The organism is Kitasatospora aureofaciens, from assembly GCF_001188955.3.
Taxonomy (GTDB): Bacteria; Actinomycetota; Actinomycetes; order Streptomycetales; family Streptomycetaceae; genus Kitasatospora; species Kitasatospora aureofaciens.
Map to the genome: position 1 here is coordinate 1 of NZ_JPRF03000027.1, position 110,210 is coordinate 110,210.

General features: G+C 73.9%; 102 protein-coding genes and 2 pseudogenes. 46 read left to right on the plus strand and 58 right to left on the minus strand.

Features of this window, described 5'->3' with window-relative positions:
• The first annotated feature begins 194 nt into the window (after positions 1-194).
• The 3 genes from HS99_RS44120 to HS99_RS18365 are packed head-to-tail and all read left to right on the plus strand — an operon-like array spanning position 195 to position 1,897.
• Entirely contained in the window at positions 195-497 is a 303-nt protein-coding gene (locus HS99_RS44120) for a hypothetical protein (protein WP_141763752.1), read from the plus strand.
• Positions 494-1,507, plus strand: coding sequence for a serine/threonine-protein kinase (locus tag HS99_RS18360; RefSeq protein WP_037829691.1), 1,014 nt, complete (start codon positions 494-496; stop codon positions 1,505-1,507). The genes HS99_RS44120 and HS99_RS18360 overlap by 4 nt, the downstream gene beginning before the upstream one ends.
• Positions 1,508-1,522: 15 nt before the next feature.
• The gene (locus tag HS99_RS18365; RefSeq protein WP_030284513.1) at positions 1,523-1,897 is read left to right on the plus strand and encodes a DUF1304 domain-containing protein; all 375 of its coding nucleotides are present in this window, start codon (positions 1,523-1,525) and stop codon (positions 1,895-1,897) included.
• A gap of 66 nt (positions 1,898-1,963) precedes the next feature.
• On the opposite strand, the gene HS99_RS18370 is transcribed toward HS99_RS18365, so the two are convergent.
• Positions 1,964-3,304 carry a streptophobe family protein gene (locus HS99_RS18370; protein ID WP_043388248.1) on the minus strand — a complete coding sequence of 447 codons (1,341 nt, stop codon included), beginning with the start codon at positions 3,302-3,304 and terminating at the stop codon, positions 1,964-1,966.
• A gap of 384 nt (positions 3,305-3,688) precedes the next feature.
• On the opposite strand from HS99_RS18370, the gene HS99_RS44125 reads away from it, so the two are divergent.
• The 3 genes from HS99_RS44125 to HS99_RS18390 all read left to right on the plus strand — a co-directional run bounded on the left by HS99_RS44125 (position 3,689) and on the right by HS99_RS18390 (position 6,363).
• Complete coding sequence (locus tag HS99_RS44125; RefSeq protein ID WP_141763753.1) at positions 3,689-4,930, plus strand: DUF6777 domain-containing protein; 1,242 nt, start codon at positions 3,689-3,691, stop codon at positions 4,928-4,930.
• A 258-nt stretch (positions 4,931-5,188) separates the two neighbouring features.
• Entirely contained in the window at positions 5,189-5,995 is an 807-nt protein-coding gene (locus tag HS99_RS18385; protein WP_030553070.1) for a nucleotidyltransferase domain-containing protein, read from the plus strand.
• Positions 5,992-6,363, plus strand: coding sequence for a hypothetical protein (locus HS99_RS18390; RefSeq protein WP_043388250.1), 372 nt, complete (start codon positions 5,992-5,994; stop codon positions 6,361-6,363). Before HS99_RS18385 ends, HS99_RS18390 begins: the two co-directional genes overlap by 4 nt.
• Positions 6,364-6,379: 16 nt before the next feature.
• On the opposite strand, the gene HS99_RS18395 is transcribed toward HS99_RS18390, so the two are convergent.
• Positions 6,380-7,993: an LCP family protein gene (locus tag HS99_RS18395; RefSeq protein WP_094742931.1), complete on the minus strand. Its 1,614-nt coding sequence runs from the start codon at positions 7,991-7,993 to the stop codon at positions 6,380-6,382.
• Positions 7,986-8,558 (minus strand): DUF6542 domain-containing protein, encoded by a 573-nt coding sequence (locus HS99_RS18400; protein WP_050366345.1) that lies wholly within the window; start codon positions 8,556-8,558, stop codon positions 7,986-7,988. The genes HS99_RS18395 and HS99_RS18400 overlap by 8 nt, the downstream gene beginning before the upstream one ends.
• A 258-nt stretch (positions 8,559-8,816) precedes the next feature.
• Here HS99_RS18400 and HS99_RS18405 point away from each other — a divergent pair, with 258 nt between their 5' ends.
• Positions 8,817-9,023, plus strand: coding sequence for an antitoxin (locus HS99_RS18405; protein ID WP_030553075.1), 207 nt, complete (start codon positions 8,817-8,819; stop codon positions 9,021-9,023).
• An 83-nt stretch (positions 9,024-9,106) separates the two neighbouring features.
• Positions 9,107-9,796 (plus strand): hypothetical protein, encoded by a 690-nt coding sequence (locus HS99_RS18410; RefSeq protein ID WP_030553077.1) that lies wholly within the window; start codon positions 9,107-9,109, stop codon positions 9,794-9,796.
• 13 nt (positions 9,797-9,809) lie between these two features.
• Here the strand turns inward: HS99_RS18410 and galE are convergent, their stop codons facing one another.
• From galE to HS99_RS18430, 4 genes are all read right to left on the minus strand, one after another.
• Positions 9,810-10,826, minus strand: a complete 1,017-nt coding sequence (gene galE / locus HS99_RS18415; RefSeq protein ID WP_046386987.1) for a UDP-glucose 4-epimerase GalE — start codon at positions 10,824-10,826, stop codon at positions 9,810-9,812.
• A gap of 180 nt (positions 10,827-11,006) precedes the next feature.
• On the minus strand, positions 11,007-11,636 hold the full coding sequence (locus tag HS99_RS18420; protein ID WP_050366346.1) for a hypothetical protein: 630 nt from the start codon (positions 11,634-11,636) through the stop codon (positions 11,007-11,009).
• Between the two features lie 122 nt (positions 11,637-11,758).
• Entirely contained in the window at positions 11,759-13,951 is a 2,193-nt protein-coding gene (locus HS99_RS18425; RefSeq protein ID WP_223885873.1) for an RICIN domain-containing protein, read from the minus strand.
• A 457-nt stretch (positions 13,952-14,408) separates the two neighbouring features.
• Positions 14,409-14,858 carry a hypothetical protein gene (locus HS99_RS18430; RefSeq protein WP_141763754.1) on the minus strand — a complete coding sequence of 150 codons (450 nt, stop codon included), beginning with the start codon at positions 14,856-14,858 and terminating at the stop codon, positions 14,409-14,411.
• A gap of 372 nt (positions 14,859-15,230) precedes the next feature.
• On the opposite strand from HS99_RS18430, the gene HS99_RS18435 reads away from it, so the two are divergent.
• A complete protein-coding gene (locus HS99_RS18435; RefSeq protein ID WP_051835526.1) occupies positions 15,231-17,684 on the plus strand; it encodes a cytochrome P450 in 2,454 nt (817 codons plus the stop codon).
• A gap of 27 nt (positions 17,685-17,711) precedes the next feature.
• Here the strand turns inward: HS99_RS18435 and HS99_RS45030 are convergent, their stop codons facing one another.
• A complete protein-coding gene (locus HS99_RS45030) occupies positions 17,712-17,870 on the minus strand; it encodes a DUF6126 family protein (RefSeq protein WP_167344927.1) in 159 nt (52 codons plus the stop codon).
• A 45-nt stretch (positions 17,871-17,915) separates the two neighbouring features.
• Positions 17,916-18,260 carry an ArsR/SmtB family transcription factor gene (locus HS99_RS18440; protein ID WP_030284482.1) on the minus strand — a complete coding sequence of 115 codons (345 nt, stop codon included), beginning with the start codon at positions 18,258-18,260 and terminating at the stop codon, positions 17,916-17,918.
• A 349-nt stretch (positions 18,261-18,609) separates the two neighbouring features.
• Between HS99_RS18440 and HS99_RS18445 the strand changes: the two genes are divergently transcribed.
• Complete coding sequence (locus tag HS99_RS18445) at positions 18,610-19,359, plus strand: polysaccharide deacetylase family protein (protein WP_030553084.1); 750 nt, start codon at positions 18,610-18,612, stop codon at positions 19,357-19,359.
• Between the two features lie 87 nt (positions 19,360-19,446).
• Here the strand turns inward: HS99_RS18445 and HS99_RS18450 are convergent, their stop codons facing one another.
• Together HS99_RS18450 and pdxR (HS99_RS18455) are read right to left on the minus strand one after the other, a co-directional pair.
• Positions 19,447-20,592: a glycoside hydrolase family 3 N-terminal domain-containing protein gene (locus HS99_RS18450; protein WP_030553086.1), complete on the minus strand. Its 1,146-nt coding sequence runs from the start codon at positions 20,590-20,592 to the stop codon at positions 19,447-19,449.
• A 366-nt stretch (positions 20,593-20,958) separates the two neighbouring features.
• Positions 20,959-22,509, minus strand: coding sequence for a MocR-like pyridoxine biosynthesis transcription factor PdxR (pdxR, locus tag HS99_RS18455; protein WP_030553088.1), 1,551 nt, complete (start codon positions 22,507-22,509; stop codon positions 20,959-20,961).
• A gap of 28 nt (positions 22,510-22,537) precedes the next feature.
• Here pdxR (HS99_RS18455) and HS99_RS18460 point away from each other — a divergent pair, with 28 nt between their 5' ends.
• Positions 22,538-23,413: a methyltransferase domain-containing protein gene (locus HS99_RS18460; protein WP_046387254.1), complete on the plus strand. Its 876-nt coding sequence runs from the start codon at positions 22,538-22,540 to the stop codon at positions 23,411-23,413.
• Positions 23,414-23,807: 394 nt separating this feature from the next.
• On the opposite strand, the gene HS99_RS18465 is transcribed toward HS99_RS18460, so the two are convergent.
• Positions 23,808-24,305 (minus strand): MarR family winged helix-turn-helix transcriptional regulator, encoded by a 498-nt coding sequence (locus HS99_RS18465; RefSeq protein WP_030284472.1) that lies wholly within the window; start codon positions 24,303-24,305, stop codon positions 23,808-23,810.
• 111 nt (positions 24,306-24,416) lie between these two features.
• Here HS99_RS18465 and HS99_RS18470 point away from each other — a divergent pair, with 111 nt between their 5' ends.
• The 3 genes from HS99_RS18470 (at position 24,417) to HS99_RS18480 (ending at position 27,834) form a co-directional block, all read left to right on the plus strand.
• On the plus strand, positions 24,417-25,364 hold the full coding sequence (locus HS99_RS18470) for an EamA family transporter (protein WP_046387255.1): 948 nt from the start codon (positions 24,417-24,419) through the stop codon (positions 25,362-25,364).
• 102 nt (positions 25,365-25,466) lie between these two features.
• Complete coding sequence (locus tag HS99_RS18475) at positions 25,467-26,105, plus strand: NAD(P)-dependent oxidoreductase (RefSeq protein WP_030284468.1); 639 nt, start codon at positions 25,467-25,469, stop codon at positions 26,103-26,105.
• A 190-nt stretch (positions 26,106-26,295) separates the two neighbouring features.
• A complete protein-coding gene (locus HS99_RS18480; RefSeq protein ID WP_223885874.1) occupies positions 26,296-27,834 on the plus strand; it encodes an alpha/beta hydrolase in 1,539 nt (512 codons plus the stop codon).
• A gap of 12 nt (positions 27,835-27,846) precedes the next feature.
• Here HS99_RS18480 and HS99_RS18485 read toward each other — a convergent pair whose 3' ends face one another.
• Together HS99_RS18485 and HS99_RS18490 are read right to left on the minus strand one after the other, a co-directional pair.
• The gene (locus tag HS99_RS18485; RefSeq protein ID WP_030284465.1) at positions 27,847-28,182 is read right to left on the minus strand and encodes a hypothetical protein; all 336 of its coding nucleotides are present in this window, start codon (positions 28,180-28,182) and stop codon (positions 27,847-27,849) included.
• An 18-nt stretch (positions 28,183-28,200) separates the two neighbouring features.
• On the minus strand, positions 28,201-28,614 hold the full coding sequence (locus HS99_RS18490) for a hypothetical protein (protein WP_141763755.1): 414 nt from the start codon (positions 28,612-28,614) through the stop codon (positions 28,201-28,203).
• 523 nt (positions 28,615-29,137) lie between these two features.
• Here HS99_RS18490 and HS99_RS18495 point away from each other — a divergent pair.
• A complete protein-coding gene (locus tag HS99_RS18495) occupies positions 29,138-30,613 on the plus strand; it encodes a lytic transglycosylase domain-containing protein (protein WP_063737886.1) in 1,476 nt (491 codons plus the stop codon).
• Between the two features lie 84 nt (positions 30,614-30,697).
• Here HS99_RS18495 and HS99_RS18500 read toward each other — a convergent pair whose 3' ends face one another.
• On the minus strand, positions 30,698-31,210 hold the full coding sequence (locus tag HS99_RS18500) for a GbsR/MarR family transcriptional regulator (RefSeq protein WP_359794070.1): 513 nt from the start codon (positions 31,208-31,210) through the stop codon (positions 30,698-30,700).
• A gap of 134 nt (positions 31,211-31,344) precedes the next feature.
• On the opposite strand from HS99_RS18500, the gene HS99_RS18505 reads away from it, so the two are divergent.
• Positions 31,345-32,271 carry an ABC transporter ATP-binding protein gene (locus HS99_RS18505; RefSeq protein WP_030553099.1) on the plus strand — a complete coding sequence of 309 codons (927 nt, stop codon included), beginning with the start codon at positions 31,345-31,347 and terminating at the stop codon, positions 32,269-32,271.
• The gene (locus tag HS99_RS18510; protein ID WP_030553101.1) at positions 32,268-33,923 is read left to right on the plus strand and encodes an ABC transporter permease; all 1,656 of its coding nucleotides are present in this window, start codon (positions 32,268-32,270) and stop codon (positions 33,921-33,923) included. Before HS99_RS18505 ends, HS99_RS18510 begins: the two co-directional genes overlap by 4 nt.
• Before the next feature lie 53 nt (positions 33,924-33,976).
• Here HS99_RS18510 and HS99_RS18515 read toward each other — a convergent pair whose 3' ends face one another.
• The 6 genes from HS99_RS18515 to HS99_RS18540 all read right to left on the minus strand — a co-directional run bounded on the left by HS99_RS18515 (position 33,977) and on the right by HS99_RS18540 (position 40,075).
• Positions 33,977-34,564 (minus strand): TerD family protein, encoded by a 588-nt coding sequence (locus HS99_RS18515; RefSeq protein ID WP_030284454.1) that lies wholly within the window; start codon positions 34,562-34,564, stop codon positions 33,977-33,979.
• Between the two features lie 423 nt (positions 34,565-34,987).
• Positions 34,988-35,647 (minus strand): hypothetical protein, encoded by a 660-nt coding sequence (locus tag HS99_RS18520; RefSeq protein ID WP_050366349.1) that lies wholly within the window; start codon positions 35,645-35,647, stop codon positions 34,988-34,990.
• Positions 35,644-36,276 carry a class I SAM-dependent methyltransferase gene (locus tag HS99_RS18525; protein WP_030553103.1) on the minus strand — a complete coding sequence of 211 codons (633 nt, stop codon included), beginning with the start codon at positions 36,274-36,276 and terminating at the stop codon, positions 35,644-35,646. Before HS99_RS18525 ends, HS99_RS18520 begins: the two co-directional genes overlap by 4 nt.
• A 409-nt stretch (positions 36,277-36,685) precedes the next feature.
• Entirely contained in the window at positions 36,686-37,456 is a 771-nt protein-coding gene (locus HS99_RS18530) for a bestrophin-like domain (RefSeq protein ID WP_030284449.1), read from the minus strand.
• 122 nt (positions 37,457-37,578) lie between these two features.
• Positions 37,579-38,364, minus strand: a complete 786-nt coding sequence (locus HS99_RS45900; protein WP_050366350.1) for a hypothetical protein — start codon at positions 38,362-38,364, stop codon at positions 37,579-37,581.
• A 304-nt stretch (positions 38,365-38,668) separates the two neighbouring features.
• Positions 38,669-40,075 (minus strand): family 2B encapsulin nanocompartment shell protein, encoded by a 1,407-nt coding sequence (locus HS99_RS18540; protein ID WP_030280453.1) that lies wholly within the window; start codon positions 40,073-40,075, stop codon positions 38,669-38,671.
• 724 nt (positions 40,076-40,799) lie between these two features.
• Between HS99_RS18540 and HS99_RS18545 the strand changes: the two genes are divergently transcribed.
• The gene (locus HS99_RS18545; protein WP_232543085.1) at positions 40,800-42,011 is read left to right on the plus strand and encodes a PP2C family protein-serine/threonine phosphatase; all 1,212 of its coding nucleotides are present in this window, start codon (positions 40,800-40,802) and stop codon (positions 42,009-42,011) included.
• Between the two features lie 39 nt (positions 42,012-42,050).
• Here the strand turns inward: HS99_RS18545 and HS99_RS18550 are convergent, their stop codons facing one another.
• The 4 genes from HS99_RS18550 to HS99_RS18565 all read right to left on the minus strand — a co-directional run bounded on the left by HS99_RS18550 (position 42,051) and on the right by HS99_RS18565 (position 48,758).
• Positions 42,051-43,202 (minus strand): substrate-binding domain-containing protein, encoded by a 1,152-nt coding sequence (locus HS99_RS18550; protein WP_030280458.1) that lies wholly within the window; start codon positions 43,200-43,202, stop codon positions 42,051-42,053.
• Positions 43,199-44,263: an ABC transporter permease gene (locus HS99_RS18555; RefSeq protein WP_046385692.1), complete on the minus strand. Its 1,065-nt coding sequence runs from the start codon at positions 44,261-44,263 to the stop codon at positions 43,199-43,201. Before HS99_RS18555 ends, HS99_RS18550 begins: the two co-directional genes overlap by 4 nt.
• Positions 44,260-45,822 carry a sugar ABC transporter ATP-binding protein gene (locus tag HS99_RS18560; RefSeq protein WP_030557556.1) on the minus strand — a complete coding sequence of 521 codons (1,563 nt, stop codon included), beginning with the start codon at positions 45,820-45,822 and terminating at the stop codon, positions 44,260-44,262. Before HS99_RS18560 ends, HS99_RS18555 begins: the two co-directional genes overlap by 4 nt.
• Positions 45,823-45,902: 80 nt before the next feature.
• Positions 45,903-48,758, minus strand: coding sequence for a SpoIIE family protein phosphatase (locus HS99_RS18565; protein WP_046385695.1), 2,856 nt, complete (start codon positions 48,756-48,758; stop codon positions 45,903-45,905).
• A 170-nt stretch (positions 48,759-48,928) separates the two neighbouring features.
• Between HS99_RS18565 and HS99_RS18570 the strand changes: the two genes are divergently transcribed.
• Complete coding sequence (locus HS99_RS18570; RefSeq protein WP_030557559.1) at positions 48,929-49,837, plus strand: cyclase family protein; 909 nt, start codon at positions 48,929-48,931, stop codon at positions 49,835-49,837.
• Positions 49,838-49,891: 54 nt separating this feature from the next.
• Here the strand turns inward: HS99_RS18570 and HS99_RS18575 are convergent, their stop codons facing one another.
• Positions 49,892-50,545, minus strand: coding sequence for a hypothetical protein (locus HS99_RS18575; RefSeq protein ID WP_141763757.1), 654 nt, complete (start codon positions 50,543-50,545; stop codon positions 49,892-49,894).
• Between the two features lie 298 nt (positions 50,546-50,843).
• On the opposite strand from HS99_RS18575, the gene HS99_RS18580 reads away from it, so the two are divergent.
• On the plus strand, positions 50,844-52,007 hold the full coding sequence (locus tag HS99_RS18580) for a PP2C family protein-serine/threonine phosphatase (RefSeq protein ID WP_046385691.1): 1,164 nt from the start codon (positions 50,844-50,846) through the stop codon (positions 52,005-52,007).
• A 341-nt stretch (positions 52,008-52,348) separates the two neighbouring features.
• Here HS99_RS18580 and pdxR (HS99_RS18585) read toward each other — a convergent pair whose 3' ends face one another.
• The 3 genes from pdxR (HS99_RS18585) to HS99_RS18595 form a co-directional block, all read right to left on the minus strand.
• The gene (gene pdxR, locus HS99_RS18585) at positions 52,349-53,803 is read right to left on the minus strand and encodes a MocR-like pyridoxine biosynthesis transcription factor PdxR (RefSeq protein WP_030557562.1); all 1,455 of its coding nucleotides are present in this window, start codon (positions 53,801-53,803) and stop codon (positions 52,349-52,351) included.
• 144 nt (positions 53,804-53,947) lie between these two features.
• On the minus strand, positions 53,948-54,511 hold the full coding sequence (locus HS99_RS18590; RefSeq protein ID WP_078867137.1) for a universal stress protein: 564 nt from the start codon (positions 54,509-54,511) through the stop codon (positions 53,948-53,950).
• 223 nt (positions 54,512-54,734) lie between these two features.
• The gene (locus HS99_RS18595; RefSeq protein ID WP_030280479.1) at positions 54,735-55,319 is read right to left on the minus strand and encodes a pyridoxamine 5'-phosphate oxidase family protein; all 585 of its coding nucleotides are present in this window, start codon (positions 55,317-55,319) and stop codon (positions 54,735-54,737) included.
• A 132-nt stretch (positions 55,320-55,451) separates the two neighbouring features.
• Between HS99_RS18595 and HS99_RS18600 the strand changes: the two genes are divergently transcribed.
• The 3 genes from HS99_RS18600 to HS99_RS18610 all read left to right on the plus strand — a co-directional run bounded on the left by HS99_RS18600 (position 55,452) and on the right by HS99_RS18610 (position 60,038).
• A complete protein-coding gene (locus HS99_RS18600) occupies positions 55,452-56,372 on the plus strand; it encodes an AraC family transcriptional regulator (protein WP_030557564.1) in 921 nt (306 codons plus the stop codon).
• A gap of 196 nt (positions 56,373-56,568) precedes the next feature.
• Positions 56,569-58,515, plus strand: coding sequence for a PLL family lectin (locus HS99_RS18605; protein WP_030557566.1), 1,947 nt, complete (start codon positions 56,569-56,571; stop codon positions 58,513-58,515).
• A 356-nt stretch (positions 58,516-58,871) separates the two neighbouring features.
• Positions 58,872-60,038, plus strand: a complete 1,167-nt coding sequence (locus HS99_RS18610) for an alanine--tRNA ligase-related protein (RefSeq protein ID WP_030557568.1) — start codon at positions 58,872-58,874, stop codon at positions 60,036-60,038.
• Positions 60,039-60,220: 182 nt separating this feature from the next.
• Here HS99_RS18610 and HS99_RS18615 read toward each other — a convergent pair whose 3' ends face one another.
• Entirely contained in the window at positions 60,221-60,655 is a 435-nt protein-coding gene (locus HS99_RS18615) for a CBS domain-containing protein (RefSeq protein WP_030280487.1), read from the minus strand.
• 137 nt (positions 60,656-60,792) lie between these two features.
• Here HS99_RS18615 and HS99_RS46795 point away from each other — a divergent pair, with 137 nt between their 5' ends.
• The 3 genes and pseudogenes from HS99_RS46795 to HS99_RS46805 all read left to right on the plus strand — a co-directional run bounded on the left by HS99_RS46795 (position 60,793) and on the right by HS99_RS46805 (position 63,201).
• Entirely contained in the window at positions 60,793-61,287 is a 495-nt protein-coding gene (locus tag HS99_RS46795) for a helix-turn-helix domain-containing protein (RefSeq protein ID WP_232543086.1), read from the plus strand.
• 87 nt (positions 61,288-61,374) lie between these two features.
• A pseudogene (gene ligD, locus HS99_RS46800) lies at positions 61,375-62,253 on the plus strand (non-homologous end-joining DNA ligase); the annotation flags it as partial.
• Positions 62,254-62,346: 93 nt separating this feature from the next.
• Positions 62,347-63,201: an ATP-dependent DNA ligase gene (locus HS99_RS46805; protein WP_167344902.1), complete on the plus strand. Its 855-nt coding sequence runs from the start codon at positions 62,347-62,349 to the stop codon at positions 63,199-63,201.
• A gap of 71 nt (positions 63,202-63,272) precedes the next feature.
• On the opposite strand, the gene HS99_RS18630 is transcribed toward HS99_RS46805, so the two are convergent.
• From HS99_RS18630 to HS99_RS42635, 4 genes are all read right to left on the minus strand, one after another.
• A complete protein-coding gene (locus HS99_RS18630) occupies positions 63,273-63,857 on the minus strand; it encodes a type 1 glutamine amidotransferase domain-containing protein (protein ID WP_030597067.1) in 585 nt (194 codons plus the stop codon).
• A 3-nt stretch (positions 63,858-63,860) separates the two neighbouring features.
• Positions 63,861-64,157 carry a hypothetical protein gene (locus HS99_RS18635; RefSeq protein ID WP_046385690.1) on the minus strand — a complete coding sequence of 99 codons (297 nt, stop codon included), beginning with the start codon at positions 64,155-64,157 and terminating at the stop codon, positions 63,861-63,863.
• 51 nt (positions 64,158-64,208) lie between these two features.
• Positions 64,209-64,631, minus strand: a complete 423-nt coding sequence (locus HS99_RS42630) for a DUF3040 domain-containing protein (protein WP_157846529.1) — start codon at positions 64,629-64,631, stop codon at positions 64,209-64,211.
• Between the two features lie 65 nt (positions 64,632-64,696).
• Positions 64,697-65,140, minus strand: a complete 444-nt coding sequence (locus HS99_RS42635; protein WP_050366354.1) for an HAD family hydrolase — start codon at positions 65,138-65,140, stop codon at positions 64,697-64,699.
• 195 nt (positions 65,141-65,335) lie between these two features.
• On the opposite strand from HS99_RS42635, the gene HS99_RS18650 reads away from it, so the two are divergent.
• Positions 65,336-66,379, plus strand: coding sequence for a hypothetical protein (locus HS99_RS18650; RefSeq protein WP_030557574.1), 1,044 nt, complete (start codon positions 65,336-65,338; stop codon positions 66,377-66,379).
• Complete coding sequence (locus HS99_RS18655; RefSeq protein ID WP_030280505.1) at positions 66,376-66,765, plus strand: VOC family protein; 390 nt, start codon at positions 66,376-66,378, stop codon at positions 66,763-66,765. Before HS99_RS18650 ends, HS99_RS18655 begins: the two co-directional genes overlap by 4 nt.
• A 156-nt stretch (positions 66,766-66,921) precedes the next feature.
• Here HS99_RS18655 and HS99_RS18660 read toward each other — a convergent pair whose 3' ends face one another.
• From HS99_RS18660 to HS99_RS18680, 5 genes are all read right to left on the minus strand, one after another.
• Positions 66,922-68,370: an MFS transporter gene (locus tag HS99_RS18660; protein ID WP_046386854.1), complete on the minus strand. Its 1,449-nt coding sequence runs from the start codon at positions 68,368-68,370 to the stop codon at positions 66,922-66,924.
• A complete protein-coding gene (locus HS99_RS18665; RefSeq protein WP_030280510.1) occupies positions 68,367-69,002 on the minus strand; it encodes a TetR/AcrR family transcriptional regulator in 636 nt (211 codons plus the stop codon). The genes HS99_RS18660 and HS99_RS18665 overlap by 4 nt, the downstream gene beginning before the upstream one ends.
• Positions 69,003-69,096: 94 nt before the next feature.
• A complete protein-coding gene (locus HS99_RS18670; protein ID WP_046386855.1) occupies positions 69,097-69,693 on the minus strand; it encodes a GNAT family N-acetyltransferase in 597 nt (198 codons plus the stop codon).
• 64 nt (positions 69,694-69,757) lie between these two features.
• Positions 69,758-71,146, minus strand: a complete 1,389-nt coding sequence (locus HS99_RS18675; RefSeq protein WP_030557577.1) for a sialidase family protein — start codon at positions 71,144-71,146, stop codon at positions 69,758-69,760.
• Between the two features lie 285 nt (positions 71,147-71,431).
• The gene (locus HS99_RS18680; RefSeq protein ID WP_046386856.1) at positions 71,432-72,745 is read right to left on the minus strand and encodes a geranylgeranyl reductase family protein; all 1,314 of its coding nucleotides are present in this window, start codon (positions 72,743-72,745) and stop codon (positions 71,432-71,434) included.
• Positions 72,746-73,104: 359 nt separating this feature from the next.
• Here HS99_RS18680 and HS99_RS46810 point away from each other — a divergent pair, with 359 nt between their 5' ends.
• Both HS99_RS46810 and HS99_RS48440 read left to right on the plus strand, forming a co-directional pair.
• Positions 73,105-74,082 (plus strand): hypothetical protein, encoded by a 978-nt coding sequence (locus HS99_RS46810; protein WP_244915992.1) that lies wholly within the window; start codon positions 73,105-73,107, stop codon positions 74,080-74,082.
• The gene (locus HS99_RS48440; RefSeq protein ID WP_370863275.1) at positions 74,052-74,135 is read left to right on the plus strand and encodes an LPXTG cell wall anchor domain-containing protein; all 84 of its coding nucleotides are present in this window, start codon (positions 74,052-74,054) and stop codon (positions 74,133-74,135) included. Before HS99_RS46810 ends, HS99_RS48440 begins: the two co-directional genes overlap by 31 nt.
• A gap of 338 nt (positions 74,136-74,473) precedes the next feature.
• Here HS99_RS48440 and HS99_RS18700 read toward each other — a convergent pair.
• The 3 genes and pseudogenes from HS99_RS18700 to HS99_RS18710 form a co-directional block, all read right to left on the minus strand.
• Positions 74,474-75,578 (minus strand): annotated as a pseudogene (locus HS99_RS18700) (calcium:cation antiporter).
• A gap of 122 nt (positions 75,579-75,700) precedes the next feature.
• Positions 75,701-77,230, minus strand: a complete 1,530-nt coding sequence (locus tag HS99_RS18705; RefSeq protein WP_078867138.1) for a serine/threonine-protein kinase — start codon at positions 77,228-77,230, stop codon at positions 75,701-75,703.
• Complete coding sequence (locus HS99_RS18710) at positions 77,227-77,988, minus strand: hypothetical protein (protein WP_030554774.1); 762 nt, start codon at positions 77,986-77,988, stop codon at positions 77,227-77,229. Before HS99_RS18710 ends, HS99_RS18705 begins: the two co-directional genes overlap by 4 nt.
• Before the next feature lie 341 nt (positions 77,989-78,329).
• On the opposite strand from HS99_RS18710, the gene HS99_RS45050 reads away from it, so the two are divergent.
• The 3 genes from HS99_RS45050 to nagB all read left to right on the plus strand — a co-directional run bounded on the left by HS99_RS45050 (position 78,330) and on the right by nagB (position 80,138).
• Positions 78,330-78,476: a hypothetical protein gene (locus HS99_RS45050; protein ID WP_157846597.1), complete on the plus strand. Its 147-nt coding sequence runs from the start codon at positions 78,330-78,332 to the stop codon at positions 78,474-78,476.
• Positions 78,477-78,647: 171 nt separating this feature from the next.
• Complete coding sequence (locus tag HS99_RS18715; protein WP_141763758.1) at positions 78,648-79,055, plus strand: hypothetical protein; 408 nt, start codon at positions 78,648-78,650, stop codon at positions 79,053-79,055.
• A gap of 300 nt (positions 79,056-79,355) precedes the next feature.
• Entirely contained in the window at positions 79,356-80,138 is a 783-nt protein-coding gene (gene nagB / locus HS99_RS18720) for a glucosamine-6-phosphate deaminase (protein WP_030280526.1), read from the plus strand.
• A gap of 75 nt (positions 80,139-80,213) precedes the next feature.
• On the opposite strand, the gene HS99_RS18725 is transcribed toward nagB, so the two are convergent.
• The 3 genes from HS99_RS18725 to HS99_RS18735 form a co-directional block, all read right to left on the minus strand.
• Positions 80,214-81,344, minus strand: coding sequence for an aminotransferase class I/II-fold pyridoxal phosphate-dependent enzyme (locus HS99_RS18725; protein WP_030554776.1), 1,131 nt, complete (start codon positions 81,342-81,344; stop codon positions 80,214-80,216).
• A 7-nt stretch (positions 81,345-81,351) separates the two neighbouring features.
• Positions 81,352-81,996 carry a helix-turn-helix transcriptional regulator gene (locus tag HS99_RS18730; RefSeq protein ID WP_030280530.1) on the minus strand — a complete coding sequence of 215 codons (645 nt, stop codon included), beginning with the start codon at positions 81,994-81,996 and terminating at the stop codon, positions 81,352-81,354.
• Between the two features lie 124 nt (positions 81,997-82,120).
• The gene (locus tag HS99_RS18735; protein WP_078939112.1) at positions 82,121-83,770 is read right to left on the minus strand and encodes a YVTN family beta-propeller repeat protein; all 1,650 of its coding nucleotides are present in this window, start codon (positions 83,768-83,770) and stop codon (positions 82,121-82,123) included.
• A 307-nt stretch (positions 83,771-84,077) separates the two neighbouring features.
• Here HS99_RS18735 and HS99_RS18740 point away from each other — a divergent pair, with 307 nt between their 5' ends.
• The 5 genes from HS99_RS18740 (at position 84,078) to HS99_RS18760 (ending at position 88,865) form a co-directional block, all read left to right on the plus strand.
• Positions 84,078-84,521, plus strand: a complete 444-nt coding sequence (locus HS99_RS18740) for an RrF2 family transcriptional regulator (protein ID WP_030280534.1) — start codon at positions 84,078-84,080, stop codon at positions 84,519-84,521.
• 86 nt (positions 84,522-84,607) lie between these two features.
• The gene (locus HS99_RS18745; RefSeq protein WP_030554780.1) at positions 84,608-85,789 is read left to right on the plus strand and encodes a globin domain-containing protein; all 1,182 of its coding nucleotides are present in this window, start codon (positions 84,608-84,610) and stop codon (positions 85,787-85,789) included.
• Between the two features lie 161 nt (positions 85,790-85,950).
• Positions 85,951-86,712 (plus strand): (Fe-S)-binding protein, encoded by a 762-nt coding sequence (locus HS99_RS18750; RefSeq protein WP_030280536.1) that lies wholly within the window; start codon positions 85,951-85,953, stop codon positions 86,710-86,712.
• Positions 86,713-86,811: 99 nt separating this feature from the next.
• On the plus strand, positions 86,812-88,227 hold the full coding sequence (locus HS99_RS18755; protein WP_030554782.1) for a lactate utilization protein B: 1,416 nt from the start codon (positions 86,812-86,814) through the stop codon (positions 88,225-88,227).
• Positions 88,224-88,865 (plus strand): LutC/YkgG family protein, encoded by a 642-nt coding sequence (locus HS99_RS18760; RefSeq protein WP_030554784.1) that lies wholly within the window; start codon positions 88,224-88,226, stop codon positions 88,863-88,865. Before HS99_RS18755 ends, HS99_RS18760 begins: the two co-directional genes overlap by 4 nt.
• Before the next feature lie 8 nt (positions 88,866-88,873).
• Here the strand turns inward: HS99_RS18760 and ddaH are convergent, their stop codons facing one another.
• Entirely contained in the window at positions 88,874-89,698 is an 825-nt protein-coding gene (gene ddaH / locus HS99_RS18765) for a dimethylargininase (protein WP_030280540.1), read from the minus strand.
• 156 nt (positions 89,699-89,854) lie between these two features.
• Complete coding sequence (locus HS99_RS18770; RefSeq protein ID WP_030554787.1) at positions 89,855-90,736, minus strand: 4Fe-4S domain-containing protein; 882 nt, start codon at positions 90,734-90,736, stop codon at positions 89,855-89,857.
• Positions 90,737-90,970: 234 nt separating this feature from the next.
• Here HS99_RS18770 and HS99_RS18775 point away from each other — a divergent pair, with 234 nt between their 5' ends.
• A complete protein-coding gene (locus tag HS99_RS18775) occupies positions 90,971-91,753 on the plus strand; it encodes an SGNH/GDSL hydrolase family protein (protein WP_030280544.1) in 783 nt (260 codons plus the stop codon).
• Positions 91,754-91,760: 7 nt separating this feature from the next.
• Here HS99_RS18775 and HS99_RS18780 read toward each other — a convergent pair whose 3' ends face one another.
• The gene (locus HS99_RS18780) at positions 91,761-92,174 is read right to left on the minus strand and encodes a ribosomal maturation YjgA family protein (RefSeq protein WP_030280546.1); all 414 of its coding nucleotides are present in this window, start codon (positions 92,172-92,174) and stop codon (positions 91,761-91,763) included.
• Between the two features lie 142 nt (positions 92,175-92,316).
• Here HS99_RS18780 and HS99_RS18785 point away from each other — a divergent pair, with 142 nt between their 5' ends.
• Entirely contained in the window at positions 92,317-93,729 is a 1,413-nt protein-coding gene (locus HS99_RS18785; RefSeq protein ID WP_030280548.1) for a DUF2252 domain-containing protein, read from the plus strand.
• A 5-nt stretch (positions 93,730-93,734) separates the two neighbouring features.
• A complete protein-coding gene (locus HS99_RS18790; protein ID WP_046385518.1) occupies positions 93,735-94,358 on the plus strand; it encodes a putative DNA-mimic protein in 624 nt (207 codons plus the stop codon).
• A gap of 50 nt (positions 94,359-94,408) precedes the next feature.
• Here the strand turns inward: HS99_RS18790 and HS99_RS18795 are convergent, their stop codons facing one another.
• Genes HS99_RS18795 through HS99_RS47845 form a run of 3 tightly spaced genes read right to left on the minus strand, consistent with a single transcriptional unit; the run spans position 94,409 to position 96,727 of the window.
• Positions 94,409-95,095, minus strand: a complete 687-nt coding sequence (locus tag HS99_RS18795) for an alpha/beta fold hydrolase (RefSeq protein ID WP_030554791.1) — start codon at positions 95,093-95,095, stop codon at positions 94,409-94,411.
• 28 nt (positions 95,096-95,123) lie between these two features.
• The gene (locus HS99_RS18800) at positions 95,124-96,608 is read right to left on the minus strand and encodes an MFS transporter (RefSeq protein ID WP_232543087.1); all 1,485 of its coding nucleotides are present in this window, start codon (positions 96,606-96,608) and stop codon (positions 95,124-95,126) included.
• Positions 96,605-96,727, minus strand: a complete 123-nt coding sequence (locus tag HS99_RS47845) for a cupin domain-containing protein (protein WP_267885563.1) — start codon at positions 96,725-96,727, stop codon at positions 96,605-96,607. The genes HS99_RS18800 and HS99_RS47845 overlap by 4 nt, the downstream gene beginning before the upstream one ends.
• Positions 96,728-96,956: 229 nt before the next feature.
• On the opposite strand from HS99_RS47845, the gene HS99_RS18805 reads away from it, so the two are divergent.
• Positions 96,957-98,237: a DUF5685 family protein gene (locus HS99_RS18805; RefSeq protein ID WP_030554795.1), complete on the plus strand. Its 1,281-nt coding sequence runs from the start codon at positions 96,957-96,959 to the stop codon at positions 98,235-98,237.
• A gap of 7 nt (positions 98,238-98,244) precedes the next feature.
• Here the strand turns inward: HS99_RS18805 and HS99_RS45055 are convergent, their stop codons facing one another.
• Together HS99_RS45055 and HS99_RS45060 are read right to left on the minus strand one after the other, a co-directional pair.
• Positions 98,245-98,472: a hypothetical protein gene (locus HS99_RS45055; RefSeq protein ID WP_030554797.1), complete on the minus strand. Its 228-nt coding sequence runs from the start codon at positions 98,470-98,472 to the stop codon at positions 98,245-98,247.
• On the minus strand, positions 98,462-98,605 hold the full coding sequence (locus HS99_RS45060) for a hypothetical protein (RefSeq protein WP_157846596.1): 144 nt from the start codon (positions 98,603-98,605) through the stop codon (positions 98,462-98,464). The genes HS99_RS45055 and HS99_RS45060 overlap by 11 nt, the downstream gene beginning before the upstream one ends.
• A gap of 1,061 nt (positions 98,606-99,666) precedes the next feature.
• Here HS99_RS45060 and HS99_RS18815 point away from each other — a divergent pair.
• Positions 99,667-100,248: a hypothetical protein gene (locus HS99_RS18815; protein ID WP_063737889.1), complete on the plus strand. Its 582-nt coding sequence runs from the start codon at positions 99,667-99,669 to the stop codon at positions 100,246-100,248.
• A gap of 493 nt (positions 100,249-100,741) precedes the next feature.
• On the plus strand, positions 100,742-101,806 hold the full coding sequence (locus HS99_RS18820) for a TolB family protein (protein WP_030554802.1): 1,065 nt from the start codon (positions 100,742-100,744) through the stop codon (positions 101,804-101,806).
• On the opposite strand, the gene HS99_RS18825 is transcribed toward HS99_RS18820, so the two are convergent.
• Both HS99_RS18825 and HS99_RS18830 read right to left on the minus strand, forming a co-directional pair.
• A complete protein-coding gene (locus tag HS99_RS18825; protein WP_223885879.1) occupies positions 101,794-102,396 on the minus strand; it encodes a hypothetical protein in 603 nt (200 codons plus the stop codon). The two genes, HS99_RS18820 and HS99_RS18825, sit on opposite strands and share 13 nt — an antisense overlap.
• A gap of 104 nt (positions 102,397-102,500) precedes the next feature.
• Entirely contained in the window at positions 102,501-103,028 is a 528-nt protein-coding gene (locus HS99_RS18830) for a MarR family winged helix-turn-helix transcriptional regulator (RefSeq protein ID WP_030598264.1), read from the minus strand.
• A gap of 140 nt (positions 103,029-103,168) precedes the next feature.
• On the opposite strand from HS99_RS18830, the gene HS99_RS18835 reads away from it, so the two are divergent.
• Positions 103,169-104,446, plus strand: a complete 1,278-nt coding sequence (locus tag HS99_RS18835) for an MFS transporter (RefSeq protein WP_046385519.1) — start codon at positions 103,169-103,171, stop codon at positions 104,444-104,446.
• Positions 104,447-104,456: 10 nt separating this feature from the next.
• On the opposite strand, the gene HS99_RS18840 is transcribed toward HS99_RS18835, so the two are convergent.
• Together HS99_RS18840 and HS99_RS18845 are read right to left on the minus strand one after the other, a co-directional pair.
• Complete coding sequence (locus HS99_RS18840) at positions 104,457-105,365, minus strand: alkaline phosphatase family protein (RefSeq protein WP_046385520.1); 909 nt, start codon at positions 105,363-105,365, stop codon at positions 104,457-104,459.
• A gap of 119 nt (positions 105,366-105,484) precedes the next feature.
• Positions 105,485-106,468, minus strand: a complete 984-nt coding sequence (locus HS99_RS18845) for a phospholipase D-like domain-containing protein (protein WP_046385521.1) — start codon at positions 106,466-106,468, stop codon at positions 105,485-105,487.
• Between the two features lie 297 nt (positions 106,469-106,765).
• Between HS99_RS18845 and HS99_RS18850 the strand changes: the two genes are divergently transcribed.
• The gene (locus HS99_RS18850) at positions 106,766-108,046 is read left to right on the plus strand and encodes a serine hydrolase domain-containing protein (protein ID WP_030598259.1); all 1,281 of its coding nucleotides are present in this window, start codon (positions 106,766-106,768) and stop codon (positions 108,044-108,046) included.
• 45 nt (positions 108,047-108,091) lie between these two features.
• Here HS99_RS18850 and HS99_RS18855 read toward each other — a convergent pair.
• Positions 108,092-110,210 (minus strand): tetratricopeptide repeat protein (locus HS99_RS18855; protein WP_063737890.1); only part of this gene is annotated, 2,119 nt, incomplete at its 5' end.

Sequence of the window (110,210 nt, forward strand, 5' to 3'; positions counted from 1 at the left end):
GGGAGGAGAAGTATCACTTAGGGTAATGGATGATATATGAGGTTATGACGGCGCTTTAAAAAAACGAGGCCGCGCTCGCCCGCCACCGCGCCCTGCTGGAGGACCTCGCGGCGGGCACGCTGGACCTGGAGACCTTCCGCGAGCGGACCCGGGGCCAGCGGATCGGCCTCGTCGCGGACGGCGAGACGCTCTGGGTGTTCGACCAGGTGCACGACCGCTGGTGCTACTGCGACGGGCTGCAGTTCCAGACCTACGCGGCCACCGATCGACCGACGCCCGCGCCGGTGTCCACGCCGGTCTCCCCGGTCTCCCCGGTCTCCCCGGTCTCCCCTGCCCCTACGGCGCCTCCGGGGGCCCCGGGGGCCGCGACGGCCGCCCCCACGACGCCCGCGCAGGCCCCGGCGGCGACCTCCCCGAACGCGGCTCCGGCGGATGCCCCCACGGCGGCGCCGCCCGTGCCCGGCCCGTACGCGCCCACCCGGACCGGCGAGCCGTGATCCCCGCGGAGCCGCCCTCGGCGCCGGGCCTGCCGGCCGGCCTGGTCGGGCGGCAGGTGGCCGGCTACCGCCTGGAGAGGGAGATCGGGCGCGGCGGGATGGCCGTGGTCTACCGGGCCAAGGACCTGCGGCTCGGCCGGACCGTCGCGATCAAGCTGCTGGCCCCCGAGCTGGCCCGCAACGAGGTGTTCCGGCAACGCTTCATGCACGAGTCCGAGGCCGCCGCGGGGATCGACCATCCACACATCGTCCCGGTGTTCGAGGCCGGGGAGCACGACGGCATCCTCTACCTGGCGATGCGCTTCGTCGACGGCGGCGACCTGCGGGCCCTGATCAACCGGGACGGCCCGCTGCCGATCGAGCGCGCCACCCGGCTGGCGCTGCAGATCGCCTCCGCCCTCGACGCCGCCCACGACCACCAGCTGGTGCACCGGGACGTCAAGCCGGGCAACGTCCTGGTCGCCGCCGGCACGGACAGCGAGCACCCCGAGCACCTGTACCTGGCGGACTTCGGGCTGACCAAGAAGTCCCTGTCGCTCAGCGGGCTGACCAGCGCCGGCCAGATCGTCGGGACGCTGGACTACGCCGCCCCCGAGCAGATCTCCGGCAGCCCGCTGGACGGGCGCTGCGACCAGTACAGCCTCGGCTGCGTGGTCTTCGAGCTGCTCGCGGGCGCCCCGCCGTTCCGCCGGGAGAGTGACCTCGCCCTGCTCTGGGCGCACCTCAACGACCCGCCGCCCGAACTGCGCGGTCCACGTCCCGACCTCCCGGAGGCGGTCGGAACGGTGGTCGCCCGTGCCCTCGCCAAGGCGCCCGGGGAGCGGTACCCGAGCTGTCTGCAGTTCGTCGCCGAGCTGCGGGCGGCCACCGGGCCCGCTCCGTGGAGCGGCGGCGGGCCGCCCACCCGGGCCGTCCCGGCCGTCGCCCGGGCCCCCGCCGGGCCGACCCGGCTGCCGGATCCGCCCATCTGGGCCGGCCCGGCCTTCCACCCGCCGTCCCTGGACCGTTAGGGAGAGCTGTCGACCATGAACGCCGTCAGTCAGGTCTTCGCCATGCTCGCCGCTGCGATCCACCTCGTGGTGTGGCCGCTGGAGAGCTACCTGTACGGGCACCCACGGGTGCGCTACATGCTCACCGGCAGCACGGCGGACGCCCCGGAGGTCCGACTGTGGCGCTTCAACGTCGGCTTCTACAACCTGTTCCTGGCCCTGGGCCTGGTCGCCGGGCTGGTCCTGCTGCACACCGGGCACGCCCGCTCGGGGCGGCCGGTGATCCTCTACGTCGCGGCCTTCATGGTGGCCGGCGGGATCACCCTGTTCGTCTCGGAGCCGAAGGTGTGGCGCGGCGCCCTGACCCAGGCCGTCCCGGCGGCGGTCATCCTGATCGCCGAGGCGGTCTAGGATCTTCGACTTCCGCCTGCGGGGCGGCGTCGGAGCACGCGCCGTGCGTGCCGGCCCGCCAGGCTCTCAGCCGCCCGCGTCCTCGGTGACCTCGCCGCGCCGCCGCACCCGTGACGCGAGCAGTGCGCCGATCAGCCCGGTCAGCAGCCCCCAGCCCGCCGCCAGCGGCACCGACGGCCACAGCGCCGGGCGCAGCGTCAGGCTGCCGCTGCCCAGCGACGCCAGCGGGTTGCTGCCGAGGACCGCGCCGAGCAGGTCCCCCAGTCCGCCCTGGCCGAGGCCCACGCCCAGCACGGACAGTCCGTAGTCGGCGTCCATCCGGGTCCACAGGCCGACCAGCAGCACGGTGACAGTGGTGGCCACGGCGAAGCGGACGGCGTGCTGCCGGAGGCGGACGGTACGCGGGGTGCGGCGGGCGGCGAGGAAGGCGGCGGCGAGCAGCAGCACGGCGGCCACCGGCAGCAGCCACCAGCTGCGGGCGTCGTGGTCGGCCAGGGTCCCGAGGTCGACGGTCGCCTCCTTCCCGCCGGGGGCGCGCAGCACCGCGCTGAGCGGCTCGGGCACGGGAAGGCCGAGCGCACCGACCAACCGCCCGTGCCACACGGCGCCGAGGCCGAGGCCGAAGGCCATCCAGACCAGGTCGGGCAGGGCGAGCAGCAGCACGGCCACGGTCTGCCGGGCGTTGCCGTGGGTGATCGCGGTGACGATCCCGGCGACCGCGCCGATGGCCACGTACGCCAGCAGCACCATCCACAGTGCGAACGCGGCCGGGCGGACGGCGAGTTGGTAGCGCAGCAGCCCGCGCGGCAGCGGTGCCCGCCGGGACACCGCGAAGGTGGCCGCGAGCACCAGCAGCAGCCAGGCCAGCCCGATGCCGATCGTGGTGACGCCCTCCGCATGGAAGCCGAGCTCGGGGGTGAGCCCGAGCGCGCCGCCGATGGTCTGCGCCAGGCTGCCGCCGAGCTGGATCACGAAGGTGTGCTTCGCGCTGACGGTGATCACCACCAGGGCGATCAGCCAGAGCACCACCGTCCGGATGATCCGGCCGAGCAGTTCACCGCCCCCGGCGACCGCGCGGAAGCGCAGTTGGCGCAGGAACACCTCGGCTATCACGACCGCGCCGACCAGCGAGACGGTCAGCGGCATCGCGTCGACCCCGGCGTCCACGGCGGCGAAGCTGCCGGCACCGCCGTCCAGCTGGACGGATCCGCCGACGGCCAGCGCCAGTGTCGCGGCGAGCACGGGCGGGAAGCCGCCCTCCGGGAGGTCGTCGGCGCCGGCCAGCCAGAGGCCGAGCGCGGCGACCGCCGCCATCGCGACGAGCCCGGCCAGCACGACCGCGAGCGCGTCCAGCCAGCCGCGGAGGGCTCCGGGCGGGCCGGCGGCCCCGGTGGTGGGCTGCTGCATGCCGCCTCCCTCTGTTCACTCGGGCCTTATCCGTTCCCAGGGTGACCGACCACGGCCGGGCACGCTCGGCGACGGCGACGGCACCTGCTGTTGCGGCGAACGGGGCACCGGGGGAGAAATGGAACCCAGTGGCAGGAGCTTCCCGTGCCGGCCGTTGGCGCCGACCGCCTGCGAAACGGAGCCTCGATGAGTTCCCAACTGCCCCCCACCGGCCCGCCCTACGGCCCGCCGTCCGGTCCCCCGTCCGGCCCACTGGCCGGTCCGCCGTCGGGTGGCGGCGCGGCCGGACCGCCACCGCCCTCGGGCCCTTCCGGGTCCTCCTCCGCCGGTGCGGGCGGTCGGGGCCCACGCCGGCCGTGGTGGCGCTCCGGAAAGGGCCTGTCGGTGGCCGCGGCGGTGGTGGCGGCGGCTGTGGTGGCCACCGTGCTGATCGTCAGCAACCAGGGCGGCAAGAACGAGGCCGTTCCGACCGCCAACGAGGTCGCCCTGCAGGCCCCGGCCGACCCGGGGCCTGCCCCGTTCACCCCGTCGGTGGAAACCCAGGGCATGAGTGCTCCGGCGCCCGCCCCCTCGACCAGCGCGCCGGCCCAGCCGGGCAGCCCGGCGAACGGCAGCCCCACGGCCGTCCTGCACAGCGTGCAGGGCAGCTCGGCGGGGCTGTACGGCGGGACGATGAGCAGGCCCAGCTGTGACACCGAGCGGCTGATCGGCATGGTGAGCAGCGGTGACACCGGTCGGGCCTGGGCCTCGGCAGCGGGGATCGAGCAGTCCGCCATCCCGTCCTACCTGCGCTCGCTGACCTCGGCGTACCTGCGGGTGGACACCCGGGTGACCAACCACAGCTACAAGAGCGGCGCCGTGGTGGAGTTCCAGTCGGTGCTGCAGGCGGGCACCGCCGTCCTGGTGGACGCCCGGGGCGTGCCCCGGGTGCGGTGCGCCTGCGGCAACCCGCTGAAGCCGCCGACGCTGGTGAGCAACGCCAAGTACACCGGGAAGGCCTGGACGGGTTTCGAACCGAGCACGCTGATCGTGGTGGTCCCGGCGCCGCAACCGGTGCCCGAGATCGTCCTGGTGAACGTGGAGACGGGGGGCTGGTTCGCCCGGCTGACCGGGCGGGCCGACGTGGTGGACAAGCGCGTCGACCAGCCGAGGGGCCCGCTGGTGCCGGGCATCCCGCCGCCCGCCCCGTGGAAGCCGACCGGCCCCGCGGCGACGGCTTCGGCCTCCGGCAGGACCTCCTCCCGGTCCGGATCGCCGACCACCTCGGGTACCACGTCCTCGGGTGCGACCTCCTCCAGGGCTACGTCTTCGGGTGCCGGCTCATCCGCCGCGACCTCCTCCGGTGCGACCTCGTCGGGCGCCACCTCCTCCGGCGCCACCTCCTCCCGGCCCCCCACCGGGACGGGCTCGGCCTCGGCCACCTCCTCGACCAGTACGAACAGGCCCTCCGAGAGCACCGCGACGACGAGCACCTCGTCCGGCTCGACGTCCACGTCCTCGTCCACGTCCACCACCGGCTCGACGCTCACCCAGCCGCCTTCCAGCAGGACCACGACGAGCACCGGCCCCACCAGCACGACGACGGCCGGCACCTCCGCCCCGACCACAACCGAGGGCACGCCCTGACCCGGGTCCCGCCGCCACCGTCCGCCCAGCGACCGGTGGTGACGGCGTGGCTCCGGGCAGCAGCACCTTCGCGTCCTCCGGTCCCAGCAGCCGCCCGTCCGCGGCGTGCATCTCCACCGGGGCGTCCGGCGCGCCGGACGCGCGGTCGAGGCGTTCGTGTGCGATGAATGCCGGCACGCACCACTGACGATTCGACCGGGCGGCGAATCCGCGCATTAATCGGTGGCTGACGACGCCGCGAACCGGCAGAGTGCCGCCATGATCGGCGAAGGACTGGACGAGGACGGGTACATCGCGCGGGAGGGCTCGCCGGAGCGCGTCGCGGCGGAGTTCGCCCCGGTGGTCGACGCCGCCCGGGAGCGGATCGCCGCTGCCTTCGGCCCCGCGCGGCTGCACAGCGCCTACCTGTACGGCAGCATCCCCCGGGGCACCGCGATCCCCGGCGTCTCCGACCTCGATCTGCTGCTCGCCCTGCGCCACGAGCCCACTCCGGCCGACCGCGCCGGGGCCGACGCCCTGGAGGCCGCCCTCGATTCGGCCTTCCCGCAGGTCAACGGCGTCGGCGTGCTGCTGTTCGGCACGGACACCCTGCTCAGTGAGCTGGAGCGGCACGACCTGGGCTGGTTCATCGCCTGCCTGTGCACCCCCCTGCTCGGCGAGGACCTCGCGGAGCAGCTCCCCCGCTACCGCCCCACCTCTCTGCTCGCCCGCGAGACCAACGGCGACCTCGCGCTCGCCCTCCCCCGCTGGCGCGAACGACTGGCGGCCACCGCCCCGGACGGCGGTCTCACGGCGCTCAGCCGTGCGGTCTCGCGCCGCCTCGTCCGCACCGGATTCACCCTGGTGATGCCCCGCTGGAACGGCTGGACCAGCGACCTCACCGCCTCCGCCGAGGCCTTCGCCGCCCACTACCCCGACCGCGCCGAGCAGATGCGCCTCGCCGCGGGCGTCGCCCGCACCCCCACCACGGACCGGGCCGTCCTGGCCGTCCTCATCGACGACCTGGCTCCCTGGCTGGCCGCCGAGTACACCGCCGTCCACGGCGAGAAGGCGCCGCGCCCGTGACCGGCGACCCCCTCGTCCGCGAGGTCTTCCCCGACCTCCTCCACGAGCTGACGGCGCTCCTGGAGGCGGAGGGCGAGGCAGAACTCGCCGCCGGCGCCCGGGATCTGCGCCTGGTCGCGGACTGCGGCTGCGGCGACGACTTCTGCCAGAGCTTCCGCACCGAGCCCCACCGGGGCGGTCAGCCGTACGGCCCGGGCCATCGCTGCGTGCCGCTGCTGCCCACGGAGGGCACTCTGATCCTGGACGTCGTCGACGGCCGGATCGTCTACGTCGAGGTTCTCGGCCGCGAACCCCTGCGGGATCTGCGCCGGCCCCCGGACCAGCCCGGTCACCAACCCGATCACCGGCCCAGCCGGCCGAGCCGGTGACCGTTCGTGATACGGCTCAGTCCACGCAGGGAATCCCGCCGGCCTTGACCGCCGGCCCCTGCATCGGCAGTCCGGCGGCCGGGTCGGCGGAGCCGTCGGCAGGTGCCGAGGCGCCCGCGGAGGGCGTGGCCGGGGTGGGGGTCGGGGTGTGGGTGGCGGCGAGGGTGACGCGGACGTGGCCCGCGGCGACCGCCGCGGAAGGAGCGGCGGTGACGCCGTAGTGCGCGGCGACCGCCTGGGCGTCGGCCTTGGCGCCGCTGCCGTACGTCACCGTGGTGGCGCGGGTCCGCGCGGGGGCGTCGCCGATCCTGCCCGCCTGGTAGCCGAGGGCGACCAGGGCCTTGGACTCGGTGGCCGCCGCGCCCGCGCCCGCCGCCGCGTTGACGTCGACCACGGACTTGGGCGCGCCGCTCGGCGAGGGCGTGGGCGAGGCCGTCTCGCTCGCGGCGGAGACGGGCGCCGTCTCCGGGGCGGTGAGTGCCGCGTCCCGGTTGAACAGCTGCCGGACGATCTTCTTGATGAGGTCCGGGTTGACGGTGTTGACCTCCTGCCCGCCGACGGTCTTGAACCCGGTGATCGGCAGGGTGTTGAACTCGACGTTGCCGCCGGTCAGGTTGGGCGCCTGCTGGGCAAAGTCGAGGATGTTCCACTCGTTGTCGATCACGACGTCCTTCTTCACCACCCCGAACAGCTTCTGCATCTGCCCGAAGTCGTTGAGGACGCCCTGCTCCTTGAGCCGGTACTCGACGGAGGAGATGAACGCCTGCTGCCGGTGGGTCCGGTCGAGGTCGCCGTTGGTGAGGTGGTGGCGCTGGCGGACGAAGGACAGCGCCTGGGCGGCGTCGAGCGAGCTGATCCCGGCGGGCAGCTTGAGGCCGGTGCCGCCGCCCTCGTGGGTGGCGGTCCGGGCGATGATCGGATCGTCGACCGGGTGGTTGAGGCAGACCTGGATCGGCTCGACCGCCTTGGCGATGTCGTAGAAGCCGATCAGGTTGACCTCGGCGAAGTGGTCGACGGGGACGTCCAGGAAGCTCTGCACGGTCTGGATGGTGGCCGAGCGGCCCGCCTCCCGGCTCTGCCGTTCCAGTTCGGCCTTGGAGAGTCCCTTGCCGGCGAGCTTCGCCTCGGCGGCCTCCTTGGCGATGCCGTAGGCCTCCTTGATCTTGTGCATCTTGCCGTCGGCGCCGACGGTCTGCACGTAGTCGTCGCGCGGGACGGACAGCGCGGTGACCTTGCCCCCGTTGGCCGGGATGTGCAGCACGATCAGGGCGTTGGTGTTGTAGCCGCCGATCTCGCTGGAGCCGGCGTGCAGTTCGTCCTCCACGAACTGCTTGGGCAGGTCGTTGCCGTCCATGTCCTTGCGGCTGTCCAGCCCGATCAGCAGCAGGTTGACGGACTTGTCGAGGTGCGGCGGGGCGTTCCGCTTGGCGTCGGCCAGCGCGGTGGACTTGATCATGCCGTCGTCCAGGCTGCGGTACTCGAACCAGGTGAAGCCACTGGCGCCGAGCACCACGACCGAGACGGTACAGGCCAGGGTGCGGCCGGCCACGGTCAGCGGGTCGGAGCCGCGGCGCGGGTCGGAGCCCCGGCCGGGCACCCGGCCGCGCGGGCGGTTGCTGCGCTCAGCCACGGCGCCCCCTTCCGCTCGGGGCAGTGGACCTGACGGGCCGGCGGCCTTCGAGCACCGTCCGGACCACGATCACCAGCAGTGCGACGGCCACCGCCTCGGCCATCACCGGGAACGCCTCGACCACCCAGCGCACCGCACCGGCGCCCAGGCCCTTGCCCTGGTACCGGACGGGATCGGACAGGTATTCGACGCCCGAGGCCGTGAGCAGCACCACCAGCGGGGCACCGGTCACCACCCACCAGCGGCCGCTCCGGCTGCACAGCAGGGCCGCGATGCCGGTGCCGAGCACCGCGCCGACCGCGAACAGGATGCCGACCCCGGGGCCGCCCAGCTCGTCCGCGGTCCCGCCGAGCAGCGGGAGCCCGACCGCCGCGAGCGCGGCGACCAGGCTTCCGCGTCGGCGGGCCTGCTGCCTGCGGCGCGAGGCCCCGCTCCGCTGGGCACGGCCCTGTCGCGACGGGTCGGTGGCGCCACCGGCGCCGCGGGAGCGCTGGGCGGGCACGGCGGGGTCCTCGGTGCGGGTTCCCGCGTCCTGGTACGACGTTCTCGCCCGCTGGCCGGCCATGCGCACTTCCCTCGATCGTTTCGGCTGCGGCGGCGCGACCACGCCACCGCTCGTGCCGGGACGCCACCGGTCCCGTGGCAGTTCCCACCGTCTTCAGGCCCGTAGAAGCTGGTGTGGAGCATACAAATCCATTTCAGCAGAGTCATCCACCGCCGTTCCGCGACGGCGGACCGCCTTTCCCGGCCCTCGTTAGGATGACCATGATCCCCGCCACGTCGGCACACCAACAGGAACGCGCCAGAGGAGCAGAGCGTCACCATGTTTGAGAGTCTGAAGAACCTCGCCGACAAGGCCACCGACCTCGCCCGCGAGCACGGCGACGTGCTCGGGCAGGGTCTGGAGAAGGTCGGCGACGTGATCGACGACCACACGGACGGCAAGTACAGCGGGCAGATCGACACCGGCGTGGAGAAGGCGAAGGACTTCCTGCGCAATCTCGACGGGGACCGGAAGCCGGCCGAATAGGGCCGGAAGGGCCTCCCGAGGGGCACGGTCGACCGTACGGCGATCGAACTGGATGACGAGTGAACGGGGAGGGACCGGCAGCGGTGGGTGAGGAGCAGAAGGGACCGCGCTGGGGGCGCTGGATCGTGATCGGCGTCCTGGCCGCGGCCGGGTGGGGCATCGTCCGCGGGGGCGGCCACGAGCCCGCCGCCTCCTCGGCGGTGCCCTCCTCGCCCCCGTCCGCCACCGCCTCGGCACCCTCCTCCGCCGCCCCGCACGCGTCCTCCACGGCGCCGTCGAAGGCATCCGGCGTCTACGAGCCGGCCGACTACGCGGCGCCCGTGCGCAAGTACGCCGCCGAGGCCGGGGTCAACCCCCAGCTGTTGATGGCGATCCTCTACAACGAGGCGTACAAGCCGCACGACCCGGACTTCGAACGGGCCTGGCAGCGCAACAAGCCGGACGCCGCCTTCGGCATCGCCAACATGCACCGGGCCGCCTTCGACGACACCAAGCCGGGCCGCCCGTTCGCCGACCGCCGCTGGGAGGAGCTACCGGACGACCGCGACCTGGCGATCGAGGCCGCCGCCTGGCACCTCCACGACCTGGCCGGCCGGCTGCCCGCCCGGGTGAGCGCCCCGCTGGACAAGGACGAGCTGCTCGCCCTCGGCTACAACGCCGGGGCGGGCAACATGCTCGCGTTCGCCCGGGGCGTCAAGATCGGCTCGCAGGCGCAGTCCTACCTGGACCGGCTGCACGACAACTGGGCGCGGTCCGGCGAGGCCGCGAAGTAGGCGCCGGAGGGGGTCAGCTGACGCCGAGCCGGGTGGCCCACCTGGCGCGCCAGGCCAGCGCGTCGGCGACGCCCTCGGCGAGGCTGTGCTTCGCCGTCCAGCCGAGCAGCTCGCGGGCGGCGTCCACGGAGGCGTAGCAGCCGATCACGTCGCCCGGGCGCGGCCCCGCCTCACGGACGTCCAGCTCGGTGCCGACGGCCCGTTCGAAGGCGGCGACCAGCTCCCGGACGGTGGTACCCTCGCCCGTCCCGACGTTGATCGCCCGGTAGCGGTCGGCCGCGCCGGGGGCGATCACCTCGTCGAACCGGAGCAGCGCGGCGACGTGGGCCTCCGCGAGGTCCTGCACGTGGACGTAGTCGCGGATGCCGGAGCCGTCCCGGGTCGGCCAGTCCACGCCGGTGACGGTGAACGGGGTGCCGTGGGTGTGCGCCTCGATCAGCTTGCCGAGGGCGTGGCTGGGGTTGAGGTTCTGCAGGCCGGTGCGCAGCCGGGGGTCGGCTCCGATCGGATTGAAGTACCGCAGGGCGATGACCCGTTGCTGCTCGGCCCCCTCGCCGCGGGTCCAGTCCTGGAGCACCTGCTCCATCATCAGCTTGGTGCGTGCGTACGGGCTGTTCGCCTCGACCGGGGAGTTCTCGTCGACCCGGCCGTCCGGGGTGGGCGCGTAGATCGAGGCGGAGCTGCTGAAGACCACCCGGGTGCAGCCGTGGCGCTGCAGGGCGTCGAGGAGTTCGACGGTCTTGGCGACGTTCTCCCGGTAGTAGAACAGCGGCTTGGCCACCGACTCCGGGACGACGATCCTGGCCGCGCAGTGCACGGTGGCATCGATGTCCGGGTGCTCGGTGAAGATCCGTTCCAGCAGGGCCGCGTCGGCGATGTCGCCGTCGTAGAAGACGCGGTCCTCCACGAACTCGGCGCGGCCCCGGGACAGGTCGTCCAGGACGACCGGGGTGATGCCCCGGTCGAGCAGGGCCGAGGCCACGGTGCTGCCGATGAAGCCGGCGCCGCCGGTGATCAGGACCTTCCTCATGCGCGGTTGCTCCCTTGCGATCGGCCGGGCGCCCGGTGACGCCCGGTGATCATTGGGACGTGATCGGTGCGCGCCCGGTTCCCGCCGGCGGTGCGTCGTCTACCGACGGGCGGCGGGCGGCGGGCAGCAGGCGGCGGCCCGGCAGGCTGCGAGCAGCAGGCGGCGCCGTCCTCCGGACCGTCAGCGACGCCGTGCGCGGGCGCGCAGCCGGAAGCCGGTGGCGACCAGGGCTACGGCCGCGGTGGCGGTGGCGATGGCGGCCCAGGTGGTGGCGTCGTCGGTGGTCTCGCGGACGGGCGCGTCGTGGGCGGGAGCGGCGGGAGCGGCGGGAGCGGCGGCTGCGGCCGTGGTGGTGCGGGCGGCGGAAGCCGCGCCGGGGGTGGCGGGTGGCGCGGAGGTGACCGTCGCCCCCATCGGAGCAGGGTCGCTGATCGCCACGGCCTCGACGTCGAGTTCGCGCTCACCGTGGCCCAGCGAGGGGAAGGCGCAGTCGACGGCGACCTTCCAGTGCCCGGCGGGCAGCAACTCACGGGTGGTGTACGTCCCCGGCTGCCCCGGCACCGGCACCAGCCGCCAGGGGCCGATGGTCCGGCCGTCGGCGGCGGTCGCGGAGAGCGTGCCGGCGAAGTCCTCGGTGACCGGGTCGTGGTCGTTCTCCCAGGTGGCGACGGCCCTGACCCGTCCGTTCTGCTGCCCGTCCACGTCCAGGTGGACGGTGTCCCCGTGGGCGGCGGCGGGTGCGGCGGCGGGCAGGACGGCCGCGGCGGCGAGGACGAGGGGGGCGAGCAGCGGGCGGGTGCGGATGCGCATGGCGGGCGGTCCTCGGGCGGTGGGCGTGCGGGGAGCGGGGAGCGGTGGCGCCGGGTGCGGCCGCCCTCGGATTGGGGGGCGGCCGCACCCGTGGTGCGCCGGGGTGGAGCGGGCTTCCGGGCCTACGAGGTCTTCAGCAGCGACCAGCTCTGGTAGGGCCGGCCGTTCGGCTGCTGAAGCTCCAGCAGCCAACCACCGTAGTACCAACGGTCGCTGAGCCCGAGCACCAGGGTGGAACCGTCCGCCGTGAGGGTGAACCCGCCGTCGCCGGGCGTGAGTTGCCACTTCTGCGCGGCGGCGTCGGCGCACGGCTGCTGCGCCACGTACTGCCCGGCGACGGGCGTGCCGCCGAGCTGCAGGCACTTCCCGGAGCGCGCCGACTTGATCCGCACGGCGCCGTTCCCCGCGTCCTCGAACAGCCACTTCTGGTTGGCGTAGCCGGTGCGCTGGTAGCCGATCGCCACGGTGCCGTCGTTCATCGAGCTGCCCCACAGGTCGGCGGCCTGGCCGGTGAGGCCGTTGACCATCGTGTAGTGGGTGCCGGGCTGCGGGCGGCCGCCGTCGGCGAGGGTGTGGAAGCCCGCCTGGCGGCCGGGCTTGCCGACCTTTCCGGCCGCGTCGCGGACGGCGACGGCCACGGTGTAGCCGGTTCCGGGGGCCAGTCGGACCACGCCGACCACGGTCGAGCGGACGGTGCCGATGGTCTGGCCGTTCAGCTGCACGTCGTAGCCCGCGGCGGCGGGGACGGCGGTCCAGCTCAGTACGACCGAGTTCTGGGTGATCTGACTGACCGTCACTTCGGGTCCGGTGCCGCCCGTGGTCGGGGTCGCGGTCGGGGACGGCGACCCGGTCGGTGTGGCGGTGGGGCTGCCGGTGGGCGTCGGGGACGGCGAGGGCGTGCGGGTGGGCGTGCCCGTAGCCGTCGGACTGCCGGTCGGAGTCGGGGTCGCGGTCGGGGTGGGCGTGGGGTTCGGGCCGGTGCCGTTGCCCGCGATGAGGAAGCGGTTGTTCGCCACGTTCCAGTGCGTGGCCAGGTAGCTTCCGGGCGCGGGGTTCGTGTTGTAGTAGTCGTCGTGGTTGCAGTCGAGCCGGTCGTCATGGGCGCGGTCCGGGCAGACGGTCCGCATCTGCGGATAGTAGGGGGCGTCCGAGTAGCACATGATGTCCCACTCGTCCGTGCAGTGGCCCGCCTTGCTGGAGTTCGGTGCACTGTTGCTCACCGCGCCCAGGTTGTGGCCGAGTTCATGGGCGGCGGTGGTGCCGCTCCAGCAGCCGGAGTCGGTCCGGCCGTACGAGGGGCCGAAGTTGCTCAGGTTGTCCTGGCCGGAGCGCTCGTCGCCGGCGAAGGTGCCGATCCCGCAGTACACCTTGGCGTCGGTGAACATCATGTACTTGCGGTCCTTGCGGTTGAACCCCTGCGCGGCCAGGGCGCGGTTGCTCGCGTTGAAGTCCTGGATCTCGGCGTCCGAGATCTGCACGTTCAACACCGAGGCGGTGCAGTCGGGTTCGGTGACGAAGCGGACGTGCCGCACACCGCCGGTCTCGGCGGCGCTGGCGTTGTAGATGACGTCGACGTCAGCGGCCCACTTCTTGAACGAGGGCAGGTACTGGGCGAACCGGTCGTTGCCCGGGGTGTGCACGTACACCACCTGGACGCGGTTGCCACTGCTGCCGTCGCCCTCGCAGACCAGGCCCGACCCAGCCGCCGGGGCCCCGGCCTCCTGGGGTGCGGCGGCGGTGCCGGAGTCACCGAGCAACGCCTTCTGGGTGGCGTCGAGGACGGGCGCGCCGCCCTTCAGCAGGTCGGCGGCCGCGGGCGGTTGGGCGCCCGCCGCCGGGGTGAGCGCGGGCGCCTGGGCGGCCGGGGTCGCGACCGGCGGGGCGTCCTTGTGGATGTCCACGTCCTTGGGCGGGGCGTCCGGGCCGTGGCTGCACTGGGTGCTGCCGGTGACCTCCAGCATGTTGCCGCAGCGGTCGCTGGTCGGCAGGCTCAGCCCGGCATAGACCAGGCCGCGGTCGGGCTGGTCCTTGGGTATCGCCTTGGGCGGGGCGGCCTTCTCGTCCCGCTTCGGGGCGGGCGCCCTGGTGGCGCCCTCGGCGGTGCCGGTCTCCCCCGACCCGCCGTCGTCCGCGACCGCGTCGACCGGCGCGTCCGCCACCGCGACGGCGTTGTGCACCGCTCCCGGCTCCAGAGCCGTGTTCAGGCCCAGGGCGCCCGCGACCAGTCCGGCCGCCACCGCCACGGCGACCAGTGCACTCCTGCGGGTGAGCCTGCGGCGCCTGCGCCGACGGAGCTCACTGCTCCGGTGTCCCATCGCGTTCCTTTCCTCGTGCGACGGTCCGCGCCCGGTGGTGCGGGGCTCGGACCTTCCGACACAAGGGAGAGCGAGGGGGACGGCCGGGGATAACAGAAACCTCTTGCGAAATTCCTGGACGCGTTCGAGTCAGCAGGCAGGGCGCGCCGCCCGCGGGTGGCGAAACGAGGACGCGGTCGGGGGCGGAGGCAGGGCAGCGGAGGCAAGGGCGGCCGCGGTCTGCGCGAGGGGCGGGCACGTAGGTGCCGGGGGGCGCACTGGGGGTGCGCGCTCCCCGGCAGGGGGTGGTGGCGGCCACCCGGCCGGAGCCCAGGGGCCTGCGGCTCCGTCGGCCGCGAGGAACGCCAGACCTCTCGACCGGTCGCGACCAGCACCCTGACCAGGGAGGCTTCCGCCCCGGTCATGCCATCGCCGACCGGTACATGGCGGCCCGCCACCCACAGCGAGGGCCGGGGACTCAAGCCGCGACCGGCATCCGGGCCACCCGGCAGCCGCCGTGCAGCCGGGCCAGCCCGGCGGCGAGCACCGCGCGGTCGCCGGCGAGCCACAGCCGCAGCGCGGCGGAGAGCGCGGCGCTGGCCGGACCGAGCGCCGACCCGCCGGTGTGCACCAGCCGCTCGCCCAGCAGCGGCAGCAGGTCCGCGACCTCGGAGGGCAGCCAGAGGGTCACCGCGCAGGGCGCGGGCCGGGCGAGGACCCGCAGCAGCGGCAGCACCGAACCATCGTCGTGCAGCGCCGGGATGACCTCCAGGAGCCCGTCGACCGCGACCCCGGAGACGTCGCCGCCCTGGCCGCGTGCGAGGTCCCGCAGCAGCGCCCGTTCGGCGGCGGCGATCCGGACGGTCAGCATGACCTCGTCGTCGCAGTCCATGGTCCCGGTGTGGCCGTAGTGGCACATACGGGTCATCAGGCCCCTCCTTCTCCACCGACCATGCTGGCGCTCGCACGGCCGTACGGGCGAGGGCCGAAAGACCCTGCCGCCCGGACCGTGCACGAACCACCGCGATGGACGCATCCCCACAGGTCGGGCCGATACGACGGGACGTACCGTCGGACGGGACGATGATCCGCGCGGACCGGACCCGGACGGATCGGCCGTTTGAGTGATCCACACGCGTTCGGCGCAACGCTCACCGGACCGGCGCGTTTCCCATGACGTGCGCCCTCCGCCCCCTGGCGCACGCGGGGCCCACGCTCGCCGGTCCCCGCCTCCCGGCCGGCCGGCCGGTGCCCTCCCCAGGTACCGCCCGCACCGGTCCTCCCACTGAGAGGAAGTGTCATGGTCCTGCCGACCACCGCCCTGCTGGCAGAGACACGGAAACGGATCGTCCCGCCGAGAAGCACGCCGCCCCCCGTCCCCACCGTCCACGCGGCCGTCCCGCCGCTCGCCCCCGGCGCACTGCCGGGCCTCGGCCACGCCGCCGCGCTGTTGCGCGACCCGCTCGGCTTCCTCGGCTCGCTGGCGCGCCTCGGCGGCGTGGTCCGCATCCGGCTCGGCCCGCGCACCGTCTGCGTGGTGACCGACGCGCGGCTCGTCCACACCCTGCTCGTCGCGCTCGCCCACGACTGTCCGCGCGGCGCCGTCCAGGACACCCTGAAGACGGCCTTCGGCGACGGCCTGCTGATGTCCGAGGGCCAGGCGCACCGCGACCGCCGCCGGATCATCCAACCCGCCTTCGGCCCGGACCGGATGGCCGGGTACCTGGCCGTGATGCACCAGGTCACCGAGGAGCGGGCCGGACGCTGGCAGCCCGGCCAAGTCCTCGACGTGGCCAAGGAGATGAACCACCTGGCGCTGGAGATCGTCACCCGCTCGCTGTTCGGCGCCCGGCTAAGCGAGGATGCCACCCTGGCCTTCCACCGCGCCCTGCCCGACCTGGTGAAGGGCCAGATCGTCCAGTCCCTCTACCCCCACCCGGCGTTCGCCCGGCTGCCGCTGCCCGTCAACCGGCGCTTCGACGCCGCCGTACGGGTGCTCAACCGGGTGGTCGACCAGGCCGTCAACGGCCGCGCCGCGAAGGCCCGTCCGGAGTGTCACGGAGGCACCCTGCCGGCCCTGCTGCGGGCCGCCCGCGACCAGGGCACCGGCCGTCCGCTCACCGAGGCCGACGTCCGCTCCGAGGCGATCACCATGTTCGGCGCCGGCACCGAGACCGTCTCCACCACCCTCACCTGGCTGCTGGACGAACTCCTGCGCCACCCCGAGGTGGAGGCCCGCCTCCTCGCCGAGCTGGACGAACACCTGCCCGCCGGCACCACCCCCACCCCGGAGGCGCTCAGCCGGCTCACCTACACCCGCAGCGTCACCCAGGAGGTGGTGCGGCTGCACGCGCCCAACGCCTTCCTGATGCGCACCGCCCAGGTGCCGGTGGACCTCGGCCCGTACCGGATCCCGGCCGGCACCGAGCTCCTGTACAGCCTCACCGCGCTGCACCGCGATCCGGTGCGCTACGACGAACCGCTGAGTTTCCGGCCCGAGCGCTGGCAGGACGGCGGCGGCCTCGGCCGACCCTCCTTCCTGCCGTTCGGGGCGGGCAAGCACAAGTGCATCGGGGAGGCCTTCGCCTGGGCCGAGCTGACCGTCGCGGCGGCCGCGATCCTGCGCCGCTGGCGGCCGGTGGCGGTGCCGGGGGCGCGGGCCCGGGAAGTGGTGTGGACGACCGTCCAGGCCCAGGGGCTGCGGGTCCGGCTGGCGCCCCGCACGGAGGCAGCGGGCGCGACGACCGCCGTCCCCACCGGGGAGGGGCCGGTGGACCGGCCCCTCCCCGCGGGCTGCCCGTTCACGGGCAGCGCGGCCACCACCGCCGCGCCGACCCCGCGGCCGCCCGCCGAACTGCGCGCCGCCGCCGACCGGCACGCCGACTGGACGGTCCACCACGGCCTGCTCGCCCCGGCCGAACTGCCCGGCTACCGGGCCTACGCGCTGCACGAGCTGATCGGCCACGCCTTCCCGCGCGCCCGGGGCACCGAACTGGACCTGCTGGTCGACATGCTCGGCTGGTTCACCGTCCTGGACGACCGCTTCGACGGCCCGCCCGGACGCCGCCCCAGCGAGGCCCACGCGCTGGTCGACCCGCTGATCTCCGCCCTCGACGGCGACACCCGCCAGTCCACCCCGGACGATCGGCTGCTCACCGCCTGGCGGGAACTCTGGCACCGCCAGAGCGAGTCGGCCTCCCCCGCCTGGCGCGCCAGGGCGGCCCGCGAATGGCGCGCCTGTCTGGCCACCTTCCCCGCCGAGGCCGAACACCGCGCCCGCGGCACCGTCCCCGCCCTCGGCCTCGGCCTGGCGGACACCATGCGGCTACGCCGCCACGGCAGCTGCCTCTACCCGTTCATGAACATACTGGAACGGGTCCACGGCGCCGACGCCCCCGCCGCCCTGCACGCGGAGCCCGCACTGCACCGCCTGCGCGCCAACACCGCCGACGCCGCGACGCTGATCAACGACCTCTACTCGCTGGAGCGGGAGGAACGGCAGAGCGCGGCCGCCTTCAACACCGTCCTCACCCTCCAACGGATCCGCGGCTGCACCCGCAGCCGGGCCGTCCGCGCGGTCCGCGCCCGGGTCACCCGGCTGCGCCAGGAGAGCGAGGAACTGCGACGCGACCTCGGCCGCCGGCACCCGACGGGGCGCTGGTACCTGGACGGCACCCGCGAACTGGTCGCCGGCGTCCAGGCCTGGACCAGCACCAGCGACCGCTACCTGGTGCCGAGCGACCGGGGGCACTGAGGCCCCGCCCCGGTACCCGCGGTCGTGTTACTTGCGGCCGCCGAGCGCGAAGAGCAGCAGGACGAAGCCCGCGAACAGGTGCGTCGCGAAGACGTAGATCCCCGCGCGGAGCAGCATCGCCTTGCGGCGGCGCCCCTCCTCGCTCGTACCGTCACCCTTCGCCGGGCTGTCGGCGCCGTCGCTCATGGTGCGGCTCTCCTCTGGGTCGGGTGCGGGCTTCGGGCCGCGAGCTCAGCGGTGTGATCGGCCGCCGGAAGCGCGCAGTTCGGTGAGCAGCGCGCCCTGGTCGGTGATCAACTCGGTCAGGATCCGGCGCGCAGCGCGCAGCAGCTCGGCGACGTCCGGAGTGCTGAGCGCGTACACCACCGTGTTGCCCTCGCGGGTGGCCGTGACCAGCTGGGTGCGGCGCAGCACCGCGAGCTGCTGGGAGAGGTTGGACGGCTCGACCTCGATCTCCGCCAGCAGCTCGCGCACCGGCCGGGGACCGTCCTGGAGCAGCTCCAGGACGCGGATCCGGACCGGGTGGCCGAGGGTGCGGAAGAACTCCGCCTTGGCCTGGTACAGCGGGACCGGCACAGTCCGTTCCCTCCCTCGAATCCGGCTCGGTGGTCGTCCGGCCGGGCGGGGTCCGTGCCGCGGCCGACAGGCATCATCGCCACGGATGAAGATTTCTTCAAGTCGTCACAGCGGAAGGTGACCACCCCCACACCACCCACCACACCGCCCACCACACCGCCGGCCACTCCGGGACGACGCGGGGTCCGGGCCCGGGACGCTGCCGACTCCCGGGATCGACAGTTCGAGTGACGAGTAGTCAGCCAGGCACCGGCGGTTCCGCCGAGGCCGGGGCCGGACCGGGCAAGCTTTTCCCTGCCCGTTCCGGCCGTGCGGCTCCCCGCCGCCCTCCCAGCAAGGCGTTCCACCCATGCCGTTCCGTTCCGCCCCCGAAGGAGGGCGCCTACGCGCCACCGCCGCGGCGCTGCTCGCCCTCCTCGCCCTCACCGCCCTCGTGGGCGTCGCGCCGGCGCCCGAACCCCTGCTCGGCTCCGAGATCCGCCGGATCCCGACCGAGGAACACGTCCTCGCCCTCACCTTCAACGCCGCCTGGAACGAGACCGGACTCGACACCGTCCTCGGCGTCCTGCGCGACCGCGCCGCACCGGCCGTCTTCTTCCCCACCGGCGACTTCGCCGACCACCACCCCCGCGCCCTGCGGGCCATCGCCGCAGCGGGCCACGGCCTCGGCAACCACTCGTACAGCCACCCCGACTTCACCGCCCTCTCCCCCGACCGGGCCCGGAGCGAGGTGCGCCGCGCCGACACCGCGATCCGCGCCGCCTCCGACGCCGAACCGCTGCCGTTCTTCCGCTTCCCCTACAGCGCGACCAGCCCGCAGGCCGTCGCCACCGTCAACGGCCTCGGCTACGCCGACCTCGAGTACACCGCCGACACCAAGGGCTACCTCGGCCCCGTCCACGGCATGACCGCCGACCGCGCCGTCGAACGGGCCCTCGCCGCCCTCACCCCGGGCGCCGTCCTCCAGCTCCACGTCGGCGCCAGCGAGGAGAGCGGCCCCGACACCTGCCTCGACGCCGAGGCACTCCCGCGCATCATCGACGGCGCCCGCGCCCGCGGCTACCGGATCATCGACCTGCGCACCCTGCTGAACCGCTGACCGGATCGCGGTCGAGCGTGACAGCCGGGGCAGCGGGCGACACCCGAAAAACCGCACCCGCGATGGGCCGCCCGGACCCGGTCCCGCTCAGCCCAGACCGGCCCGCAGGGCGTCCACCCGGGCCACGGCCTGGGTGAAGGCCTCGCGGTCGAGGGCGCCGGAGTCGAGGGCGGCGGCCAGGGCGGTCGCGGCGTCCTCGCCCTGCTGGGGGTCGCGGGCGGAGCAGAGGATGAGGTCCATGCCGGCCGCCGCGGCGGCGACGGCGCGGGGGCCGGTGGGGCCGTACGGGGTGAGGGCGTCGGCTTCCAGGGCGTCGGTGATGGTGACGCCCCGGAAGCCGAGGCGGTCGCGGAGTTCGCCCTGGATCACGGTGGGCGAGAACCCGGCCGGGCGGTCGGGGTCCAGCGCCGGGTAGACGGCCCAGGAGGCCATCACCAGGCGCACGCCGGCGGCGATGGCGGCCCGGTACGGGGCTTCGCCGCGGGTGCGCAGCTGGTCGAGCGGGACGGGGAGGGTGACGGGACGGGCGTCGGTGTTCTCGTCGCGGGCGGCGGCGCCGAGGCCGGGGAAGTGCTTGGCGGTGGCCGCCACGCCCTGGCTCTGCTGGGCGGCGAGGAAGGCGCTGCCCAGTTCACCCACCCGGGTGGGGTCCTGGCCGTAGGAGCGCTCGAAGTGGTCGATGAAGTTGTCCGGGGTGTCGTAGACGTCGAGCACCGGGGCGAGGTTGACGTTCAGCCCCGCACCGGCGAGGGTCCCGGCGGCGCCGGTGCCGGACTGCACGGCGGCGGTGACCGGGTCCGGGGCCGCGCCGGTGCGGCGGGCGGAGAGTTCGGGCGCGCCGGGCAGTCGGCGGACCTTGCCGCCCTCCTGGTCGGTCATCAGCAGCAGCGGTCGCGGGTGCGGGGCCTCGGCGGCCGCCCGCTTCAACCGGGATATCGCCTCGGCGAGTTGCTCCGGACTGGTGACGTTCTCGCCGAACAGGATCACCCCGGCGGCCCGGCCCTCCCGGATCGCGTCCAGCGTCGCGGGCGGCGGGGTCGGGCCCGGGTAGGAGAGCACGATCCGACGCCCCGCGAGCTCGCGGGAGTCCTGGGGCCGGGCGGTCATCGGTGCGGTCCTCTCGGCGTCGGCGCCGCTGCCGCGGGTCGCCGACCCGGCCGGGACCGGCCCCAGCGCGGCCCCCACCACCAGCAGCACCGAGGCCAGCTGGGCAACATGCCGGAACGGGGCCATCACGCCTCCAGGATCAGCAACGGCATACGGTCGGTCAGCGTACCCAGGAACCGACCGTCCGGCAGCCCGGCGGAAAGCCGTGGGGTTTCTCCGGCCTGCGGCGCCAGGGTGGCCGGGCGGGGTGAACCTGGGCGAGCCCGGGTGCACCGGCGGCTGCTGCGGCTACCTGTCCGCCGTCGTGCAGCGGATCGAGGACACCGTCCCCCGGTCGGACCGGCAGCTGCCCGTCGACGCCGCCCGACCGCCGGAGTACACCTTGGAGGCCGACCGGTTACGACGCCGAACTGGCCCGGATGGAGGCCGACCCGTGGTGGCGACCGGAGGCCCGAGCGCCGAACCCCTCACCGCCGCGCAGGCGGCCCGCACTTACCGCGCGGCCGGACGACGCCCCGCGCGCCGCACCAACTCCCCCAGGACGGCGGCCCCTTCGGCGATCTCGCCCGGCGAGCGGGCCGCGTAGCCGAGCACCAGACCGGGCGGGTAGGGGAGGCGGGCGTGCCAGGAGAGTGGCTGGGTCTTGACCCCGCGGGCGAGCGCGGCAGTGGCCAACTCGGTGTCGCTACAGCCGAGTTCCTCGGGGAGGGTGAGCATCAGGTGCAGTCCGGCGGCCGCGCCGTGCACCGTGGCGGTGGGCAGGTGGGTGCGGACGGCGGCGATCACGGCGTCCCGGCGGCGGCGGTGGCGGCGGCGCAACAGCCTCAGGTGGCGCTCCAGTTCACCGGATTCCATCAGCCGGGCCAGCACCAGTTGGGGCAGTACCGGGTTGCCGAGGTCGGCGAAGCGCTTGGCGTCCAGCACGGCGTCGTGCAGTCGCGGGGGCACCAGCAGCCATCCGGTGCGCAGGGCGGGGGCCAGCAGCTTGGAAATGCTGCCCGCGTAACAGACCCGGTCGGGCAGTTCGGCCCGCAGGGCGGGCAGGGGCGGGCGGTCGTAGCGGTGTTCGGCGTCGTAGTCGTCCTCGATGACCAGCCCTCCTTCGGCCGCCCAGCCCAGCAGTTCGCGCCGCCGTTCACCGCTGAGGACGACGCCGGTCGGGTACTGGTGGGCGGGGGTGAGCAGGACTGCGGGGGCGCCGGTGGCACGCAGGGCGTCGACCCGGATGCCCTCGGCGTCGACCGGGACGGGCGGGGTGGCGGCGAGCCAGTGGGCGAGGTGCTGGCGGGCGCCGAGCGATCCCGGGTCCTCGACGGCGACCTCGGTGATGCCCGCCCGTTCCAGGGCGCGGCCGAGCAGCGCGAGTGCCTGGGCCGTTCCGGCGACGACGAGCACCTCGTCGGGGTCGGCGCGGACGCCCCGGTTGCGAGCGAGCCAGTGGGCGACGGCCTGCCGCAGGGCGGGGGCGCCGCGGACGTCCCCGTAGCCGAGGTCGTGGGCGGCGAGGCCGTCGAGGACGGCTCGTTCGGCGCGCAGCCAGGCGGCGCGGGGGAAGGCGGCGAGGTCGGGCAGGCCGGGGGTGAGGTCGATCCGGGCGGGTGTGCCGCGCAGGTGGTCGAACACTTCGGGGCCCGGGTCGGCACGGAACAGGACGGGCGCCGGACGGGGCGACGGGACGTCCTGCGGGGCGGCGAGCGGGCCGTCCTGCGGCGCGGCAGGCGGCTGGGCGGGTGTCAGGGCGACGACGGTGCCACCCCTGCCCCGCCCGGCGAGCTGGCCCGACTCGGCGAGGCGCCGGTAGGCGTCGGTCACCACGCCTCGGGAGACGCCGAGTTCGGCCGCCAGCACCCGACTGGCGGGCAGCCGGCTGCCCGCCGGGAGGCGCCCGTCGGCGACGGCCTCGCGCAACCGGCGGGCCAGCCAGTCGGTGAGGCCGCCGGGCGGGGCGTCGGCGGCATCGAGCTGGAGGAAGTCGGCGCCGGTCTCCCCGGACCCGCCGACGTGTTTGGACCTGTCGACACCACTCTCTTTGGACCTGTTCACCGGTCCATAGTGGCGCGAGGGTTGAGCCATGACCACCGAAACCCTGACCACCGGAACCGTTGCTGCCGAAGCCACCGCTGCCGAAGCCGACTCCCACCCCGCCCCCTACGTCCACGGCTACTCGGACAGCGAGGCGCAGCGTCTCGGCGACCAGGCCGACACCCTCGCCGAACTGCTGCACGCGGGCACGGTCTACCCGGCGGGCAGCCGGGTGCTGGAGGCGGGCTGCGGGGTGGGCGCTCAGACCGCGCACCTCCTGGCCGCCAGCCCCGGCGTGCTGCTGACGGCCGCGGACGTCTCGGCGGAGTCGCTGGCCCAGGCGCGGGCCAGGATCGCCGGTGTCGCGCCGAGCGCCCGGGTCGTCTGGCACCACGGAGACCTGCACCGACTGCCCTTCCCGGACGGCACGTTCGACCACGTCTTCCTGTGCTTCGTGCTGGAGCACCTGCCCGACCCGGCGGCCGGGCTGGCCGCGCTGCGGCGGGTGCTGCGGCCGGGCGGGACGATCACCGTGATCGAGGGCGACCACGGCTCGGCCTTCTTCCACCCGGAGACTCCGGCGGCCCGCCGCACCATCGACCACCTGGTACGGCTCCAGGCCGGGGCGGGCGGCGACGCCCTGCTGGGCCGTCGGCTGTACCCGCTGCTAACGGCGGCCGGCTTCGCGGACGTGACGGTCCGCCCCCGTACGGTCTACGCGGACGGCGGCTGCCCGGCCCTGGTGGACGGCTTCACCCTGCGCACGTTCGTCGCGATGGTCGAGGCCGTCCGGGCGGAAGCCCTGGCCGCCGGCCTCACCACCCCTGAGGCCTTCGATCGCGGCATCGCCGAACTGCGCGGGGCGGCCGGGCCGGGCGGGACGTTCCACTACACCTTCTTCAAGGCGGTGGCGGTCAACCCGTAGGGCGTCCGAGGCTTCCCGCTACCACCAGCCGCCGCAGCCGCTGGAGTCGCAGGCCCGCAGGTGGACGTCGTGGGCACCGTTTGTGGTGGTACAGCTTCCCGAACGTCATGTTCTTCTGCTCCAGGCCTCCGGACTCCCGGGTGATCCGCATCTGCACCCGGACGCCGTCGACCTTCTTCCCCTCGCATGGACGTGGCGCCCCGCGGCGAGGTTCTCGTCCACCGTACGGCGGGCCCGGGCGGGGAGTGCGTACCAGATCGGGTCGTCCACGGCCGCCATCCAAGGGGACGGCGGCCGGCCCGGCAAACGGTTGACCGGCCGGCCCGAGGGGTGGCTGACCAGGCGGCCCGGCGTGTGGTTGACCAGGCCGAGCCGGCGAGTGGTTGACCAGGCGTCAGCCGGAGCCCTCGCCGAGGTCCTCGAGCAGGGCGCGCATCGCCTCGATGAGCGCGGCCTTCTGCGCCTCGTCGAGGCCGGCCAGCAGGCGGTGCTCGTTGGCGACGTGGGCCGGCAGGGCGCGGTCGATCAGGGCGTGGCCCTCGGGGGTGAGTTCGACGTCGCGGCTGCGGCGGTCCTGGTCGCTGCGGGTGCGGGTGACCAGGCCGCGGGCCTCCAGGCGGTCCAGGCGCTGGGTGATCGCGCCTGAGGTGACCATCGCGGACTCCATCAGGCCGGTGGGGGTGAGGCGGTACGGCGGCCCGCTGCGCTTGAGCGTGGCCAGGACGTCGAAGGAGGGGGCGTCCAGGCCGTGCTCGGCGAAGGTGCGGTTGAGCTCGGCGTCCACCAGGCGGAAGAGGCGCTTGAGCCGACCGAACACCTCCATCGGGGAGACGTCCAGGTCGGGGCGCTCGGCGCCCCATTGCGCGACGACGCGGTCGAGATGATCTGCCACGGGTTCAGGGTAGGCGATGACGGCGAGTTTCCTTAGCGATGAGGTAACTGTGAGCCACGTCACCGACGAAATCCCCTCGAGGATGCCTTAGCGCTGAGATACATTGGCTTAGTGCTAAGTAATCGCCTCGCCGTCGTGCTGGTGACGGCCCTCGCCCCCGCCGTCTGGGGGACGACCTACCTCGTCACCACCGAGATGCTCCCGCCCGACCGTCCGCTCCTCGCCGCCGTCATCCGCTGCCTGCCCGCCGGGCTGCTGCTGATCGCCCTCACCCGCACCCTGCCCAGGGGCGGCTGGTGGTGGCGAGCGCCCGTCCTCGGCGCGCTCAACATCGGTGGCTTCCAGGCCCTGCTGTTCATCGCCGCCTACCGCCTGCCCGGCGGGATCGCGGCCACCGTCGGTGCCGTCCAGCCGCTGGTCACCGCCGGCCTCTCCGCCGCCCTGCTCGGCGACCGGCTCACCCTGCGCACCGTGCTGTCCGGCATCGCGGGCGTGGCGGGCGTCAGCCTGCTGGTGCTGCGCGCCAACGCCCAGCTGGACGCGATCGGGGTGGTCGCCGCGCTCGGCGGCGCCGTGGTGATGGCCTTCGGCGTGGTGCTCTCCAAGCGCTGGGTCTCCCCCGCGCCGCTGCTCGCCACCACCGGGTGGCAGCTCACCGCCGGCGGCCTGCTACTGGTGCCGGTCACCCTGCTGAGCGAGGGCGCCCCGCCCACCCACTACACCGTCGACAACGTGCTCGGCTACGCCTACCTCTGCCTGATCGGCGCGGCGCTCACCTACGCGATCTGGTTCCGTGGCCTGCGCGCCCTGCCGCCGACCTCGCTGTCCTTCCTCTCCCTGCTCAGCCCGGTGGTCGCCACCCTGGTCGGCTGGCTGGCGCTCGGACAGGACCTCAGCCCGCTGCAGGCGCTCGGCGCGGCGGTCGTGCTCGCTTCGCTCGTCGTCGCCCAGACCCAGCGGCCCCGGCCCCGCACCACCGACACCGGCGCCGCCCCCTCAGCGGACCGGACGGCGCCGGTACCGGGCGTCGGGCCGAGCCCGCTGCGCGAGAACGCCTGACACCGCGCCACCGGCCGCACCCAACCGCTCTCACCGCTCCACCGCGCCGGTGCTCCACCGCGCCACCGCAGGTCCGTTCGAAAGATCCAAGGAGAAACCTTCATGCGTATCACCGTGTTCGGCGCCACCGGCAACGTCGGCCGTCGGGTCGTGACCGAGGCGCTCGCCCGTGGCCACCAGGTCACCGCCGTCGTCCGCAACCCGGCCAAGCCGCACGGCCTGCCGTCCACCGTCACCGTCGAGATCGGCGACGCGAGCAACCCCGAGGACGTCGCGCGGATCTCCGCCGGGCAGGACCTGGTGATCACCGCCACCCGACCGGCGCCCGGCCGCGAGCACGAACTGGCCGCCGCCACCCGGGGCCTGCTGGCCGGACTGGCCGGCACCGGCGTGCGCCTGCTCGCCGTCGGCGGCGCGGGCAGCCTCGTCGTCCCGGGCACCGACGGGACGATCCTGGTGGACTCGCCCGGCTTCCCCGACGAGATCCGGCCGATCGCCCTGGCCTGCGGCGAGCAGCTGGACCTCTACCGGGCGGACGAGAAGGTCGACTGGACGTACCTGAGCCCGGCCGCGATGCTCGAACCCGGCGAGCGCACCGGCCGCTTCCGGATCGGCCGGGACGAGCTGCTGGTCGACGCCGAGGGCAACTCGGCGATCTCGATGGAGGACCTCGCCGTCGTGCTGCTCGACGAGGCCGAGCAGCCCGCCCACCGGCGCGCCCGCTTCACCGCCGGCTACTGACCGGCCGCTGACCGCCATCGCGGCCGGCAGCGGCGCACTGACGGCTTCGGACGGCCCCTGAGTAGCTCCTGAACAGCTCCTGACGGCCGTGGTGCTGGATACCCCCGCCCTGGGGTGTATCCAGCACCACCTCGAATACGGTGTCCTGCCTCATCGTGCGTCAGGTCCGCCGTCGGCAAGGATCGTTCCCGTGAAGACCACCGCATCCCGCACCCGTCGCGCGGCCGCCGTCATCGCCACCGCGGTCCTCGCCGGCCTCGCCCTGCCCGCCACGGCGAACGCCGACCCCGGCCGCGACCCCGGCGACACCGACCGCGTGCCCGCCCGTTACGCCGGCCAGCAGTTCCACTGGCAGCCCTGTGACGGGCAGCCGGAACTCGACTGCGCCACCATGGCCGTCCCGCGCGACTGGCACCACCCCGACGCCGGGCCGGACCTCTCCATCGCCGTCTCCCGGCACCGCACCACCGACCGGGCGCACCGGACGGGGACACTGATGGAGGCCGCGGGCGGCCCGGGCGGTCAGGGCCTGCTGCGCCCGATGGACCTCGCCCAGGGCGCCCCCACGGTGGCCGCCGCGTACGACATCGTCAGCTTCGACCAGCGCGGCGTCGGCCGCAGCACCCACGCCCAGTGCCAGACCCCGGAGCAGTTCCAGCAGTTCCTGGCCGGGGACTGGCGCGACCGGTCCCCGGAGGCGATCGACCGGGTCGTCGCCAACTCCCGAGCACTGGTGGCCGGTTGCGTGGAGCACAGCGGCGATCTGCTGCCCTACCTGACCACCGAGCAGACCGTCCATGACATGGACCTCTTCCGCTCCCTGCTCGGCGAGAAGAAGATCAGCTACTACGGCGCCTCCTACGCCACCATGATCGGCGCCTACTACGGCACGCTCTTCCCGCACCGGGTCGAGCGGATGGTGCTGGACAGCAACATCGGCTTCGAGGGCACCTGGGAGCAGTACGAGCTGGGCCAGCCGATGAGCTTCCAGCGCCGCTTCGAGCAGGACTTCCTGCCCTGGATGGCCGCCCGGGACGCCACCTACCACTGGGGCACGACGCCGGAGGAGGTCGAGGCGCACTGGGAGCAGCGGCGCGCTGCCCTGCACGACCGGCCCATCACCGAGGGCTCGTTGACCCTCGGTCCGAACCAGCTGGACAACGGCACCATCAGCGCGATCTACAGCGACAAGGCCTTCCCCCTCCTCGCCCGGGCGCTGACCGCCCTGGACGACTGGCAGGGCGCCGACCCGGCGGCCAAGCAGACCGCCCGCCAGCTGTTCGGCCAGTACCTCAGCCCGGGCTTCCTCGCCGAGTACTTCTCGGTGACGTGCGGGGACACCAAGTGGACCAAGGACATGGACACCTGGATCGAGCGCGGCGCGAAGAACACCGCCCGCTACCCGCTGGTCGGCGCCCGCACTCTCGCCTTCAGCTCGGTCTGCGCGCTCTGGCCGACGGACCCGGCACCCAAGGTCAAGGTCACCGGCGCCCACCTGCCGCCGGTGCTGATGCTCAACTCGCTGCACGACCCGGCGACGTACTACGAGGCGGCGCTCGGCGCGCACCGCGCGCTGCGGGGTTCGAAGCTGGTCACCGTCACCAGCAACGGCAACCACGGGCAGTACCCAGGCTCCGACCCGTGCGTCACCGGCACCGTCGAGCGCTACCTGCTGGATGGCCGGATACCCGAGCACGACCTGACCTGCCCGGCCCCGTCGGCCGGTTGAGCCGCACCACCGTCAACCACGCCGCTGCGCCCCGAACTTGGCGCGCAGCCAGGCGGCGGCAACGGCCAGCCCGGCGAAGCCGCCCACTGCCAGCTTGACACCGGCCTTGGCGACGATCCAGCCGACTCCGGGAACGGCCCAGCCCAGCCAGTGGAGCATGGCCAGCAGCACCGCGCAGCCGCAGAGGACGGACAGCACGGTGGCGCCTACGGCCGCGGCGCGGGACAGCTCGCGCGGTCCGCCGCCGTCACCGACACCGTCGGCTACCGAAGTGGTCTCCCCCGTCTGCTCGTTGGGCGCCCCGTCCGTCGCTCCGCCGGCCGTCTCGTTCGTACCCCGATCACCCATGGGGCGATGATACGGCTTTCAGTGGCAGGAGTGGTGGGTGTCTCCGAGGTGCTCGCCGGTCTCGTCGTCGGGGAAGCTGACGGCCATGGTGACGCGGTACTCGAAGACGTCGTGGCGGTGCCCGGGCACCCGCGCCCAGGCGAGCGAGTGCACCTCGGCCTCGGGGGCCTGCCGGCACCAGGCGGCCGCCTCCTCCAGCGCGCGGGCGGCCGAACGCCCGGTGCACACCACGGCGGTGTACGCGGCGACCGCGACGTCGCCGCCGGTGGTGCGGCCGCCGCGCGACACCGCCCGGACGGCGGCGGCGGCCTGGGTCAGGTCACGGGCCAGGTCGCCCACCATCCGAGGGGGCGCCGGCAGGACCACCGCCCCCTCGGCGACGGTCTCCGGCAGGTTCGCGCTCACGGCTTCGGCCTCCATCCACATGGTCACGCGGCACAGCATGCCGGACCGGATTTCCTGGCATGCCCACTTTCACCTGAACGTCATCCGTCCAGGGCCGAGTTGGGGGCGCTCCCTGGCGCCGGCCTGCCCGTCCTGCTAGGGAGGGCCGGTGCGGTGCGGGGTATCCGGGCAGGTCAGGGAGGTCGCCCACGGGCGGCGCCGGGGAGCCCGGAACGACGCCCACGTACCACCCCCGCGCCTCGAGCCGCCGGTCCGACCGCCGGGGCGCCCGGACTCCTGATGGGGGTTCGCGGTCGACTCCCTTGTGCAACAGGAGAGATGAGAAGGTCGTGAGATCCCCGGCGCGGGTCCGGAGCCGCAGGACCGGGGCTGAGGTGCTGCGTCAACCCTCGTGGGGGCCACCGGTCGCCGTCCGTCCATCCTGTCCCTGTCAGATCGTCGTGATACTAATCGTCTCCGGGCGGCGGGCGCCGCCGCGTGGTGGGCGGGCATGATGACGACGGTTCAACCGTTCCGGGGAGGTCCGGACGGCGACGGGGAGGGGCAGCAGATGGCGGCGAGGTTCGGCAGTGCCAAGGGCGGGCGCAAGGTTCGGCTCGGCAAGCGGGTCACGGGGACGGCGGCGGCGTTCGCCGCGCTCGCCGCGCTGACCGGCTCTCAGGTGTCGGGCCTCGGCCTCGCGCAGACCGCGGCCGCCGACGCCGGCCCGGCGCAGGACGGCACCGCTGCCCAGGGTCCGGCCTCCTCCACTCCGTTCGGCGGCCCCGCGACCGGCATACCCGGCGTTCCCGGCACCGCGGCCGACGGCGGCAGCGCCGTTCAGCTGCCGCAGCCGCCCGGTGCCCTGCCCGGCCAGCCCGCGGCCGGCCCGTTCACCGCGACCGGCGCGGCGCTGCCCGCCACGGTCTTCGCCGCCTACCGCCAGGCCGAGGCCTCGCTGGCCCAGCGCTCGCCGGGCTGCCACCTGCCCTGGCAGCTGCTGGCGGCGATCGGCCAGGTCGAGTCCGGCCAGGCCAACGGCGGCCAGGTGGACGCCGCCGGACGGACGCTCACCCCGATCCTCGGCCCGGTGCTGGACGGCAACGGCTTCGCCGCGATACCCGACACCGACGGCGGCCGCTACGACGGCGACTCGCGCTGGGACCGCGCGGTCGGTCCGATGCAGTTCATCCCGTCGACCTGGGCCTCCTGGGGCGTGGACGCCACCGGCAAGGGCACCGCTGACCCGAACAACATCTTCGACGCGGCCGAGACCGCCGGCCGCTACCTGTGCGCGGGCGGGCGGGACCTCTCCGACCCGTCACAGCTGGACCGGGCGGTCCTCAGCTACAACGACTCCACCGAGTACCTCCGCACCGTCCGCAACTGGATGGCACACTTCGGCAGCGGCCAGGTGACCACCGTCCCGGACCTTCCCGGCGTCCCGAGCGTGCCGGGCACCCCGCCTTCGCCGTTCCTCCTGCCGTCCGGCACGACGGCGGGCACCTCGGGCGGCACCTCGACGGGCAACGAGGGCACGGGCACCGCCCCGACGCCGTCCCCCCAGCCGACCGTGCCGCCGGTGACGCCGACCCAGTCCCCGACTCCGACGACGACCCCGTCCGCGACGACGACGCCGTCCGCGCAGCCGACCACCACGCCGACGCCCAGCGGTTCGCCGTCGGCCTCCGCGAGCCCGACGGCCACCCCGAGCGGCAGCCCGTCCCCGACGGCCACCCCGAGCGGCACGCCGTCCGGCACGCCGTCCGGTACGCCGTCCTGCCCGAGCCCGACGGCGACGGCGACGCCCACCGGCACCGCCACCCCGAGCGGCACACCGTCCCCGACCGCCACCCCGAGCGCCACCCCGCGCGCCACGCCGAGCGGCACCTCGTCCGCGACGCCGACCGCCCCCGGCTGCCCGACGCCCAGGCCGAGCGGCTCCCCGAGCGGCTCGCCGAGCGCCACCCCGTCCGCCGGATCGAGCGCCACGCCGAGTTCCTCGCTGTCGCCCTCGCCCTCGCCCTCGGCGACCGTGAAGAAGTAACCACCCCGCGCCGTACCGCCGGCGGCGGCAGGAGGGACCTCGGTCCGTCCTGCCGCCGTCGCGCTTCCCGGCGAGAGCCGGGCGCTACGCCTGCTGCCGCCGCGCCTCTGGCTGCCCCCCAGCCTCCTCCTGCCCCCCAGCCTCCTCGCGCCCTCGCATCGCCCGGTGCTCGCGCCAGCGGCCGAGCATCCCGTGCAGCTCGTCGATCATGAACTCGAAGAAGGCCGCGCTCTCCTCCAGCCGCTTCCCCGCCGCCGTGCCCGCCCCGACGGTCGCCTCCCCCTCCTTCAGCACCCGGATCCAGCGCAGCAGAAGTTCGTCGCGCCGGGTCAGCGACTCGAACCAAACGTCGTTGAGCACCCGGTAGCGGTCGCGCCGGGATCCGGGCTCGCGCTCCTTGGCGACCAGCCCGACCTGGATGAGGTAGCGCATCCCGCCTGAGACGGCCGCCGGGCTGATCTGCAGCCGTTCGGAGAGCTCGGCGGAGGTCAGCACGCCGCTCTCCTCGGCCATCAGGCAGGAGAAGATCCGGGACGGCATCCGGCCCATGCCCGCGACCACCAGCTCGGCCGCGAAGCGCTCCACGAAGTCCGCCACGGCCCGAGGGTCCTGCCCCTGCTCCGGCTCCCGTTCCACCGCTCTCCCCTTTCCAGAGATCATCCGTCCCTCCGGTCGAACCATAACGCTTCCCAATATTCACGTTTTTCTGAAACTACGGTAGCTTGAGAAGCATGACCAAGGCCATCATCCTGTCCGGTCTGCGCAAGACCTTCGGCCGGACCACCGCACTGGACGGCCTCGACCTGACCGTCGAGACCGGCGAGGTCCACGGCTTCCTGGGCCCCAACGGCGCCGGGAAGTCCACCACCATCCGCGTCCTGCTCGGCCTCCTGCGCGCGGACGGCGGAAGCGCCCGGCTGCTGGGGAAGGACCCGTGGAGCGACGCCGTCGAGCTGCACCGCCGCCTCGCCTACGTCCCCGGCGACGTCGAGCTGTGGCCCAACCTCACCGGCGGCGAGGCCATCGACCTGCTCTCCCGGCTGCGTGGCCGGCTCGACCGGCACCGCCGGGACGAACTGCTCGAACGCTTCGACCTCGACCCGACCAAGAAGGGCCGCAGCTACTCCAAGGGCAACCGGCAGAAGGTCGCCATCGTCGCCGCGCTCGCCTCCGACGCCGAGCTCCTGCTGCTGGACGAGCCGACCTCCGGCCTCGACCCGCTGATGGAGGTGGTCTTCCAGGACGTCGTCCGGCAGGCCAAGGAGCAGGGCCGCACCGTCCTGCTCTCCAGCCACATCCTGGACGAGGTGGAGAAGCTGGGCGACCGGGTCAGCATCATCCGGCAGGGCCGGGTGGTGCAGAGCGGCACCCTGGGCGAGCTGCGCCACCTCACCCGCACCACCGTCGAGGCGGAGACCAGCCGCCCGGTCACCGGACTGGACGCGCTGTCGGGCGTGCACGCCCTGCGCACCGACGGCCTGCGCGTGCGCTTCGCCGTGGACGGCGCCCGACTGGACGCCGCCGTGCGCACCCTCAGCGAGGCCGGGCTGCGCAGCCTGGTCAGCCACCCGCCCACGCTGGAGGAACTGATGCTGCGCCACTACGGCGACGAGCTGGCCACCAACGGGCACCGGAGCGAGGACGAGGCCGTCCGATGACCGCCACCGCCGCCACCCGCACCACCCCGCGCCGCGACACCGGCCGCGCCGGGGACCGCACCACCCTGACCGGCGCCGCCGTCCTGGTCCGCTTCGCGCTTCGCCGCGACCGGGCGCGGCTGACCGCCTGGGTGCTCGGCCTGGCGCTGGTCACCCTGGCCACCGCCAACAGCGTCCGCACCGTCTACCCGACCGCCGCCGACCGGGCCTCGATCGCGCACGGCTCGGCCAACCCGGCCCTGCTCGCCATGACCGGCCCGGCCCACTACCTGGCCGACTACAGCTGGGGCGCCATGCTCGGCCACCGGCTGCTCGGTCTGCTGGTCGTCATGGCAGGCCTGATGAGCGTGCTGACCGTCACCCGGCACACCCGCGCCGAGGAGGAGGGCGGGCGCGCCGAACTGGTCCGCTCGGCCGCCGTCGGCCGGCACGCCCAGCTCGCCGCCGCGCTGGCCACCGCCGCCGTCGCCGACCTCGCGCTCGGCCTGCTGCTCGCCCTCGGCCTGCCCGGCCTCGGCGTCCCCGGCCTGACCGGTGGCGGCGCGCTGCTGTACGGGGCCGCCACCGCTGCCGGCGGACTGCTGTTCGGCGCGGTGGCCGCCGTTACCGTGCAGATCACCGCCTACACCCGGACGGCCTCCGGGCTGGCCCTGGGCGTGCTCGGCGCCGCCTACGCGCTGCGCGCCGCCGGGGATGCCGGGGAGAGCGGCCTGTCCTGGGCCTCCCCGATCGGCTGGCTGCAGCGCAGCTACCCCTTCGTCGACGACCGCTGGTGGCCACTGCTGCCCGCACTGGCGCTGGCCGCCGCCACCGCCGCGGCCGGGTTCGCGCTGAGCACCCGCCGCGACTTCGGCGCCGGGCTGCGCGCCGCCCGCCCCGGTCCGGCCACCGGCAGCCCGGCCCTGGGCACCCCGCTCGGCCTGGCACTGCGCCTGCACCGCGGCCTGATCGGCGGCTTCGCGGTCGCCCTGCTGCTGCTCGGCGCGATGTACGGGTCGCTGCTCGGCCAGGCCGACTCGATGCTCAAGGACGTCGACCAGATCAGGCAGGCGCTGGCCCGGCTCGGCGGCCACACCCTCGCCGACTCCTTCGCCGCGCTGACCCTGCTGGTGGTCGCGGTGGTCGGCGGTGTGTACGCGGTGCTGGCGACGCTGCGCCCGCGCGCCGAGGAGAGCGCCGGGCGGGCCGTGCCGGTGCTGGCCGCCGGGGTGTCGCGGTCCGGCTGGCTGGGCGGTCACCTGGCGGCGGCGCTGCTGGGCTCCACCGCCGTGATGCTGGCGGCGGGCGTGGGCTTCGGCCTGGCCGGGGCGCTGTCCACCGGCGACGGGGGCGTGTTCCTGCGGCTGACCGGGGCGGCGCTGGCATTCGCGCCCGCCCTCTGGGTGACGGTGGGTTTCGCCGCGGCCGTCTACGGCTGGCTGCCCCGGGCGATGCCGCTGGTCTGGGTCGTCCCCGCGTACGCCTTCGTGATCGGCTACCTGGGCCCGCTGCTCAAGTTCCCCGCGGGCCTGGACCGGCTCTCCCCGTTCGGCCAGGTGCCACGGCTCCCCGCGGCCCGGATGGACTGGACCCCGCTGGCGGTGCTCACCCTCCTCGCGGCCGCACTGATCGTGCTGGCCCTGGCCGGGTTCCGGCGCCGGGACGTCGAGTAGCGTCGCGACGCCCGAACCGCGGCGCCCGAACCGCGGCGGGCGGAGGCGCCGGGTCAGAGGTGCTTGAGCAGCTCCGGCATCAGGTCCTTGAAGGTCCGCCCGCCGGCCGGCCGGCCGATCGCGACCATCTGCCAACCGGCCGGCGTGCGCTGCACCTTGGCCATGATCTGGGCGGTGTACGGGCCGCCGTCGGTGAGGGTGTAGCGGGCCAGCTCGATGCCGGTGGTCTCGTCCACCAGCCGGCAGAAGGCGGCCTCGACCTCCTGGAAGGTCTGCCCGGTGAAGGAGTTGACCGTGAACAGGATCTGGTCGACCTCGGCGCCCACCCTGGTCAGATCGACGGTGATGGACTCGTCGTCGGTCGCGTCGCCCGCGCCGCCCACCAGGTTGTCCCCGCTGTGCCGGACCGAGCCGTCGTTGCTGGTGAGGTGCTGGAAGTAGACCACGTCCACCGACCTCCCGCCCGAGAACAGCACCGCGGAGGCGTCCAGGTCGATCTCCCGGCCGGCGGACAGCAGCTTGGCCAGGAAGCCCTTGCGCTGAACGGCCTTCCAGCCCAGGCCCATCCGGACCAGGCTCAGCTGCCCACCGCCCGGCTTCTCCAGGCTGATCTTCTGCCCCTTGGCCAGTGAAACGGTCATCGTGCCCTCCTCGTTCCTACCGCCGTCCGTGCTGCGAACCTATCGCACGCAGGGAAACCTGTGATCATCGGACAGCGGCTCGGAGCACCCTTACCCAGCAGTCCCCCGGGTCGCACTTCCTACGGTGCTCCGCACACCGGGGGATTCACCGGTCGGACGTCACCAACTTCGCGACACCCCGGCGGACTTCCGCACCACGCCCGCCAACTGCGTGCTCTCCTACGCCCTGCCGGCCGGGGCAGGCGTCACCGCCGTCAGCGTCGCCGGCCCGGACGGCACCGACCCGGCTCCCCGGCCCGTCCCGTACACCGTCACCGGCGGGACGGTCAGCGTGCCGCTGGACCGTCGGCCAGTACTCGGTGGTGACGATCACCGAGGGGCAGCCGCCGGCCCACCACTCGGCCGACCGCGCCCACAGGTGGGTCAGGCGTCGCCTTCCAGGAGGTGCTGGTGCACCTCCTGGAAGGTCCAGGCTCCGCCGGCCGGCCGGGAGAACACCCAGGCCAGGTCGAACCGGTCCGGCCAACTGGCCGGGACCCCGCTGCCGGAGGCGCCGAGCGCCTCGACGATCCGCGGGATCCGGGAGTGCTCCCAGCAGATCAGCACCGGTTGCGCCCCGGCGAGCGCGGCACCGGCCAGCTCGGACTCCTGGGACTCGGCGTAGGTGGTGTCCACGGTGAGCCCGAGCTCGGCCCCCAGCGGCGTGACGGTCTGGCGCATCCGGTGCGCCCCGGCCATCGGGCCCTGGTCGGTGGCCGCGTAGATCCGGACCGGGGTGCGCAGTCCGGCCGCGGGCGGGGCGAACAGGGTGGGCAGCGTCTTGGCCCGGTCCCAGCCGCGCTGGGTGAGGGACTTGTCGTCGTGCTTGCCGTTCTCGTCCAGGCCGGGGTGGCTGCCGTCGGGCTTCTCACCGTGCCGGATGATCATCACGAAGGCCGCCGTGCCCGGGTCACTCGCCCTGGCCACCGGGCCGTTCTTGTCGGCCTTGCCCTTCTTCCCGCCCGAGGAGCAGGCGGCCAGCACCAGCGGGGCAACGGCCGCCAGGCCGGTGAGCAGCGTGCGGCGGGAGGGTCGGGTCGTCACTCGGCGCCCCGCTCCAGCCGCACGAGCGCGTCGATCGCGACGCTCGTCAGGCCGCCCCCGTGGCCGGGCTCGCCGACCGTACGGTGGACGCGCTCGGCCCGGACGGTGTGCAGGCCGTACTCGGCGAGGTCGGCCAGGACGTCCTCGGGGGTGAAGAGCACGGCCGGGTCCTGGGGGCCGCCGACGCCCTCGGTGAGGTTGGTCAGGTCGTGCCCGACGACCAGCAGGGTGCCGCCGGGGGCGAGCGCCTCGGCCGCGCGGTGCAGCGCCGCCCGCCGGTCCGCGGCGGGGAGCTGGAGGTAGGCGATCAGGACGAGGTCGTAGCCGCCGGCCGGGCCCTCCTGGGTACGGGCGTCGCCGTGCCGCCAGGTGAGCCGGTCGGCGACCTCGTCGGGCAGTTCGGCGGTGAGCCGTTCGGCCCGTTCCAGGGCGACGGCCGAGAAGTCGAGGCCGGTGACCTCCCAGCCCTGGGTGGCCAGCCAGATGGCGTTGCGGCCCTCTCCGGTGGCCAGGTCGAGGGCGCGACCGGGGGTGCTGCCGGTCAGTTCGCGGACCACCCACTGGTTGGGCGCGGTGCCCCACACCAGTTCGCTCGCGGCATAGCGGTCGTCCCAACCCTGACTGTCCATGCGCTCCTCCGTTCGGCGGGCCGGTTCCGTCCCGGTCAACCTACCGGTCCGCCGCCCTCCGCCGCCCGGGGCGGTCCAGCGGGCGGACACCCCTGACGGCGAATATCGGTCCAGTCCGATCTGTTCATCAACCAGGCCGCCGCGCAGATCCGTTGGGACGCGGTGACGCAGAGCAGCTGGGTCTACGACGGCACCAACTTCTGGACCGGTGACACCTCGCAGGCCGTCCGGGCACGCGGGCCCACGCCAAGGGCAAGGGCCTGGGCGGACTGTTCACCTTCTCCCTGGAGAACGACGACGCCTCCGGGACCATGCTCAACTCGATGGACGCCGGCCTCCGCCGGCGTGACATCGGAGACGAGCACCGGTGGTCCCGGCGGGACCACCGGTGCTCGTCTCAGGCCCCGGCTCAGCCCTTGAGGTCGAGCGAGGGGAAGAGGTCCACGAAGGGCTGGGTGGTGACCGAGACGCTCCGGGCGAACGGGTCGTCGAAGTCCCAGATCATGAACAAGAGGAAGGCGATCAGCACGCTGAAGCAGGCCGCCAGGATCAACTCCCTCGGCGTACGCCTGATCTGCAGCGCGAACAGCATCCCGATGGTCACCACGGCGCCGCCGATCAGACCGAACCAGACCACGCCCGGCATGGTCGGGCCGGCGCTCTGACCGCGCTGGTTGCGGGCGTCGGAGGCCTGACCGATCCGGTCCATGATCGGCTGGTAGGTCTGGGACTCCAGGTCCGAGGCCGGCGCCCGGCTGGCCACCTCGTTCTGGACCTTGTCCAGCAACTGGGTGCCCTTGTCGGTGATCGCGCCGTTCTCGGACATGTAGTCCCACTCGACGTTCACCACGTACGTGACGTAGGCGTCGATGTCGGACCGGACCTGGTCGCGGAACTCGGCCGGGTAGACCACCGCCCGGTCGCTCACCTCCCGCAGCGACTGTGCCTCACGGAACAGGTCGTCCTGGGCGGCGCCGCGCGCCTCCCAGACACCCGCGATGGCGAGACCGAGGACGATCGCGTAGACCACGCCGATCATCATCGTGATGTACTCGATGACGTCGGGCGTCTCGTCGACGTTCTCCTCGACGCCCGCGGTGCGGCGCCTCAGCACCACCACCGCCAACACAACGGCACAGGCCGCCGCCATGGCGACGACCAGCGCCACCCACTCGGACATGGGAACTCCCTTCTCTGGCTTGGCTTGTGACGTGAACGGGGAAGCAGGGGGCTCAACGGGAACCTCGAGCCCTGAACGTGTCGGGGGCCGCGGTCTCCGGGCGGCCGGGACGGAGGTGCTCGTCAGGACCCTGAACGGCCGCGGCCTCCGGCGCGCCCCGGGCGCAGCGCAGCCGCCGCCAGGATGCCGGGCACGAAGATCAGCAGCATCGTGGTGGTCGTCGAGGCGCCGTGGTTGTGCTGCGCGACCGGCAGCGGCTTGCTGTCCCACACCTTGAACGCCGGGTGCGCCGAGGGCGTCGGCCACAGCGGGCTCGGGCGGACCGGGCTCGGTAGCGCTGGGCTGGGGTCCGCCGGAGCGGGCGCCGCCGGGAGCGGCACCACGGCGGGCGGAACCACCTGCGGGGCGGGCACTGCCGGCTCGGGGGCCGCGGGAGCGGGGGCGGCGGGAACCGGCGGGGGCGGGGCCGGCGGCCCGGGCGAGGGCGGCGGGGTGGGTACCGGGGTCGGCCTCGGCGGTGTCGCACTCGGGGACGGCGCGGGGGTGGGGGTGGGAGTCCTCGTCGGAGTCGGGGTGGGGGTCGGGGTCGGCGTGGGGGTGTGCGTGGGTACGGGCGTCGGCGTGGGGCTCGGGCAGGGGTGCGGGTGGTGGTGGTGCGGGGGCCGGTGGCCGTGGTGGCGGCCGACGTCGGGGGCGACGGTGACGTCGACCCGGACGTCGACGTCCACCCCGACGTCGACGCTGCCGCCCGGCCCGACCGAGGTCGAGACGCCGGTCCCGATGCAGACGCAGGTGTCCACGGCCGAACCGTGCGGGCTCCCGCCGGGGCGCTCGGCGCCGGCGGCGGTGGCGCCGCCGACCAGCGCGCACATCGCCACCACGCCGACCGCCGCGCCGATCAGTCGCACTCGCCGCCCGGGAGCGGCTGACCCGCCGTGCCGTGGTATCCGTCGGAACTGCCGGCGCTGCGGCATGGGCTCCACACACCTCTCGGTTCGCCTGGGGGAGGACGGGACGGACTCGGGCCGATCAGCCTGCGCAAACGGGCAGCAGTGGCCGGATGCCGATCGGAACCGATCGGAACCGATCGGGTACGACCATGCGCATTCGAACGCGAGGCGGACGGCCCGCATCCGGGGCGGGCCGTCCGTCATCAGGTGAAACGATCTTCGAGTGGGCCGGTTACGGCCCGCGCTCGCTGTTCTCCGGCAGTCAGTGGCGGCGGTGCGCGATCTCGACGTTCTCCAGCACACCGACCGCGTCCGGCACCAGGATCGCGCACGAGTAGTAGGCGCTGACCAGGTAGGAGATGATCGCCTTCTCGTCGATCCCCATGAACCGGACCGAGAGCGAGGGCTGGTACTCGTCCGGCAGGCCGGTCTGGTGCAGGCCGATGACGCCCTGGTTGTCCTCGCCGGTACGGATCACCAGGATCGAGCTGGTGTTCTCCTTGGTGATCGGGATCTTGCTGCACGGCAGGATCGGCACCCCGCGCCACGCCGGCACCTGCTGCCCGCCGAGGTCGACGTGGTGCGGGTAGATGCCCCGGGCGTTGAACTCCCGGCCGATCGCGGCGATGGTCCGCGGGTGGGCCAGCAGGTAGTCGGGGTCGCGGCGGCGGTTGAGCAGCTCGTCCAGGTCGTCCGGGGTGGGCGGGCCGGACTGGGTCTGGATCCGCTGGTCGAAGTCGGCGTTGTTGAGCAGGCCGAACTCCGGGTTGTTGATCATCTCGTGCTCCTGGCGCTCGCGCAGGGCCTCGATGGTCAGCCGGAGCTGGTGCTCGATCTGGTTCATCGGCTCGTTGTACAGGTCCGCGACCCGGGTGTGGACCTTGAGGATGGTCTGCGCGACGCTCAGCTCGTACTCGCGCGGCTTGAGCTCGTAGTCCACGAAGGCGCCGGGGAGTTCGTACTCGCCGTGGTGGCCGGCCGACATGGCGATCTCGGCCTCGCCGCGCTCGTTCTGGGCCTGCAGCGGCAGGGCAAGGAACGACGCCAGGTGCTCCTGGAGGCTCGGCGCGTTGTCCCGGATGCGGGCGAAGTCGTCGCGGCTCAGGGTGAGCGCCACACCGGCGGTGGCGGTCTTCGCGGTGTACTCCCAGACGGCGTCCGGGTTCAGCAGCGAGTCGTCGCCGAAACGGTCGCCGTCGCCGGCCACGCCGACCACGGTCTCGTCGCCGTACTTGCCGGTGCCGAACTTGTTGATCTTGCCGTGCGCGATCAGGAAGATCCGGTCGGCCGCCTCGCCCTGGGTGGTGAGCACCTCGCCGGGGCCGAAGTCACGCTGCTGGCAGCGGTCGGCGAGGGCGGTCAGCACCTCGTCGTCCTCGTAGCCGCGCAGCAGGGCGAGTTCGCCCAGCTCCGCCGGGATCACGCGGACCTGGGAGCCGGTCTTGATGAACTCCACCACACCGTTGCCGACGGTGTAGGTGAGCCGACGGTTCACCCGGTACGCGCCACCGTGGGCCTCGACCCACGGGAGCACCTTGAGCAGCCAGCGGGAGGTGATCTCCTGCATCTGCGGGGCGGACTTGGTCGTGGTGGCAAGATTGCGGGCAGCTGCCGTCGCAAGGCTCTGCTGCCGGTCCTGCTGTGTCTCCGGGCTCGTGTCCACGGGCATCGGCAGGGGTCTCCATTCGTGTGGTGGGATCACGCGGTCAGGGCCGTACCGCTCCGCCCTGGGCGCGAGCCGCAACGGATCATCAGATCCACTGACCGGAAGGGAAGTTGGCGAGTGTGGGGAGTGTGACCGCCATCGCCCGGCGGTCCATCCGGAACCCTAGATCACCAGAACAAGACCGGGCCCGTACGGCGGCCGACTACCCCCCGATAGGGTGAATCTCCCGCTTTCGGCCCCCGCCTGCTCCCGAGCGCCCCACCCACCACCGGGACATCCGGGAGCTCGGCCGGAATCCGGCGGGGCAGGGCCGTCACCGGGATCCTGGCCAGCCGGTCGGAGGTGCCCCGTTGTGCGGTCGCGTGCTCGACCCCGTCCGCAGGCGGCAGTGGCTGGTGTGCCGTGATGATTGGTGTATGTGTGCACAGGCGGATCACGAACCGGACGACACCCGCCACCGGGCGTTCGGGGTCGCACCGCCGCACGTCGCGGCGCCCTCCGCGGCTGTCGGACTCCTGCCGCCGGTCGGGCGGGCGCTCACCGGCACGCTGCCGGACCCCCCGCGCGTGGGGCCGCGGCGGTCCGCTTCGCCCGCCCGGGCCCGGCCCGTTCGCCGCTGCCTCTCGTTCGACCGGGCGCACCGCCACCGGAGCACGCGATGAGGCTCCCGCGCCGAGGCGGGACCGACCGACGGCGCCGGACGGAGCCGGGCGGGTCGGAGCCGCAGGTGCCCGCCCAGCCTGCCTGGATACGCTGGCTGCCGGTCATCTACGTCGCGACCGTCCTGGCGCTGGAGCCGATCACTCCCGTGCAGTGGCCGGTGAGCTTCGTGCTCATCGCACTGCCCGTCGTCGCCGCCTACGCCCACGGTCCCGCCTTCGTCGCCGCTGTCACGGTCTTCGCCATCGTCTTCGAGGGCGTCCTGGCGGGCACTCCCTGCTGTGCGGGCCGCGACGTGGGCTATCTGTGGGAGCGCCACTACGTGGCCACCTACTTCTCCACGGCACTGGTCGGGATGCTGGGCGCCCTTCTGGCCGCCCACCGAACGCACCGGGAACGCACCCTGGCCACCGTACGCTCGGTGGCCGAGACGGCGCAGCGCGTGCTGCTGCGTCCGGTCCCCCACCTCCTGGGCCGCATCGGCATCGAGACCCTGTACCTGTCGGCAGCCGCGGAGGCCCGGATCGGCGGCGACCTCTTCGAGGCGATGAGCACCGCGCACGGTGTACGCCTGTTGATCGGGGACGTCCGGGGCAAGGGCCTGCTCGCGGTGGAGACGGCCGCGGCAATGCTGGCCGCCTTCCGCGAGGCCGCCCACGACGAGCCCGACCTGCCCGCGATGGCGCGCAGGTTGGAGCGGAGCATGAGCCGCCGAGCCGCCCAGCTCCCCGGCGGCGAGGAACGCTTCATCACCGCTGTGCTCGCCGAGATTCCCGACGACGAGCCGGTGGTCCGCATCGTCAACTGCGGTCACCCCCCGCCGCTGCTCATCGACCGGGGCCGGATCAGCGAACTCGCCCCGTGCGATCCGTCACCGCCTTTCAACCTCGGTGTGCTGCTCGGCGGCGACTACCCCGTCGACGTGGAGCCCTTCCGTCCGGGCGACCAACTGCTGCTGTACACCGACGGCGTGACCGAGACCCGCGACCGCACCGGAGCCTTCTACCCGCTCACCCAGCGCGTCCGCGAATGGACCGGCCTTCCGCCGCGCGAGCTCCTGAACCACCTGCACCGGGACCTGGTCGCGTACAGCGGCGCCGCCCTCGACGACGACATCGCCGTGCTCGTCGCGCACCGGCTCCTGGACGGGGAGGAGCCGGGCCCGCACACCGATCGCGCCCGGGAAGAGTCGAAGGGCGGCGCTCGACGGCAGCGCCGACGGCTCGGGGCGGCGCTGGGCCGCCACCCCGCAGCAGCCCGTCGCCGACGACCGCACTGACGCGACCTGATCACATGGACTGCGTCAGCACCGGCCTCGCTACCTGCCCCAGATCGTCCGGTACGCCTGGCGGTAGCCCCCCGGGTCCCAGAAGGTCGCACCGCCGCTGTTGGCGGCCGTGGAGATGTGGACCGGGGCGACGTAGCCGCTGGCGGGCTGGTGGGAGAAGGCGCGGTTGAACTCGTCGACGATCTGCCAGCCCTGCTCGCTGAGGGGCTCGGGAACGGTCGCGGCCTGGAACTGCCTGCTGTCGATGCGCTGGAAGGCCGAGGGGTCGCCGTCGCCCGCGCCGATGTTGTACGGGGCGGCGTTGCCCGGCCTGCCGGCCGCGCGCAGGGCGGGTGCGGCGTCGGCGAAGTACAGGTCGTTGATGGCGACCGAGTGCGTCCACTGGCCCTGGAAGCGGGCGAGGAGGGCGGAGACCGCCTGGGGGGTGCGGCTGGTCGCGTCCGGGATGGGGATGTTCTCGGAGGCCAGCAGCCTCACGCCGGGGCAGGTGGCGAGTTCGTCCTTGATCAGTTCGGACTTGTTCCTGGCGAACGGGACGGAGTCGTCGGTGAAGACGACGACTCCGGCCCTGCCGTCGGACTCCGCGATGACCCAGTCCGCGCTGAGCCGTGCGACGTCCCCGACGCTGGTGGTGATGTTGCTGAAGAGCGGGGGGCTCGTGCTCGGCCCCGGGGCCGCGACCGCGTGCCAGCCGATGAGCGGGATGTGTGCCGTGTCCGCCTGCGCGACCTGCTGTGCGGTCAGACCGGGGTCGAAGCCGCCGATGACGATGCCCGAGGGTTCGAGGTTGACCGCCTGGGCGAGCGCCGCCTGGATGCCGGCGGGCGTGCCCTGCCCGTCGATCACCCGGACGCTCCAGCCGATGACCGTCGCGGCTTCGATGACGCCCTTGGCGACCCCCACGACGCCGGGGTTGGTCATGGTCTGGGCAACGTAGACGATGGTCCTACCGGGAACCGCCCTGGGGCCGCTGGTGGGGCCGTCCCAGGGGACGTCGACCTGCTCGGCCTGCTGGACGCCCGCCTTCGCCCTGGCGAGGGTGGCCGGCGGGCAGCCGGCCCTCGACGGCCCTGCCACGGGGGCCCCGGCCCTGGTCGACAGGCCTCGCTGGCAACCGTCCAGGGCGGTACCCGCCGTTGCCAGCACGACTGCTGCCAGCACAGCCGCGGCACCGCGCTTCACGGCGTGTCCCGGGAGGCTGTCACGTCCGTCGAGGGCGGCGTGACCGGACCGCGGGTCTCGGCGCCGGCGGCCCGCAGCCGGCGGCGTGCGGAGTAGCCGGCCAGGCCGACGGCGAGGAGCAGCGTCGCCCCGTTGAACAGCGGCACGGCCCAGAAGTCGGCGCCGAGTTGTCCGATACCGGCCAGACCGATGGCGAGGACGGCGACGGCGACCACGGTGCCCAAGGCGTTGGCGCGACCGGGTCTGATCGCGGTGGAGCCGAGCAGTGCGCCGACGAACGCGGGCAACAGGTATTCCAGGCCGACGCTCGGGTTGCCGATCTGCTGCTGCGCGGCGAGCAGGACACCCGCGAAACCGACGACCAGGCCCGATCCGGCGAAGGCGTAGACGCTGTAGCGGCGGGTGGGGATACCGACGAGTTCGGCGGCGCGCGGGTTGGAGCCGATGACGTACAGGTACCGGCCGAGCGGCAGCCGCTCCTGCAGCAGCCACAGGACGGCCGCGAGCGCGAGCACGTAGGAGGCGGACACCGGCAGTCCGAGGAACGTGGAGTCGTAGAGGTCGGTGAAGGCGGCCGGCAGACCGCCCGGACCGGGGAGGACCCGGGCGCCGCCGGTGATCCAGCCGGTGAAGGCGTACAGGATGCTGCCGGTGCCGAGCGTGGCGATGAAGGAGTCGATCCGCCCGAACTCGACGATCACACCGTTGAGGGCCCCGAAGGCTGCTCCGCCCAGGATCACGGCCAGGCAGGCGAGCGGCCACGGCCAGTCGCCGTCGACGACGAGCCGCAGCACCGCGATGTGCGCGAGACCGAGGGCGTAGCCGATGGACAGGTCGAAGTTGCCGCTGGCGATGGGGATCGTCGCGCCGAGCGCGAGGATGGCGGGGATCGACTGGTTGGACAGGATCGAGGAGACGTTGTCGAGGGTGGGGAAGGTGTCCGGCCGCGCGACGGAGAAGATCAGGAACAGCAGAACGGCGAGGGCCGGCAGGCCGTAGCCGCCGATCAGGTGTCCGCGCCGGCGGTGCCGCGGGGGTCGGCGGGAGCGGGGCTCGGTCATCGGCCTGTCGCACGCCGGTCGCCGTCACCACCGGTGACGGGAGGCATGGCCGAGGCGGCGGAGGTGAGCTCGGTGACGGTGAGGGCCGCGCCGGTCAGCTCGGCGGCCATGGTCCCGCGGACGAACACCAGGGCGCGGTGGCACACGGTGGCGACCTCCTCGAAGTCGGTGGAGATGAGCAGGACCGCGAGGCCGTCGGCCAGCGCCTGGTCGAGCAGCCGGTAGAGCTCGGCCTTGGCGCCGACGTCGACGCTGGCGGTCGGCTCCTCGAGGATCAGCAGCCGCCGGTGTGCCCGGAGCCACCGGCCGACCATGATCTTCTGCTGGTTGCCGCCGGACAGCGTGGCGATCGGTGCCTCGCTGTCGCGGGGGTGCACCGAGAACCGCTCGATCAGGGCGGCGGCCTGGGCCCGCTCGCGCCGGGGGCTGATCCAGTGCAGCGCCGACCGGCTGCCCGCCCGGGGGTTGGCCAGGAAGTTCTCACGCACCGTCAGTTCGGCCGCGCAGCCCTCCTCCTGACGGTTGCCGGTGACCAGTCCGACGCCGGAGTCGACGGCATCGGCCACCGTGTGCGGGGCGTACGGTCGGCCGTCGAGGAGGGCCCGCCCGCCGAGGATCGGACGGGATCCGGCGAGGGCGCGGCCCAGGTCGTGGTGGCCGGCGCCGGTGAGGCCCACCATGCCGAGGATTTCGCCGGCGCGCAGCTTCAGGCTGACCGGCCCGGTGTCCGTGGTCCGCACCGCGTCGAGGCTCAGCACCACCGGGCCCTCGGCAGGCGCGACCGGGGCGGCCCGGCGGCTGACCGGTTCGCGGCCCACGATGTCGTGGACCAGGCGCCGGCGGCTGTGGCCGGCGAGCGGGCCGGAGCTGATCAGACGGCCGTCGCGCAGGACGGCGAAGGCGTCGGCGACCTGGTAGACCTCGTCGAGCCGGTGGGTGACGTAGACGATGCCGTGCCCCCGGTCGCGCAGGGCGCGCAGTACGGCGAAGAGCCGGGCGCAGTCCGCGGCGGGGAGGCCGGCGGTCGGCTCGTCCAGGACGATGAGCTCCGCCCGCGTCGCCAGCGCGCGGGCGATGGCGACCAGCGATCGCTCGGCGGGGGCGAGGTCGGCGATCCGCGCGTCGGCGTCGAGGTGCCCGGCGATCAGGGCGAGGGCGTCGGCGCAGCGCTCCCTGGTCCGCCGCCAGGAGACCAGCCCGTGACGGCGCGGGTAGCCGGCCACCAGGGCGATGTTCTCGGCGACCGTCATCCACTCGACGAGACCGAGGTCCTGGTGGATGAAGGCCATGCGCCGAGCGGCGGCCTCGGTGCCGAGCGGGTGCCCGGCCACCGTCACCTCGCCCTGGTCCGCGTGGTGGATCCCGGCGAGTGTCCGGATGAGGGTGGACTTGCCGGCGCCGTTCGGACCGAGCAGGGCCAGGACGCTGCCGCGACGGATGTCGAGGTCGATCCCGGCCAGCGCGGGAGTGCCGCCGAACCGTTTGCCGAGACCGCGGATCCGGACGAGTGGGTCACGGCGCGGGGGTGGGCCCGCCGGGAGATCGGAGGTGTCGCGCATGGACCACCGTTCCTACCAGCTCGGCCCGGCCGCCGTGTCGGCGACACACCACGGCGGCCCGCTGAACTCCGGAGGGCGGGTCATCCGATGTCGGGAATGTCGGCGAACTGGTTCTCGAAGAAGCGGCCATCGAGGAGGCCGGGGACGCCGTCGGACGCCTCCAGGGCGCATTCGGCCCAGATGATCTTGCCCCTGGGCGTGTAGCGGGTGCCCCAGGCCTGGGCGAGCTGGGCGACGAGGAACAGGCCGCGGCCGCCCTCGTCGGTGGTGGCCGCGTGGCGCAGGTGGGGGGCGGTGCTGCTGCCGTCGGAGACCTCGCAGATCAGGGTGCGGTCGTGGATCAGACGGACCTGGATGGGCTCGGTGCCGTAGCGGATGGCGTTGGTGACCAGCTCGCTGAGCAGCAGCTCGGTGACGAAGGCGACCCCGTCCAGCCCCCAGTCGCTCAGGCGGCGGGCGGCGGCGGCGCGGATGTCGCCGACGCGGGCCGGGTCGGCGGGAAGGTCCCAGGTGGCGATCCGGCCGGGGTCGAGGGCGCGGGTGCGGGCGACGAGCAGCGTGACGTCGTCGGCCGGGTGCTCGGGCACCACGGCCTCCGCGACCGTGCGGCAGATGTCCTCGGGCGAGCGGTTCGGGTGGGCCAGGGCGGTGCGCAGGCGGTCGAGGGCCGCGTCGGGGTCGCGGCGGTGGTCTTCGAGGAGTCCGTCGGAGTAGAGGATCAACCGACTGCCTTCGGGGAGGTGCAGCTCGGCGGTTTCGAACGGCAGGCCGACCAGGCCGAGCGGGGGCCCGGCGGGGAGGTCGGGGACGGTGACCGTGCCGTCCGGGTGGATCACCGCGGGTGGCGGGTGACCGGCGCGGGCCAGCGTGCAGCGCTGCGAGGTCGGGTCGTAGACGGCGTACAGGCAGGAGGCGCCGATGATGCCGTCATGGCCGGCGGCCGGCTCCGTGCCGTCCTCGTCCCGGTCCAGGCGGCCCACGAGGTTGTCCAGGTGGGTGAGGAGCTCGTCGGGGGCGAGGTCAAGTTCGGCGAAGTTGTGCACGGCGGTACGCAGACGGCCCATGGTGGCGGCGGCGTGCAGTCCGTGGCCGACGACATCACCGACGACCAGGGCGACCCGGGCACCGGAGAGGGGGATGACGTCGAACCAGTCCCCGCGCGCCCCGGACTCGGAGGGCAGGTAGCGGTGGGCGACGTCGATGGCGCTCTGCTCGGGCAGGCTGCGTGGGAGCAGGCTGTGCTGCAGGGCCAGGACCATGGCGTGTTCGCGGGTGTAGCGGCGGGCGTTGTCGATGCAGATGGCGGCGCGGGTGGCGAGCTCCTGGGCCAGCGACCGGTCGTCGTCCCCGTAGGGGGCGGGGTTCCGGGCGCGGTAGAAGCCGGCGATGCCGAGCACGACGCCGCGGGCCAGCAGCGGGACGGTGATGAGGGAGTGGACGTCGTGCGCGAAGAGGCGCTCCGCCGCCTCGCGGTCCTGCGAGATCCAGCCGGCGGCCCTGCGCAGATCGGGTTCCAGCACCGCCTGTCCGCTGGCCAGGCAGCGGCGGTGGGGCGTGGCGGGGCTGAGGTCGACCCGCTCGCCGACCGGGTAGAAGGGGCAGTCGGTGCGGATGCCGTGGACCACCGTGCGGTGCAGCTCGCTGACGGGGTCGGTGGGCTCCTCGCCGCGCAGGACGGTCTCGGGCAGGTCGATGGTGACGTAGTCGGCCAGCCGCGGGACGGCCATCTCTGCGAGTTCCCGGGCGGTCCGGGTCACGTCCAGGGTGGTGCCGATGCGGGTGCTGGCCTCGGACAGCAGCTCCAGGCGGCGGCGGGCCGCGACGGCGTACCGCCCCACGCCCGGCTCGCCCAGCAACAGCAGCCTGGTGGCCTCACCGGGACCGGAGGCGCACGGCGTCCGGTCCCCGCGATCCGGTGCGCCACTTTCCGGGGGCCGGAGCGGCGGGACGCCGGCGGTCATGGCGGGCTCCGGAACGCCGACCGGCCGACCGGCCTGGCCGGGGGCGGCAGGCCGGGGCGGCGAGTCGCCGTGCAGGACCGCCTCGATGACGAAGCCCTCCACCCCGGACGGGCTGGCCACCGGGCGGCTCAGCAGGGTGACCAGCCGGCCCCGGGAAAGGGTCACCTCGACCGCGGCGCGGCGGGCCGAGGAGATCAGCTCGGTGGCCATCTGTTCGAGCAGTATCCGGTCGTGCCGGTCCAGCCCGCTTCGTGGCAGCTCGGCCAGGCCGACCGGGCGCCCGTCCCCGGCCGCCTGGTCGCTCCGGGAGCGGCGCCTGGAATCGAGGTACGCGCGCAGCAGGGTGCGCTCCCGAGCCGAACTCTGCGCCAGCAGGCGCCGCTCGATGGCGGTGGCGGCCCTGCGGATCACGTCCACCATCTGCGGGTCCGCGTAGGCGGGCGGATAGCCGAAGCAGAGGATGCCCTCGATCCGCCCGCTGAGGGGGTCACGGACGGGAATCGCCGTACAGGCGTTCGACTGGCCGCGCTCGGCGAAGTGCTCGGCTCCGGAGACCTGGGTGAGCCGCCGCTCCGTGAGCGCCAGCCCGATGCCGTTGGTCCCGCCGTACTGCTCGGCGAACACGAAACCCGGCGTGCTCTGGCTGGCGGGCAGCTGCCGGACCATGGACGCATCGCCGAAACGGCGCTGCAGCACCGCCCCGTCCGCGTCGGTCAGGGCCACGTTCATCCGGCTGCCGGCGAACCTGGATGCCAGCCGGTCCAGCACGGGCCTGGCCGCGCGAACCAGCCGGCCGTCCAGATCGATGTCCGGCCGGTACGGTAGCTCGGACCCGCCCGGGGAGATCCCCATCGACTGGCAGCGTTGCCAGGAGTTCAGGATCAGACTCCGCACGCCACCCTCGACCGGTTCACCGAGCATGAACCGCTCACGGGCCCGTACCGGGCCGATCCCCGCCGCATCCGAAGCTGTCATGGCCGCCACAGCGCTCACATCTCCACGGATCTGCCCCCTTCGATGCAATATTAGGACTTTGCCCGCTTTGCGGTGCCCGACGGCGGATCGCGCGCGCTCCCCGAGCACGGTGGCGGTACCGCGACCATCACCGCATCATCGGCAGAGCGGGGGTCGGGTTGAGGAGTGCCATGACCAGTGCCAACGGGCCGGCGATGACCCGCGACGAGTTCGACGCGCTCTTCCGGCAGCTGCGCCGCGCGTACCTCCCCGGGCCGGTCGAAGCGGGGCGACGGGTGGCGGCCGCCGGCCTCGTGCGCACGGGTGAGGTCGTCGCCATGGGGCGGCCGTGGGACAGTGTGCCGGGGCCCGACAACCCCAGGCCGGCACTGCACCAGATGACCGAACTGGCGGACGTCACGGCCCCCGAGCCGACCGTGCACCGGGACTTCATCGGCTCCGACTACCACGGCAAGGCGCAGACGCACCTGGACGCGCTCTGCCACATCGCGTACGGCGGACTGCTCTTCGCGGGAGTGCGGGCGCGGGAGGTGTTCTCCTCGCAGGGTGCCGCCTACGGCGCGGTGACCGACCTGCTGCCCGGGCTGGTGGGGCGAGGAGTCCTGCTGGACGTGCCACGCCTGCGCGGCACGGACTGGCTGGAGCCGGGAGAGGCGATCGGCGGCTCGGAGCTGCTGGTCTGCGCCGAGGAACAGGGCAGCCCGCTGCACCCCCAGGACATCCTCCTGGTCCGCACGGGCCACCTCGCCCGACGGCGGCGGCTGGGCGCGTGGGACCCGGACGACCTCAGCGCGGGACTGCATCCCGGCGCGATGCGCACGCTGAGCGAGTCACGCGCCTCGGCACTGGGCAGCGACGGCGACAACGACGTGCGCCCGAGCCCCGTCGACGGCGTCCGCTCGCCGGTCCACGTGCTGGCCATCACCGCCCTGGGCCTCTCGCTGATCGACAACCTGGACCTGGAGCCGCTGGCCGAGGCGTGCGCGCGCACCTCACGATGGGAGTTCCTCCTCGTCGTCGCGCCCCTGAACATCCCTCGCGGCACCGGCTCCCCGGTCAACCCGCTCGCGGTCCTCTGAGCGCTCGCCGTCCTCTCGGCGGGACCGGGAGCCGGCCGTGCTCCGGGCGCGCCGTCACCACTCGTCGTAGTCGCCGATCACCCGGAAGCTGCCAACGGCGCCGTCGCCACCGAACAGGTTCCCGTGACCGGTACGGGTCACCACGCCGTTGGTGGCGCCGTAGGGACCCACGGTGGTGACCGGAGAGCCGTTGTCACAGGAGAAGCCCCGGTAGACCTCGACGACCTTCCGGCTGTCGTTGAAGACACTGAAGCTGGTGGAGCCCGGTCCGCTGGCAGCGGTGACGCATCCCTCAGCGTCGGCCGAGTACGTGCGTTCGTTGAAGTAGATCCTTCCCGCTTCCTCGTGACCGGGGCCGTGACCGCGTCCGCCGTCACGGCGGTCGCCGCCCTCGCGCTTCTCGCCGCCTTCGCCGCCACCCTTCTCAGCGCCGCCCTTCTCACCGCCGCCGTTCTCGCCGCCGCCCTTCTCACCGCCGCCGTTCTCACCGCCGCCCGAAACAGCGGTGGCCGGGGCGGCTTGCCGGGCGGGTTGGGCCGCCGGATGGACGGACGGGAGCGCCAGGGCGGCTCGTTCGGCGGACCGGGCCGCCTGCTGGACGGACGGGGAGACCGAGGAGGATCCGGCGGGGATGTGGGTGATACCGGTGGTTGCAAGAGCCGCCGCGCCTATTCCGGCAGCGGCCACAGCCAATGTGCGCATGTGCATGTCAGCGTCTTCCTGTCTCATGGACGTCGGCCGGGTGACCGACCCGCGACGAACGTAACGAGAGCCCTCATGGACCGTCATTTCGGACATGTCCAAGGTGTGACACCATGAGTCCAGGCAAGTGAAAATGCGGCAGGTGCCGCATACCGGTCAAACATCCGCGCCTCACCGGGCCCCCTCCGGGTGAGATCCGTACCGCGCGGGCGGCGGCATCGGCGCGGCTACGGTCGGTGGGTCAGTCACCACGCACCGCCCGGACGAACCTGCGCTCGCCGACCCCCAGGAGCACAGTGGGGACATGGAAGTCCGAGCACGCGCGGCCCACCACCAGCAGCGCGGACAACGGAGCTGGGCACTGCTGCTGATCCCCCTCGCCCTCATCGCGGCGATCACCGTGGTCGATCTCCACTCGCCCACCAGCATCCACCTCGGCCCGCTCCTGGTGATCGCCCCTGCCCTCACCCCCTCGTTCGCCGGCCTGCGCCCGACCGCCCTCGTGGGAGCCCTGGCCGTCGCCGCCCAGGTCCTCATCGCCTTCCTCCACGGCGGCATCACCACCACCAACCACATCGCGCAGATCGTCGCGCTGACCGTCCTGTGCGTCCTGATCGTCGTTTTCACCGGCGTCCGCGATCACCGGGCCCGACAGCTCGCCCGCGCCCAGTCGGTCGCCGAAGCCGCACAGCGCGCCCTGCTGCGCCCGCTGCCCGAACAGATCGGCCCGCTGCAGATCGCCACGATGTACCTCGCCGCCGAGAAGGAGACACAGATCGGCGGCGACCTCTACACCGCGACCCGCACCGCGGGCGGAACCCGCATGGTCATCGGGGACGTCCGGGGCAAGGGCCTGGCAGCCGTCGGCGAGTCGGCCCTGCTGGTCAGCGCCTTCCGCCTCATCGCCGCACAACACGACACCCTGGCGGACCTGGCGTCCACGCTCGACCACAACGTCGGGCGCTACCTCACCGACTTCGCCCAGGAGAGCGGCGACATCGTCGAGCACTTCATCACCGCGATCCTCCTCGACCTGCCCGACGACGAGCCCGTCGCCCGCATGACCAACTGCGGACACCCGCCGCCCCTCCTGCTGCGCGACGGCCGCGTGCTGACCTTCGACTCCATGCCGGCCGCTCCACCCCTCGGCGTGAACGACCTCGGCGACGGCAGCTACCCGAGCGACGACCTTCCGTTCGAAAAAGGCGACACGCTGCTGCTCTACACCGACGGGGTCACCGAAGCACGCGACGACAGCGGCGAGTTCTACCCGCTCGCCGATCGCGCCGCCCACTGGACCAAGTCCTCCCCCGAGACCCTCGTCAACCACATCCGCCGCGACCTCCTCGCCCACGTGGGCCACCGTCTCAACGACGACGCCGCCGTCATCGCCATCCGGCGCGCCGAACCCACCGCCGCCCACGCCTCCGAGCCCGCCGAGCCCGGTCGAAACCCGCCCCCTCCGTGAGAGTGATCCGACACCGAATCGACAGGGCAGTGCGGGCGGCCGTGCGCGGCCGGGATCCGGCGATCTCGTGCCCGGATACCGGCGCCGCCGGCAGCACGTCCGCTACCGCCAACAGCTGCGCAGGTCCTTCAACCCGTTCTGGACGTTGGAGCGAGTCGCCTCGGTGGTGCTCCCTGGCGAGTCGCGCTCCCACGCAGAAGTGGGGGCCGAAGCCGGAGCTGACGTGATCGTTCGGCGTCCGGGCGGCGTCGAGGCGGTCCGCGTCATGGAAGACGGACTGTGGCCTGTCCTTCGCCGCCCGCGCTCCCCGATCCGCCCTCGGGCTCCGGGCTCCGGGCGGCTCAGGCCGGCGGCGGGAGGATGTCGCAGAGCGCCTGGAGGGCCGCCGGATAGGCGTGGTCGGGCGGAGTGGTGTAGCCGACCACCAGACCGTCGGCGGCCGGCATCGCCGCCGCCGTGACCGCCGGGTGCCGGTAGTCGGCCAGCCCCTCGACGGCCAGGCCCCGGTAGGCGGCGGCCTTGAGGATCGAACGCTCGGTGCCGGGGGCGAGCCGCAGGACGGCGTGCAGGCCGGCCGCGATGCCGGACACCTCGACGTGCGGGGCGTTCGCGGCCAGCGCGGCCACCAGCTGGTCCCGGCGGTCCCGGTAGCGGCGCCGCATCCGGCGCACGTGCCGGTCGTAGCCGCCGGAGTCGATGAACTCGGCGAGGGTCAGCTGGTCCAGGGCGCTGGCCCAGGCCTCGCGTTCGCCCTTGGCCGCCAACACCCGGTCGACGAGGTGGTCCGGCAGGACCATCCAGCCGAGGCGCAGCGCCGGGCTCAGGCTCTTGCTGGTACTGCCGAGGTAGAGGACCCGGTCGGGGTCGAGCCCCTGGACGGCGCCGACCGGCTGGCGGTCGTAGCGGAACTCCCCGTCGTAGTCGTCCTCCAGGACGAGTCCGCCGCGTCCGCGCGCCCAGTCGATCACGGCGGCACGGCGCCCGGCGTGCAGCGGGCCGCCGGTCGGGAACTGGTGGGCGGGAGTGAGCAGGACCGTCCGGACGTCCGGATGCCGCGCCAACTCGTCGACGCGGGCGCCCTGTTCGTCGATCGGCAGCGGTACGGCGGGCACCCCGGCGGCGGCCAGCAGCCCGCGGTGGAAGCCCAGCCCGTACGCCTCGACGGCCAGCGGCCCCTGCTCGGCGGGCGGCAGGACGGGCGCAGCGCCGTCGAAGAGCAGCCGCAGCGCGTGGGCGAAGCCGGAGCAGACCACGATCCGGTCAGGGTCGGTGCGCACCCCGCGGGCGCGGGCGAGGTAGTCGGCGAGGACGGTGCGCAGTTCGCGCCGGCCCTGCGGGTCGCCGGGCCCGAAGGCCTCGTTGGGTGCGGCGGTGAGGGCCCGGCGGGCGGCGGCCAGCCAGGCGGTGCGGGGGAAGGCGGCGGCGTCGGGCCGGCCCTGGCGCAGGTCGTGCACGGGCCCGGAGCGGCGGATGGGGCGGCGGACCCGGTCGGACCGGACGGGTGCGGCGCGTTCGGCGACGGTGGTTCCGGAGCCCTGGCGGGCGGTCAGCCAGCCCTCGGCGACGAGCTCGGCGTAGGCCTCGGCGGTGGTGTTGCGGGCCAGGCCGAGGTCGGCGGCGAGCGCCCGGTAGGGCGGCAGCCGGGTGCCGGGGGCGAGTCGCCCGGTGCGGATCGCCTCGCGCAGGGCGGCCATCAGCGCGGAGCGGCGGCCGCCGGTGGCGGGCAGGTCGAGGTGGAGGTCGTTGCCGGTCGGGCGGGCCGGCTCGGTGGGGTGCGCGCCCGGCGCTTCCGTCATGGCCCCGCACCCTACCCGCCGCTTACCGGCCACCGTCCGGCGGGCGGTGACCGGTCGGGCCCGCACCGGATCCGTGGGCGGGCCGGTGCCGGTTCGACTACGGACGCGACTACGGGCTACGGGCTACGGGCTACGGGCTACGGGCTACGGAACGACGGTGACCGGCCAGCGGCCCGCCTTGACCAGCCGGACCGCGACCGATCCGATCACCTTGTGCCCGGCCTGTTCGGAGACTCCGACCACCACCGCGTCGGCGCGCAGCTCGTCGGCGAGCTTGGCGAGGCCCGTATAGGGGTCGCCTCGCATGGTGAGGAAGCGCCACTGCACCCGCCAGACCTCGCGCACCCGCTGCTCGGCCTCGCGCAGCGCGGCCAGCAGCTCGTCGGCGATCTCCTGGGTGGTCTCCTCAACGGCGGCGCCGGCCAGGGCGGTCGCGGCGCCGAGTATCGGCTGGACGTAGGCCACGGCCAGGAGGGCGCCCTGCCTGCGGGCCAGTCCGGCGGCGTAGGCGATGGCGCGCCAGGAGGAGTCGGAGCCGTCCAGGCCCGCCAGGATCACCTTCGGCCCGTCGGTCCCCAGCTCGAAGCCGCCCGGCGCGACGGCCGGCTCGTGGCCCACGTGTTCCTCGTTGCCCGCCTGCGCCTCGCCGTCCGGTCGGCTCGCGCCGTCGACGGCCCCTGCGTCCGCCGCATCGCTCTCGTTGCTCATGGGCTGAAGGCTATGCCTGCCACCCGGTGCGGGCCCCCGGGCGGGTCTGCGGAACGCCCGGTCCGGCACCGGGGCCGGGGTGGGCCGTCACGCGCTGTCGACGATGTGCGCGGCTTCACACGGCTTCCGGAGTGGCGGGGGTCCTGCGTGGCCACCGGCCACTGGGCCTTCGACTCCGGCAACGGCTTCCACGGCGGCCTGCGCCTGCAGCGCCCGGGTGGCGTCAGGCCGGCCGGGCCGGGACCGGCAGCGGGAGGGCGGGCAGTCCGTCGATGCTGGTGCGGACCAGCGGTTTGCCCTCGCAGTAGGCGCTGAACTGCTCCTCGCCCTTGCGGTCGAAGTACTGGGCGTGCAGGTCGCGGTCGCCGCGGTAGTCCATGAACGGCACGGCGTAGCCGCAGGAGTCGCTGACCCGCTCGGCGCGGACCACGACGATCGCGCGCAGGCCGGCGCCGTCCGCGCCGGGCTCGAAGCGGCCGAGCAGTTCGGCGAAGCGCGGGTCGTCGCGGAAGACGGGCTCGCCGCGGCCGTGCACCCGGACCACGGTGGGCGGGCCGTCGAAGGCGCACCACATCAGCGTGATCCGGCCGTTCTCCCGCAGGTGGGCGACGGTCTCGGCCTGCGAGCCGCCGAAGTCCAGATAGGCGAGGGTGAGTTCGTCGATGATGGCGAGGGTGCCGGAGCGGCCCTTGGGCGAGAGGTTGACGTGTCCGTCGCCCGCCAGCGGCGCGGTGGCGACGAAGTAGACGGGCTGTCGTTCGATGAACTGCCGCAGTCGGCCGTCGATGCTTTCGTACTGCTTTCCCATGTCCGCAAGTGTGCCCGCATCTCGCCACCCGAGAAAGGAAAATCCACGCAATGAGATGGTCGGCGCACTGACCGATCCGCCTAGGATGATCCGTGCAGCTGCCCACCCGCCGGTCCGACCAAGGGAGTTGAGTTGGTCCACGACACCCTCCCGACCACCGGTCAGGTGATGGCGGTGGTCGGTCTGCCCGCCGCACCGCTGCGCCGCTTCGTCCTCGACTACCGCGGCTACCGGATGAGTTTGGACCGCCCGCGCCGACGGCTGGAGGTGCCGACGGACGTGGTGACGGTGGCGCTCGCCTTCGAGGGCACGATGCGGCTCACCGACGCCGTGTCGCCCGCCCCTGCGGTCTCCTTCGGCTCGATCGCCGCCGGGCTGCGCCGCACCGCGACGATCGCCGAACACGCCGGTGCGCTGCACGGATTGGCGGTCTCGCTCACCCCGCAGGGCGCCTTCCGGGCGTTCGGTCCGGTGGCCGGGGAACTCGGCGGGCAGTGGGCCGAGGCCGGGGAGGTGCTGGGCCCCCGGCTGGACCGGCTGGCCGCCCGGCTGGCCGACGCCCCGACCTGGCGGGCCCGGTTCGCCCTGCTCGACGGCTACTTCACCGCGCTGCTCGCCGACGGACCGGTCTGGGAGCCGGACGTCGTCTGGGCCTGGCACCAACTGCGCCGCTCCCGGGGGCTGGTGCCGGTCCGCGCCCTGGTGGAGGGCACCGGCTGGAGCCGCCGCCGTCTGGAGCAGCGCTTCCGGGAACAGCTCGGGCTGGCGCCCAAGCAGGCCGCCGGCATCCTGCGGCTGCAACGCACGCTCCGGCTGCTGACCGCCCCGGACGGGCGCTCCGCCCGCGCCGCCGACCTGGCGGCGCTCTGCGGCTACTACGACCAGTCCCACCTCGACCGGACCTTCCGCGGCATGGTCGGCTGCTCGCCCCGGGAGTTCCTGGCCTCCCGCCGGGCCGCCGCCGCCACTGCCACCGCCGCCACCGGGCTCGAACCCGTCGACCGGATCGTCGGCCGGATCACCAGCGCCGTACTCGACGCCGACCGGAGCTGAGCCGAGCCGCGCCGCGCCGAACCCCCGCGCTGAGCCCTGCCGACCCGAAAAACAGCCGGACGGATTCGATCCCAACATCAACTGGCGCTTTCCGACACGTCCTTGCTGGATGCCGCCAACGGCATTCTCCCGTTCCGCATTCCGTTAGCCTCCCCCTTGGCGTGATCACCTGCCGATCTCTCTCTGGGGAATCCACATGGCAATCGGACGACGGCAACTCCTCACCTCCGTCGCACTCTCCGCCCTCGCCGCGCCCGTCCTGGCCCAGGGGACCGCGACCCGCGCCGCTGCGGCCGCCCCCGCACCCGCGGCCCCGACCGCGATCACCGGCTCCGGAGCGCTGGTCATGCAGGTCGTCGCGCACGAGGACGACGACATCCTGTTCATGAACCCGGACCTGTCCAACACCCTCGCCGCCGGCACGCCGTCCGTCACGGTGTTCGTCACCGCGGGCAACGCGACCGGCGACCCGTGCGCCACGGCCTGCTGGGACACCGGCGGCGAGCCGCTGCGCACCTGGAACCGGCAGATGGGCGCCGTCAACGCGTACTCCCGGATGACCGGGGCCGGCGACACCGAGCCGACGACCGACGAGGTCGGGCACTGGACGGCCGAGGCGTGGACGGTCGCGGGCAAGCAGGTCGAGCGGTACGTGCTCAAGGACCGGCCGGTGCACCTGATCTTCCTCAACCTGCACGACGCCAGGCTCGGCGGCGTCCTGGCCGGCGACACCGACACCACGGTCGTCCCGGTCGGCAGCCCGCTCTCCGGCCCCTCGACCTACACGGCCGCGGACGTCGTGGAGGTGCTGCGGCAGCTGATGGTGACGTACCGGCCGACTGTGCTCCGGGCACAAGACGAACTCCCGGACAGCCGCTACTCCGGCGACCATTCGGACCACGTCGCCGCCGCGAGATTCGCCGGCCAGGCGGCCCTGCTGTACGGCGGCCCGGTGATCCAGGTGAACTACCGGGACTACAACACCAGCGACTCACCGGTGAACCTCGACCCGGCGACGGTCGGCACCAAGGGCGTGTTCGTCTCCGAGTACGCGAGCCACGACCATTCGGGGAACTACTCCGATTCCTGGATCTCCCGGATGTACTACCGCTGGTCCCGGGGCACCTCCTGGGCGGGCCTGAACCAGGACGGCCGACCGCAGGTGTTCGTCGTCCGGGCCGGTGCCCTCCACACCTACTGGCGCCAGGCCGACGGCAGTTGGGGCGGCCCGGTACGGATGGCCGACCCGGGCGGGCGGCTGGCCCCGGGCATCGCCGTCGGCAGCAACGCCGACGGCCGGCTGGAGGTCTTCGCCCGCCGACTGACCGACCACCACATCGTCTCACTGCCGCAGGGCACGCCCAACGGCTGGTGGTGGAACGGATGGGCCGACCACGGCAACCCCAACGCCGGGACGGGCAACGAGGACCAGGTCGGCGTGCCCGTGGTCGCCAACTCCCAGGACGGGCGGCTGGAGCTGTTCGTCAGGAACGGCGGGGGCGGCCTCAGCAGCATCCGGCAGACCACTCCGGGCGGGGTGTGGACGGACACCTGGACGGACCTGGGCGGCACGGACCTCCAGGACCCCGTCACCGCGATCCGCAACGGCGTCGGGGCGATCGAGGTGTTCGCCGGCACCCGCACCGGCGTCCTCGGCTGGTGGCAGGACGCCCCGAACGGCGCCGTCAGCGGCCCGGGCCCGATCCCCGGTGCCCGGCCGGCGAGCCCGCCCAAGGCCGCACTGGACCAGGACGGCCGGATCGAACTCGCCTACCGAGAGGCCGGCACCGGCGCGATGCTGGTGAGTTACCAGATCCGGCCCGGCGGTTCGTGGAGCCGGTCCCCGGCGCCCCTCGGCGGACACGGGGGCGTGGGCGAGCCGGCGGCGACCACCCACGACGGACGGGTCGTCCTGTTCGAGCGCAACCGTGGCGGCGGGGTCAGCACCACCGCCCAGACCGCCCCGAACTCCGGCTACGGCCCCTGGCAGGACCTCGGCGGCACCGTCCTCGACCACCCGGCCGCGCTCGTCGACGGCGCCGGCGTCCTCCACGTGTTCGCCATCGGCACGGACGGCCGTGTCTCCTACCGCACCGGCACCCCCGCCACCGGCTACGGCGCCTGGCAGGGCCTGCCGCTGTGACCGCCTGCCCCCCCGGGAGCGGAAAGTCGGACCCGCCGACCTCCCACTCCGGCGCGGAAGCCCACGCGCGCGGGGACACGCGGAACACCGCACGCGCGGGGGCACACGGAAAACCGCGTGCCCCCGCGCGCCGACCGCGTTACCCTCGGCTCCATGAACGTCACCGGCCACCTCACCGCCGCCGCGCGAGCGACCAGCTCGCCGGTTGCCGCCGCCTGACGTACCCCTTCCCCCCCCGGCGACCGGAAACGGTCCCGCCGGTGGTGGCCTCGAGGCGTTCCGCTCCTCGGTTCCGACGATCGCGTGGACTCGTTGTCCGGTGCCTCCCGCAACGGCACACGCGAAGGAGCCACCCCATGAACACCGAGCAGCTCGTCCGCACCTTCACCGAGTACTTCGAGGACCGCGGCCACCGCCGGATCACCGGCTCGACCCTGCTCCCCCCGTCCGGCGACCCGGTGCTGTTCACCACCTCCGGCATGCACCCCCTCACGCCCTACCTGGAGGGACGCCCGCACCCGCTCGGCAGGCGCCTGGTCAACGTCCAGCGCTGCCTGCGCACCACCGACCTCGACGAGATCGGCGACCGCACCCACCTCACCGTCTTCGAGATGCTCGGCACCTGGTCCCTCGGAGACTACGAGGGCCCGCAGAGCCTCGACTGGGGCTACGGGCTGCTCACCGACGGCCTCGGCATCGATCCCGGTCGGCTCCACGTCACCGTCTTCGGCGGCGACGACCAGGTCGGCCCGGACACCGACTCACTGGAGCTGTGGCACGGTCGCGGCGTGCCGGTCGAGCTCACCGTCGAGGACAACTGGTGGTCCAACGGCCCGACCGGCCCCTGCGGCCCCGACTCGGAGATCTTCCTGTGGACCGGCGACACCCCGCCGCAGTCCACCCCCACCCGGGACGACCGCTGGGTCGAGGTGTGGAACCACGTGATGATGCGTCACCGGCGCCTGGACGACGGCACCCTCGTCCCGCTCCCCCAACGCAACATCGACACCGGACTCGGCCTGGAGCGCCTCTCCTCGCTGCTCCGGGGCCGCTCCTCCGTCTTCGAGTGCGACGTCTTCGACCCCTGGCGCCGCCTCGTACCGCCCCTCTGGCAGCTGGACGAGCCGTCCCTGCGCCTGGTCTGCGACCACCTGCGCTCGGCCGTCGTCGTCATCGGCGACGGCGTCCGCCCCTCCAACACCGGCCGCGGCCACGTCCTGCGCCGCCTGCTCCGCCGGGTGCTCACCGTGCTGCGCCGGGACGAGCCGCGGCGCGGACTCGGCGACCTGCCGGAGGAGTTGATCCGGCACACCCTGGACCACTTCCGTCAGGACGTCCGCCCCGAGCCGGTCCGCCGAGTGCTCCTCGAGGAGGAACACCGCTTCACCCGCCTCCTCGACCGCGGCCGCCGGATCCTCTCCCGCCCCCGCTTCCGCGGCCCCCTCACCGAGGACGACCTCCACTACCTCCACGACACCCACGGCCTCCCCCGCGACCTGGTCCTCGACCTCCGCCAGCAGTAGGGTCCGCCGGGCGTTGCGCATTTGTACAAGACGCGCGAGGGCCCCGTCCGCCATCATCGGGAGGCCCGGCCGGTACGGGGGGACCGGCCGGTCACCGGGGGCGGACGGGGCTGCGCTCGGGGGCCGTTCACGGGCCGCTCAGGGGCCGGTTCACAGGCCGCTCAGGAGCGGGCGAGCGGGTGTCACTGCTTCATGTAGACGCTGTCCATGAACTTGATGATCTGCTCGTCCGTCAGCCGGTGGCCTTCGCGGTGGCCCATCGCCAGGTCGGCCTCGCTGATCATGCCGACCAGCCGCTCGCCGTCGATCACCGGGATACGCCGGATCTGATGCTGTTCCATCTTCTTCAGCACGGTTTCCATGCTGTCCTCGGCGCGCACGCAGTGCAGGTGCCCGGCGAGGTCCATGGCGGTCATCTCGGCCGGGTTCTTGCCCTCGGCGACACAGCGCAGCACGATGTCGCGGTCGGTGATGATGCCGTGGAGCTTCTGGTCGTCGCCGCAGATCGGCAGCGCGCCGACGTGCATGTCGCGCATCATCCTCGCGGCTTCGTCCAGCGTCTGGTGGGCGCCGATGCACTGGGCGCCGGTGTGCATGATGTCTCGGGCAGTGGTCACGGGGACTCCTTCGTCGCTGTTACCCCCCCCGACGGTGCTCCCCCGCGGCGGTCCACAGCGCCGCTCGCGGGGTGACCGTGCCATCACGGTAGGCGACCCCGGGTCCGTCCGCGACCGCGAGCGCCGATACCGGTCGGGTGACGACGCGAGCCACCGAGGCGGTCGACGAGGCCGTCCGCGGGCGGGCGCTGCTGCGGCAGCGGCGGCCGGTGGCGGAGCTGGCCCGGGAGACGGGTCGGAGCGCCCGGCACCTCCAGGACCGGTTCCGCCGGGAGACCGGCCTCACCCCCAAGACGGCCGCCCGGGTGATCCGCTTCGACCGGGCCCGACACCTGCTCACGGCCGGTCCGCCGCCCCGGCCGGCGGAACCAGCGCCCCGCCGCGGCTACTTCGACCAGGCGCAGACGGCGCCGGGCGGGTGGCCGGCCCTGCCGGGCAGCTTCAGCGCGTACGTGGTGACCGCCGACCCGGACGGCGTTCACGCCCGGGCCGTCGCCGCCGGGGCCCGGGTCACCGCCGGGCTGCACGGGACCGACCACGGCTCGCGTGACTTCGCCGCCGCCGACCCGGAGGGCGACCACTGGTACTTCGGGACGTACCCGGGCGCCCCACGGCCCGTCCCGGGCTGCTGACACCCGGGCGGTGGTCGCGGGCGGCGACGGCCGTGCCGGGGCAGACTGACTGCGGGGGCCACCCGCGGGAGTCTTCGGAGACGGCCCATGCCGCAGATGACGGTGGACGGACGCACCCTCGCCCTGTCCCACCTCGACAAGGTGTACTACCCGCGCGTCGGCACCCTGAAGGGCGACGTGCTGCGCTACTACGCCGCCGTGCACACCGTCCTGCTCCCCCATCTGCGCGACCGCCCGGTGTCCTTCCTACGCTGCCCGGACGGTGTGGAGGCGGAGGTGTTCGTCGCCAAGAACCCGCCGCCGGGCACCCCGGAGTGGGTGCGCACGGTGGACGTGCCCAGCACCGGCGGCGAGCTGCGCCAGGTGGTGCTGGAGGACGGCGCGGCGCTGCTGGCGGTCGCCAACCTGGGCTGCCTGGAACTGCACGTCCCGCAGTGGCACGCCGCCGCGCCGGCCCTGGCGGACCGGCTGGTCCTGGACCTTGATCCGGGCGAGGGCGCGAACGTCCTCACCTGCCGGGCGGTCGCGCTGCTGCTGCGCGAGCGGCTGGCCGCGGACGGGCTGTCGGCCTGGGTGAAGACCTCCGGCTCCAAGGGCCTGCACCTGCTGGTGCCGATCGAGCCGACGCCCAGTGCCACGGTCTCCGGGTACGCGAAGGCGCTGGCCGCCGCGCTGGAGGTCGAGCACCCGGACCTGGTGGTGCACACCATGGCCAAGGCCCGCCGCCGGGGCCGGGTGCTGGTCGACTGGTCGCAGAACAACGCCAAGAAGACCACCGCCGCTCCGTACACCCTGCGCGCCCGGCCACTGCCGACGGTCTCCACCCCGCTGTCCTGGGGCGAGCTCGAACGGGCGAGCGGGGAGACCGAGCTGGTCTTCACACTCGCCGAGCTGCCGGGACGGCTGGCGGCGCACGGCGACCTGTTCGCGCCGCTGCTGGACCCCGAGCAGGCCCGGCCGCTGCCCGCCGCACCCACGGCCCGGGAGGCGCCCGCCGCACCCACCGCCCGGCCGGCCCCGGAGCAGCCCCGGCAGGTGCTGCAGCCGCCCGTCGAGGTGATGCGCCCCGCCGCCGTCACCGCCGTGCCGCCCGCCGACGGGCTGGGCGGGGGCGGCGTGCAGTACGAGCTGAAGCTGGACGGCTTCCGCTGCGTCGCCTTCGCCCGCGGTGACCGTCCGGCGTTCCTGCAGTCCCGCAGCGGCCGCGACCTCGCCCCCGAGTTCCCGCCGATCGCCGCCGCCGTCGCCCGGCTGCCGGAGGGGCTGGTGCTGGACGCCGAGCTGGTCGCCTGGCGGGCCGGGCGGTTCGCCTTCGAGGAGCTGCTGCACACCCGCCAGGCCCGGGCCGCTGCAGCGGACGTGGTGCTCGGGCTGATCGCCTTCGACCTGCTCGCCCTGCCCGGCCGCGACGTCCGGCGCCTGCCGCTCACCGACCGGCGCCGCCTGCTACTGGCCGCCCTGGCCGACGTCCCGCCGCCGATCCAGCCGGTGATGGCCACCACGGACCGGACGGAGGCGCTGGAGTGGGTGGAGCAGCTGGCCGACACCGGCGTGGAGGGCCTGGTCTGCAAGGCCGCGGCCTCCCCCTACCGAGCGCGCGGCGCGGGCCGCGCCTGGGTCAAGTACCGGCGCAGCGACACCCTGGACGCCACCGTCCGCGCCCTCACCGGTCCGGCCTCCCGGCCGTACGCGCTGGTGCTCCAACTCGACGACGGCCGGGTGTTCCTCACCACCCCCAGGCTCACCCCCGTCCAGGCCCGCGAGGTCGCCCAGGTCGCCGGGCCGTTGCTCGGGCCGCCCGCAACCGACCCCGACCACGGCCGGGTGCACCCGCTCACCGGCCCGCTGCGCGCCGAACTCACCCTCACCGGGCGCCCGCCCACTGCCACCTTCGTCCGGTTGCGCGGGGACTGACCCACGGAGTCCACCGGAGCGGGTTCAGCTCGTCCGGGGTCAGGCCTGAGGGCACACCATGCGTGCGCGCCTCACGTGCGCCGCTTCGCCACCGCGTGAACGAACTCGGTGACCAGCGCGTCCTCGAACACCGGCAGGTCCGCCGGCTTGCGGCTGGTCACCAGCGGGCCCGGCCCGTCCCGGCAGACGTGCACCTCCTCGTCCACCCACCGGGCACCCGCGTTGACCAGGTCCGTCCGCAGGCTCGGCCAGGAGGTGAGGGTGCGGCCGCGGACGGCGTCGGCCTCGATCAGCGTCCACGCGGCGTGGCAGATCGCCGCCACCGGGCGGCCGGAGGCGCAGCACGCGTGCACGAAGGAGACCGCCGCCCGGTCCAGCCGCAGCTGGTCCGGGTTGGCGACGCCGCCGGGCAGCACCAGCCCGTCGTAGTCGGCCGGGTCCGCCTCCGCGACCGGGCCGTCCACCGCGAAGGTGTCGCCGGGCTCGTGGTGCCGGACGGCCCGGACCCAACCGGGGGCGGTGGAGAGCAGGCGCGGGACGCCGCCGGACTCGGCGACCGCCTGCCAGGGCGAGGTGAGTTCCTGCTGCTCGACGCCGTACGGGGCGACCAGGAACGCGATCGTCCGGCCGGTCAGGGTGGTCAGCGGCCAGCCCATGGCTCAGTGCGGGCGGCGGGTGGTGAGGTCCTCGGCGGGCGGCGGGGCGGTGCCGACCCGGGCGCGGGGGCAGTCGAGGTGGACGGTGCGGTCCAGGTGGTCGACCCTGGCGACCAGGCCGACCGGAACGAGCACCCGGGCGCCCGGCACCCAGGGCTCGGCGTCGACCATCAGGTGGTCTCCGCCGTCCTGCTCGACCCGGCCGAGCGGGCCGTCGGTGGCGTGCACCTCGTACCCGACCAGGGCGAGGTCGGCGGCGGGGTGGGAGCCCGGGCGGTACTCCCACAGGTCGGTACTCATGGGCACCTCGCGGTGGTTCGGTCCCCCGTCACGTCGCGCCTGCAATTCATGTCACGCCTCCGGACGGTCCCAGGGGCGGCGCTCGGGCCGGTCCCAGGGGCGCCGCTCGCGCCGCTCCTCCCGCGCCGGACCGGCGGGCTCGGCCCGGCCGGCCCCCCGGCGCCGCCGCAGCAGCTCGGTGGCGGCCACCGAGGCGGCCACCGAGGCGGCCCAGACCACCCCGAGGGCGACGAGCACGGCGGTGGTCGGGGTGCGCATCCCGATGCCGAGACAGATCGACGTCATCACGAGCACGGTCAGCAGCACCCCGGCCGAGATCCGGCGCCCGGCGGCGTGCAGCGCGCGGAGGACCCGGTTCGGCGGCTTCGCCCCCATCGTGCTCAACTTCCGGTCGAGACGCGTGTCCTGGCGCAGGTCGGACTCGATCTCCTCCAGGAGCCGCCGCTCCCATCCGCTCAACGCGGGTCCGTCCATCTCGGTCACCTCCGACATTCCGGTGACGTGCTCGCATCCGGGCGGTTGCCCGGTACGGGGCGGCGTCAACCGCTCCGGGGAGCGCCTGTTCCGGCGTCCACGCGCCCGAAGGCCCGGGGACGGGCGAGCAGGCTGTCGTCCAGGACACCCAGCAGGGCGGTGGCGTCGCGGTGGACCTCGACCGCGCCGGCCGCCCGCAGCTCGGAACCGGCGTCCCCGCCGGTCTCCAGGGCGACGCAGGGCACCCCGAGCCGCCGCGCCGCCAGCACCTCCCGCACGCTCCCGGCGACGGCGACGGCGTGCTGGGGCTCGCCGTCCACCAGCTCCAGGGCGGCCCGTACGGGCTCGCCGCCGGGGTCGGCAACGGTCAGGACGGGTACCCCGGGCGGTCGGGGGCCCGTCAGCACGACCGTCCAGCCGCGTGCGGCGCACTCGCGCAGCAACTCGGCGCCGCCGGGCAGCCGGGGCCGCCAGTCGGTACCGAAGAGAGCCGCCGAGATCACCGTCATGGTCACCGCTCCCGCTGCCGTGCTTCCGCGCCTCCGCCGCAGGCCACGCACCGTGCGCGCCCTTCCAGGTTAGGACGGCGCGGCGCGGCGCGCTGCCTGCCGGGGCACGGGCGCCCGCGCCGGCGAAACCCGCTTGGCGGGCGCTGCGCGGGCCGCCATACTCCGGACGTTCGCGGGCGAGCGGGAGGGGAACGCGTGGCGGTGTTCGGGTGCGCGGGGTGCGGTGCGGAGCTGACCGCGCCGGTGACGGAGGTGGCGCTGCCGCCGCACGCGCACCGCGAGGGCGGGGACCGGTACCTGCCGCCGCTGCTGGAGCCGGGGACCTTCGCCCTCGACCCGGAGCCCTCCGAGCGACCCTGGCGCCCCTGGTCCTCTATCAGCCCGGCGGAGGCCGCCGCCCTGGGTGTGTACGCGCCGGTCGACGGGCTGTGGTCCGGCGACGGCGGCGCCGCCCTGCTGGCCCCGGGCGACACCCGCGGCACCGCGCTGATCCCGGAGCGGTGCGACGGCTGCTGCGCCTGTGCCGGAGGTCCCAACCTGGCCTGCGAGCGGTGCGGGCGGACGGTGGGCGCCCGGATCGACGACTGCTACCGCTGGCAGGCGGTCTGGCTGTACCCCCGGGCCGTACGACGGCTCCCGGTCCAGGGACCGGCCCGGCCGGCCGGGGACGGCTGGACGGCTGCCCCCACGCCGCCCGTCGAGCCCCTCGGTTGGTGGAGCGACCGGTGGAGCGCCGCGGTCGGGGCCGCGCTGGCCGAGGTCCTGGCGGCCTCCGGCGGCGCGCCGGTGGCGGTGGCGCCGGGCCTGCTCGCCGAGACCTTCGGCCGCACCCTGCAGCGGCTGCTCCCGGCCGGCGCCCCGGTCCGCACCCTGGGCCCGGCCGGGCCCGGGCTCACCCCCGCCCCGATGCCGGACATCGCCCTCGTCCCCCGCCACCCGTGGACCGGCGCCGCCTGGCGGCCGCCCTCCGGCGGCACGGTGCCCGTCCCGCTGGACGCCGGGGTGTGGACGTACCTCGCCTTCCCGCCCGTCCGCCCCACCACCCGGCTGCCCGCCGGGGAGGAACGCGACGACCCGCTGCCGCTGCGCCCGAACCGGCTGTTCGAGCCCGACCGGCGCCTGCTGCGCCACCGCCTCGCCCGGCTGCCCGCCGTCCGGCAGCCCTGGCTGCGCGCGATCTACGATCGGCTCGGCGACCGCCGCCACCACTCCCGGACCGCAACGGAGGGCACCCCATGAGGATCAACCTGACCACCGTGTTCGTCGACGACCAGGACAAGGCGCTGCGCTTCTACACCGAGGTGCTGGGCTTCGTGAAGAAGGAGGAGGTCCCGCTCGGCGAGCACCGCTGGCTCACGGTGGTCTCCCCCGAACAGCCCGACGGCACCGAACTGCTGCTGGAGCCCGACAACCACCGCGCCGTCAAGCCCTACAAGGCGGCCCTGGTCGAGGACGGCATCCCCGCCGCCCAGTTCGCGGTGGACAACGTGCACGCCGAGTACGACCGTCTGCACCGGCTCGGCGTGCGCTTCACCCAGGAGCCGACGGCGCTCGGCCCGGTCACCGTCACCGTGCTGGACGACACCTGCGGCAACCTCATCCAGCTCGCCCAGTTCCACCGCTAGCCCGGCAGAACGAACCAAGCGGACAAACGAACCAGCCGGGCCGCCCGCCGGCTGCGAGCTGCGGCAACTCCTCGGCTGCGGAGCACAGTTCGTGCTGCGCCGCGGGTACCCAGCTCTGTTCCGACGGCCGCCGCGAGCATGGGCCCGGCACCCGGCTCAGACCCGCCCTCGCTGCTCGGACGGTCGCGAACCACGCGCCGCCACCCGACTGTTGGACGTGGCGACGGCGAGGTCGCGGACCAGGAGCAGTGCGCCGGCGGCCAGTAGGGCGGCGGGGATGCCGGTCCAGGCGACGGTGAGGCCGATGGCCGTGTCGGAGCGGGCGAGCAGGCTCTGGGCGCAGGCGAGGCTGAAGGCGCCGCCGAGTTGCTTGGCGAGGGCGGAGCCCGCCGTGGCGGTGCCCATGTCGGCGGGCGGTACGCAGCTCTGGGTGGCCATGGTCAGGCCGCCCATCGCCGGGCCGGTGCCCAGCCCGATGAGCAGCAGGAGAACGGACGTCAGGGGAACGGGAGTTGACGGTCCGAGGGTGAGCAGCCCGGCCGTGCCGACGGTGAGCAGCGCGGCACCGGTCAGCAGGACGGAGCGGACCTGCCGTCCGCGCGTGACGGCGGCCGCGGTGAGCCGGTTGCCGACCGCCATGCCGATCAGCAGCGGCAGGAGCAGCAGGCCGGAGGCGGTGGCGGAGTAGCCGCGCCGGTGCTGGAAGTACAGCGGCAGGAGGATCCCCACCGGCATGGCTGCGACCTGGAAGAGGAATCCGGCGGCCAGCAGCGCCGAGTAGGTGCGGTTGCGGAACAGCCGCAGTGGGAGCACGGGTACGGCGGCCCGCCGTTCGACCGGGATCAGGACTGCGAGCAGGGCGAGTCCGCCGAGCAGGCAGCCGCCGACCGCCGGGTCGCTCCACCGCCCGGCGGAGGCGTTGCCCTTGAGGCCGAGGCCGATCAGGACCAGGCCGAGTCCGCTGGTGAGCAGCAGGACCCCGGCCGTGTCGAGCCGGTCGGTCGGCGCGGTGGCGGGGCGGCATTGCGGGAGCACCAGGGCGATCAGCAGCCAGGCCGCCAGGCCGAGCGGGAGGTTGAGCCGGAACGCCCAGCGCCATCCGGCGTGGTCGGCGAGGAGGCCGCCGAGGATCGGGCCGCCGATCATGCCGAGGACCGTCATGGCGGCCAGGACGGTCTGCATCCGGATCAGGCCCTGCGGACGGGACGGCGGGTGGAGGTCGCGGATCAGGGCCATGCCGAGGGTGAGCAGGGCGCCTGCACCCAGGCCCTGCACCGCGCGGGAGGCCACCAGTACCGGCATGGTGGTGGCCAGGGCGCAGGCGGTCGAGCCGGCCAGGAAGACGGCGAGCCCGCCGAGGAGTAACCGCCGTCGCCCGTAGAGGTCGGAGAAGCGACCGTAGACCGGCACGCTGACGGACGAGGTCAGCAGGTAGGCGGTGACCAGCCAGACGTACCAGGTGCCGCCGCCCCCGACCTGCTGGGCGATCCGGGGCAGTGCGGTGCCGACCACCGTGCCGTCGAGCACGGCGAGGAAGGCGCAACCGAGCAGCGCCGCGGTGGCCAGGGTCCGGTGGCGGGACCGGAGGTCCTGGTAGGGGTTCACGCCTCCCCCGTGGTGGCGATCGCGCCGTGCAGGAAGAGGTCGACGAGTTCCCCGGTGGACAGCGGGTCGGGCATGCCCGCGCGGCCGGTGGACATCAGCAGCAGCTGGAAGGTGCCGGCGAGCCGTTCGGGGGCCAGCCGGAGGCGGTCGCGATCGGGTTCGAACAGGGCGGCGAGCGCCGCGCGGGGTGCGGCCAGGCCGGCTTCGCGGTCGGCTGACCGGCGCGCTTCGGCGGGTGCGGGGCGCTCGGCGCGTTCCGGGCGCCCGGCTCCGGCGAGGGCTCCGATGACGGCGCCGACCCGGGCCAGGTGGCCGCTCAGCACGTCGGCCGCCTCGGTGAGCCGGTCAGCGAGCGGCTGGTCGAGTTCGATCGCGGCCAGGTGGGCGACGGCGTCGTCGGGGCGGAGGGCCTCGGCCAGGCAGGCGGCGAGCAGGGCGTCCTTGTCGGCGAAGACGCGGAAGATCGTGCCCTCGCCGATGCCGGCCGCACGGGCGATCTTCGCGGTGGTCACCGCGGCGCCGTACTCGACGACCAGCGGGAGCGCGGCCGCGACGATCATGGCGCGGCGCTGCTCGGGGTCCATGGCCGGCGCACGGCGCCGGGCGGGCTGGGTGGAGGGGTTCTCTGCCATGCCTCCAAGTTACGGAGTGAGTACTCACTCCGTCAATGGGACACGAGGAAGCGCGCACGGCCCGGGGGCGTGCGCGCTTCCTCGACCCGGCGCGCTACGCGGGGTCGGACGCCAGCCGCGCGTGCAGGTGCTCGTCGTTGTACGGGCCGTCGCCGTAGCGGAAGGAGGCCCGCAGGGTGCCCTCGTACGGGAAGCCGGCCCGGATGGCGACCCGGCAGGAGGCCTCGTTGCCCACGGCGTGGTAGAGCTCGATGCGGCGGACTCCGGCGGTGCGGACGCCCCAGGCGGTGACGGCGGTGGTGGCCCGGGTGGCGAGGCCGCGGCCGCGGGCGGCGGTGAGCAGCCAGTAGCCGACCATGGCGACGCCCTCGTCCCGGTCGGACCAGCGCAGGGCGACGTTGCCGCACAGGGCGCCGTCGGCAGCGTCGGTGATGGCGAACGAGGCCGTGCTGCCCTCGGCCCAGCGGGCATCGGCGCGGTCGAGGTAGGCCTCGGCGCCCGCGAGGTCGGTGGCGTCGCGCAGCGGATTCCAGCGGGCGACCTCCGGGTCGGCCGCGGCCGCCGTCACGGCGGCGAGGGTCCCGCCGGGCAGGTCGAGGCCGCGGCCCCATGGCCGGAGCAGGACGTCGCCCAGGTCGAGGACGTCGGGACGGAGGAGACGCTGGTCGGTCGCCGGGTCACTGGTGGTCACCCCGCCTTCCTACCCCCGTCTCCCCCGCGGCCGCCAGCGATTAATCCGGTACGGGGCGCGGCCCCTACGGCAGCGCGACGCCGACCGTCGCGGCCCAGATGCTGTCGTTCGAGGCCGTGGGCGCGACCGCGCTGCCCCAGGCCAGCACCAGCCGGTCGGGCGCCGGAGCGGAGAACCCGAAGGTGTCCCCGGGCCACACCGTGCTCGTACCGAAGTTCCGGGAGACCCGGACCGGGGCGGACAGCCAGCCCCGCGTGGTCAAGAAGGTCCGGAGGTACTGCGCGTAGCCGCGCGGGTCGCTGCTCGACAGCCAGCCGACATAGGCCGTCCCGGGCGGTCCGGCCACGACCTGCATGACGTGCGGGACGTTCAGCGTGTCGGAGGGCACCTGCACCGGGGTGGACCAGGTCGCCCCGTGGTCCTGGGAGTACGACAGCCACCCGGTGTCGCTGTTCGAGCCCTGGGTGTCCCAGGTCGCGTACAGCGTCCCGTCCGGGCCGAGCGCCTCGCTCCCGTCGATCCACCACTCGCTGTTGTTCATCGACCCGGCGCCGCCGCCGACCCGCACCGGCGGTGACCAGGTCGCGCCGCCGTCGGTGGAGCGGGTCGCGTAGGTGTGGGCGACGGTCAGGTTGTCGGTCGGGACGTCGGTGACGACGTAGCCCTGGTAGAGCACGTCGATCGAGCCGTCCGCCTCGACCGTGACGGGCGCGCTGTCGGCCCCGCTGTTCGGGTAGCCGGGGCTGATGTGCGACATCGCGCTCCAGGTCCGGCCGCCGTCGGTGGACTTCTGCAGCACCGCGTTGACATCGCCGGTGGCGAAGGAGCAACTGCCGGACGCCGCGCAGACGAAGGTCACCGCCGCCGCGCTCGGCCCGTAGTCCCAGGTCAGGTAGAGCGTCCCGTCCGGGCCGGCGGTGACGAAGTCCCGGTCGCCCCAGTTGTTCGCGTCCGGCGGGGTGATCTGGCCGGCGGTCTTGAAGCTGGCGCCGTGGTCGGTGCTGACGTCCACGACGGGGAAGGTCAGGCCGGAGCGGGCGACCATGAACGCCACGTAGATCGCACCGTCGGGCGCGACGGTGATCGCGGGGTCCCAGGACCTGCTGCCGTTCTGTCCGGTGCTGCCGGGCAGCGTGAGCGGCGAACCGAAGGTGGAGCCGCCGTCCCGTGAGCCGGCGAAGCCGATGCCCTTGCAGCCCATCCAGGCGTCGTAGACGGCGTTCACCGCCGGATCGACGGCCTGTATGGTCTCGGCGTTCTGCCCGGAGCAGGGGGCCGAGATGTTCGTCGGGGTGCTGATCGCGTAGGCGGCGTCCGCGCGGGCGGCCGGGCCCGCGGGGACGGCGGTGCCGACCGGCGCGGCCTGCGCCGGACCGGTGGTGAGGGCGATGACGGTGGCTCCGGCACAGAGGCCGACGAGCAGGGATCTGAGCCTGCCGGGACGTGCGCGCACGGGCTGATCTCCTCGGAGTGGAAGGGAGCCTGGGGGAACCTTGCGCGGAAGTGGCGGGCCGTCAGCAGCACGGCCGCGACCCGCCTCCGGACGGATTCCCCCGGGCGCCGGTCGCGAAGCCGCGCAGCTGTGGAGACAGCTCGGACGTCGTGTGCGCGGCCGGTTCAGATCCCGGAAGGCCGCGCAGGGGTCTTGCGCTGTCCCCGCGTGGCGGGATCGGAACCAGGCGATCGGACCCGTCTGGTCGGCCGACCGTCCGAACGCCGGACTCCGGTTGCGCCGCTCTCAGCGCCCCGGGGCGACCCGGCCGATCAGGTGCAGCAGCCGGTCCAGGGCGTCCTTGGAGTTGGGCTCGGTCAGGTTCACCATCAGCCGGAACGCCACCTTCAGCAGCGCCGGGTGGCCGAGTCCGGCGGCGCCCGCGGCGCCGAGCAGCCGGGGGCGGCCGAGCAGGTCGGCGGCCAGCCGCCCGAGGGCGAAGTAGCCGGCGTAGGCGGAGCGCAGCTTCTGCGGGTAGGCGCGCAGGGCGAGTTCGCGGCCGCGGTCGGTGCGGCGGGCGTGCGCCTGGACGATCGTCTCGGCGGCGTAGCGGCCGGATTCCATCGCGTAGGCGATGCCCTCGCCGGTGCCGGGGCTGACCGTGCCGCCCGCGTCGCCGATCAGCAACAGCCCGTCGGCGTAGTGGGGTTGGCGGTTGAGGCCCATCGGGAGGGCGGATCCGCGGATCGGCTCGGTGACGGCCTCGGGGGTGTAGGCGTAGCCGGGCGGCAGGTCGGCGCACCAGCGCCGCAGCAGGTCGCGCCAGTCGAGGTCGGTGCCGGTCGTGTCGAGGACGCCGAGGCCGACGTTGGCCGTGCCGTCGCCCATGCCGAACACCCAGGCGTAGCCGGGCAGGAGGCGACGGGCGGGGTCGTTGGAGTCGCGCAGGTCGAGCCAGGCCTCCAGATAGCGGTCGTCGTGGCGCGGGGTGGTGAAGTAGGTGCGGTAGGCCACGCCCATCGCGCGGTCGGTGCGCCGGTAGCGCTTCATCGCGACCGACAGCCGGGTGGAGTTGCCGTCGGCGGCGACCACGATCGGGGCCCGGTACTCGACGGGCCTGCGCTCCTCGCCGAGCTTGACGCTGACGCCGGTGATCCGCCCGGACCGCTCGTCCGTCAACGGGCCCGCCACATTGGCCCGTTCGACCAGCCGGGCGCCGGCCGCGGCGGCCTTCCGGGCGAGCAGTTCGTCGAAGTCGGCGCGGCGGCGCACCAGTCCGTGGCCGGGGAAGGCCGAGAGCTCGGGCCAGTCGAACTCCATCGAGCGGTGCCCGGAGATCAGCCGCAGACCGCGGTGGTGCAGCCAGCCCGCCTCCTCGGAGACGTCGATGCCCATGTCGACCAGCTGCTTGACGGTGCGCGGGGTGAGGCCGTCACCGCAGACCTTCTCGCGCGGGAAGGCGGACTTCTCCAGCAGCAGGACGTCCAGGCCGGTGCGGGCGAGGTGGTAGGCCGCGGTGGAGCCGGCCGGGCCGGCGCCGACCACGATGACGTCGGCACTGTCCTCGGTCGGGGCGGTCGGCTGCCGCTCCGGTCGCACCTGCTGGTCTGGGCCGGGCATCGAGCACTCCCCCTGGGTCGGATCGGTTCCAGACGGACGATAGAGAACCCCGCGTTCCGCCGGCCGCCCCGACACGCGGGCCCGGCCCCGGACCGGCCAATACCGGCCATCGCATGTCCCGCCTGCGGCGCGCACGAGTCCAACACAATCGGGTGATCAGATTGTTGCGCGGGACTAATCGGACCAACTGCTCTCAGCGTGGCATTTCGGCCAAACCTCCCTTGCGTCGCGTTTCCCACTACGGGAACTTTTGTGCCCCTCACGTCGTACGAATCCGGTCCCCGGCCCGGCGGCCGACCGAGAGCTCCCTCCCACCCCACAGGCTCGTCCCGGCCTGCCGTCACCCCGATGGAACACGCATGCACATCCGCTCCACCGCCGCACGCTCCCTGGTGGCCGTCCCGACCGCCGCCGCCCTGATGCTGCTCGCCCCCGTCGCGCACGCCGCCGCCGGTGGCAACGGCAACGGCAAGGGCCACCCCGGCAACAACGGCACCGTCAAGATCCACGACGCCGCCACCGGCCAGGAGGACGTGCGCAACGAGCCCAAGGTCTGCACCTTCTACCTGGACTCCTTCGGCTTCGACCCGAACCAGGACGTGCTCTGGGCGATCTTCGACATGGACGACATGACCGAGCCGGTCGTGTACGGCGACCTCCCGGTCGACGACAAGGGCCACATCCGCACCGAGGACATCAACCTGCCGGACGGCCACTACAAGCTGTTCTGGAAGGCCGTTCCGCTGGTCGACGGGGAACTGCCGGAGCACCCGGACGTCAGCAACCCCAAGCAGAAGGTCTTCAAGGTCGACTGCGGCGGCCAGACCCCGACCGGCAAGCCGACCGCCACCGGCACCCCGACCAAGGCCCCGTCGGCCAGCCCGACCGCCGTGCCGAGCACCACCCCCTCGCACACCCCCACCCCCTCGCACACCCCCACCCCCTCGCACACCCCGACCCCGTCGCAGACGCCCGCGCCGTCGCACTCGGCCACGCCGCCCGCCACCCCGACGCCCACCGTCCCGGCCCCCACCACCCCGGCGCCGACCACCCGGCCACGGAGCCCGCGAAGACCCCCGCGCCCACCACCCCGGCCGCCGAGGTCCCGACCGGCGCGCCCAGCGACGCCCCGAGCGCCGGCCCGTCCACCCCGCCGACCGCCACCGTCCCGGTGCACCCCGGCGCCGGCACCAAGGTCACCCCGGACCAGCCGCTGGTCGTGCCGGCCAAGGTCAGCGTCCCGACCCCGATCCCGGGCGCCTCGGACGGCAAGAAGCTGGCCTCCACCGGCAGCGACGGCACCCTGCTGTACGCGGGTGCCGGCACCGCCCTGCTGATCGCCGGCGCGGGCGCGGTGGTCTACACCCGCCGTCGCCGCACCTCCTCCTGACGACCCCCAGGAGCCTGCGGCACCGCTGAGGTGCCGCAGGAGACCCGATGACGCCGCCTCCGGAGGTCTGAGCCCTCCGGAGGCCGCAGGGCCGCGTCTGAGCCGCGGCACCCGGAGCCCCGCCCGCCCGCACTCGCGCGGGCGCCACGGGCGCGTCCCGCGGATCCTGTCGCGCACCCGGCGAAGATCCGCAGGACGCGCCCCGGGGCTCCCGGCCGTGACCCGCCCCTCCCAGCGGGCCCGGCCGGAGACGACGGAAGCCCCTGACCGCACGGGGGGACGTGTCAGGGGCTTCCGTTCTTCACCACGGCCACCACGGCCTCAGTGGTTCACCCTTCTCACGGATTCACCGCCAGCACCATGAACTCCGCCAGCACCCCCAGGTGCAGCGCGCCCTGCAGCAGGGTCGCCCGGCGCGGGATGACGGTCAGCGTGCCGAGCACGACCGTGAGGGTCAGCAGCACCATGTGCGACGGCGCGAGGCCGAGGACGAGCGGGCCGGACAGCCAGATGGAGGCGATCGCGACCGCCGGATGGTCAGGCCGATGCTGGCCAGCGCCGAGCCCAGGGCCAGGTTGAGGCTGGTCTGCACCCGGTTGCGCACGGCCGAGCGCAACGCCGCGATGGTCTCCGGCAGCAGCACCAGTATGGCGATCACCACGCCGACCACCGCGTGCGGCAGCCCGGCGTCGTCCACCACGGACTCGATGGTCGGCGAGACGCCCTTGGCCAGTCCCACGACCGACACCAGCGCGACGGCGAGCAGCAGCAGGCTGACCCCGGCGGCCCGGAGGGTGGGCGGGCCCACGTGGTCGTCGTCCTCGTCCCGGCGGATCCTGCCCTCCGGGGTGACGGGCAGGAAGTAGTCCCGGTGCCGCAGGGTCTGGGTGGTCACGAAGAGCCCGTACACCACGAGCGAGGCGGTGGCCGCGTAGCCGAGCTGGGTGGTGGAGAACTGCGGGCCCGGGGTGCTGGTGGTGAAGGTCGGCAGCACCATGCTGAGCGTGGCGAGGGTGGCGATGCAGGCGAGCGCCGTGCCGGTGCCCTCGGCGTTGAAGACAGCGGTGCGGTACCTGAGCGCGGCCACGATGATGGACAGACCCGTGATCCCGTTGCAGGTGATCATGACGGCGGCGAACACGGTGTCCCGGGCGAGGGTCGCGGACTTGTCCCCGCCGTCGGCCATCAGCGTCACGATCAGCGCGACCTCGATCACGGTGACCGCCACCGCGAGCACCAGCGACCGAACGGCTCCCCGGTCCAGTGGGCGATGACCTCGGCGTGGTGCACGGCCGCCAGCACCGCCCCGATCAGGAACAGCGCGACCACGCCGACCACCCAGCCGGGCAGGTCCTCGTGCCAGGTCAGGACGAGGACGACGAACGCCGCCACCGGGACGACGAGGGTCCATTGCGCGGAGGCCGCGCGGAGCTTCCTGATCATGCGCCCGAGGACCCCAGACCGGAGGCCGGCCACCCGGGCACCCGGGCACCCGGGCACCCGGGCACCCGGGCACCCGCGCCAGGATCCGTACGGATATGGTGCAACTCCTCCCGGTTTTTCAGTCACCCTCCGTAGTCGGCGAGGTAGCGGAGCACCTTGTCGACGTGCGGGCGGACGCGTTCCGGGACTCCCCCGGCGGCCGCCACCGACTTGTCGCTGGTGCGGTACGCGGCTGCGACCAGGGCGGGCAGGTCACGGGTGAAGCCGCGGTGCCTTATCTGCTGGTCGAGCCAGCAGACGTAGTTGCCCATCGCGGCGATCGCGTCGCCCGGGTCCAGGTAGGACTTCGGTCCGTCGTGGTTGGCGGCCTTGGACCAGGCCTCGAAGACGGCGGGCGTCCACATCGCGATGCCGTACTCGCCGGTCTCCGGGCGGGCCGCGTTCGGGTCGAAACCGCTCTCCGCCTTGAGCATCGCAGCCAGCAGGACCGGGGTGATCTCCGGCTCGGGGCAGCGCCGGGCGGCGTCCTCGATCATGCCGCGGTAGGCCACCGGGACGTCGGAGCCGGCCGGGATCGCCCCGGGCAGCGGCGGCACGGCCCGGTGGACGCCGGGTGCGCGGGGCTCGGGACCGCCGGTCAGGACGAGCAGCACGGCCGCGCAGGCCAGCACGCCGGCGCCGGCCCGGACGGCCCGTCGGCGCCCGGCCGGGCGGGCGGTGGCACGGGCGACCAGTGCGGCGAGGTCGGTGCGGGCGCGCTCCTCCCGGTCGGCGGCCAGGCAGGCCGCCACCACCGGCCGCCAGCGGGTCGGCAGCGCCTGGTCCAGCCGCAGCGGGGCGGCTCCGCGCGCGTACGCCTGGGCGGCCAGTGACCGGGCCCGGGCAGTGGCGCCGAGGAAGGGGTGCAGCCCGCCGGTGAACAGCTGGTGGGCGATCACCCCGAAGGCCCAGACGTCGGCGCTGGGGCGCAGCGCGACCCCGCGCGCCCCGGTGCGCTGGGACCACCACTCGGGCGGGACGTGGTCCGGTGAGCCCAGCGGCGGGGCGTAGGCGTGGGTGCCCTCCAGTTCGGCGGTGAGGCCGAAGTCGGCGATCTTGGCGGTGCCGTCGGGCATCAGCAGGATGTTGGCCGGTTTGAGGTCCCCGTGGACCCAGCCCGCCCGGTGCATGTGGGTCAGTCCGGCGCAGACCTCGGTGAGGATCCGCTCGGCGCCGGGCACCGCCGTTCCGGCGCGGGCGGCGGCCAGGACGTCCTGGAGGCTGTGGGCGGCGCGCTCCATCACCAGGGCGACGGCGCCGTCCAGTTCGGGGCGGTCGGGGTCGTCGACGGTGACCACGGCGAGGGTGCGGATCAGGTGCGGGTGGTCGGCGCGGCTGCTGAAGCGCAGCTCACGGGCGGCCATCTGGGCCAGGGTGCGGCGCTGACCGGGGCTGGAGCGGGCCGGGCCGAGGAGCTTGACGGCGGCGGGGGTGCCGTCCGGGCCCTCGGCGGCGTAGACACTGCCCCAGGCGCCCGCGCCGAGGAAGGCTCCGGCGCGGTAGCCGGCCAGCGGGTAGCCGTCGGGGACGTCGAAGAGCGACGCCGCGGCGACGGGCCGCCTCTCGGAGGATCCGCCGTCCGGGGCGGCGCCGCGGTGCTCGGGCGGCTTCACGGCCGGTGGACCGGGCGCCGGGGCGGGAGCAGCGAGAGGTGCTCCTCCCGGACGAGGTCGAACCTCAGGGCCAGCGCGACCAGTTCCTCGCGCTTGCCGCCCGCCGGGCCCTCCTCGTACGGCTCGCGCAGCCGCAGTTTCGTGCCCACCAGGTAGTCGATGTGGTAGTTCACCGCCGAGCGGGTCAGCCCGTGGCAGGAGGGCAGGGCGCGCAGCCTGGCCAGCACCTCGGTCGCCCCGGGGACGGCGGCGGTGGAGGGCGAGCGCAGCCGGGGCTCGCAGAGCGCGAGCAGCACCAGGAAGTACTTGGCGGTCGGGTCCAGTGCGAAGGGGCTGACGGTTCGTTCGCCGTCGGCGCCGCCCGGGGGGCCGTCGAGGTAGGCGTGCTGGGGGGCGAAGACCTTGAAGGCGGCGGGCTCGCCCAGGGCGGGGAGCAGGACGCGGGAGAGCTCGAACGGGACGGGTGCGCCGAGGCGCCCGGGGGCCACCTTGATGTGCTCCCCGGCGCCTTCGAGGTTCTCCACCACGTAGGTGGCGGTGGTGCTGAAGTTGGACAGCCGCCAGTAGTCCTCGGCGGCGACCACCTCGCCGGCGCGGCGGGAGACGCCCTGGTCGGGCAGCGGGATGGCGGCCGGTCGCCCGGGCTCGCCGCGTCCGAACACCGCGGTCTCGCCGGGGCCCATCCGCAGCAGTCCGGGCGCCCGGCCGGGGGCCGGATCCGGTCCCTGGCCGGGCAGTTGCACGATGACCGTGTCCACGCAGCCACCTCCGTGGGATCGGCTCGATGGTATCCGTCCGATTCGCCCAGGTGGCGAGGCGCCACCCGGACGAGTGAAGGAACACGGCCAAGCCCCGTCGGCCGACGGCGAGTTGTCCCGCCGAGCCGGCCCGGCCGGACGGCGGAGCGCCCGCCGCCGCAGGTAAAAGGGTCGTTCAAGGTCTGGTCAACACAGTGTTGTTGGCGTACGAGGTGCGACGCCTCAGGTTCAACTCGCCCCCTCTCCTGCACCACGGACCCCGCCCGGTCCGCCCGGCAGGCGGCCCGGCCGGGGCTTGGGTACAGTTCAAGAAGGCCCACGGCCCTTTGCACGCCGAGGGGTTGGAACAGAAGGCCGAACCGGAGGAGCCCGTCCGGGCGATCCCGGCGCTGACCTCGGACGACTTCGGTCACCGGGCCGCGGCGCCGGCGCCCGCGCACGGCGGCGTGACGGCCCGGCGCGGACGGTTCCACCGCCCCGCCGACTGATCCTCCGTCAGTCTGCAACTTGTCCGTACGCTGAACGTTCGGCGAACGATTGCAGCCAGTAGTTGAACAGTCACCATGGGTGTGACGCAACGCACACATGCGAATCCCAGGATGTGTGCAACACTCATCTCACCCAGTGAGATTCCCTTAATTTCCAAGGAGGTTCGTATCATGCGCACTCGGATTGCAGCCGTGACGATGGCGGCGGCAGGGATCGCAGCGCTGTCGGCTGCTCCCGCCATGGCCGCCACGGCGACGTCCGAGGCCGGCACCGTCGCCTGCGCCACGGTGCTCAACCGCCCCTGCATCACGCACCAGGTCGACGGTGACGGCATCGTCGGCATAGCCCAGGTCAACGCGGACCCCACCCAGTTGACGATGGTTCAGGTAGAGGTGCGCTCCCAGCAGGCCTGGGGCAGCCCGTGGGAGACGGTCGCCAGCGCGTCCGCCGTCCGAGTCGGCTCCGTCCAGGCCACCACCCCGAAGGTCACCGGCCCCGCCCCCCACATCATCTGCGCCACCGCCGGCCCGGCGCTGGACGCCAGCAAGCAGGTGACCACCTGTACCAACCCGTTCTGATCCCCGCGGTCAGGACCCCCGGCCGTTCACCCGTGGAGCGGCATCCGTAAGACAGGGCAGCCCGCACGACAGGGCGCAGGGAGCCGGGGCCTTTCCACAGGCCCCGGCTCCTCGCACGTCCCGCCCGGCGGGCCCGCGCGCACCCCGCCGAGCCCCCACCAGGCCGAAGGCCGAGCCCGGCGCCGACGCGCACCGGCCCGCGCACCGGTCCCGGGTGGACCGGAGGGCCCCGTTCACGGCAAACTGGTCTAGACCTCGGAGGTCTAGACCTCAGACTCGCCTCAGAACGGTGGACCCAGTATGGAAATCGTGATCGTCCCTGACGCCTCAGCGGCCGGCGAACTCATCGCCGCGGCGATCACCGATCTGCTGACCGACAAGCCCGACGCCCTGCTCGGCGTCGCGACCGGCTCGACCCCGCTGCCGATCTACCGGTCCCTCGCCGAGCGGGTCCGGGACGGCCGCCTGGACGCCTCCCGCGCGCGCATCTGCCAGCTGGACGAGTACGTCGGCCTGCCGGCCGGCCACCCGGAGTCCTACCGCTCGGTGGTGCTGCGCGAGGTCGTCGAGCCGCTCGGCCTGACCGAGGACTCCTTCCTGGGTCCGGACGGCAACGCGGCCGACGTCGCCGCGGCCGCCACCGCCTACGACCGCGCGCTGGCCGAGGCCGGCGGCGTGGACCTGCAGCTGCTCGGCATCGGCACGGACGGCCACATCGGCTTCAACGAGCCCTGCTCCTCGCTCGCCTCCCGGACCCGGATCAAGACCCTGACCCGGCAGACCCGGGTGGACAACGCCCGCTTCTTCGACAGCATCGACCAGGTCCCGCACCACGTCATCACCCAGGGCATCGGCACCATCCTGGAGGCCCGCCACCTGGTCCTGCTGGCCACCGGCGAGGCCAAGGCCGAGGCCGTCGCCCTGGCCGTCGAGGGCCCGCTGGCCGCGGCCGTCCCCGCCTCGGCGCTGCAGCTCCACCCGCACGCCACCGTAGTGGTCGACGAGGCCGCCGCCTCCCGCCTCAAGCTCGCCGACTACTTCCGCGACACCTATGCGGCCAAGCCGGCCTGGCAGAAGCTCTGATCCCACGGTCTCAGTCACGCGCACGACGGCCGGGGCGCCGATCGCCGTGATCGGCGCCCCGGCCGTCGGTGTGCGCTAACGCTTGCGCAGCCAGTCGGCGAAGGCGTCCAGGGCGGGGCCGGGGTCGCGGCGGCCGACGCCGATCCGGAAGCGGTCGGTGGGGGTGGGGGTGAGGTCGGAGCGGAACATGCTCGCGGGCATCAGCAGCACGCCGGCCTGTTCGACCAAGGCGGTGCAGAAGTCCTCCACGCCGTCCGGGCCGAGGTAGCGCGGGTAGGCGACGCAGCCGCCCTGCGGGGCCCGCCATTCGAAGAGCTCGGGGAACTCGGCGAAGAAGGCGTCGAAGACCGGCAGGTTCTCGGCGATGATGCCCCGGTTGCGCGCCAGGATCCGCTCGCGGGCGGTGATCGCGATCCGGGCCAGCACCTCGCTGGGCGCCGAGTTGCAGATGGTGGTGTAGTGCTTGGCCCGCTCCAGGCGGGCGCGCAGCTCGCGGTCCCGGCAGGCGATCCAGCCGATCCGCAGGCCGGGCAGGCCGAGGGACTTGGACGTCACGTTGAGCGAGAGGGCCGTCGCGGAGAGGTCGGCGGCCTGCGGCAGGGCCCGGTCCGGCTCGCGTTCCAGGCCGCGGTAGACCTCGTCCGAGAACAGCCGGATGCCACGCTCCTCGCAGAGTCCGGCCAGGCGGGCGAAGTCGGCGGCGGGGATCAGCGTGCCGGTCGGGTTGTTCGGGAAGTTGACCGACAGCACCTTGGTGTTCGGGCGCAGCGCCGCCTCGACGGCGTCCAGGTCGAGCGCCCAGTCCTGCCGCTCGTCCAGCGCGACGCCGGTGACCTCGCAGAGCGAGAGCGGAATCGTCTCCGCCGACTGGTAGTTGGGGGTCAGCACCACCGCGTGGTCACCCGGTTCGAGCAGCACCTGCATGGCGAGGTTGATGCCCTCCTGGGCGCCGCCGAAGCAGATCACGTCGTCCGCCTCGACCTGCTCGTACATCCCGGCGATCGCCTGTCGCAGGCCGGGGTCGCCGAAGGTCTCGGTGTAGCCGAGGGCGAGGTTGTCCCAGGCCTCGCGGTCCTTGGGGCCCGCCAGGGCGAGGACTTCGGCCATCGTCATGGTCTGGGAGTCGGAGGCGGTGAGGTGGTGGCGGGCGGTGAACTCCCAGCGGGTGAAGTAGGTTTCGAGCCGGAAGTCGGGCAGGCGGGTCATCTGGTTCTCAGTCCTTCCTGGGGCCGGCTGGGTGCTTGAGCTCGGCGAGCAGGGCATAGGCGGTGGAGCGGGAGATCCGCAGCGCGGTGGCGACGGCGGGGACGGCCCGGCGCACGGCGAACACCCCGGCCTCGTCCAGCTCGCGCAGTACGGCGAGCCGGTCCTCCCGGGTGAAGCGTTCCAGCGGGCGGCCCTGAGCGCGGACGTGGCCGCCGATCACGTCGTTCATCCGTTCCGTCCAGTCCCGTTCGAACAGCGGCTCGGGGCGCGGGGCGGTGGGCGCGGCGAAGTTCGTCAGCAGGGCGGCGGCCTGCTCCAGCGGGCCACGGTCCAGGTTGACGCAGAGCACCGCCGAGGCCCGGCCGGCCTCGTCCCGCAGCACCGCGCTGACCGAGGAGAGCCGTCGGCCGTCCGGCAGCAGCTTCTCGTACGGCCCGTAGACGTCGGGCGCGGACGGGTCGAGCTCGTCCAGTTCGCCGAGCAGGGACGGGTCGCCTGGGGCGCGGGTGGTCATCGGGTTCCAGATGGCCAGCACCCGGTCGGTGGCGGTGTCGTGCAGCACCACCTCGGCGTAGGGCCCGAGCAGCAGGGCCACCGCACGGCAGACCGGCGACCAGGTCCGCACGCGAAGGTCGGGGGTTTCGGCAGGCATGGTTGGACTGTACGTCCGGCTCGGACGCTTCGTCCAGAGGCTTTACGGAAGAACCCCGGCCGGGTGTCCGGCCGGGGCCCTCCGGGAGGCGCTCCGGGTGGGGCTCTCCGAGAGCTGGAGCCGCTCAGCTGCAGGTGATCAGCAGGCCGAGCACGGAGGTGCAGCTACGACTGTCCTTGCTGGTCGCGGGCGAGGGGTCGGCGGGGGCACCGGCCGTCCGCGCCACGGTGATGCTCCAGGAGGCGAGCACGTTCAGCCCGGCGCCGCCGACGGAGAAGTGCCGGGTGGTGCTCGCACCCTTGGCGAGCGGGGCGCTCAGGGTGCAGGTGAGCCTGCCCCCGGCGACGGTGCAGTCGCCGGAGGTGGTGGTCAGCCCGGCGGGTAGGGCGGCGGAGACGGTGGCCGCCGTGACCGGGTCCGGGCCCTGGCCGGTGAGGGTGACGGTGTAGTCGACCCGGCTCGCGAACAGGCCGGTGACCGGGGTCGCGGCGAGCGCGACGACCAGGTGGGCGCTGGGCGCGGTGTAGGTGAAGCGGTCGGCGGCGACGGCGGCACTGGTGCCGCCGGGCGTGGTGACCTGGACGTCCACCGGCCCGGTCACCGTGGTGGCGGGGGCGGTGGCGGTGCAGCTGGTCCTGGTGCAGCTGAAGGAGGTGGCCGGGCCGGCCGCGCCGAAGGTGACGCCGGTGGCGCCGTTCAGGTCGGTGCCGGTGACGGTCACCGTGGTGCCGCCCACCCCGGAGCCGCCGTTCGGGCTGATCACGGTGACGGCGGGCACCGGCAGCGGGAAGTTCAGCACGTCGACCGCGTTGCCGGTGAAGTCGGCGAGGTAGCCGCGCCGGCCGTCGGCGCTCAGCGCCAGGGTGTACGGGCTGGCGCCGACCGGCACCGTCGCGGTGACGCTCCGGCTCGCCGCGTCGATCACGCTCAGGGTGTTGTCGCCGTAGTTGGAGACGTACGCGGTGGAGCCGTCCGGTGCGAGGCTGACGGCGTACGGGCCGTTGCCGACGGTGACGGTGCCGAGCAGGGTGTTCGCGCCGGTGTCGAGCACGGCGGCCGTGGTGTCGTCGCCGTCGGCGACCCACAGCCGGCTGCCGTCGGGGCTGAGCGCCAGGCCGAAGGCGCTGTGGCCGACCTGAACAGTGGCGCTCACCGTGCTGCTCACGGTGTCGACCACGTTCACCGCCTTGGCGCCGGAGGCCGCCACGTACAGGCGCTTGCCGTCGGGCGAGACGGCGAGCCCGTGCGGCTCGGCGCCGACCGGGACAGTGGCTGTCACGGTGCCGGACGAAGTGTCCAGCACGCTCACCGTGCCGGCCCCGGCGTTGCTCACGTAGGCGCGCTTGCCGTCCGGCGAGAGGACCAGGCCCCAGGGCTGGGCACCGACCGGGACGGTGGCGGTGACGGTGTTGCTCGCGGTGTCCACGACGCTGACCGTGTTGTCGAGGTGGTGGGTCAGGTAGGCGCGTTGCCCGTCGGGCGAGACGGCGACCGCGTACGAGCCCGTCCCGGCGGTGAAGCTGCCGGTCACCACCTTGCTCGCGGTGTCCAGGACGCTGACCGTGCCGCTGCTCTGGCTGGTCACGTAGGCCCGGGCGCCGTCCGGGGTGAGCGCCAGCCCGGCCGGGTAGGGCGCCACCGGCACATGGGCGGTCACGGTCGGCGCGGGCGCGGCGGCCTCGGCGGTGACCGGCTGGGAGAGCAGCGCGGCCGTGGCGGCGGATATCGCCGCCACGGCCGTCCAGGCGCGCCGGGGTGCACGGGGTGGTCTCACGGAATCTCCAGGGGAGTCGGCGGGGGGACGGGGTGCAGGACGTGGCTCCGGAGCCGGGGGAAGCGTAGAGCGGCTGCTGATGGCGGGTCAGGAGCTGATCGGTAATGTCGCCAACTGTTCGGATTCGACCGGGATACGGTCACCGAAGCGGGCCCACCGCCCCGGCCCACCGCCCCGGCCCACCGCTCCGGCCCGCCGACCCGGCGGGCCCGACCCGACCGGGGGCGATGAGTGACGTGACCAGGGTCTCAGCCGGGATAGGTCCCGAAATTGGAATCGCAGAGTCGCATTCGCTAGCGTTCGGTTCGTGAGGCTGACCAAGAGCACCGACATCGCTCTCCGCATCGCGATGCGACTCGCCGTACTCGGCGAGGGCGAGAACCCGACCACCCGCGAGGTGGCCGAGTCGGTCGGCGTGCCGTACACCCACGCCGCGAAGGTGGTCAGCAGGCTGCAGCACCTCGGCGTGGTGGAGGCCCGGCGCGGACGCGGCGGCGGGCTGATGATCACCTTCGCCGGGCGGACCGGTTCGCTCGGCCTGCTGCTGCGCGAGCTGGAGGGCATCGGCGACGTGGTCGGCTGCGAGGACGAGCCGCCGTGCCCACTGCGGGCCGCCTGCCGACTGCGCGGGGCACTGCGCACGGCACAGGAGGCGTTCTTCGCGGCGCTCGACCCGCTCAGCATCGACGACCTGGTGGCCTCCCCCACCGGTCCGGTGCTGCTCGGCCTCACCGCCAGACCCGCCGACTGACCCCATCCCCCGGGGGTCAGTCGGCGCCCACAGTCTTTAATGCGAATCTGAGATACCAGTTCTCACTACCGTCAGGAGCTTCTCTGATGCTGTCCGCGAAGTCCGCCGAGGTCGTCGAGGCCACCCTGCCCGTCGTGGGCGGCGCGATCGGTGACATCACCCCGCGCTTCTACGACCGGCTGTTCGCCGCGCACCCCGAGCTGCTGCGCGACCTGTTCAACCGGGGCAACCAGGCCAACGGCACCCAGCGCGAGGCGCTGGCCGGTTCGATAGCCGCGTTCGCCGCCGCGCTGATCGCCAACCCCGACCAGCGCCCGGACGCGATGCTCGCGCGGATCGCCCACAAGCACGTCTCGGTCGGCATCGACAACGAGCAGTACAAGGTCGTCCACGAGCACCTGTTCGCCGCGATCGTCGACATCCTCGGCGAAGCCGTCACCCCCGAGGTCGCCGCCGCCTGGGACGAGGTCTACTGGCTGATGGCCAACGCCCTGATGGCCATCGAGGAGCGGCTGCGCGCCGAGGTTGCCGCCGGCACCGACCAGACCGACCTGTGGCGCCCGTACACCGTGGTCGCCCGCCACCAGGAGACCGACACCGTCACCACCTACCTGGTCCGCCCGGCCGACGACGGCTCCCTGCCGGCCTCCCGCCCCGGCCAGTACGTCTCGGTGCGCACCGAGCTGGCCGACGGCGCCCACCAGATCCGCCAGTACAGCCTGTCCGGCGGCGCCGACAACGCGCTGCGCTTCAGCGTCAAGCGCGACGGCGAGGTCTCCGGCCACCTGCACGACAACCTGCACGCCGGCGACACCGTCGAGCTGGCTCCCCCGCTGGGCGACATCTTCCTCGCCGAGGGCGACGGCCCGGTGCTGCTCGCCTCCGCCGGCATCGGCAACACCCCGATGACCGCGATGCTCGACCACCTGGCCGCCACCGGCTCCGCCCGGCAGGTCATCTCGGTGCACGGCGACCGCGACCAGCTCAGCCACGCCTTCCGCGCGGACCTGGAGCAGCTGACCGCCAAGCTGGCCAACGCCACCGCCCACGTCTTCTACGAGCAGCCGCTCGGCGAGTGGCCGGCCGAGCGCACCGGCCTGGTCAACCTGTCAACCGTCGAGGTCCCCGTCGGCACCACCGCCTACCTGTGCGGCCCGCTGCCCTTCCTGCGCGCCGTGCGCGGCCAGCTGATCGAGGCGGGCGTCCCCGCGGCGGACATCCACTACGAGGTGTTCGGCCCGGACCTCTGGCTCGGCGCCGGCGCCTGAGCCCCGAGCGTTCCCGCGCGGCCTCCTTCACCGGCACGGGCCCGCCCGTTACGATCACGGGCGGGCCCGTGCCGGTTTCGGCGTTCCGGCGGTTCGGCCGGCTCGGCGTTCCAGCGGTTCGGCGGTTCAGCAGTTCGGCGGTTCGACGTGAGGAGCTCGGGTTGCGGGTCGCGCTGTTCGCCACCTGCGTCAACGACGCGCTGTTCCCCGCCACGGCGGTCGCCACCGTACGGCTGCTGGAGCGCCTCGGCGTGACGGTGGACTTCCCCGCCGGGCAGACCTGCTGCGGACAGCCGCAGTACAACACCGGCTACCGCCGGGCCTGCGAGCCGCTGGTGCGGCGGACCGCCCGCGCCTTCGCCGGGTACGACCACGTGGTGACACCCTCCGGCTCCTGCGTGGCGATGGTCCGGGACAACTACCCGCGGATCGGCGCCCGGGCCGCCACCGAGGGCCGGGGCGGTGAACTCACCGACGCCGCCACGGCGTTGGCGCCCCGGGTGATCGAGCTCACCGAATTCCTGGTCGACGTGCTCGGCGTCGAGGACGTCGGCGCGCACTTCCCGTACACCGTCACCTACCACCCTTCCTGCCACGGCCTGCGAATGCTCGGACTGGGCGAGCGGCCGCTGCGACTGCTGCGCGCCGTCAAGGGATTGGAGCTGGTCGAGCTGCCGGGTGCGGAGGAGTGCTGCGGCTTCGGCGGGACCTTCGCCGTCAAGAACGCGGCGGTCTCGGCCGCGATGGCCGAGGACAAGCTCGCCAACGCCCTCGGCACCGGAGCCCAGGTGCTGTGCGGCGCCGACAACTCCTGCCTGCTGCACCTCGGCGGCACCCTGCGCCGCCGAGGTGACGCGCTGCGGCCGCTGCACCTCGCGGAGATCCTGGCCAGCACCGAGGAGCACCCCTGGAGGCCGTCGTGACCGAGCGGAGCGAGGCGGGCACATGAGCGAGCGGAGCGAGCGAACCATCGAGAGGTGCGTGTGGGCGAATGCCCTTGCCGAGCGGAGCGAGGCGGGTGCATGAGTGACACGTTCCTGGGCATGCCCGCCTTTCCGCAGGCGGCCGCCCGCGCGGTGCGGGACAGGCAGCTGCGCGCCAACCTGCGGCACGCCACCCACACCATCCGCGACAAGAGGGCCCGGGCCGTCGCCGAGCTCCCCGACTGGGCCGAGCTGCGCTCGGCAGGGAAGGCGATCAAGGACCACACCCTGCGCCATCTCGACCGTTACCTGGTGCAGTTGGAGGAGGCCGTCACGGCGGCCGGAGGCACCGTCCACTGGGCGGCGGACGCCGAGGAAGCCAACCGGATCGTCGCCGGGCTGGTCCACGCCACCGGCACGACGGAGGTGGTCAAGGTCAAGTCGATGGCCACCCAGGAGATCGGACTGAACGAGGCGCTGGCCGCCGAGGGGGTCACCGCCTACGAGACCGATCTCGCCGAGCTGATCGTGCAGTTGGGCGAGGACCGCCCCTCGCACATCCTGGTCCCGGCGATCCACCGCAACCGCGCCGAGATCCGGGAGATCTTCGCCGACCGGATGGCCTCCTGGGGCCGCCCGGCGCCCGAGGGCCTGACCGACTCCCCCGCCGAACTCGCCGAGGCCGCCCGGCTGCACCTGCGGGAGAAGTTCCTGCGTGCCGAAGTGGCCGTCTCCGGCGCCAACTTCATGGTCGCCGAGACCGGCACCCTGGTGGTGGTCGAGTCCGAGGGCAACGGCCGGATGTGCCTCACCCTGCCGCGCACCCTGATCTCGGTGGTCGGCATCGAGAAGGTCGTACCGACCTGGCGGGACCTCGAGGTCTTCCTCCAACTGCTCCCCCGCTCCTCCACCGCCGAGCGGATGAACCCCTACACCTCGCTGTGGGCCGGGACCACCCGGGGCGACGGCCCGTCAGAGTTCCACCTGGTGCTGCTGGACAACGGGCGCACCGCCGCACTGGCCGACCAGGTCGGCCGGCAGGCCCTGCGCTGCATCCGCTGCTCGGCCTGCCTCAACGTCTGCCCGGTGTACGAGCGGGCGGGCGGACACGCCTACGGCTCGGTCTACCCGGGCCCGATCGGCGCCGTCCTCACTCCCCAACTGCGCGGCACGGCGAGCCCGGTGGACGCCTCGCTGCCGTACGCCTCCTCGCTCTGCGGGGCCTGTTACGAGGTGTGCCCGGTGGCCATCGACATCCCCGAGGTGCTGGTGCACCTGCGCGAGCGGGTCGCCGAACAGGGCGGCCACCCGGTGGAGCGGGCCGCCGTGGCCGCCGCCGGGTACGTCCTGGACCACCCGGCGGCGCTCGCGGCCGCCGAGCGGCTGGCCGGACGCACCCGCGCCCTGCACCCGCGCCGACTGCCCGGGCCGGGTCGGGCCTGGACCGACAGCCGGGACCTTCCGGAGGTGCCCGCCGAACCGTTCCGCGACTGGTGGCGGAGGAACCGTACGTGACGTCAAGGGACTTGATCCTCGGCCGGATCCGGGCCGCGCTCGGTGACACCGGGACGGTGGCCGAACAGCCGCTGCCGCGCCGGTACCTGAGCGCCCACGCCCCGGCGGACGATCCGGCGGCGCTGCTCGACCTGCTGCACCGCAACCTGACCGACTACCGGGCCCTGGTGCACCGCTGCACCGAGGCGGAACTCCCGAGCCGCATCGCCGAGTTGCTCGCCGCTCGCGGCAGCCGCACGGTCGCCGTGCCGGCCGGGCTGCCGGACGGCTGGCTCACCGCGGCGGTCGGCGTCGAGCCGCTGCCGGACGACGGGAGCCTCACCGCCGCCCGGCTGGACGCCGTGGACAGCGTGGTGACCGGCTGCGCGCTGGCGGTCGCCGAGACCGGGACGATCGTGCTGGACGGCGGGCCCGGTCAGGGCCGGCGGCTGCTGTCACTCGTCCCCGACCACCACCTGTGCGTGGTGCGGGCGCCGGAGCAGGTCGTCGCCTCCGTTCCGCTGGCGCTGCCCCGGCTCGACCCGGCGCGGCCGCAGACCTGGATCTCCGGGCCGTCGGCGACCAGCGACATCGAGCTGGACCGGGTCGTGGGGGTGCACGGGCCGCGCACCCTGGAGGTGCTGCTCGTCACCGTGTGACGCGGGGGTCACGGCCTGAGTTCGAGGGTGCAGCACTTCGCCCCGCCGCCGCCCTTCAGCAGCTCGGAGACGTCCACCGGGATCGGCTCGTAGCCGTGCTCGGCGAGCCGCCCCGCCAGGTTCTTGGCCGCCTCCGGGAGCAGCACCCGGCGGCCGTCCGAGACGGCGTTCAGTCCGAACACCTCGGCGTCGGCCCGGTCGGCCAGGACCGCGTCCGGGTAGAGACTGCGCAGCACCGAGCGGCTGTTGGCGTCGAAGGCCTCCGGGTAGTACATGACGTGGTCGTCGGCGAGGACGGCCAGCGCGGTGTCCAGGTGGTAGAAGCGCGGGTCGACCAGGGTCAGGCTGACCACCGGCACGCCGAACAGCTGCTCCGCCTCGGCGTGCGCGGCCCGTGAGGTGCGGAAGCCCGTCCCGGCGAGCACCCGGCGGCCGACCACCAGATGGTCGCCCTCGCCCTCGTTGACGTGGCCGGCGCGGCGCACCGCCCGGTAGCCGTGCAGCCGGAACCAGGACTGGTAGGCCTCGGACTCGGCGGCCCGCTCCGGGTAGCGGAAGGTGGCCACCAGGGCCCGGCCGTCGAGCACGGTCGCGCCGTTGGCGGCGTAGACCATGTCGGGCAGGCCCGGCACCGGGTCGATCAGCTCGACGGTGTGGCCGAGGCGCCGGTACGTCCGGTACAGCCGCTCCCACTGGCGGACGGCGAGTTCGGTGTCGGTGGGCTGCGCCGGGTCCATCCACGGGTTGATCGCGTAGTCCACCGTGAAGTGGGTGGGCCGGCACATCAGGTAGCGCCGGGGCCGCGCCGTACGCGCCGGGGTGTGCGTGGACATTGCTCAACCGTCCTCGGTTCGCGGGGTCTCGGTACGCGTCACTCCAGAGGCGGCTGCCCCGCCGCTCCCGTTCGCACACCCGCGCGGGCCTGCCCGGCGGGCGCAACCCCCCGCGCACCCGGCGCGAGCCCCGGCGCACGGTCCTGCCGTCGGGGGTTACCAGCGCACGGCGGCGAAGTCCACCGGCTCGGTCCGCAGCGCCCGGACGCGGACGGCGAGGGCGCGAAGCCGTCGCTCCGCCTCCTCTGCGGGCATCCGCTGCTTGTCACCGTGCCCCGGCAGCAGCCACTCGAAGCGCAGCGCGTCCAGGCTGCGGTCCAGCGAGGCGGACTGCTCCTCGATCGAGTACCAGGTCACCGCCTCCTGCACCTCGATGTCCTGGTTGGTGCGGGACCAGTACAGGCTGTCACCGCTGAAGCAGTAGCGCCGGTCGGCGACGTACAGCACGCTCCCCACGGTGTGGCCGGGGAAGGGGTGCGCGACCAGGCCGGGCGAGATCTCCACCGGGTCGGTGCCGCGCAGCACATCGTCGGCGTCGGGGGCGGCGGCGAGGTCTCCCTCGTGGATCCGGAGCCGGGCGCCCAGTCGGTCGGCGTACTGCCGGCCGTGCGCCGCGTGGTCGCGGTGGGTGAGCAGGACGTCGGTGACCGGGCCGAGTGCCTCGTAGCGGGCGGCGAGCGCCTCGCTGTAGCGGGGCGTGTCGATCATCACCCAGCCGGTGGGCCGGCGGCACAGGTAGGAGTTGGCGCCCGCGGTCTGCCGGGAGTTGTGCCCGAGCAGCAGCACGTCGCCGTGCTCGTCGAGCGCGAGCGGGAACGGGTCGGTGGCCGGGTCGAGCCGGCCGGTACCGGGGCGGATCGAGCGGGTCGGGCAGGCGTGGGCGGCGGCGAGCAGCTGGCGTTGTTCGGCCTCGTCCCGCGGCTGGCGGATCAGCTCGGACTTGCGGGCGTGCTCGCGGATCAGGTCGGGCGCGAGCTGCCGGGCCACGTCGCAGTTGGTGCAGCGGTCGTCGACGGTCCAGTTCTCGGAGAGGTTCATGGTCCGGATTTCCCCCAGGAAGAACGGCGGCCCAGGCGGCGCGCCGTACTTCGAGCATGGTCCCGACGGGCCGCAAAGCGGAAGGGGGCACGGATCTTGCGCTTTCCCGGGCACGGCGCTCTGCGGCGGGGCGACCGGCCGGCGGGGGCCGCGCAGGGTACGTGGCCCATCTCACGTGCCGCCAGGCTCACCTACGGTGGCGTAGGTCACTTGAATGGGTGAACTATCTCTTTCATGCCGAACCTCCAGGAGACCCTTGACCTCAGTTCGTACGTCGCCCTCGGGGACAGCTTCACCGAGGGCCTGAACGACCCCGGTGCCGACGGCGCCTTCGCCGGCTGGGCCGACCGCCTGGCCGGGATGCTCGCCGAGGGCAGGCCGCCTGGCGGGTTCCGCTACGCCAATCTGGCGGTCCGGGGACGGCTGCTCGACCAGATCGTGGCCGAGCAGGTGCCGCAGGTCCGCCGGCTCCAGCCCGACCTGGTCACCTTCTGCGCCGGCGGCAACGACATCCTGCGGCCCGGCAGCGACCCGGACGAGGTGGCCGAGCGATTCGAGACCGCCATCGCCCAACTCGCGGAGAACGCCGGGACGGTGCTGATCTGCACCGGCTTCGACACCCGCGAGGTGCCGCTGCTCAAGCACCTGCGCGGGAAGATCGCCACCTACAACGGCCACATGCGGGCGGTCGCCGACCGCTACGACTGCAAGGTGGCCGACCTGTGGTCGCTGCGCGCGGTGCAGGACCGCCGCGCCTGGAGCGAGGACCGGCTGCACCTGTCCCCCGAGGGGCACCAGCGGGTCGCCCTGCTGGCCGCCCGCTCGCTGGGCCTGCGCACCGCGGAGGACCCGGAGGCCGCATGGCCGACCGCCCGCGTCCTCACCGCCGCCGACCAGCGGCGCGAGAACCTCCAGTGGGCCCGCGAGCACCTGATCCCCTGGGTCGGCCGCCGCCTGCGCGGGGAGTCCTCGGGCGACCACGTCGAGGCCAAGCGGCCGGAGTTGCTTCCACTCTGACGCGTGGTCAGGTGGTGCCACCGGGTGCCGCGGTCCCACCGGACCGCAGCACCCGGTGCAGCAGCGCGGCACCGGCCCCGCCGACCAGGTACCAGAACAGGTCCGGCGGGTTGAAGGTCGATCCGAGCACCAGGTGCACCAGCCCACTGCGCCGCCCCCACGCGTCCGGCAGCCCGGTCGCCTGGAACAGCTCCACCGCCCAGCTCACCCCGGCCGCCACCAGCGCGGCCCGCACCGGTCGCACCCTCGGCGCGACCAGCACCACCAGGGCGTACACCAGGACGGTGTAGAGCGCGTCGCCCGCGCACTTCGCCGGGTCGCCGTCCGTCGCGGCGCGCACGCCCAGACCGGCCGCCACGGTGAGCAACACGGCCACGGCGGCGGGGAGTCGGGCCGTCAGGGCCTTCCGAAGATCGTTCACCCGCCCAAGGCTACGGGCGGGCCCCACCGGCACATCCGCGCCCCCACCCCAGGAACCACCGCGCGACGCCGGACGTCACTCCCCCTGATGAGCCATCCGTGCAGGTCACGGGCGGGAGTTCGAGCAAGGCGGGCGGGGAACAGTGACGGACAGCGGGAACACCACCGGGCGACGGAAGTTCACCGTCCCCGGGTTCGCGACCGGGCCGGACGGCCGGGCGCAGCGGGCGCGGGAGCAGGGAAAGGCGCTGCGGGTGCCGGTCCCCCGGGAGCGGCACTCGGAGTTCGTGCCCGCGGCCGACCGGCCCACGGCGGTGGCGGCGCTGGAGGCCTCCAACGCGGGCCGGATCGCGGGCCTGGTTCCCATCCGGGTCGGCCGGATGGCCGCCACGCCGTTCGCCTTCCTGCGCGGGTCGGCCGGCCTGATGGCCGCCGACCTCGCGGGCACACCGGTGACCGGCGTCACGGCGCAGCTGTGCGGGGACGCGCACGCGGCGAACTTCGGTCTGTACGGCGATGCGCGCGGCCAACTGGTCATGGACATCAACGACTTCGACGAGACCGTGCCGGGCCCCTGGGAGTGGGACCTCAAGCGTCTCGCCACCAGCCTGGTGCTGGCGGGCCGGGAGACCGGGGCGAGCGAGAGCACCGCCCGCGCGGCCGCCCAGCACGCGGCCGGCTCCTACCGCCGCACCCTGCGCACGCTCGCCAAGCTGCCCGCCCTGGACGCCTGGAACGCCGTGGCGGACGAGCAGTTGGTGTCCTTCGCCGAGGCTCACGACCTCACCGAGGTGCTGCGGAAGGTCGGCGCGAAGGCCCTCGGCAACACCAGCGCCCGGTTCGCCGCCCGCAGCACCACCCGTACCGCGGACGGCGGTTGGCGGTTCACGGCCGCTCCGCCGGTGCTCACCGGGGTCACCGACGCGACCGCCCGGGCGGTGGCCGAGGCGCTCGGCCCGTACGTGGCGACGGTGCCCGCCGAGGTGCGCACCCTGCTGTCCCGGTACCGGGTGCAGGACGTGGCGTTCCGGGTGGTCGGCACCGGCAGCGTCGGCACCCGCTCGTACGTCGTGCTGCTCACCGACCACCGGGACCAGCCGCTGGTGCTGCAGGTGAAGGAGGCCAGGCCGTCCGTGCTGCTCCCGTACCTCGGCGGCCACTGGCGGCGGCCGGCGGAGGAGCACGAGGGCCGGCGGGTGGTGCTCGGCCAGAAGCACATGCAGGTGGTCAGCGACACCCTGCTCGGCTGGACGACCGTCGACGGACGCCCGTACCAGGTGCGGCAGTTCCGCAACCGCAAGGGAAGTGTCGACCCGGCCGTGCTGCTGCCGAGCCAGCTGGACGACTATGCCCGGATCACCGGCGCCCTGCTGGCCCGCGCCCACGCCCACACCGCCGACCCGGGGCTGCTCGCCGGGTACTGCGGCAAGAGCGAGGCGCTGGACGAGGCGGTCGCCGCCTTCGCCGTCGCCTACGCGGACCGCACCGAGGCCGACCACGCCGAGCTGGTGGCGGCGGTGCGCAGCGGGCGGCTGCCCGCCGAGCAGGGGGTCTGACGGGCATGGGACTCGCGATCAGTGTGGGGCTGCTCGGCACCCCGGACCTGCGGGAGGAGGCCGAGGTGCTGCACCGGGCGCTGGCCGCCGAGGGCGTGGCCTGGCGGGAGCCGGCCACCGCACCGGCAGGCCCCGCCGAGGTCTTCGGGGCGGGCTTCCCGTACAGCTACCTGTCCGGGCTGCGGCGGGTGTACGTGCTGCACCGGCTGGGCGAGCCGGTCACCGGGGCGCGCGAGGTCAGCAGCGAGCAGTACGACGAAGACCTGGAGCTGGTCGACGACGAGACGGCCGTGCTCGACTCGCATCTGCTCTGCCACGCCGACCACGAGGGCTACTACGTGCCGGCGGAGTTCCCGTTCGAGGATCCGCTCTTCCTCCCGGAGGGGGCCGGTGTGCCCGGCGCCGGCATGGTGGGTTCCTGCGGCCCGCTGCTGGCGGAGCTCCAGAGGTTCGCCGCGGCCATCGGGATCCGGCTGGCGGCCGACGGCTCGCTGGCCCCGGAGGAGTCGGCCCGGCTGGACGCACTGCCGGGCGACGACCCGTTCGAACCGGAGGTCTTCGCCTGGCACGCGCTGTACCGGGCCTGCCGGACCAGTCTCGCCACTGGCCACGCCATCGTCTTCGGGTGACGGCCGGGCCGGGGCGCCGTTCCGGCGTCCCGGCGTCCCGGCGTCCCGGCTCAGGCTTCCAGGAACGGCGCCACGGCGGCGACGAACTCGGCCGGGCGGGCGTTGTGCACCAGGTGCCCGGCCTCGATGCTGACCAGGCGGCAGTCCGGGATCAGGCGGGCGAGTTCGGCGATCCGCTCCTGGGGGACGTGGCTGCTGGGCCCGCCCGCGACGGCCAGGGTGGGGGCGGTGATCCGGGTCAGCCCCTCCCGCCAGGCCGGGTCGGGGGTGTCGAGCTGCGCCTTCACGGCCCGGACCATCGCCCAGTCGAAGTGCGCCGGTTCGTCCGCCCCCTCGGGCGGCACGCTCGACGGGCGCGGGTACAGGGCGGCGATCTCCTCGAGGACCAGCCGGTCGATCCGTTCGGGCGCGGCCTGGGCGACCAGGTAGGCGACGGCGCCGCCCATCGAGTGGCCCACCAGGGCGATCCGGTCGAGGCCGAGGGCGTCGAGGAAGGCGAGCACGTCCTCGCGCATGGCCTCCAGGCCGTAGGCGGCGGTGCGGCCGCTGTCGCCGTGGCCACGCAGGTCGAGCGCGTACACGTGGTGGTGGGGGGCGAGGTCGGGCAGCACCGTGTCCCAGCCGGCGGCGCGTTCGCCGAGGCCGTGCAGCAGCACCAGGGGCGGGCCGTCGGGGTGTCCGCTCTCGCGGTAGGCGAGGGTGACCTCGGGCAACTGCACCGTCCGTACTGTCGTCATGCCCGCCACCGTACGCGCCGATCGACCACTACCGAACTGACGTTCGCCCTGGGCTCACCGTGACCGTCTCGTCCGGCTTCTCCGGCGTCCGGTCCCGCCCGCTGACCCGGCCGGCGAACACCGAGGCCAGTACGGCGAGTCCGGCCACCGCCGCGCAGACCAGGCCGGCCGTCAGGTAGGCGGAGCGGTGGCCGCCGCCCCCGGCGGTCTCGCGCAGGTAGACCCCGGACAGGGCGGAGACCGCGACGGCCGCCGCGATCCGCTGTGCCATCTGCAGGATCGCGCCGCTGACCCCGGCCGCCTCGGCGGGCGCGTGGCGCAGCACGTAGGCCTGGTTGGTGGAGCCCATCAGGCCGACCGAGGCGCCGCCGAGCAGCTGGAGCAGTGCGAGCAGCCAGGGCAGGACGACGGCGGGCGCCCACTGGGCGACGATTCCGCTGAGCAGCATGGCCAGCGCGGAACCGGTCATGCCGACGGTGACGGTGCGTCGGCCGAGGCGCTGCACCACGCGCCAGGCGAGCCCGGAGGCGGTGGCCATGGCCAGGGCCGAGGGCAGCGACACCAGGGCGGCGCCCATCGGGGACAGGCCCAGGCCGTCCTGGAGGAACATGGTCAGCACCAGGGAGGCGGCCAGTGAGAAGCCGAACTGGGCCATCGCGATGGCGGTTCCGAGGGCGTAGGGCGCGGAGCGGGTGAGCGCGGGGTGAATCAGCGGGTGTCCGCCGGTGCGGGCGTAGCGGCGCTGCCATCCGATCAATGCGCCGAGCAGCGCCAGAACGGCGGCCGCGAAAGCGAGCCGGCCGGCCAGGCCGGGCGGCCGGACGAAGGGCAGCATCAGGGCAAGGGTGAGCGCGCCGACCAGCAGCAGGCCGAGCAGGTCGAGGTCGGCGTGCCGGGCGGCCGGGCGGGGCCTGGGCAGGTGGCGGACGGCCAGGGCGAGGGTGGCCAGGCCGAACGGGACGTTGAGCAGGAAGGTTATCCGCCAGCCGAGTTCGGGGCCGGCCGCCGCCAGCACCAGGCCGCCGATCGGTGGGCCGAGGGCGAAGGCGAGGCTGCCGGTGACGGCGTACATGCCGAGCGCGCGGGCGCGCAGCTGGCCGTCGAAGACGTCCTGGAGGGTGCCGATCATCTGGGAGTTAACCAGGCCCGCGCCGGCGCCCTGCAGGAGCCGGGCGGCGATCAGCACCGTCGGGTCGGTGGCGGTCGCGGAGACCAGGCTGACCAGGGTGAACAGGGCGAGCCCGATGACGAAGAACCACTTGCGGCCCTTGACGTCGCCGAGCCGCCCGCCGGGGATCAGCGCAAGGCCGAAGGCGAGGGAGTACCCGGCGACGATCCACTGCAGGTGGGCGGGCTGGGCGTGCAGGGTCCCGCGCAGGGCGGGGATCGAGGTGTTGAGGACGGACTGGTCGATCAGGGTGGTGAAGCCACCCGCGACGCAGACCAGCAGGACGCGGCGCCCGGCGGCGTCGAAGCGTTCCTTCTCCGGTATGGGACCGGAGGCGGCGGTCACGGCTCGACCACCACGAGGGCGTAGCGGGCCTCGCCCGGGCCGAGGCTGCGGAAGCGGCTGGTGCGGGCGCGGTAGCGCAGGCAGTCGCCGGGGCCGAGCAGCTGCGGCTGGCCGTCCACGCTCAGTTCCAACGCTCGTCGGCGGCCGTGTCGGTTCCCATATCCAGGATGCTATCCCTGATATGAGATCACCTTCCCGCGTTCTCGCCGCCTGGTGACGGCCCGACGGCAGCGCGGCTCCGGTTCGGCTCCGGTTCGACCGACCGGTCCCCCTGGTGCAGCGGTGATCATATGATGTTTGCCGACAAAGTGGCCGGTCAGCGGCCCATCGGCGAGGGGGATCAGGATCGTGTTCGGCATCATCAGACCGTGCAGGCACCGGCTGTCCGAGCGCCTCCAGGCCTCCTGGATGGCGCACCTGTGCGGACTCTGCCTCGCCCTGCGGGACGACCACGGGCAGCTCGCCCGGACCGCCACCAACTACGACGGGCTGATCATCTCCGTCCTGGTCGAGGCCCAGACCGCCCTGGAGGACTCCAGCCGGCGCCGCACCGCCGGGCCCTGCCCGCTGCGCGGCATGCGGACCGCCTCCGTCGCCAAGGGCGAGGGCGCCCGGCTGGCGGCGGCCGTCTCGCTCGCGCTCGCCTCGGTGAAGATCCGCGACCACGTCGAGGACCGGGACGGCGTGTTCGCCCGCCGCCCGGTCGCCGCCGGGGCCCGGGCCGTGACCCGGCGCTGGGACCGCAAGAGCGCGGGCAGCGCCTCCACCATCGGCTTCGACACCGCCGTGCTGCTCGACGCCGCCTCCCGGCAGGGCGAGTTGGAGCGCTTGCTGCCGCCCGGCAGCTCCGTGCTGCTGGTCACCGAGCCCACCGAGACCGCCACGTCGGCCGCCTTCGCCCACACCGCCGTGATCGCAGGCCGCCCCGGCAACGCCGCACCGCTCGCCGAGGCGGGACGCCTGTTCGGCCGACTCGCCCACCTCCTCGACGCCGCCGAGGACCAGGCCGCCGACGCCGCCTCGGGCGCCTGGAACCCGCTGACCGCCACCGGCACCGACCGGGCCGAGGCCGAACGGCTCTGCCGCGACGCCGTGCACGGGATCCGGCTCGCGCTGCGCGAGGTCGAGCTGACCGACCGGGCGCTGGTGCACGTGCTGCTCGGGCACGAGACGGAGAGCGCGGTGGACCGGGTCTTCGGCCGGGCCGGGCACGGGGCGAGCTGTCGCAGCGCCAATCGCGGCGCCACCGCCGACCACCCCCAGGACGCGCCGCCGCGTCAGGTGCCGCCCGGCCACCCCGGTGGCCCGTACCCGAACCAGGCGCCGGTCCCGCCGTGGGTGCCGCAGGGCCCCGGCTTCGGCCCGCCCGGCGGTAAGCCGCCGCACCCGCGCAACCTGCTCGCCGGGTGCGCGGTGTGGGCGCTGATGGCCTGCACCTGCCAGCTGCTCTGCTGCGAGCACAACGACCCGTTCAGCCGCGAGCGGCGCAAGGGCTTCTGCGAGCGGCACGACTGCTGTGACTGCGGTGACTGCTGCAACGGCTGCGACCCCAGCTGCTGCGACTGCTGCAAGTGCGGGTGCGACTGCTGCGACAACTGTGGGTGCGACGGCTGCGGGTGCGACTGCTAGTGAACCGTCACGCCTCGTCCGGCGCAGCCTCCGGCTGATCGGACACCACCGGCCCGGGGTGCCCCCGCAGCACCCCGGGCCGATCCGCGTTCCGGCGCTCCTCTCCGCCCTCCCAGCGCCGCCAGAGCGGCAGCACCACCGCCGGACCGTGCCACTCCGCGGTTCCGGGCGCCGGGCCGCGCGGTTCGGCGGACTCAGCCACCGGCCCGGGCCGCTCGCCGGCCTCAGGCCTCACGCCCCGCCACCTCCCGGTCCGCCGCCAGCGAGCTCTCCAGCCCGGCCAGCAACTGCCGGAACCGCTCGGCGTCCTGCTCCGTGATCCGCCCCTCGGGCGCCGCCCCCGGCCACTCGGCCGTCCTGTCGTCCATGGGCCCGACGCTAGACGTAGACGATCAACGGGCGATAAACGAGGGGCTGGTGGGACGGGAGGGACAGCAATCCACCCAGCTCCGGTACGCGGGGCGACTTGGCGCTGGTGAGCCCACCTCGGTGGGCACACTCGCGCCCGCGGGCCATTCGCCTAACGAGTACCCATGGGTGATCTTTCCGGGCCACCGGGACCGGTTACGGTCGGACGGCAGTTCCCGCACCACACCGCGCCTGCCCGGTCACCGTCCTCGCAGTGCACACGGCCGGGATCGTCCACTCGGTGCTGGTGGCCGAACGACGCCGTCGTCCGGGCCCGGCGGAGGCCCGGGGACGACCGCCGGGTCGCCGTCGAGCACACCGCCTCCACCGTCCTGGCCGCTCTGGACCAGGTGCACGGCGAGTGCGTAGCCGGCCTGCTGTACGGCCCCGGAGCGCGGCCCCGTCGGACCTGGCCCAACCAGCCCGCTGGTTCCGTCAACGCTGCCTGATACCAAGGGATTTCGTATTCCCGAGGGCAAAGTCGGCGAACGTCACACCACGGGCGGACGGGGTGGCCGACCGGCCACCGTGCGCCTGCAGGGCTGCGGCGGGCCTCGCGACCGCGGCGGCTGCCGAACCACCAGGCGCGTGCGTGCGCCACCGGTCCGCTTCGGGCCCACCCCCAAGGAGGTCGAGGCTCCCACTGGCACGGATCCCCACGGGACCACCGCGACCGCCCGACCCGCGGCACATCCCTCCGATCCGGAGATCTGGTCCACCGACATTCCGGCCTGACTTCCGCAGACGAGTCCCGAGATCGGGCCAAATGAGTGAGGCGAAGTCAGGCACTACCCGAATGGACCTATCTGCTCCGTCAACTCCCGTAAAAAAAACAGGATTTGAGGACAGCAGGCCGCCGAGCGACGCCAGTTCCGGGAGTGGTTCGGGGGCTCACATGACACTCATTTAGACCTGCCCGTCAACCATTCGGCGGCCTATTAATAGGACAGCCCTTTAGTCGGTCGGTACGTTCATTCATGTCGGCACCAAGCCGATCCAGTCCAGAAACAGGAGAGGGTCCATGAACAAGATGACCACCGCCATTGCCCTCGCGGCGTCGGCGGCCGTGGCCGTGACCGGCATCAGCTACGCGTCGGCCGCTTCCGAGCCTGTGGCGAAGGCGGCCCCGGTCGTTGAGAAGGCCGCCCCGGCGGCCGTTCCCGCCCAGGCTCCGCTCGACGGCGGCACGAAGGGCAACGAGGGCAAGGGCAACGAGGGCCACGAGCGTCGCGAGCACCGCGAGCACCGCGAGCACCGCGAGCACCGGGGCGTCATCCACGTCAACGAGCGGACGTACTCCGCCGACGACTACGGCTGCATCACCGTGGTCAGCGGCCTGGGCGCCAAGTCGCTCAACATCCGCAACGACAGCCACCGGACCGTCGAGGTCTTCAGCGGCGCGGTCTGCGACAACGGCGCCCCCATCGCCACCGTCGGGCCGCACAGCTCCAGCGACGGCGTGCACCCGAAGCGCGTCCACGAGGGTGTCGAGGTCGACGACGGCGTCGTCGGCAGCTTCCGGGTCGTGCGCCACGACTACGGCTTCGGCGGGCACGGCGGCGAGCGTGGCGGCGAGGGCGGCGGCGAGCGCGGCGAGAAGTAGAAGTACTCCAACGGTATAATCTGGCGCCCCGGCCCGCCGTAATCGGGCCGGGGCACCGACACGCCCATCCTTCCACAGGTCCCCGCCCCCTGCCCCTCGATGACGTACGCCGGGACAGCGCAGCAGCGACCACTGCCGCCGCAGATCCGGCACATCGAGAAACGGCGACCGACCATCGATGCCCTCGAAGAATTGATCTTCCGGGGGCTCGCCCCGCAGGTCGTGGCCCGCCTCGATCAACGGACCTGCCGATCACCCCCCGGGCAGCGACTGCTCCGCTGGCCGCTCGGCCGCCGCCCCGACGACCACCCGGGGCCGGCGAACTCGGCCTCTGACCGCTCGCCGGCCACGTCATCAGCTCTGCAGCGCACACGAACTGACACCATGTCCGGTCGTGCTGTTCCGGGGCTGTGACAGAGCAGGCACCGGGCGCGGACCTCGGACTGCGAACCTCTTTGACGAAGGCGAACAGCATCACCAAGGGGGATCTCGAATGTCCGTGCGCAACCGATTCGGCAGTGCCGCCGCGATCGCGCTGATGACCACCGTCAGCGCGGTCCTGCTCTCCGCCTGCGGCCCCGACAACGCCGATTCCGGCGCCACCGCCGCGCCCGGCACCAACGCATCCGGCTCCAGCGCGCCCGGAGCGGCGGCACCCGGCACGGCGGCGCCCGGCGGTGCCACGCACACGGGCAGCCCGGCCCCCGGCCGCAAGGAGGTCAACGGGACCACCGTCGCCAACCACCTGACCATCAGCACGGGCACCAGGAACGTCGCGATGAACGGCACCATCGTCGACTTCGGCTCCGTGGTGCGCGACCTCGCCTGGTCGCCGGACGGCAAGAAGGTCGTCTTCGTCAGCGACAGCGGCGACCTGATGACCGCCAACCCGGACGGCACCGGCAAGGCCACTCTCGCCAAGCACCCGGACGGCGAGGAGTGGTCCCACCCGACCTGGCAGCACGCCGACAAGGGGCCGAGCGGCGACGCCGTCCCCAACGAGACCGAGCGCTACAACAACATCGTCTTCACCGCCAAGAAGGCCGGTGTGCTGCGGCTGGTGAAGGTCCCCGCCAAGGGCGGCGCCGTCGAGGACCTCAGCCCGCACAACTCCGAGGGCGGCGACAACCCGGGCGTCCCCCAGCCGCCGCAGACCGGCAACACCTGGGCCAACGCGGGCGGCCGGCAGGCGGCCATCGCTTACGCCAACACCCCGACGAACGAGGTGTACATCTACGACGACTACATCCGCTCGGGCACCCAGGACATCGGGAAGGGTTCGCAGCCGGCCCTGTCCCCGGACGGCGGGCAGATCGTCTTCGTCCGCGCGGTGAACGGCCATGACCACCTGTTCACCCGCTCCACCGATCACGACCGGAAGGCCGAGAAGGACCTCACCCCCTCGGCCACCACGGACTTCACCGAGCCCGCCTGGTCCCCCGACGGAAAGACCGTCGCGGCCCGCACCCCCGACGGCATCGACACCGTACCGGCCGACGGCTCCGCCGCGCCGACCCAGGTCTCCACCATCCCGGGCCTGCCGGTCTACCGGCCCTGATCCCGCGCCGAGCTGCGGGCCAACTCGGCCCGCAGCTCGGCCAGGTGCTCGTCGGCGGACTCGTGCGGCAGGAACTCGACCACGTCGAGGAAGCGGAACAGCACCCGGGTGTCGGTGACCGCGTACTCGTAGTCGCCGAACCCGACCACCGCCCCCGTCCCGCCACGGGCGGCCCCGCGGACGGCGGCGGCGGTCAGCCGGTCCTCCGCGTCCCCGGCGGTCACCTTGCGGCGGGCGTTGGGCCTGGCCAGGTACGGGCACACCATCGACGCGTACAGCATGCAGGCGCGGTGCCCCGGGCCCTCCATCGTCGGCGCGAGATTGCGGTACGGCCGCCCCGCCGCGATCGCCTCGGCGATCGCGGCGCTCTCGGCCGGCCCGACCACCCGCCACACCGGCCCGCGCGCCATGAACACCCCGCACACCGAACACCGGCGCTCCAGCGCGCAGTCGGCGCTGCGCCCGTGGTCGGTCAGGGCGAACCGCGGCTGCCCGTCCTGCCACGGCGTGATGGCCGGCACCGGGTACCCGCGCCCGTCCCGGGGCCGCTCCCCCACCTCGTCCGGCATCGGCACTAGTTCGAATCGCACGCCCTTATCGATACCAGTCGGGCGTGCCCCCGGTCGAGCCCCGAGCCCGCCCCCGCTCCGGCCCGCGCAACCGCCACCAAGCAGCCGGCGCCGCGGCCGGCGTACTACTCCGCCGCCCCGGACTCCTGAGCGAGCATCACCTTCCGCAGCAGGCCCGAGAGCGTGCGCCGTTCGTCCTCGGACAGCACGCCCAGCAGTCGGCGCTCCTCGCGGCCGACCACGTCCAGGGCCTCGTGCCACGCGGCCCGCCCGGCCTCGGTGAGCACGATGTCGACCTTGCGGCGGTCCTCGGTCGAAGGGGTGCGCAGGACGAAACCGCGGCGTTCCAGGGTCTCCAGCCGGCCGGTGACGGAGGCGGGGGCGAGGTTGAGGTCGGCGCGCAGGTCGGAGGGGGCGGCGTGGCCGCCACGGCCGGCCAGGACGTGCAGGGTGTCGAACTCGTGCTTGTGCAGGCCGTAGTCTGCGACGCCCTGTTCGCGGACCCGGCCGAGGTGGCGGGTCAGCCGGGACATCCGGGTCACCGCGCCCTCGATCTCCGGGTCGAGCTCGGGGAGCACCGGTAGCCAGCGGTCGAGGTGGCCGTCCGTCCAGTCGCGGGGCGGGGTCGGCTGCTGGTGGGGGTGCTCGGGCATGGGAGGAGTCTACAAAGGCGGATGTGTCGTCACCAAAATATTCGTTGCCAAAATTTCGTCACCGAAATACAGTGCCGCTCGTGATCCGACGACCCGTACCCAGACACCCGGCAGCCCGACCCCCCGCACCCCGACACCCGGTGTCTCAGCACCCCTTGGGCCTGCGCGACTTCAGGCTGCTCTTCCTCGGCCGGACGGTCTCCACCCTCGGTGACGCCGTCGTCCCGGCCGCCCTCGCCATCGCCATCACCCGCGCGACCGGCTCCTCCGCCGCGCTCGCGCTCGTCCTCGGCTGCGCGATGGTGCCGCGACTGCTCCTGCTGCCCTTCGGCGGGGTGGCCGGCGACCGCCTCGACCCGCGCCTGGTCGCGCTCACCACCGACCTGCTGCGCGCCGTCACCCAGCTGCTGGTCGGCCTCGAACTCCTCGGCGACCGGCCCGACCTGACCCACATCGCGATCGCCTCGGCGGCCGGCGGCCTCGCCTCCGCCTTCGCCATGCCGACCACCTCGCCGCTGGTCCGGGCCGCCGTCCCGGCCGAGCACCGGCTGCGGGCCAACGCCCTGCTCGGCTCCGCCACCAGCGCCGCCCGGCTCGGCGGCCCGGCCCTCGCGGGCCTCCTGGTCTACACGGCCGGGCCGGGCTGGGCCTTCGTCGCGGACGGCGTCTCGTTCCTGCTGAGCGCCGCCCTGCTCAGCCGGGTACGCCTCGTCCCGGCCCGCGACCCGCTCGCAGCCGCCGGTGGCCCGCCCGCCGGAGCGCGCCCGCTGCGGCGGGACCTCGCCGAGGGCTGGCGCGAGGTCCGCGCCCGGGACTGGTACTGGACCAGCCTGCTCGCCCACGGGGTGTGGAACGGCGCGAGCGCCGTCGCACTCACCCTCGGCCCACTGATCGCCGCCACCCGGCTCGGCGGGGACGGCGTCTGGGTGGCGATCACCCAGGCCGGGGCCATCGGCCTGCTGCTCGGCTCACTGGCGGCCGGGCGGCTCCGCCCCCGGCGCCCGGTGCTGGTCGGCAACCTGGCACTGGCGCTGTACGGGCTGCCGCTGCTGGCGCTCGCCGTTCCGGCGCCCGCGCCCGTCACGGTGGCGGCCTACGGGGTGGCGCTGGCCGGGCTGGGGTTCCTCAACCCGGTGTGGGAGACGGTGGTGCAGGAGGAGTTCCCGCCGCGGGTGCTGGCCCGGGTCACCTCGTACGACTGGCTGCTGTCGCTGGCCGCCGCGCCGTTCGGCTACGTGCTGGCCCCGCTTGCCGCCGACGCCTGGGGCAGCCGGGTGCCGCTGCTGGCCGCGGCCGCGCTGGTGACCCTGGTGTGCGCGGGCACCGCGGCGGTGCCGGGGGTGCGCAGGCTCGGCACCGCGCCGGGAGCGGCGGAACCGGCGGCCGTCGAACGGCCGCCGGTCCAGATCGACTCCTGACCGGAGGAGGTCAGTTCCAGATGCCGGTGATGTCCGTCGCGGTCGCCGCGTTGCCCGCGTGGCCGCTCGCCCCGGTGAGGTCCTCCAGGGTGCGCAGGACGCTGTAGTGGTTGTAGGTGGTGGCCGAGCTGCTGCCCGGGGTGACGTGGGCGCCGTAGACCACGGTCGGGATGCGGTTGCCGGACAGGCTGTTGTCCTCGTCGAAGGTGACGACCAGCAGGCTGTTGTGGCTCTGCGCCCAGGTGGCGTACGCGCCCAGTTTGTTCTTGATCCAGGTGTCACCCGTACTGATCGAACAGTCGTGCATGTCGCTGCACAGGTTCGGGATCACGAAGGAGACGTTCGGCAGGGTGGTGTAGTCGGTCGGGAACTGCGCGAAGGTCTTGGCGCTGCTCAGCGGCACGTTGCCGAAGCCGAACCAGGGATTGTGCTTCTGCGCGTAGTTGCCACTGCTGCAGGTCGTGCTGCCCTGGCTGGGCAGGGACTCGTTGTAGCTGGCCCAGGTCTTGCCGGCGGCGAGCACCTCGGAGGCCAGGTTCGGGGTCTGGAAGCCGCCGACCGTCACGCAGCTGTCGTCGACCCGGCCCTGGGTGGAGCCGGAGAACAGCGCGTAGTAGTTCGGCTCGCTGGGGTGGGTGATCGCGAAGGACTGGGTGAGGTTGGCACCCCCCGCCTTCAGGGTGTTGTTGATGTACGGTGCGCTGCTGCTGCCGATGATCTGGCTGTACGAGTGGTTCTCCATCACCACGACGACGACGTGGTCGGGCGTGGGCAGCCCGGCCGCCTGCGCGGTGGTGGCGGTGGCCGCCCAGAGCCCGGCGGAGGCGGCGACCAGCGCGACGGCCGAGCCGAGCGCGGTCGCGGTGCGGCGGGACCGGGGGCGGGCGGAGTCGTTCAGGGGCTTCGCGGACGAAGTCATGACAGGTCCTCGGGTGGGCGGGCGGCCCCGCGGGGCCGCCCGGAACGGGAGGGTGACGGACTGTCGTGCTTCCGCCGAACGGCCTGTGGCAGGGCGTCCGGCGGGATCCGCCGAACGGCCTAGTAGGGCGTGCCGTTGGCGAAGTCGGTGGCGAAGGTCGACTCGATCGCGTTGAGCACCCCGGAGTCGGAGACGATCAGGCCCAGCTCGCGGTTGTTGTTCAGCGAGTTGTCCGAGAAGTTCTCCGAGCCGGCGAACACCTTGGCGGTGGAGGTGCCGTAGTCGGCGACGACGGCCTTGGCGTGGATGTACAGGCCGGTGGTCGAGGAGTAGGTGACCACCCTGGCGCCGGCCGAGGTGACCTCGTCGAAGGAGGAGCCGTACGAGCTCGGGTCCATCCCGACGACGCGCACCGTGACGCCGCGGTTGGCGGCCGCGGTGACCGCGTCGACCAGGGCCTGGTCGCCGAACTCCAGCTCCTCGACGTCCAGCGAGGTCTGCGCGCCGTTGATCAGCGCCAGCAGGCGGTCCTGCGAGTCGGTGGGCGACCAGACCAGGTTGTCGCCGTCGGAGGGGGTGATCGAGGTCTTGGCGTAGTCGGCGGCGAAGACCTGCTCGATCGCGTTGACGTCGTTGGCGTCGGTGTCGAGGACGCCGTAGTCGCGGCTGCTGGAGTAGTAGGTGGCGTCCAGGTTCCCGGTCAGGATCAGGGAGGTGGCGCCGTCCACGGTGACGGTCTTCTGGTGGGTGTAGACGAACGCCGAGGAGGAGTACGTCACGCCGACGCCGGCCGCCCTCAGCGCGCTGTAGGCGGAGCCGTTGACCGAGGTGTGCTGGGCGTCCAGGATGACCCGGACCTTGACGCCGGCCCGCCGACGGGCGATCAGGTCGTTGACCGCCGTGGTGTCGCGCAGCTCGTACATGGTGACGTCGATGCTCTTGGTGGCCGAGTTGATCAGGTTGTAGACCACCGTGTGGCTCTGGTCGGGGAAGACCACGGCGGTGTAGGTGCCGGTCGCGTGGGCGGTGCCGGTGGCGGATATCAGGCCGGCACCGGCGAGCAGCAGAGCGCCGGCACGGCGCGCGAGGGTGGCCAGGGGCATGGGGACTCCGTGGTCGGTGAGGGGAAGTCGCTGGGGGGGAAGGCCCGGTGCGAGGCGGCACCGGACGGCGGAGCGAGCGCCCGAACAGCATGGGGGCGGGACGGTCAACGCGGGTAGACGACGGGAGGTAAAACCTTGACCCCGGCCCGGAGAACGAACGGTGCGCCCGCCAAATCCACCCGACAACGGACGATGCGGGCGATCCGGTTCACATTGCGACCAGCCGCCCCGACCGATGATAGTGATCACGATCGACGCGATCCGACACCGCGTCAGCCCACGAGAGAGCCGAGGAACATGGCGAAGACCAGCCTTCTGCGTCCGCTCGCGGTGACCGCCGCCGCCGCTGTCCTGGTGGCGGGCGGAACCGCCCCCGCACTGGCCGCCGACCAGGGTGGCGCGACGCTGCCGACCCCCGACACGGCCGGCGTGCTGAACGCACTCCAGGCCACCACGGGCGCGGGCGCCCCCGGCGCCTTCGCGGTGATCCGCGACCACGGCGACGACGACCGGACCCGCTCGCTGGCCGTCGGCAGGGCGAACCTGGACGGGACGCCGATGAACTCCGCGTGGAGGTTCCGGGTCGGCAGCAACAGCAAGATGTTCGCCGCCGTTCTCGTGATGCAGCTGGCGCAGGAGGGCCGGATCGACCTCGACAAGCCGCTGTGCGACTACCTCCCGGCCGGGACCCTCCCCGAGGGCTGGACGATGACCGGCCGCCAGGTGATGGAGCACCGGGCCGGCGTCTACGACCACACCAACGACCTGCTGGAGCAGCCCGGCGAGGAGACCACCTCCGCCTTCGAGGCCCGCATCCGCAGCAAGGTGTACGCCCCGGCCGACCTGGTCGCGATGTCCGTCAAGCATGGCCAGCAGTACGCGCCGGGCAGCCGCTACACCTACTCCAACACCGACTTCGTGCTGATGGGCCTCGCCGTCGAGCACCTCACCGGCCGCCCGTACGCGGACGTGCTGCGCGAGCGGATCATCGAGCCGCTCCGCCTGAAGCGGACCTCCTTCGTCGTCCCCCACCAGCGGATCGCGGGCGCCCACATCACCGGCTACCTCACCAACGACGACCGCAGCAAGCCGCTGCTGGACTCCACCGAGCAGACCGGCTCGTGGGTGTGGAGCGCAGGGGCGGTCATCTCCTCCGCCGAGGATCTCGACACCTTCCTCACCGCGCTGATGGCCGGCAGCTCCGGCGGACTGGTCTCCGACGACTCGCTGCGCCAGATGGAGGCCGCACTGCCCACCCCGACCGCCAAGATCTCCTACGGGCTGGGGCTGCGCCGCATCACGCTGTCCTGTGGGGACGTGTACGGGCACGGCGGCATCGTCCAGGGCTACCAGACCCAGTCCTTCACCACCCCGGACGGGCACCGCTCGGTGGTGGTCTTCGCCAACGCCTCCAACAACGGTTCCGTCACCCAGGGGCTGATGAACGCTCTGGAGCCGGCCTTCTGCGGGAAGAAGCCGGCGGCCGCACCGCGAACCGCCTTCACTCCGGCCGCGCGGGACGGCGGGGGCGACCAGGGTGACCAGGGCCTGCCGGTGGTGGAGGACACCCGGATCTGACCCGGTGCCGCAGCCCAGGGGCCGCTGCGGGCCTGTCCGGCACGATCAGTCGGACAGGCCCTGCACGGGGCTCCGGCCGCGCCGGCCGTCCGCGCTCAGGTCGGTGAGCGCCTCGGTGAGGATCTCCCGGGCCTCGTCGGCGCGGCCCTGCTCGATCAGCGCGGTGCCGAGTTCGGTCAGCGTCTTGGTCATGCTGTCCGGACGCCCGATCGCCTCGTAGTGCACCAGCGCCTGCCGGTAGGCCTTCTCGGCGGCCGGCCAGCGTTTCAACGCCGCCCGGTCCTGGCCTAGTTCGTGCGCCGTCACGGCGGCCATCAGGTGCATCAGCGGCGAGGACCAGCGCTCCACCAGCTCCAGGGCGCGTGCCAGCGCCCGGCGGCGGGAGTCCTGCGCCTCATCGGCCCGGCCCAGGTGGCGCAGGCAGGTCGCGGCGCCGCGCAGGGTGACCAGCCGGCCGATCATCGCGGCCCGGTTGTCCACCTCGGCGAAGGCCTCCGCCGCCCGCTGGTAGCTCTCGCCGGCCTCCTGGTAGCGCTGGAGGTGGCGCAGCCCGGTGCCGAGGTAGGTGAGCGCCCAGCCCTGCTGCTCGTGGTCGCCCAGGCCGCGGGCCAACGCCAGCCCCTCACCGGCGAGTTCGATGCCGCGCCGGTAGCGGTGCAGACAGGTGACGTACGTCCAGGCCAGGTAGTTGACGTGCACTGCCTCGGCCTGCCGGTCGCCGCTCGCGCGGGCCGCGTCCACCGACAGCTGGAACACCTCGCCCCAGAGGTCCCAGCTGACCAGGCGGTCGGAGAACCAGTGCATGGCCTCGGCGGTGTCGATCACCTCCCGGTGGCGGCCCTCCCGCTGCGCCCGGTACAGCGCGGCCAGCCACTCCGGGTGCTCCTCCTCCAGCCAGCGTGCGGCCTCGGTGAGCGGGACGGAGTCAGCCCCGGCGGCTGCGGCGCCCTCGGCCGCGGTGTGGTCCGGGTCGAACCGCAGGCCGTGGGCCGCCGCCTCGCGCAGCAGCCAGCTCCCGGCCCGGGTGCGGGCCTCGGCGACGGCCTCGGCCGTCTCGTCGACGGTCAGGCGCTCTCCCGCGTACAGCCGCACCAGGTCGTGCAGCCGGTAGCGCTCCGGGGCGGCCGGCTGCACCAGGCCCGCGTCCACCAGCTGCTCCAGGACGAGTTCGGTGCGCGCGGCCGACAGCCCCGCGTAGCGGGCCAGGACGGACGCGGTGAAGTCCGCCCCGGCCGTCAGCGCGCAGCGGCGCAGCACCAGCCGGGACTGCTCGGGCAGCCGGCGGTAGGAGAGTTCGAAGGCCGGACGGACGGCGAGGTCCCCGGTCTCCAGCAGGTCCAGGCGGTTCTCCTCAGCGGCGAGCTGGCGGGCCAGCTGGGCCACCGGCTGCTGCGGCCGGGCGACCAGCCGCTGCCCGGCGATGCGCAGCGCGAGCGGCAGGTAGCCGCAGAGCCGGGCCAGCTCGGCGGCGGCGTCCGGGGCTGCCTCGACCCGTTCCGGCCCGGCGATCCGGGCCAGCAGCGCGGACGCCTCGGCCGGGGAGAGCACGTCGAGCCGCAGCCGGTGCACCGCCTCCAGGCCGGGCAGGGCGTGACGGCTGGTCACGATGGTCACGGCCGGACCGGAGCCGGGCAGCAGCGGGCGCACCTGGGCCTCGTCGGCTGCGTTGTCCAGCACCAGCACCAGCCGGCGGTCGCGGACCAGGGCGCGGAACAGACCGGCCCGCTCCTCCGTCCCGGCGGGCACCGCGCCGTCCGCGACCCCGAGGGCGCGCAGCACCTGGCCGAGCGCCTCGCGGGCGGCCAGCGGGGTGGCGGCCATACCGCCGAGGTCGAGCGAGAGCTGACCGTCCGGGAAGGCCGGGGCGAGCGCGTGGGCGGCGTGCAGGGCGAAGGCGGTCTTTCCCAGGCCCGGCTGACCGCTGATCAGCACCACCCGGGGGTGGGCGGGGTGCTCGTCGGCGGTGAGGGCGGCGAGCTCGGCGAGGGCCTGCTCGCGGGCGGTGAAGTCGGCGAGGTCACGCGGCAGGGCGAGCGCGCCGGGGGGCGTGCCGGGGGGCGCCGACGCGTCGAACTCCACCCGGTCGATCACCGTGTCGTCGTGCTCGACGTAGAGGAAGCGCACGGCCCCCACGAGGTTCCGGTCCGCGGTGAGGTCCGGCTCC

What these genes read in the sequence shown, in the direction of transcription:
- HS99_RS18365 (WP_030284513.1), top strand. Translation starts at nt 1,523, where the DNA reads ATGAACGCCGTCAGTCAGGTCTTCGCCATGCTCGCCGCTGCGATCCAC.
- HS99_RS18370 (WP_043388248.1), bottom strand. Translation starts at nt 3,304, where the DNA reads ATGCAGCAGCCCACCACCGGGGCCGCCGGCCCGCCCGGAGCCCTCCGC.
- HS99_RS18385 (WP_030553070.1), top strand. Translation starts at nt 5,189, where the DNA reads ATGATCGGCGAAGGACTGGACGAGGACGGGTACATCGCGCGGGAGGGC.
- HS99_RS18400 (WP_050366345.1), bottom strand. Translation starts at nt 8,558, where the DNA reads ATGGCCGGCCAGCGGGCGAGAACGTCGTACCAGGACGCGGGAACCCGC.
- HS99_RS18405 (WP_030553075.1), top strand. Translation starts at nt 8,817, where the DNA reads ATGTTTGAGAGTCTGAAGAACCTCGCCGACAAGGCCACCGACCTCGCC.
- galE (WP_046386987.1), bottom strand. Translation starts at nt 10,826, where the DNA reads ATGAGGAAGGTCCTGATCACCGGCGGCGCCGGCTTCATCGGCAGCACC.
- HS99_RS18420 (WP_050366346.1), bottom strand. Translation starts at nt 11,636, where the DNA reads ATGCGCATCCGCACCCGCCCGCTGCTCGCCCCCCTCGTCCTCGCCGCC.
- HS99_RS18425 (WP_223885873.1), bottom strand. Translation starts at nt 13,951, where the DNA reads ATGGGACACCGGAGCAGTGAGCTCCGTCGGCGCAGGCGCCGCAGGCTC.
- HS99_RS18430 (WP_141763754.1), bottom strand. Translation starts at nt 14,858, where the DNA reads ATGACCCGTATGTGCCACTACGGCCACACCGGGACCATGGACTGCGAC.
- HS99_RS18435 (WP_051835526.1), top strand. Translation starts at nt 15,231, where the DNA reads ATGGTCCTGCCGACCACCGCCCTGCTGGCAGAGACACGGAAACGGATC.
- HS99_RS45030 (WP_167344927.1), bottom strand. Translation starts at nt 17,870, where the DNA reads ATGAGCGACGGCGCCGACAGCCCGGCGAAGGGTGACGGTACGAGCGAG.
- HS99_RS18445 (WP_030553084.1), top strand. Translation starts at nt 18,610, where the DNA reads ATGCCGTTCCGTTCCGCCCCCGAAGGAGGGCGCCTACGCGCCACCGCC.
- HS99_RS18450 (WP_030553086.1), bottom strand. Translation starts at nt 20,592, where the DNA reads ATGGCCCCGTTCCGGCATGTTGCCCAGCTGGCCTCGGTGCTGCTGGTG.
- HS99_RS18460 (WP_046387254.1), top strand. Translation starts at nt 22,538, where the DNA reads ATGACCACCGAAACCCTGACCACCGGAACCGTTGCTGCCGAAGCCACC.
- HS99_RS18475 (WP_030284468.1), top strand. Translation starts at nt 25,467, where the DNA reads ATGCGTATCACCGTGTTCGGCGCCACCGGCAACGTCGGCCGTCGGGTC.
- HS99_RS18485 (WP_030284465.1), bottom strand. Translation starts at nt 28,182, where the DNA reads ATGGGTGATCGGGGTACGAACGAGACGGCCGGCGGAGCGACGGACGGG.
- HS99_RS18495 (WP_063737886.1), top strand. Translation starts at nt 29,138, where the DNA reads ATGGCGGCGAGGTTCGGCAGTGCCAAGGGCGGGCGCAAGGTTCGGCTC.
- HS99_RS18505 (WP_030553099.1), top strand. Translation starts at nt 31,345, where the DNA reads ATGACCAAGGCCATCATCCTGTCCGGTCTGCGCAAGACCTTCGGCCGG.
- HS99_RS18510 (WP_030553101.1), top strand. Translation starts at nt 32,268, where the DNA reads ATGACCGCCACCGCCGCCACCCGCACCACCCCGCGCCGCGACACCGGC.
- HS99_RS18515 (WP_030284454.1), bottom strand. Translation starts at nt 34,564, where the DNA reads ATGACCGTTTCACTGGCCAAGGGGCAGAAGATCAGCCTGGAGAAGCCG.
- HS99_RS18525 (WP_030553103.1), bottom strand. Translation starts at nt 36,276, where the DNA reads ATGGACAGTCAGGGTTGGGACGACCGCTATGCCGCGAGCGAACTGGTG.
- HS99_RS18530 (WP_030284449.1), bottom strand. Translation starts at nt 37,456, where the DNA reads ATGTCCGAGTGGGTGGCGCTGGTCGTCGCCATGGCGGCGGCCTGTGCC.
- HS99_RS18540 (WP_030280453.1), bottom strand. Translation starts at nt 40,075, where the DNA reads ATGCCCGTGGACACGAGCCCGGAGACACAGCAGGACCGGCAGCAGAGC.
- HS99_RS18555 (WP_046385692.1), bottom strand. Translation starts at nt 44,263, where the DNA reads ATGACCGAGCCCCGCTCCCGCCGACCCCCGCGGCACCGCCGGCGCGGA.
- HS99_RS18560 (WP_030557556.1), bottom strand. Translation starts at nt 45,822, where the DNA reads ATGCGCGACACCTCCGATCTCCCGGCGGGCCCACCCCCGCGCCGTGAC.
- HS99_RS18565 (WP_046385695.1), bottom strand. Translation starts at nt 48,758, where the DNA reads ATGACAGCTTCGGATGCGGCGGGGATCGGCCCGGTACGGGCCCGTGAG.
- HS99_RS18570 (WP_030557559.1), top strand. Translation starts at nt 48,929, where the DNA reads ATGACCAGTGCCAACGGGCCGGCGATGACCCGCGACGAGTTCGACGCG.
- HS99_RS18575 (WP_141763757.1), bottom strand. Translation starts at nt 50,545, where the DNA reads ATGCACATGCGCACATTGGCTGTGGCCGCTGCCGGAATAGGCGCGGCG.
- HS99_RS18580 (WP_046385691.1), top strand. Translation starts at nt 50,844, where the DNA reads ATGGAAGTCCGAGCACGCGCGGCCCACCACCAGCAGCGCGGACAACGG.
- pdxR (WP_030557562.1), bottom strand. Translation starts at nt 53,803, where the DNA reads ATGACGGAAGCGCCGGGCGCGCACCCCACCGAGCCGGCCCGCCCGACC.
- HS99_RS18590 (WP_078867137.1), bottom strand. Translation starts at nt 54,511, where the DNA reads ATGAGCAACGAGAGCGATGCGGCGGACGCAGGGGCCGTCGACGGCGCG.
- HS99_RS18595 (WP_030280479.1), bottom strand. Translation starts at nt 55,319, where the DNA reads ATGGGAAAGCAGTACGAAAGCATCGACGGCCGACTGCGGCAGTTCATC.
- HS99_RS18605 (WP_030557566.1), top strand. Translation starts at nt 56,569, where the DNA reads ATGGCAATCGGACGACGGCAACTCCTCACCTCCGTCGCACTCTCCGCC.
- HS99_RS18610 (WP_030557568.1), top strand. Translation starts at nt 58,872, where the DNA reads ATGAACACCGAGCAGCTCGTCCGCACCTTCACCGAGTACTTCGAGGAC.
- HS99_RS46805 (WP_167344902.1), top strand. Translation starts at nt 62,347, where the DNA reads ATGCGCCCCGCCGCCGTCACCGCCGTGCCGCCCGCCGACGGGCTGGGC.
- HS99_RS18630 (WP_030597067.1), bottom strand. Translation starts at nt 63,857, where the DNA reads ATGGGCTGGCCGCTGACCACCCTGACCGGCCGGACGATCGCGTTCCTG.
- HS99_RS18635 (WP_046385690.1), bottom strand. Translation starts at nt 64,157, where the DNA reads ATGAGTACCGACCTGTGGGAGTACCGCCCGGGCTCCCACCCCGCCGCC.
- HS99_RS42630 (WP_157846529.1), bottom strand. Translation starts at nt 64,631, where the DNA reads ATGGACGGACCCGCGTTGAGCGGATGGGAGCGGCGGCTCCTGGAGGAG.
- HS99_RS42635 (WP_050366354.1), bottom strand. Translation starts at nt 65,140, where the DNA reads ATGACGGTGATCTCGGCGGCTCTCTTCGGTACCGACTGGCGGCCCCGG.
- HS99_RS18655 (WP_030280505.1), top strand. Translation starts at nt 66,376, where the DNA reads ATGAGGATCAACCTGACCACCGTGTTCGTCGACGACCAGGACAAGGCG.
- HS99_RS18665 (WP_030280510.1), bottom strand. Translation starts at nt 69,002, where the DNA reads ATGGCAGAGAACCCCTCCACCCAGCCCGCCCGGCGCCGTGCGCCGGCC.
- HS99_RS18680 (WP_046386856.1), bottom strand. Translation starts at nt 72,745, where the DNA reads ATGCCCGGCCCAGACCAGCAGGTGCGACCGGAGCGGCAGCCGACCGCC.
- HS99_RS46810 (WP_244915992.1), top strand. Translation starts at nt 73,105, where the DNA reads ATGCACATCCGCTCCACCGCCGCACGCTCCCTGGTGGCCGTCCCGACC.
- HS99_RS18715 (WP_141763758.1), top strand. Translation starts at nt 78,648, where the DNA reads ATGCGCACTCGGATTGCAGCCGTGACGATGGCGGCGGCAGGGATCGCA.
- nagB (WP_030280526.1), top strand. Translation starts at nt 79,356, where the DNA reads ATGGAAATCGTGATCGTCCCTGACGCCTCAGCGGCCGGCGAACTCATC.
- HS99_RS18725 (WP_030554776.1), bottom strand. Translation starts at nt 81,344, where the DNA reads ATGACCCGCCTGCCCGACTTCCGGCTCGAAACCTACTTCACCCGCTGG.
- HS99_RS18730 (WP_030280530.1), bottom strand. Translation starts at nt 81,996, where the DNA reads ATGCCTGCCGAAACCCCCGACCTTCGCGTGCGGACCTGGTCGCCGGTC.
- HS99_RS18745 (WP_030554780.1), top strand. Translation starts at nt 84,608, where the DNA reads ATGCTGTCCGCGAAGTCCGCCGAGGTCGTCGAGGCCACCCTGCCCGTC.
- HS99_RS18755 (WP_030554782.1), top strand. Translation starts at nt 86,812, where the DNA reads ATGAGTGACACGTTCCTGGGCATGCCCGCCTTTCCGCAGGCGGCCGCC.
- ddaH (WP_030280540.1), bottom strand. Translation starts at nt 89,698, where the DNA reads ATGTCCACGCACACCCCGGCGCGTACGGCGCGGCCCCGGCGCTACCTG.
- HS99_RS18770 (WP_030554787.1), bottom strand. Translation starts at nt 90,736, where the DNA reads ATGAACCTCTCCGAGAACTGGACCGTCGACGACCGCTGCACCAACTGC.
- HS99_RS18775 (WP_030280544.1), top strand. Translation starts at nt 90,971, where the DNA reads ATGCCGAACCTCCAGGAGACCCTTGACCTCAGTTCGTACGTCGCCCTC.
- HS99_RS18790 (WP_046385518.1), top strand. Translation starts at nt 93,735, where the DNA reads ATGGGACTCGCGATCAGTGTGGGGCTGCTCGGCACCCCGGACCTGCGG.
- HS99_RS18795 (WP_030554791.1), bottom strand. Translation starts at nt 95,095, where the DNA reads ATGACGACAGTACGGACGGTGCAGTTGCCCGAGGTCACCCTCGCCTAC.
- HS99_RS45060 (WP_157846596.1), bottom strand. Translation starts at nt 98,605, where the DNA reads ATGGACGACAGGACGGCCGAGTGGCCGGGGGCGGCGCCCGAGGGGCGG.
- HS99_RS18815 (WP_063737889.1), top strand. Translation starts at nt 99,667, where the DNA reads ATGAACAAGATGACCACCGCCATTGCCCTCGCGGCGTCGGCGGCCGTG.
- HS99_RS18820 (WP_030554802.1), top strand. Translation starts at nt 100,742, where the DNA reads ATGTCCGTGCGCAACCGATTCGGCAGTGCCGCCGCGATCGCGCTGATG.
- HS99_RS18830 (WP_030598264.1), bottom strand. Translation starts at nt 103,028, where the DNA reads ATGCCCGAGCACCCCCACCAGCAGCCGACCCCGCCCCGCGACTGGACG.
- HS99_RS18840 (WP_046385520.1), bottom strand. Translation starts at nt 105,365, where the DNA reads ATGACTTCGTCCGCGAAGCCCCTGAACGACTCCGCCCGCCCCCGGTCC.
- HS99_RS18845 (WP_046385521.1), bottom strand. Translation starts at nt 106,468, where the DNA reads ATGCCCCTGGCCACCCTCGCGCGCCGTGCCGGCGCTCTGCTGCTCGCC.
- HS99_RS18850 (WP_030598259.1), top strand. Translation starts at nt 106,766, where the DNA reads ATGGCGAAGACCAGCCTTCTGCGTCCGCTCGCGGTGACCGCCGCCGCC.